Here is a 95251-nt window from a genome sequence, read left to right as displayed (position 1 = left end):
AACTCTGAAAAAAGGATAAACCTCATGTCTTTCAAATCAATCGCATTTGCCGCTGCCGCCGTTGCCGTGACCGCCACTGCCGGGGCTGCTGACAGCTATTTCGAGCAAGGCCGTACGCTGGATGCCGGCGACGTGCTGGAACTCGGCCTGATCACCGCTGACGGTGCTGGCGTGGTCGAAATCTACGACTATCACACAGGTGCGCAGGGCGCGCTGGTCGGATCCGAGCGTTTGTCGGCAGGCGCCAACACCAATGTGCGCGTCAACACCGGCCTGCCCCAGACCCGCGACGTGATCGCCCTGATCAAGATCGACGGTGAAGTCGTCGCGTCCAAACCGTTCGACGTCAACTAAGCAAACACACCTCCCCGAAAGGCCGGCCATCACTGGATGACCGGCCTTTTTTGCATGCGCTGCTGCTCCAATTCAAGAAACAACCCCTTAAACCGTTTCATCCTGCTCACGCGGGCGGGATATATCCGAAATATTGAGCGCTCACGTATTTGCGCCCAGCTGAAACCTGTGAACTCATGTTTCAGTTCACCACGGTCCAACAGCATCAGACGCACAGAAAGACCTATCGGTCCGTGCGTAAATGCACCGCGAGGCTCCAGGGGCAAGCAAATTGGCTGTCAAGACACTAACCTCTTCACACTATTCACCTTTTTCTTGATCGCCCGCCGCCTTCTCGTCGTGCCTCGGATGGCCCATCTTGGTTTCATGAAATGCAGCAAACCGCTGCCTCACACATCAGGATACCCAAGGAAGGGAACCAAACCATGTCTATCAAATCCACTATCCTCGCATCGGCTGCCGCCGCTACCGTCGCAACCTTCGGCGTCGCCGACACCTATTTTGAAACCGGCCGTACCCTCGAATCCGATGACACGCTCGAACTGGGGCTCATCACCACTGACAGCGCAGCCATTCTGGAAATTTACGATTACCACACTGGTCAGCAAGGCCGTCTTCTGGGCCAGCAAAACCTGCATGTCGGCGCAAATACTGATGTTCGGGTCGATACTGGCCTGCCCACCCGCAAGGATGTCATTGCCATCGTGACGATTGACGGTCAGGTCGTCGCCACCAAGCAGTTCGACATCGAATAACGTCACCCACATCGCAGCAGCAAAGCCGGTACCGCAAGGTGCCGGCTTTTTTCTTGCGCTGCGGCGTCAGCGATACTTGTTTACAGATTCTTAGCGTGGGATTGTGACCTTCAAGAGCATAAAACAACAACAGGTCCCCACTCATGAGCGCTGCCACGCTTCTTCGTGATGTCTTTGGCTTTGATGCCTTCCGGCCCGGCCAAGAGGAAATCGTCGAAGCGGTGGTTCGGGGGCAGAATACCCTCGCCATCATGCCGACGGGTGGCGGGAAATCCCTGTGTTTTCAGTTGCCTGCACTGGTCCGCGAGGGGATCACCGTTGTCATTTCCCCCTTGATTGCCCTGATGCGCGATCAGGTCCGCGGCCTGCGCGAGGCCGGGGTCGAAGCAGGTGCGCTGACATCCGGCAACACCCAGGAAGAAACCGATGCGGTCTGGGCCGCGCTTGAGGCGGGTACACTGAAACTGCTTTACATGGCGCCCGAACGCCTTGCCTCTGGCGGGACCATCCAGATGCTGCACCGGGCCGGTGTCAGTCTGATTGCCGTGGACGAGGCACATTGCGTCAGCCAGTGGGGTCACGATTTTCGGCCAGATTACCTGCGGATTGGCGAATTGCGAGAGGCGCTTGACGCTCCCCTCGCCGCCTTCACCGCCACGGCGGATGCGGAAACGCGCGAAGAGATTGTTCAGAAACTCTTTGCCGGCCAACAACCCGCCACCTTCCTGCGCGGGTTCGACCGGCCCAATATCCACCTCGCTTTCGCGGTCAAGGACGGGCCCCGCAACCAGATCCTGAATTTCGCCGCCGCCCGCAAAGGCCAATCCGGCATCGTCTATTGCGGCACGCGGGCCAAGACCGAAACGCTGTCGCGCGCGCTGGCCGATGCGGGCCACCCCACCTGCCACTATCACGGCGGGATGGAGGCCGAGAACCGGCGCGTCGTCGAACGCCGGTTCCAGCAAGAGGACGGGCTGATCGTCTGTGCGACCGTGGCTTTCGGGATGGGGATCGACAAACCCGATATCCGCTGGGTTGCCCATGCCGATCTGCCCAAATCGATTGAGGCGTATTATCAGGAAATCGGACGTGCCGGGCGCGACGGCGCGCCAGCGGAAACGCTGACCCTTTTCGGTCCAGACGACATCCGGTTTCGCCGCCAGCAGGTTGACGAAGGCCTCGCACCACCAGAACGGCGCGCCGCCGATCACGGACGGCTGAACGCCCTGCTTGGGCTGGCAGAGGCGCTGCATTGCAGGCGGCAAACCCTGCTTGGCTATTTCGGAGAGGAGGCCGCACCCTGCGGCAACTGCGATCTCTGCGACAAACCCGCCGAAATCTTTGACGGCACCACGCCTGTGCGCATGGCCCTGTCTGCCGCGCTGCGGACCGACGAATGGTTCGGTTCGGGCCACCTGATCGACATCCTGCTGGGCAATCTGACCGACAAGATCCAGCAACGGGGCCATGACAGCCTACCGACCTTCGGCGTGGGCAAGGAGTATGACAAACGGCAATGGCAGGCGATCTTTCGACAGATGATGGGGCATGACCTGCTGCGGCCTGACCGGGACCGGCACGGGGCCTTGCGGATGACCGACCACGCGCGCCCGATCCTGCGGGGCGAGGCGACGATTGAGTTGCGCAAGGACACGATCAAGGCGGCCAAATCCGGACCAAAGGTGCGGATGCTGGTGAACGAAGAAGACGCGCCGCTGCTGTCTGCGCTCAAGGCCAAGCGGCGTTATCTGGCCGAACAGGCAAACGCGCCCGCCTATATCATCTTCAACGACCGCACTCTCATCGAAATGGCGGAACGCAAACCACGCACGCTGGATGAAATGGCGCAGATCGGCGGGGTCGGGGCCAAAAAGCTGGAAAGCTATGGCAAGGCATTCCTCGAAGTGATCGCAGGCGCCGTCGCCGACATGCACCCGGCCCGGCGCAAACTGGCCGGACGCAGCGAAGGGGCGGTCTATGACCGGTTGTTGGAGGTTCAGGCCAATCTGATGCGCGGCCCGCACGGGGTGGACAAACCAATGAGCTGCTCTGCCTCAGTTATCGCAAAAGTGGCCAACCTGCGAAACCCCGACATCAACCACCTGACACGGGTCATGGGCGACAAATACGCGGAACGTTTCGGTGAGGCGTTTCTGGAGGTGCTGGAGGGTGGATGACCCGCTGGAAGCGCTGCTAGGCATATTGCGGGCGCTAGCGGTGCAGCAACACCAGGCACGCGGGTGTACGGCCACGATTTGACCCCCCTAGTCTTACAATGGAGCGGTGTTCATTCATGAACCCGTGAGCGTGACAGAGATGAACGCGCCGCCTAAAGCCCGGGAATGCCGCGCAGGCACAGCCCGCAGACCAGATTTGCGTAATCTGCGCGTGCCCGACTGTCGGCGGCCTTGTTCCACATGTAAAACCAGTTGAGCATGCCAAACACCGACATGGTCGTGGCTCGCAGCTTGACCTTGTTCCCGTCAAAGACTGTTGGCGCGATATCGGTGATCAGCGCACTTGCATGCCGCACCAGATCACGCTGGTAGGCGCGCAAGACGTCCTGCTGCGCGTCCGGCAAGAACCCAAGGCTGCCGATCTGCAGCCGGTGTTCGTTATCCGCCCCGTGATAGGCCAACAGGATTTCAACGACCATCTGTTGAAATCGCGCCTCTGCGGATAATCCGGCTTGCGGCAACCCGCAAATACGATCCCGCAGGCCGGACAGATAATTGTCCAGAATGTCGAACAGGATATCGTCCTTGCTGGAATAGTAGTGATAGATATTGGCCTTCGAAATCTCGCACGCCTGCGCGATCCGGCTGACCGATGCGCGATCAAACCCTTCATCTGCAAATAACCGGGCGGCGCGATCCAGAATGACCTGACGCTTGGCGTCATAATCCTTGGCGATAGTTCTGGCCATCTCAGCGGACCTGATGCCGGTTGTCCACCACGCGCTTGGCCTTGCCTTCGGATCGGGCGACCTCACCGGGATCGCCCACGTCGATCACCGCGCTGACGCCCACGGTATTCTTGATCTGGCGGGCCAATGCCTGTGCTGCGGCTGCCTTGCTGGCCGGGTCGGTCGCCTCTGGCTTGGCTTCGACATGCACACGCATGGCGTCCATGGTCCCTTCGCGCGTCAGCACGATCTGAAAATGCGGGGCGAGGCCGGTGATGGCCAGCAATTGTTCCTCGATCTGAGTGGGAAATATGTTCACGCCGCGCAGGATGATCATGTCGTCGCTGCGTCCCGTGATCTTTTCCATCCGCCGCATGGACCGCGCGGTGCCCGGCATCAGCCGAGTCAGATCGTGCGTCCGGTAGCGGATCATCGGCATCCCTTCCTTGGTCAGAGTGGTGAAGACCAGTTCGCCCTTCTCGCCATCCTCCAGAACCTCTCCCGTCACGGGATCAATGATCTCGGGATAGAAATGATCCTCCCACACATGCAGCCCATCCTTGGATTCCACACATTCGTTGGCCACACCGGGGCCAAGGATTTCCGACAGCCCATAGATATCGACCGCATGCATATCAAACGCCTGTTCGACTTCCGTCCGCATCGCATTCGTCCAGGGTTCGGCCCCGAAGATGCCCACCTGTAGCGATGATTTCCGCGGATCGATGCCGCGGCTCTGATACTCCTCCAGGATGTTGAGCATGTAGGACGGCGTCACCATGATCGCCTGCGGCTGAAAATCCTCGATCAGGGTGACCTGCCTCGCGGTCATACCCCCGCTGACCGGCACAACGGTCGCCCCCAGCCGTTCGATCCCGTGATGTGCGCCCAGACCGCCAGTGAACAACCCATAGCCATAGGCGTTATGGACCATTTCGCCTGGCCGAACGCCTGAGGCCCGCAAGGACCGCGCCACCATGTTGGCAAATAGATCGGTATCGGCCTTGGTGTATCCCACAACCGTCGCCTTGCCTGTGGTACCGGATGACGCATGCAGGCGCACGATCTGTTCACGCGGCACTGCAAACAGACCGAATGGATAGTTATCTCGCAGGTCGTCTTTGACGGTGAAAGGGAACTTGGCAAGATCGCGAAGCGATTGCAGGTCCTCCGGATGCACCCCGGCGGCATCAAACCGCGTCTTATACATCGGCACATTTTCATAGGCATGGGCCAGCGACCATTTCAGCCGGGCCAGTTGCAGCGTTTCAATCTCATCTCGCGACGCGATTTCGATCGGTTCAAGCTCTGTCCGCTTTGCGCCAATGTCCTTCATGCGCTGTCCCCTTCGGTAAATACCTGCCCTCTGACTGCGCGCGATGCGCCACGAAAACTCGCAATCAGTTCACCCTTCTGATTGGTCACCGTCACATCGGTGATGCCGCTGCGCCCCGTCAGGCTGATTTCCTCAGCATGGGCGGTCAGCCTGTCGCCCAGCATCGCGGGCCGGACATAGCTGATCGTGTTATGCTGGGCGACAGTGGATTGGTTGCGGCTGTTGCAGGCAAATGCAAACGCGCTGTCGGCCAGGCTGAACGTCACCCCGCCGTGACAGATGCCGTGACCATTCACGTGATCCTCGCCTACGGTCAGCGCCAGCGTTGCACGTCCTTCATCCACAGCGACCAGCTCCATCCCGAACCACGTGCTGGCGCGGTCATCCGCCCACATGGCCGCTGCAGCCTTTTGTGCCCTGTCCTGCGGTGTCATCAGTACCCTCCCCCCGACGCATGGGAAATTCGTTGCATAAACCGTCCGGTTGGTCAATTAATTGCTGAAGGGGGGACAGGATCATGGGACTTCAGGACATCAGCAGCTACGTCGCGGGCCATTGGGTCAGACCCGATTCCGACGCGCGCGAGATCGAGAATGCGATCACCGGACAGGCATTTGCGCGAGCGGGGAATGCGACACTTGATACCAGCGCCATGCTTTATCATGCCCGCACCGTGGGCGGTCCGAACCTCCGCCGACTGACATTCCATGATCGCGCGCGGATGCTCAAGGCACTGGCGCTGCATCTGGGTGCCCACAAACAGGCGCTTTACGATCTTTCGTTCGCAACAGGTGCCACGCAAGCCGATCATTTGATTGATATCGATGGCGGCATTGGCACGATGCTGGTCTTTGCGTCCAAAGGACGACGCGAGATGCCGGATGGCCATATTTACATCGATGGCGATGTTGAACAGATCAGCCGCAAAGGCACATTTCTTGGCCAGCATATCTGTACCCCTCTGCAAGGTGTGGCGGTGCATATCAACGCGTTCAACTTCCCTGTCTGGGGGATGCTTGAAAAGCTGGCTCCGGCGCTGCTGGCCGGGATGCCCGCCATCGTCAAACCTGCGACAGCGACCTGTTATGTCACCGAATTGGCCGTGCGGATTATGCTGGATAGCGGGCTGTTGCCCGAAGGTGCCTTGCAGCTTGTCAGCGGCAGCTTGGGCGACATGCTGGATCAATTGGACTGTCAGGATGTGGTCAGCTTTACCGGGTCCGCCAACACTGCGCTGCAACTGCGCTCAAATCCGAATATCCTGCAAAACAGTATCCGTTTCACAGCTGAGCAGGACAGTCTGAACGGATCGATCCTTGGCCCCGACGTGCAACCGGTCAGCCCCGAATTTGATCTGTTCGTCAAAGAGGTTCAGCGCGAAATGACGACGAAGGCAGGCCAGAAATGTACGGCGATCCGCCGCATTCTTGCGCCGCAATCATCAATCGACGCCGTCATCAATGCCCTGACAGCGCGCCTGTCTGAAATCGTTGTGGGTGATCCGACGCAGAAGGAAACGGATATGGGCGCGCTCGTCTCTGCCGCGCAAAAGCGTGACGTTCTGGCGAAGACCGCCCTGATCGCATCAGAGGCCGAAAGGATCTTTGGCGAACCCGATACGCATCCCATGGCGCAGTCAAAGGGCGCATTCCTGCCGCCGATGCTGTTTCACTGCGATGATCCCGACAATGCTGCCCATATTCACCGAACCGAGGCTTTCGGCCCGGTCTCAACCATCATGGGCTACCGCGATATTGATCATGCAACGACACTGTTGAACAAGGGCAAGGGCAGCCTCGTCGCGTCAGTGATCACACATGATCCCGACGTCGCGCGGCAGGTCGCATTGTCTGCGGGCGCGTTCCACGGGCGGCTCTATTTCAATAACCGCGACAGTATGGGCGAAAGCACCGGTCACGGGTCGCCCCTGCCCCACATGGTGCATGGCGGACCGGGACGCGCAGGTGGGGGCGAGGAACTGGGCGGTGTCCGTGCTGTTCTGCATTACATGCAGCGCACCGCCATTCAGGGCAGCCCCGACATCCTGTCGGCGATCACCGGCACATGGGTCCCCGGCACGACCGAGGTACAAGCCCCGGCTCATCCCTTCACTCGCGGTTTTGACGCCCTGATGATTGGTGAGACTATCAATACCGCATCGCGGACCGTCACAACCGAGGATATCGAACATTTTGCCGCCTTCACCGGCGACACCTTCTATGCCCATATGGATTCAGAGGCCGCCAAGCGAAACCCGTTCTTCCCCGACCGGGTGGCGCATGGCTATCTGCTGTTGTCTTTCGCCGCCGGTCTGTTTGTGGACCCGGATGAGGGGCCGGTGCTGGCCAATACCGGGCTGGATCGTCTACGGTTCATGAAACCGGTCGTTGCAGGCGACTCAATCAAGGTTCGCCTGACGGTCAAGGCAAAGACCCGGCGCAATGACGACTATGGCGAGGTGCGCTGGCATGTGACCCTGACCAATCAGGACGATGATCGGGTTGCCGAATATGAACTTCTGACCATGAACAGCTACTGACGACCCGGACAAACTGACCTAGGGTGCGGGGATGACCCGCACGATAACAACCCTACGGCAGGATTTACTGGATTTTGGCGACCTCAAGGTCTGGTCTGTTCTTGTCACACTTCTGGGTGATCTGGCGTCGGAATCGGATATGCAGGTATCCGGCCCAATGCTGAACACCCTGATGGGCAGGATCAACATACGATCAGAGGCGCTTCGTGTTGCCCTGCACCGCCTGCGCAAGGATGGTTGGGTCACCGCCACCCGGGATGGACGCATCAGCCATTATGCCATGACCGATCACGCAAGAGCGGAGACCGACAAGGTTCGCGCAGTGGTCTACAGCCCTCAAATTGAAACATCCGCACCGTGGTATCTGGTGGCGGCGCCAGTTGGCCATGGCCACGGCCTTCTGCTGAAAAAGGGGCTGTGGATCACTGATACGCCACCTAAGAATGATCAGGAGGTCATGTGCGCACGTATTCAAACAGATCCGATACCTGATTGGGTGATTGATGATATCCTGACGCCGGATCTTCGCCGATCATGTGCCGAACTGGCCCGTTTGTTGGCGGGCGGTGTTCCCGACGGGTTATCCGTAACGGATCAATATGTGGTGCGCCTGTTGGCCCTGCATCATTGGCGACGCATTGTATTGAGGCAGACGCCTTTGGCTGCAGCCTTCCTTGCGCAATCAGCAGAAATCGCGGGATATCGGGCGGCTATCATTGAGTTTCTCGACGCAATTCCGTTGCCGCAGGATATCTAGGGCTTTGGCGGGCGAAACCCGGCGACAACATCCTGGGCGAACGTCACCAATTGTCCGGCAATCTCGCGCGGCGCAAACCGTGCGGCGACATCTTCGCGTCCCGCCCGGCCAAGTTGCGCGGCCAATACCCGTTCGCTCAGCAGCTTTTGCATTGCCTCGGTGAGAGCTTGCGCGTCGTCAACCGGGATCAGCAGGCCATTTTTTTGATGCCGTATGATCTCGGTCGGTCCACCGGCCGCCGTGCTGATCGTAGCTGCCCCGGCAGCAAGCGCCTCCAGCACCACATAGCCGAAGGTTTCGTAGCGCGAAGTGACGACAGCGATCGCATGTTGCTGCCGCAAGCTGTCGATCTGTTCCTTGCTTTGACTGCCCAGAAACGTGATGCGGCCCCGCGCATCACTATTCAGCGCTGCCAGAGCCTTGGGAAACATCCTGATCGAGCCATCGGCCTGTGTCACGCCGCTATCCGGCCCGACAAAGGTCAGATATGCATCCGCTCCACCTGCGATCAGATCGGCAAATCCTTGCAACAATATGTCTGCACCTTTGCGGAGATCATGTCGCCCTACAAATAGGATGCTTTTGCGCTGCTGGTTATTCAGTCTGTCGTAATCCACTGGGTCCTTCACGCGGATCGGATTGTGAATGACCGATTGCTTCGAGGTCAGGTCAGCAATCTGCGCACGTGTCATATCAAGCACATGTTGTGACGGGGCGGTCAGACCAGCACATTCTCGAAACGCCCGCGCCTCGCGCTGCTCCCGGCGGCGTTCTGATTTGGACACCGGTTGGCTTTGCAGTGATGTCTGGATGAACCACGGGCCATGTAACGTCACGATCACGGGGATCGGCAGCATCTGTTGCACGATACCCGCCCAGCCTTGGGTCTCTTCCATCACCAGCACTTCGATGCTGCGCGTGTCGATTGCTGTACGAGCCGCCCCTACGATCCGTTCAGCAAAACGCTGGTGCATTGGTTCGCCTAGGCCAAATGCAGCTGTTGCACGTTCCTGCAAGGTCGGGCGGCGGTTTTCCGGTAGCGGGATACAGCGCGGATCTTCATCGCTGTCCGGTGATAGTGGGATCACCGTCACCTCGTGCCCCAAGGCTTCCAAGCCTTCGACCAGATACACAACTGTTGTTGTGATACCGTTCGCATGCTTGCCGCCAGGCCAGGCCGGTGTCACCAACCCTATGCGCATAATGTCTGTCCTGCCATTAGTCTGCCCTGCGATCCTCGAAAGACCCTTAGTCGATTATTTCTGCGCGCTGGTATAGGGCGTTGACGTATCCGTAACCAGCGGTTTTCCTTGCTTCCACTGAACCTGAAAACCACCAATCCCGGCTCGCAAGCGATTTTTGCTTTATGCTTTGGTGCAGGGAGGTTACGGTAGGTGCTATATTTATTGAGTGCCCTGATTATAACAGGGTGATGAGGAATATTTTTATGAAGTTCTTTTGCGCGTTATTCGCAGTCAGAATGGTTGTGCCTATACAGGAATTGGGCACCTGCCGCATGTCCGATGCTGTGACTGCGAAACCTGTTTAAGGGGACGGATATGGCGCCTGTTCCATTTAATCGACCTACACTGATCGGTAACGAAATCGCCTATATCCGCGAGGCCATCCAGCGCGGCCAATTGGCCGGCGATGGGTATTTCACTGCGCGCTGCCAAACCCTGATCGAGGATATGACAGGCGCAAAAAAGGCGCTTTTGACCCACTCCTGTACAGCAGCACTCGAGATGTCCGCCATTTTATGCGACCTCGGCCCAGGGGACGAGGTAATCATGCCGTCCTACACCTTTGTATCAACGGCCAATGCGGTTGTCTTGCGCGGGGCGGTGCCGGTCTTTGTCGATATTGAACGCGACACATTGAACATTGACCCGGCCGAGGTCGCCGCAGCTGTGACCCCCCGGACCAAAGCGATTTTCGCGGTGCATTACGCAGGATATCCAGCGGATATGGATGCATTGGCAGAGGTCGCAGAAGCGCATGACCTGCTACTGGTCGAAGATGCCGCCCAGGCGCTGGGGTCCACTTACAAGGGTCGAAAGGCCGGCAGCCTTGGTGACATGGCCGCGTTCAGCTTTCACGAAACCAAGAATATCATCAGCGGCGAAGGCGGCGCGCTGACCATTATGCGCCCCGATCTGATCGAACGGGCCGAGATCATCCGCGAAAAAGGAACGGACCGGTCAAAGTTCTTCCGCGGTCAAGTCGACAAGTATTCCTGGGTCGATATGGGGTCATCTTTCCTGCCGGGCGAATTGATCTCATCCTACATGTGTGCGCAGCTGGAAACGGCCGATGTCATCAACACCCGCCGTCTTGCGGTCTGCAACCATTATCGCGACGTATTCACCGATCTGGAACAGCAGGGCCGCGTGCAACTGCCCCGCCATGCCAACCTGGTGACCGGTAATGGGCATATGTTCTACCTCATCATGCGCGATCTGGCAGACCGCACTGCATTTATCGCGCATATGAAGGCCGCAGAGATCATCACGCCCTTCCACTATGTCCCTTTGCACAGCGCGCCAGCGGGCAAAACATACGGGCGCGCCCATGGTGACATGACCGTAACCAATGACATTTCGGATACGCTTGTCAGGCTGCCCATGTATTTCGACCTTGGCGCGAATATCGAACATGTGCTGAGTGCCGCGCTCGACTATTTTGAGGAAAACCCATGACCTCAGACAAGGGAATGATCAGCGTTGTTACACCAGTCTACGGGTGCACCGACTGCCTTGAGGCACTTGCTGATGCTGTCCGGCATGCGCTGTCAGAGACCGGATTGAACTGGGAACTGATCCTTGTCGATGATCGGGGACCGGACGATCCTTGGCCTACCATCTGCGAACTGTCGGCACTGGATAGCCGTGTGCGCGGCGTGCGGCTGTCGCGCAATCACGGGCAACATTTGGCGATCTGGGCGGGTTTACAGGCCTCCAAGGGCGACTGGGTCGCTGTGATCGACTGTGACCTGCAGGACGACCCGGCGATCATTCCCGCGCTGCTGGAACAGGCGAAAGAAGATCCGGAATTACAGGCCGTCGTGGTCGAGCGCGGCAAATGGAAAGACAGCTGGTTCCGGCGCGCGGCATCGCGGTTCTTCTATTGGTTCATTGACACGCTTGTTGGCGTTCGGCTGAACAACAATGTGGGCAATTTCGGCATCTATAGCCGCAGGCTGGTCAACATCCTGTTACAGTTTCGGGAACAAGAGGTGTTTCTGCCAGTCATGGTGGCGCTGACCAGTCAGAAACGCGGGTTTTATGTTCTCGACAGGTCTGACAGGGCCGCTGGCGAAAGCTCTTACAATTTGCTGCGCCTGATGCGGCTTGCGGTGGCCATCATCATCCGGTTCTCGGACAGACCGCTGAAACTGAGCGTGATTGTTGGTCTCCTCTTTAGCACGGCGTCGGCCGGGTTTTCGGTGCTGATCCTGATTGCATGGTCAGTCAACGCATTCACCGTGCCCGGCTGGACCAGTATCATCTTATCGGTCTGGTTTTTGTCGGGGCTGATCTTGGCGGTTTTGGGCGTGCACGGGTTCTATCTGGGCCGTGTCTTTGCAGAGGTGCAGCAACGGCCACGCATCCTGATCGATTGCGAAACGATCTCGGGCGAAGTGGTGGAGTTTACGCCAGAGCCCGTGCAGGCAAACCGCAAATGGTAGCGCAGGAACAGGTGGCGCGGTTCGGGCGATACGGCATTGTCGGGATCGCCAGCAACCTGTTTTGTTTTCTGGTTTTCCTTGGCCTGATCGCCATCGACATCTGGCCGGTTCTCGCCTCTGGTATGGTGTATATCCTTGGCCTGACCATCAGCTATATCGCCAACCGTAGCTGGAGCTTTCGATCCACCAGTGATCACCGGCAGGACCTGCCCCGGTTTCTGGTGTCTTACGGAATCGGCCTTGTGTTTTCGATGGCCAGCATGTGGGTGCTGATCATGTGGTTACACCCGGCTGTCGCCCAGATCATCACCACGGTCCTAGCGGCGATCGTGATCTATTCCTGCCTGACCTTGTTCAAATTCGGCCAGGGGACCAAGCACTATGCCGATTGAGATCAACGCCCTTGAAACCAAACGTTTTGGTGTGACCTGCGCGAAGCGGATTGACGCAAATGCCCCGCTGCAAGACGTCAATGCTGCCGCTATGGCACACGGCGTACAGATGATCAGCACACGTATTGATGCGGGCGATCTGGCGCAGGTGCATGCGCTTGAGGATGATGGCTACCGGCTGATGGATGCACTGGTCTATTACGGTCGCAAGCTTGATGTTTCCTGGTCAGAACCTGAACCACGCCATGACTACACCCTGCGCCTGGCGACCGCTGCAGATGCCGATGCTGTGGCGCAGGTATCGCGAACGGCCTTCGAAGGTTACATGGGTCATTATCATACAGACCCACGGCTGGATTCTAGGCAAGCTGATGCGGCTTATGTTGAGTGGGCGGAAAACTCGGTGCGGCATATGACAGGCGATGATACAGCCGTTGTGGTTGTCGACGGTGATACTGTCGTGGGGTTTGTCACGTTACGCCGCAACAACGACGCTCAGTTCGAACTGGTGCTCAGCGGCGTGCAGCCGGACTATCAGCGGTCGGGCATTTACGCCAGTTTGCTGACCCGCGGATTCTCTACCGCCCGCGATAGGGGTGCCAGTGAGGTGATCCTGTCCACCCAGATCAACAACTACGCAGTTCAAAAGGTCTGGGCGCGGTTGGGCATGCACCACCAATCCAGCTACTATACGTTTCACAAATGGTTTGACTGATGCGCGGCCTGCCATCACTGCGCACTGCTATTGCGCTTGGTCTGGGTCTTTCGATCTTTGCCTATGTGGTACTGGCCTTGATTGGCACGCAGATCATCGTCTACGACACACATCATTTCGGCGATACGAGCTTTATTCTTGGCGCGGGCTGGCGGGTCTATAGCGGGCTGGAACCGGCCATCGACTTTGGCCATTTTTATGGCGGTTTCATATCCAGTTGGCTGGCCCTGGCCATGTGGCTGTTTGAGCCATCGGTTCATGCCTATCATCAAGCCACACTGATGATGTTTGTTGCCGCGAGCGCTGCCGCGATGGCGATCTGCTGGCGGCGCGTGTCCGGCAACATGATTTTGGCCATCATACTGCTGATTGCGACACTGCTTTTTACCCTGCACCCGCTTGAGGTAGATCAGTCCGTGACACGTATCTGGTCGGCGCATTCGTTCCTGTATAATCGGGTTGGTTTTGTGTTGATGATCCTTTGCGCGCTGTTCCTGACCTTCCCTAGTGGATCAATCCTGCGCGAAATCTGTCTCGGTGCGCTGGTCGGTGCAATCGTCGTTGCGGCAGCCTACACAAAATCGCCATTTACCATCCTTGGACCTGCGGTCTTGCTGGGGCTTTTCATTCAGGCGCGCTGGGCTGCAGCGGCTGGCGTCGCGGTGGCGACAGTTGCGCTTGTTTTAGTCATTGATCCGGGTGCGCAGCGGTTCCTCGCAGCGCATGCCTATATCAATGCAAATGTAGGCGCACGGGATGACGCACAGGTTTTTGCACTGTTGCGCAAGGCAGTGCAGATCATTCTGGCCCAGCCCATCGCTTTGGTTGCTGTACTCGGGGCTGTCATCACGGCGCTGCGTTATGAATGGGCCGGACTACGTGCTGTGCTTGGCATGCTGATCGTCGTCGGTGCAGGAATTGGCATGGCCACGACCATGGGTGGCGGCGGCAATCTGGGCCAACTTGCCCTGCCCGCAGTCTGTATCGCGCTGATCTGCCTTGCCGAGCTGGCAAAGAACCGTGCTGACATTACAGCACCATTTCTGGATTTGATGGCGCTGGTCGTTCTTGCAGCCTTCGCCATGCCTCATCTGGCCAATCTGGCCGGCGCACATTTGGAAGGCTATGCCAACCGGTCCAGCGCTACAATTACGCAAGGACCTTATCGGGATTACCTCAGCGTTCCTGAGGACGGGACCGAGAACGGTCAGTTATCGCAATATCAGATGTTGTCGGAAGGAATGGCTGAACTTACGGCGCTAGAATTGGACAGCCGACTGGGTATCATTGCTGACAATGGCGTGTCGTTCGAATTCGCACGAATGGCCAGACCGGTGCCGGGCTATCCCTTGTGGCCCCGACCCAATGCCCCCGAACTGGCCGCAAACCGTCCCATCCCGCCAGAGGCGGATATCGTGATGCTGGGGCGTGGGGCGCAGACCGATACATATGTTGGTCCCGCCCTGCGGGGCAAGCTGACCGATGACTTTGTATTATGTGCGAGCAGCCGGTCATGGGACATTTTTGTCCGCGCAAATCAGATCGTGCCTGGCTGTCGGATTAATTGATCCCGGTGACCAACCAAGTATGACAATTTGTATCCTCAACCCATTTGCGCTATGATTTGCGAAGTCTGCAAGGTCGATTGCTTGAACCGGGACTTCGGTTGAAATTGCCGCAACCATGCGTTGAATTGATCACGATTAAGGGTCAAATCAGTACAAATCGTTGCACCAGTGATACGCAAATCGGGCGATCAGACGATCTGTCGATGTTTTGCTTTATGCTTTGGAAATAGAAGTTTACACTTCGAAGTGAATATAAAAATGCCCTGAATGGGTGGGCTAAAGGGATCTTTATGATGACATTCCTGCGCGTATTATTCGCCACGTTGGTGGCTTTCCCCTTGTTGGCAATCACGGCTTCGGCGCAAAGTGACTACCGGGTTCGGAGCGGCGATATCCTGCAACTCGAGGTTCTTGAAGACAGCAGCCTGAACCGCGAACTTCTGGTGTTGCCCGATGGCCGTGTGAGCGTGCCATTTGTCGGCACTGTTCGGGCTGGCGGTCGGACGCTTGCACAAATTCGTGCGACCATCCGTGACGGGCTTGCGCCCAGTTTTGCGGAACCGCCAAATGTTTATGTTGGCCTGAGCTTTCTGGCCGAGATTGAACCACGTGAGCCTATCACCATCGATGTCTACGTCATGGGTGAGGTTACCGAACCTGGCAAACGTGAGATCGAACCCGGAACAACCATCCTGCAGTTTCTTGCGGAAATGGGTGGATTTACGCAGTTCGCAGCGACGAAGCGCATCCAGCTGCGGACAGCGCGTACCGGTCGTGAACAGGTCTACACGCTGAATTACAACGACGTTGAACTTGGTGCCGGTGTCGGGACCTCGACCATTATGGCCGATGGTGATGTGATTATCGTGCCGCAGCGGCGGTTGTTCGAATAACAAGGGGCAAGATGGTGGCCGTCAAATTTGTCCTGCGTACTGGTATCGGCGGGGTGGTCTGCCTGACCCTTGCGCCCGCCCTTGCCCAAGAGGCGGGCGGCATCCAGACCACATTCGGCATCGAACAAGGTATCGAGCTTGGTCGCAATCCCGCCCTGAGCATCCCCGCAGACGGTGACCGTACGACCCTTGCCACGCGACTATCTTATGGGTTGGTGACCGAAACGCGGACCCAAAGGCTGAGTTTTGACGCTGAAAGCACCTTTCGCATTGAAGATGTGGATGGTGAAACCGAAAGCGCGTTTGAATCGCCCGCACTCACCTTTGGTTACACACGCGAGGGTGCGAACAGTTCGCTGGAGCTGTCAGCCAATTACGTCAGGCGCGACATTGATACGCTGCCATTGCTCAGCGATTTTGTAGGTGATGACGGCGTACTGGATTTGCCCGACGATTTCACGGATCTGGTCGGGACAGGTGAGCGCACCAGTTATGCCGTCGCCGGGTCGCTAGTCGTTGGAACCAGTGCCCCGCTGCAGTTTCAGCTCGATCTGGGTGCAAGCGGGACGCAATATGAAGATGCAAGCGATCCTGATCTCGAAGATATCGAAAGCGCTAATGTCGGTCTTTTAACAACGCTGCGGATTTCGCCAGTGATGACCGGAACCGGAGCACTGCGATATTCCCGGACAGAGGAAGATGATGCGACCGAGACACGCATCACCACCTGGAATATTGATGCTGGTCTGATTTACGAGATTTCGCCGCGCGCGACCTTCGGCGCAACGATCGGGACCGAGCGCACCGAGACCGAGGAAACTATTGGCGATGCCGAAACATCGGGGCTGACAGGTGGTCTGGATTTTGGCTACGACATGCCAAATGGCGATCTGACGCTCAGCTTCGATGCCAGCCGCGACGTGGCGGGTGATGAAATTCTGACCTTTGTCATTGGGCGCAGTTTGGAACTGCCTACGGGAAGTCTTGCGGCAACGCTGGGTGTGACACAACCTGAAAACGATGATGTAGAAATGGTTGGCTCGCTTGACTGGACACGCGAATTGCCGACCAGCCGTCTGCTGTTTCGCCTGAACCGGACTGTCACCGTCGATACCGACGCTGACACTCGCCGTCGGTCCCAGGCAGCGGCCTATTACACATATGTCGTCAATCCTGCTTCCAGCCTGAATTTGGGTGCGTCATTTGTTGTGTCAGAGGAAAGCAGCGCCGAAAACCGGGTGGAACGCACGGATTTGACCGCCAGCTACAGCTATGCGCTGACCGAGAACTGGGATCTGAACAGCACGATTGGCTATACAATCCGCGACGAAGACACGGTTGGGCGTGCTGAGTCTTCGCTGATCACCTTGTCACTGGGGCGGGAGTTCAAGGCCCGGCGCTGAACCCATCGGCGCACCGGTGCCCAAAAGCACATTGTAATATGGAATTGCCCGATATGATCCCCTAAGAGGGTGATTAAGAGTAGAAGTTATTTCATGAGGGTCAGGTGCTATGATTGAAGAAACAGCACTGCCTGGCGTCAAGGTCATTGCCCCACGCTGGTTTCGTGACAATCGCGGTGCATTTTGCGAAACCTACAATCAAGCCACCTGGGCTGAACATGGCCTGGTCCAGACTTTCGTACAGGACAATCATTCGATCAGCCGAGATGTTGGCACGGTGCGCGGTCTGCATTTCCAAAGCCCGCCACACGGTCAGGCCAAGTTGCTGCGGGTTGTCGCCGGCGCGGTATGGGATGTTGCGGTCGATATCCGCCGTGGTTCGCCCACCTATGGGCATTGGGTGGGCGTTGATCTTTCTGCAGAGGACGGTCGGCAGATTTTCATCCCGGAGGGTTTTTTGCATGGGTTTGTGACCCGCGCGCCGCATACCGAAGTGCTGTATAAATGCTCCGCCGTCTATGCCCCAACCGCAGAGGGTGCCGTGCGGTTTGATGATCCTGACCTGAATATCGATTGGGGGATCGCTACTGACAAGGCGATCCTGTCCGACAAGGATGCGGCTGCTGGTCGTTTTGCAGATCTCGACAGCCCATTCATCTATTCCGACCCGAAAGGCGCATCATGAAAATTCTTGTCACCGGCGGCGCCGGGTTCATCGGATCAGCCGTGGTCAAAGCGGCCTTGGCGAAGGGCCATGAGGTCGTCAATGTCGATTGTCTGACTTATGCCGCATGTCTGGCCAGTCTGGATGACGTGGCCGGTGACCCGCGTTACACCTTTGAAAAGGTCGATATCTGCGACCGTCCCGCCCTGAACAGGGTTTTTGAGACCCACCAACCCGATGCCGTCATGCATCTGGCCGCCGAAAGCCATGTGGACAGGTCTATCGACGGCCCGGAAACGTTTGTCCAAACCAACGTTATGGGCACGTTTCACATGCTGGATGCGGCGCGGAGCCTTTGGGAGGCAAAGGGGCGACCGGATACATTCCGGTTCCATCACATTTCGACCGATGAGGTGTTTGGGAGCCTTGGCGAAACGGGCAAGTTTGATGAAGAAACCCGTTACGACCCCAGGTCGCCCTATTCGGCGAGTAAGGCAGGCAGCGACCACCTGGTCCGGGCATGGCACGAGACCTACGGATTGCCGATCGTCCTGACCAATTGTTCGAACAACTATGGCCCACGCCAATTCCCTGAAAAGCTGATCCCTGTCACCATTCTGAATGCGCTGGCGCGTAAACCGCTGCCGATCTACGGTGCGGGCCTGAACGTGCGGGATTGGTTGCATGTGGAAGACCACGCAGAAGCGTTGCTGCTGGTACTGACTAAGGCGGAACCGGGTGCAACCTATGCCATCGGCGGCGAGGCTGAGGCGAAGAACATCGATATCGTGCAGACCTTGTGCCGGATATTGGATGACCGCCGACCAGATGGCGCGCCGCATGCTGATCTGATCACCCATGTGATCGACCGGCCCGGCCATGACCAACGTTATGCTATTGATCCCTCGCGCATTCGGACCGAACTGGGCTGGACCCCGGCGCATACCTTGCAGCAGGGGTTGGAAGAAACGGTCGACTGGTATCTGGCAAATCAAGCCTGGTGGGAACCACTTCAAAGCCGTGATGGCGTCGGCACCCGGCTTGGGCAAAGCAAATGAAGGTTCTTGTCTTCGGACAAAGCGGCCAGGTAGGCCGGGCCTTGGCAGCGCAGGCATCGCTGCGTAATGTCGATATCGTTCAACATGACCGACAAGCCGCGGATTTGTCTGACCCGGCCCGCTGCGCCCTGCTGATCGAAAACACGGATGCTGATGCCGTCATCAATGCCGCAGCCTGGACTGCCGTTGATGCGGCAGAAGAAGCACAGGAAAAGGCGCATGTGATCAATGCTGATGCGCCCGGTGCCATGGCAAGGGCCGCTGCCGCAAGGGATCTGCCGTTTATCCATATCTCGACCGACTATGTCTTTCCCGGCACCTTGGGCCCGGCATGGAAACCGGACGACCCGACCGGTCCACTCAGCGCCTACGGCCATAGCAAACTGGCTGGCGAGGTCGCTGTGAATGCGGCTGGTGGATCAGCGATTATCTTGCGGACATCGTGGGTTTTTGACGCAAAGGGCAAGAATTTTGTGACCACCATGCTGCGACTGGCCGAAAGCCGTGACACGCTGCAGATCGTGGCCGATCAACATGGCGGCCCGACCCCGGCCGCCGCTATCGCCGATGCCTGCCTGACAATGGCTGAGACGCTTCTGAACGGACCCGGGAAGGCGGGGGTTTACCATCTGACCGGAACGCCGGATGTCAGTTGGGCGGATTTTGCCCGAGCCATTTTTTCCCGCAGCGGCCACCGGGTGACGGTGCAGGATATCGACACAACCGATTATCCCACGCCCGCCGCCCGCCCCCTGAATTCGCGGCTGGATTGTACCAGCACCAAGGCTGAATTCGGCATTGAGCGGCCCGATTGGGGTGCCGCTCTCGACCAGATTATCAAGGAGATTCAGTCATGAAACAACGCAAAGGCCTGATCCTTGCTGGTGGAACCGGATCACGGTTGTTTCCGATCACCAAGGGGATTTCGAAGCAATTGATGCCGATCTACGACAAGCCGATGATCTATTATCCGTTGTCAGTGCTCATGCTGTCCGGCATTCGCGAGATTGGGATTATCACGACCCCCGAAGATCAGGCGCAATTTCAGAACCTTCTCGGCGATGGTGCGCAGTGGGGGGTGAACCTGACCTATCTGATCCAACCGAAACCCGAAGGTTTGGCGCAGGCTTACCTAGTGGGTGAGGCTTTTCTTGACGGTCAACCGTCTGCGATGGTGCTGGGTGATAACATTTTTTTTGGCCATGGGTTGCCCGAACTGCTGCTCGCCGCAGACCAGCGGCCCAGTGGTGGCACAGTCTTTGGTTATCATGTGTCGGACCCGGAACGATATGGTGTTGTCGGGATGGATGCGGATGGCCGGGTCACCCAAATTGTTGAAAAGCCTGAAACGCCGCCTTCGTCCTATGCGGTCACCGGGCTCTACTTTCTGGATGAAACTGCGCCCGAGCGGGCGCGTGGTATCACCCCCTCAGCGCGGGGTGAGCTTGAAATTACATCACTCCTTGAAACCTATCTGAATGAAGAAACCTTGACGGTTGAACGCATGGGCCGCGGCTTCGCGTGGCTGGATACCGGCACCCATGGCAGCCTGTTGGACGCCGGAAACTTCGTGCGTACCCTGCAATCGCGTCAGGGCATGCAAACCGGTTGCCCGGAAGAAATCGCTTTCCAGAAGGGCTGGATCAGTCGCGACCAGCTTCTGGCCCAAGCGGCGCTTTATGCAAAGAATGCGTATGGCAGCTACCTTGAGGGATTGCTGGAGGAGTAGCCGGACCTTGGAAAAGTGGGACGACGCCAGTTATTCGTCGGTGGTGCTGTCACGGCTCATTATATCAAACTTGCGCAGCTTGACGTAAAGTGACTGACGCGACAGGCCGAGCATCTCAGCAGCTGCCACGCGGTTGTTCATCGTCAGTTCAAGTGCTGTTTCGATACACATCTTTTCGACAACATTGGTGGTTTCGGCCACAATATCACGAAGCGTTGCGCTGCCCACCAGTTCAACCACGGACTGCATACTTTCGTCGTCGCCCGCTTTTGCCGGATTGCGGCTTGTTTCGGCGTGGTTCGCATCGCGCACCACAAAGCCAAAGACGGTATGCTGCCCGGCCTGCAGTTTCGTTACCGATAGCTCGACCGACCGGGGGCTACCATATTCACCGGCGATCTTGGTCGTGTAAATTCGCATCCGACCGGTCCGAGCGGCATTTTCCATCATGACCTTAAGATCAACACTGCCTCGTTGCAGGTAATCCGACAGGTTGCGCCCGCGCAAATTCACATCATGGGCAACGTCAATCAGATCAAGAAACGCATCATTGGCGGACAAGACATCGCCAGCGTCGGATGTAAAAATGATCGCTTCAGGGCCGTTGACATACAAGCTCTTTACATTTTGTGTCAGGTTGTCTGCCCGCATGTTCTTTTCGTCCAACGGAGCGATCCGACACAACAGGACCCGTTCACCCGCAGCCCGAAACAACGTTGGCAAAAGGTTGACCGCCTGCCCACTCCCGCGCAGCACCGTCTTTACCGGGTCATCGCGATCAGAAATCGCCTGGGTCGTCAGGCTATCAATCAGATCACCCCGCTTACGTCCTTCGAAACAAAGCGCGACTGCTGTACCGATCAGGTCCTCTCTGGATCGGCCCAAGAGAGAGGCGGCGGCCGGGTTCGCCTCGGTAATTTCACCGGTTTGAACAGATGCAAAAATCACCGCATCGGCAGTGCTATCCATCAATACGCGGAAACGCGTGTCATATTCACGCTGCACCTCGTAATCGCGCTCCAGCGCGAGTTGCGCCTTCACCAGTTGTTGCTGCATCTCGGCGATCGGGCGCAAATCGCGGCCCAACATCAGGATCGCACCATCAGGACCGATACGATGGAAACTGTACCGCACCGGAAATTCCCAGCGCCCTACATCATCTGAATGGTTCAGTTCGACCGGCCGAATTGGGCTCGCACCATCAAGAAACGCGGCCAACCTGCTGTCAAACTTAGACACGCTTTCAATTGTCAGTGCGCTGCGGATATCCTTATTTTCCCAGCGCTCCAGCTTCTGAAATGTTTCGTTTGTCGGGCTGACAAGAACGGACAACACTATGCCAGAGTCCGAGATCACAATGCCCAAATCAGCGACCTCGGCAATGATATCGCCCAGTATCTCTGGCGCTATCAATGGGATGGCGCCACTGCTCCAGTATTTTGTTCCCCGCGATGTCATATCAGACGCACTAAGTATAGAACCCGTATCACTGCTCAGGTCCTGCGCATCGTGGGCACGCTGTTGAGTGGCGTTGTGTTTAAACCGCAAAATTTCAGGGCCTCGTATACTTGTATTGTCGCATAGTCAGCGCCCGTCAGTGCCGTCACATCTTCTTTTGATTCGACCTCCAGCAGCGACCCCCCAACAACGACCGGGGGTGGCTGATCTGTCGCAGTTTTCACAACATCGACGATCCGGCGAAGCGATTCAAGCGTTTCGCCTTGTGACGATGATATGAATACCGCGTCGTATTTAGTGCGTTGCATCCGTTCTGCAACCTCTTCTGCGCGCGCACCCAGCATCATCCTGACGGACAGGCCAATGCGCCTCAGTTGTCCGGCCAGAACCATCGCCCCCAGCGTGTGATAAACTTCTTGAGGGACAAGCAGCATGATGGACGGTGCTGCCGGATCGGCGGATTGGTCACCGGACCAGTCCGGGCCCAACTCGCGCAACATTGACTGCAGACGGGACACACCGATAGTGACGCCTGCAAAGCCAAGTTCGTCAGAGCACCATTCGTCTCCCATACGGCGGGCCACGCCGGGAATATAGAAATCCGCGATGTCCTCGCGACGCACCCCATTGGCGAGCGCACGCACGAGGACGTGGCTGCAGGCCTGACGATCCGCACTCAGTGCGGCCTGATGCAGGTCGTCGAGAATAACAGGATCAAGATGTCGCGGAACGTCGCGAACGACTGCCATAGCCGCCCGCGCCGCAGTCCTTCCGGTCTGCCGCTCTGGCACGTCATTTCGCGCTTTGGCGTCTATGTTCCGACGATCGGGCATCCACGCATCCTTTTGCTGAATCTGCGCAGTAGGGGCAAAAATTGCAGCATTGTAAGATATTGTCGGTTGCAGGAGGTATAATGTCAAAGCAAATTGACATATTTGATCATTAGCGAGGTCAAAAACCATTTAAGCATCTGTTTTTTAACTTATAAACGTTGTTACTCGGCAACCGCCCGCAAGTGCATAATCAACAGGACCATTGTGTAAGTTAAAGTTGACACCTGGCCTAAATGACACCTAGTCTAGACACATGGGATTGTCAGGGGCAGTTTACATGTCAATTGCGAGCGCAGAAACGGCGACCAATCGGCCACTGCAAAAACCGGCGGGAAATCGTCTTTACACAGATGCCGAACGGGCGCGACGCGACGCCACAAAATGGACCCTGGTTCAGGGCATTCTGGCTCCCCTACAATTTGCCGTCTTCCTCGTCTCTCTCGCATTGGTAATCCGCTACCTTTGGACCGGCGCGGGATACGACGCCGCGACGCTGTCCATCGTGATCAAGACAGCCGTGTTGCTGACCATCATGGTCACCGGCGCGATCTGGGAAAAAGTGGTCTTTGGGCAATATCTATTCGCGCCCTCCTTCTTCTGGGAGGACGTATTCAGCTTCGCCGTTATCGCATTGCATTTGCTGTATATTTTCGCCCTATTCTCCGACGCTCTATCGCCAGCTGGCCTGATGTACCTCGCCCTTGCCGCTTATGCCGCCTACGTCATCAACGCCGCCCAGTTTGTCTGGAAATTGCGCATGGCCCGGCTCGATGCGGAGGCCCGCAAATGAACGTCCCCCTCACCCCCGCCAACGGCGGTTGCCGCGCTGCCCCCGTGCTCAAGGAACGGGGCCAGCGCGAGGTGTTCTGCGGCCTCACCGGGATCATCTGGTTGCACCGCAAAATGCAGGACGCGTTCTTCCTCGTCGTCGGTTCGCGCACATGCGCCCACCTACTGCAATCGGCGGCAGGCGTGATGATCTTTGCAGAGCCACGATTCGGGACGGCGATTCTGGAAGAATCAGATTTGGCTGGCCTTGCCGACGCACATGAGGAACTGGACCGCGAGGTGTCGCGGCTTCTGGCCCGCCGCCCTGACATTCGGCAGCTTTTCCTTGTCGGCTCCTGCCCTTCCGAGGTGATCAAAATCGATCTGGCCCGCGCCGCAGAACGGCTTAGCCAGTTTCATGCGCCCCATGTCCGGGTGCTGAATTACTCCGGCTCAGGGATCGAAACCACATTCACACAAGGCGAAGATGCCTGTTTGGCCTCCATGGTGCCGGTGCTGAAAGACACGACCGCCCGCGAATTGCTGGTTGTCGGCGCGCTGCCCGACGTGGTCGAGGACCAGATGCTTGGCCTACTCGCCGATCTGGGTATCGGCCCGGTCCGGCTTCTCCCCGCGCGCAGGATCGATGACATGACCGCCGTCGGACCCAACACCGTCTTCGCTCTGACCCAACCCTTCCTTGGCGACACTCATGCCGCATTGGAACGGCGCGGCGCCCGACATATCGCCGCGCCATTCCCGTTCGGGGACGAAGGCACAACCGCCTGGCTGCGCGCCATCGCCAGTGAATTCGGCGTGAGCGAGGCCACGTTCGAAACCGTTACCGCTGCCCCCCGCGCCCGCGCCCGCAAGGCCATCGCGCAAGCGTCAGAGGCGTTGCGCGGCAAATCCGTCTTCTTCTTCCCTGACAGCCAGCTTGAAATCCCCCTTGCCCGGTTCCTGACCCGCGAATGCGGCATGACAGCAGTCGAGGTCGGCAGCCCCTACATCCATGACGCCTTGCATGGTCCCGACCTTGATCTGCTGCCAGCCGGTCCGCAGATTTCCGAAGGACAGGATGTGGACAAACAATTGGAACGCGCTCGCGCCGCCCGTCCTGATCTGACCGTCTGCGGCTTGGGTCTTGCCAACCCGCTTGAGGCCGAGGGGCTGTCCACCAAATGGGCGATCGAACTGGTCTTCACTCCGGTGCATTTCTACGAACAGGCGGGCGACCTCGCCGGTCTCTTCTCGCGACCACTCCGCCGCAAATCGGTCCTCCAACTGGAGGCCGCGGAATGAAATTGACCGTCTGGACATATGAAGGCCCGCCGCATGTCGGCGCCATGCGTGTTGCCACGGCAATGAAAGGCCTGCACTACGTCCTGCACGCCCCGCAGGGCGATACCTATGCCGACCTGTTGTTCACCATGATCGAACGGCGCAACCACCGCCCGCCGGTCACCTACACGACATTCCAGGCGCGCGATCTGGGGTCGGACACCGCCACGCTCTTCAAGCAATCCTGTCAGGAGGCCGTCGACCGCTTCGATCCGCAGGCGATCATCGTCGGTGCGTCCTGCACGGCGGAACTGATCCAGGACGATCCCGCCGGACTGGCCGAAACCATGGGCCTGTCCATTCCGGTCATCCCGCTGGAACTGCCCAGCTACCAGCGCAAGGAAAACTTCGGCGCGGATGAAACATTCTACCAGATCGTCAAACATCTGGCCCAGCCACAGGACCGCACCGCGCGGGTGACTTGCAATATCCTTGGGCCGACAGCCCTTGGTTTCCGTCATCGCGATGACGTGGAAGAAATCACCGGGCTACTGTCCGACCTAGGGATCGACGTGAATGTTGTGGCACCGCTTGGCGCTACACCCGCCGATATCGCCCGGCTGCCCGCCGCCCATTTCAACGTGCTGCTATCGCCAGAAACCGGCGAAAGCGCCGCGCGTTGGCTGGAAAAAACTCACAGCCAGCCTTTTACAAAGATCGTGCCAATCGGCGTCGGCGCGACCCGCGATTTCATCGCGGAGGTCGCAACAATCACCGGCCTGCCCTGCAAGCCGGACGAAAGCCGCCTGCGGATGCCATGGTGGTCGCGGTCCGTGGACAGCACCTACCTGACCGGCAAGCGCGTGTTCATCTTCGGTGACGGCACCCATGTGGCCGCCCATGCCCGCATCGCCCGGGACGAGATGGGTTTCGAGGTCGTCGGCATCGGCTGCTACAACCGCGAAATGGCGCGACCGATCCGGGCGCTGGCCAAGGAATACGGTGTCGAGGCGCTGATCTCCGACGATTATCTGGAAGTGGAACAAACGATCGAGGCGCTCAGCCCCGAAATGATCCTCGGCACCCAGATGGAACGGCATATCGGCAAGCGTCTGGGCATTCCCTGTGCGGTCATATCGGCCCCAGTCCATGTACAGGACTATCCTGCGCGCTGCTCCCCCCAGGTCGGGTTCGAGGGCGCAAATGTTATCTTCGATACGCTGATCCATCCGCTTGTCATGGGGCTTGAGGAACACCTGCTGACCATGTTCCGCGACGATTTCGAATTCCACGACGACGCAGGGCCAAGCCACCACGGCGGCAAGGCCAAGGCGCGGGTTGATGAGGTCGAAACGCCAACACCGCAGCCGCAGGACGATAACATCATCTGGCTGTCCGACGCCGAAAAGGAACTCAAGAAGATACCATTTTTCGTGCGCGGCAAGGCCCGCCGGAACACCGAAACCTTCGCATTGGAAAAGGGGCTGCACGAAATCAGCCTCGACACACTTTACGAGGCAAAGGCCCATTATGCGCGATGAGGTGATGCATAAGCCCTACCGCGTGGTGATCGTCACGCTGGATGCGCATGCCGCGGGGCCTGCGTTGCGTGTGTCTGCCCGCCTCGCCCCCGATTTCCCGGGGCTTGAGGTGCAGGTGCTGTCCTCTGCCGAATGGGGCGAAAGCCCCGAAGCACTGGCCGAAGCGAAAGAGGCCATCGCGACAGGCGACATCATCATCGCCAACCTGCTGTTCCTTGAGGAACATATCCGCGCCATCCTGCCCGCCATGGAGGCCCGCCGCGATGCATGCGATGCGATGATCGGCATGATCGCCGACGCGGAAATCGTCAAACTGACCCGCATGGGCGATCTGGATATGGGCAAGCCCGCCAGCGGCGCCATGGCGTTCCTGAAAAAGCTGCGTGGTTCATCCAAGCCATCGACCGAAAGCGGCGCCAAGAAAATGCGGATGCTGCGCCGCCTGCCCAAGATCCTGAAACTGATCCCCGGCAAGGCGCAGGATCTGCGCGCCTGGTTCATGTCCATGCAATACTGGCTGGGCGGGTCCGACGATAATGTCGAACAGCTAATCCGCTTCCTGATCGGGCGCTATGCCAACCGGCCCGACTGGCGCGGGGCCAAGGCCGCTGCGCCTATCGAATACCCTGATGTCGGGCTTTATCACCCTGACCTGCCCGGTCATCACATCGTCACCGATATGGCCGACCTGCCCGGTCCGGCGACCCCCGTGGCCACAATCGGCGTGCTGATGCTGCGCTCCTACGTGCTGGCGTCGGACTGCGCCCATTACGATGCGGTCATCCGCGCGTTCGAGGCGCGAGGCATGCGCGTCATCCCGGCCTTTGCCGGCGGTCTTGACGGGCGACCCGCCATCGAAACCTATTTTCAGGGTCGAGTCGATGCGCTGGTCTCACTCACCGGGTTTTCCCTGATCGGCGGCCCCGCCTATAATGACAGCGCCGCCGCAGTCGGCCTGCTGCAGGCGCTTGATGTGCCCTACATCGCCGCCCAACCGCTGGAATTCCAGACGCTTGGCCAATGGGCCGCCAGCGCGCAGGGCCTCGGCCCCATCGAAACCACCATGCTTGTCGCCCTGCCAGAGATTGACGGCGCCACAAACCCCACAGTATTCGCAGGGCGCCATGGCGATGCGGGCTGCAATGGCTGCGCCATGGCCTGCACCGGCCAGTCTGACTGCAAGGCAATGGCCCCCTGTCACGAGCGGATCGACAGCCTGACCGAAAAAACTCTGCGGCTGGCCACCCTGCGGCGCAAGCAGAACGCCGACAAAAAGGTCGGGGTTGTGCTGTTCGGCTTCCCACCCAATGCGGGTGCCGTGGGCACAGCCGCCTATCTCAGCGTCTTTGAAAGCCTGCACAACACGCTGACCGCGATGCGTGCTGATGGCTACACTGTCAATGTGCCCGAAACCGTGGACGATCTGCGCGCGGCCATCCTGCAGGGCAACGCTGCACAATATGGACAGCAGGCCAACGTGGCCGCCCATGTGGATGCAGACACCATCGTGCGCACATCCAAACATCTGGCCGAGGTTGAGGCGGTCTGGGGCCCGGCCCCCGGCAAACTCCAGTCCGACGGGCGCGGCGTTTACGTGCTGGGTCATCAGTTCGGCAATGTCTTCGTGGGTGTCCAGCCTGCCTTTGGCTACGAAGGCGACCCGATGCGCCTGCTCTTCGAACGCGGCTTCGCCCCGACCCATGCGTTTGTGACCTTCTACGACTGGCTCCGCGATACATATCAGGCCGATGTCCTGCTGCATTTCGGGATGCATGGCGCGCTGGAATTCATGCCCGGCAAACAGGCAGGCATGGGGGCTGCGGATTGGCCCGACCGCCTGATCGGCGAAATGCCGAACGTTTATCTCTACGCTGCCAACAACCCGTCAGAAGCGACGCTGGCCAAGCGCCGGTCGAACGCGGTGACCATCACCCATCTGACGCCGCCATTGACCACCGCCGGTCTTTACAAAGGACTGGCCGAACTAAAGGACAGCCTGACCCGCTGGCGCGAAATGCCTGCTGATGACGATCAGCGCGGCGATCTGGAACAGCTGATCCGCGATCAGGCCAACGCGGTGGACATGAATGCCCGCAATATCGACGCGCTGTGGCTGAAACTGGCCGAAACCGAAGGCGCGCTGATCACCGAAGGTCTGCACGTCGTCGGGCGGCCGCTGTCCGCTGCTGCCAGGGCCGACATGATGCGGCTGATGCCGGAAGGCGAGGCGCGGGACCGCGCCGTGGAGTTGCTGAAGGCAGATCACGAACTGCCCGCGCTGATGCGCGCGTTGTCGGCCCATTACATCGCGCCGGTCCCCGGTGGCGACCTGATCCGGTCGCCCGAGATTGTGCCGACAGGCCGCAATATCCACGCCTTTGATCCGTTCCGGATGCCGACCGCCTTTGCCATCGCCGAAGGGGCCAAACAGGCCGATCTGCTGTTGAAAACCCACGACGCCATCCCGCGCACCGTGGCGCTGGTGCTGTGGGGCTCGGACAACATCAAATCCGATGGCGGCCCCATCGGGCAGGCCCTCGCGTTGATGGGTGCCGTGCCCCGGTTTGACAGTTTCGGGCGTCTGTCCGGCGCTGACCTGATCCCGCTGAAAAAGCTTGGCCGCCCCCGGATCGACGTGGTGATGACCCTGTCCGGCATCTTCCGCGACCTGCTGCCGTTGCAGACGCGCATGCTGGCCGAAGCCGCTTTGAAATGTGCCCAAGCCGATGAACCGCTTGAACAGAACTTTATCCGTGCCCACGCACTGACCTACGCTCGCGAGATGGGATGCGATCTGGAAATGGCGGCGCTGCGGGTCTTTTCCAACGCCGAAGGTGCGTATGGGTCCAACGTCAATCAACTGGTCGATAGCTCAGCCTTTGGGGATGAGGATGAACTGGCCGATGCCTACGAGGCGCGCAAGAGCTTTGCCTATGGCGTCAACGGCAAGGCGGCACAGAACCCCGCGCTGCTGCAAAAAGCACTAAAAGATGTCGATCTGGCCTATCAGAACCTTGAGTCCGTCGAATTGGGTGTGACCACGGTCGACCATTATTTCGACACGCTGGGCGGTATTTCCCGGGCGGTACGGCGCGCCAAGGGCGGCGTCAGCGCACCGGTCTATATCGGCGACCAGACCCGCGGTTCGGCTAAGGTGCGGACCCTGCAGGATCAGGTGGCGCTGGAAACGCGCAGCCGGTCCCTGAACCCCAAATTCTACGAGGCTTTGTTAAACCACGGCCATGAAGGCGTGCGCCAGATCGAGGCACATGTGACCAATACGATGGGCTGGTCGGCAACCACGGGCGAGGTGGAGCCGTGGGTGTATCAGCGCCTGTCTGAGACTTTCGTCTTGGATGACGCGATGCGCGAACGCCTGGCGGCGCTGAACCCGCAAGCGTCGATGCGCATGGCAAACCGGCTACTAGAAGCTTCGGATCGCGACTACTGGGCACCGGATGAGGACACACTGGCAGCGCTGCAAGACGCAGCGGATGCGCTGGAAGACCGGATGGAAGGGGTAGCAGCAGAATGACCTTTTTCACAATGAATTCAACGGAAAGGAGGCTCTAATGAGCCCCAAGGACAATGTACCCGACCTCAAGGGTCTGGATGGTGAAGGATCAGTTCAGGTTCATCAGCCGGACGATGCGAAAATCGAAGGCGCGAAGGTGTTTTCGGTTTACGGGAAGGGCGGCATTGGGAAATCGACCACATCGTCCAACCTATCGGCCGCGTTTTCGATGCTGGGCAAGCGTGTGTTGCAGATCGGATGTGATCCCAAGCATGACAGCACGTTTACGCTGACGGGCACGCTGGTGCCGACCGTGATCGACATCCTGAAAGAGGTTGATTTCCATTCCGAGGAATTGCGGCCCGAGGACTTCATCTTTGACGGCTTCAACGGGGTGAAATGCGTGGAGGCCGGTGGGCCGCCCGCGGGGACCGGTTGTGGCGGTTATGTCGTTGGCCAGACTGTGAAATTGCTGAAGCAACATCACCTTTTGGAAGACACCGATGTGGTCATTTTCGACGTGCTGGGTGACGTGGTTTGCGGCGGGTTTGCAGCCCCTTTGCAGCACGCGGATCGCGCTTTGATCGTGACAGCGAATGACTTTGACAGCATCTACGCGATGAACCGGATCATTGCGGCGGTGCAGGCGAAATCGGCGAATTACAAGGTCCGTCTTGCGGGTTGTGTGGCGAACCGTAGCAAGGACACCGATGAGGTGGATCGCTATTGCAAGACGGTGGGCTTCAACCGCATTGCCCATATGCCCGATCTGGATGCGATCCGCCGTAGCCGTCTGAAAAAGAAAACACTTTTCGAGATGGATGATGAGGAAGACATCGTTCAGGTCCGCAAGGAATACATCCGTCTGGCAGAGACCCTTTGGAACGGGACAGAGCCGCTGGCCCCCGCCCCGCTGCCGGATCGGGAGATCTTCGAACTCTTGGGATTTGATTGATGAAAAGGCTGTCGGCAAAACGTCGGACAAACGTCGGACTTGCGTATGGCAAGGAGGTCCCGGATCAGGTCCGGGACTGCGGTGCGCATAAATGACGAGTTATGCCGCCACACGCGACCGGGTTGAGCATTATTTCGACCGCAGCGCCACAAAGGTGTGGGAGCGGCTGACATCGGACGCGCCCGTGTCGGGCATTCGCGCGACTGTGCGGGCCGGTCGCGACCGGATGCGTGATCTGATGTTGCGGCAATTGCCCGATGATCTGCGCGGCGCGCGGATACTGGACGCCGGGTGCGGTACGGGTACAATGGCGGTGGAACTGGCGCAGCGCGGTGCTGACGTTGTTGCGGTCGATATCTCGCCTGCGCTGATTGACATCGCAAAAGAGCGGATGCCTGCAGACCTGCCCGGACAAATAGACTGGATCGCAGGCGATATGCTGGAAGGTACCCGTGGCGGTTTTGACCATGCGCTCGCCATGGATTCGATGATCTACTACAGCGCGCCTGATATTGCAGAGCTGCTCGGCCGCGCCGCTGACCGGGTGGATGGCAAGTTCGTGTTCACATTGCCGCCACGCACACCTGCCCTGATGGCGATGTGGCGGGTCGGCAAACTGTTCCCCCGCGCTGATCGCAGCCCGACGATGGTGCCTCACACGACGGCGGGTGTGGCCAAGGCACTGCGGACCGCAGGTGTAGCCGGCAACCTGCGTGAAATCGACCGGGTGAAATCCGGTTTCTACATCTCGAATGCGCTGGTGTTCGAAGGGGGCCGGGCATGATTTTCAAAGCCTCCGCCCTGAAGAGGATCTCAGTCAACATGTTGCCATTTGGCGATGCGGTCAGTGATGATCTACCGCTGGGCCAGTTGTTGCGCCTGTCATTGTTCCAGGTGTCGGTGGGCATGGCGGCAGTGATGTTGTTGGGTACGTTGAACCGGGTGATGATTGTTGAACTGGGCATCGGCGCAATGCTGGTGGCGGCAATGATCGCCATTCCGGTGCTGGTCGCCCCGTTCCGGGCGCTGGTCGGCTTCAAATCGGACAATTACAAATCGGCTATCGGCTGGAAACGCATCCCCTACCTGTGGTTCGGGACGATGTGGCAATTTGGCGGGCTGGCCATCATGCCTATGGCCCTGCTGGTTCTTTCAGGAGATCGAACGCTGGATATTGAATGGGCCGGCTACGTGGGCGCAGGTCTTGCGTTTCTGCTGACAGGCATCGGGATGCATATGACCCAGACCGCAGGTCTGGCGCTTGCGGCAGACCGTGCAACGGATGAAACACGGCCCAAGGTCGTGGCCTTGCTTTATGTCATGCATCTGGTGGGGATGGCGATATCGGCCATCATCATTGGCGCGCTTCTGCGCGACTATTCAGCCCTGCGGCTGGTGCAGGTGGTCCAGGGCACGGCCGTTGTGACCCTGCTGCTGAACCTGATTGCCTTGTGGAAGCAGGAAAAGGTGCGCCCGATGAGCAAGGCGGAACGCGCGGCTGCAAGCCCCACATTCCGCGACGCATGGGCCGATCTGGCCAGCGGCGGTGACGCGGGGCGGCTGTTGATGGTCGTGTTCCTGGGCACCATGGCATTCAACATGCAGGACGTACTGCTGGAGCCTTATGGCGGCGAAATACTGGGGCTTTCGGTTTCGGCCACAACGCTGCTGACCGCCATGTGGGCCGGCGGCGCACTGGTCGGCTTTGGCGTTGCCGCACGTTGGCTGGCCCGCGGTGTCGATCCTTACCGGATGTGTGCACGGGGCATTCTGGCTGGTGTCGCTGCGTTCTGTGCCGTGATCTTTTCCGCGCCGATGGGGTCGCCTGTCCTGTTCTATGCAGGTGCTGCCCTGATCGGGTTCGGGGGCGGTTTGTTCGGTGTGTCGACCCTGACCGCCGCCATGACGATGCCAACGCTTGGCAATGCCGGGCGGGGCCTTGCCCTTGGTGCCTGGGGTGCGGCCCAAGCCACGGGTGCGGGCCTGTCTATCTTTATCGGGGGCACCTTGCGTGACCTTGTGAACCATGCCGCTGGGAACGGCACACTGGGAGAGGCGCTCGCCACGCCTGCCACCGGCTATTCGGTTGTTTATCATACCGAAATTGGCCTTCTTTTCATCACTCTGGTCGTCCTTGGTCCGCTTGTGCGGGTCATGGCCGTGCCGAACAGGACATCTGGCAAGCTGGGATTGCCGGATTTCCCGACCTAACCACCGAAAGGACAAAACAATGGTTGGTGTAGAATTTTTTGGAAACTTCGATCTGGCGAGCGCGGCAATCTGGCTCTTCTGGATCTTTTTCGCAGGGCTGGTGATTTACCTGCAGACCGAAAACATGCGCGAGGGCTATCCCCTGCGCGATGACGATGACGATGTGCCAGCGAATGAAAGCCTTTGGCCGATCCCGAAGGAAAAGACGTTTCATCTGCGCGATGGGCGCGGCGAACTGACCGTGCCGTCGAAAGAGTATGAAGACAGCAAGATGCGCACTGATCTGGCGCTGGCCCGGTCGTCAGAGGCGAGCGGATCGCCCTGGGTGCCGACCGGCGATCCGATGAAAGACGGCGTTGGCCCCGCGTCATGGGCCCCGCGCCGCGACATTCCGGAACTGGATGCCCACGGACATGCCAAGATCAAACCGATGTCCACGCTGGAGGATTTCAAGGTTTCTGCCGGGCGCGACCCGCGCGGCAAGGCCGTTGTTGGCGGTGACGGAGAGGTCGTGGGCCGTGTCACCGATATGTGGGTCGATGTGCCCGAACAGATGGTCCGTTATCTGACCGTTGATCTGAACCCTGAAGGCACCGGCAAGACCCGCCTGATCCCCATGACGATGGCCAAGATCGGCACCGACCGCGTCACGGTCCGGTCGCTGCATGCCCATAATTGGGACGGCGTGCCTGCCACCAGGAAAGGGGACGAGGTCACACTTCTCGAAGAGGACAAGATCACCGCCTATTACGCTGGCGGCACACTCTATGCCTCGCCCGAACGGTCGCAAACCGTTCTTTGACACTAGGGCGGTCCCGGCTCGCCACCGGGGCTGCATGATTGCAGAGGGAACCTGCCATGAGCCACGATGATTTCAACTTTGAACCCGTAAGGGGCCTGCCAGAGCAGTTGCCCAAGGATGAACATATCCTGTGGCAGGGCGCCCCTGATCCCCGCCGTCTGGCGCGCGAGGCGTTGGGGTTGCGATGGGTGGCCGGGTATTTTGCCCTGCTCACATTCTGGCGTGTGGGTGTGTCATCGGCTGATTTTCCCTTTGGCATCGCCCTGATGCACGGGCTGCCGTTTGTGGTGTCGGGTCTGATTGCGTGTGGCATTCTTTATGGCATCGCCTATGTGCAGGCCCGGTCGACCGTGTACACCCTGACCAACAAGCGGGTGGCGATGCGCATCGGTGCTGCTTTGACCATGACGCTGAACCTGCCTTATGTCTGCATCGGAACCGCCAAGCTGGACCTGAAGCCATCGGGCACCGGCACATTGGCGTTCGAGCTGATCGGCGAGGCCCGCATTTCCTATCTGATGACCTGGCCCCATGTCCGGCCCTGGCGCATGGCGCGGACCCAGCCCGCCCTGCGCTGCATCCCGGACGCCGAAAAGGTCGCCCGCATCTTTGCCGATGCCGCCGAAACCCGGATTTCCCAGCCCCAGGTGTCGCGCGTCGCAACCCATGACGGCGATGCCGTCGCAGCGGAGTAGGCCCATGTCACAGCTTGAACAACAGATGCGCCATCGGGACAAGGAAATGGTCCCACGGATATTGGTGCAGGGGATGTTTGCCCTGATGCTCGCCAGCCTTGGGATCGTGGCCTATGCGCAATGGGCACAGGTCCCCAATCGCGGTGTTCTGGTCGAGGCGCCAGTGGTGCAATCGCTTGACATCGTGATGACCGGCGACCGCAACGGGATTTATCAGGTGATGGGGACAGACGGCACGCTGCTGGCATCCTCGGCTGATCACAAGGCCGGGTTTATTGGTGTGATCGGCCGGGTCGTGGACCGCAAGCGCCTTGTCTACGGACTGTCCAGTGAGCAGCCCTTGCAGGTTGTCCGCCGCGAGAACGGCAATATCGCGATTATTGACGAAACCACCGCCATGTCGGTCGAACTGATCGGTTATGGGGCGGATAACGTGGCAGCCTTTGCCCGGCTGCTGGATTGAAACCGTGCGTGGGTTAGCCACCCGCGCGCATCAGATGTGAAAGGGAACTCACATGGGACTACTTTTTAGAACAAAGGAAACCGCGCCTTGTACGGTAACGATTTCGCATCGGTTTGAAGAATTGTCGGCGCATGTGCGTCTGGATAACGGGGCGGTCATCCATCCCGGTGACACGGTGCAGGTCCAGGGGCCGGAAATCATGGCCGCCTTTGGCGAGTTGGTTGAGGAAAAGCGGACAGCGGTGATCACCCGCGCCAGCAAACTGGAACAGATGTGGACCCGCGCGACGGGCGATCTGGAGTTCATGGAACTGTGCGAATTCTCATTCAGCGAAGAGGTGATGTCATGAACATGCACTCATCCGACGCGGCCACCGCAGAAGAAGCCATCGCCGCCCAAGAGGCCCTGCCGCCTTTGACCAACGAAGAAGCAACGCAAGTGGCGATGTCAAACACGCTCCTGACGCCGCGCTTTTACACCACCGACTTTGATGAGATGGACGCGATTGACGTCACCCCCGTCCGCGAAGAGTGGGACAAACTGATCGCCCGCATGAAATCGGACCCCAACAAGGGTCATTTTAAGAAAAACGAAGACTGGGACACTGTCGACTGGGACGGGATGGAGCCGAAGCTGAAGGCAGAATTCATCGACTTCCTGATCTCATCTTGCACCGCCGAATTCTCGGGCTGTGTGCTTTACAAGGAAATGAAGCGGCGCGGCTCGAATGAAGATATCACCACCCTGTTCCAACTGATGGCGCGGGACGAGGCGCGCCATGCCGGTTTCATCAATGATGCCCTGCGCGAAGCGGGGATCGCGGTGAATTTGGGCTTTCTCACGCAGGCCAAGAAATACACCTATTTCCGGCCCAAATTCATCTACTACGCCACCTATCTGTCGGAAAAGATCGGCTATGCCCGCTACATCACGATCTATCGGCACTTGGAAAAGCACCCCGAGCATCGGTTCCACCCGATTTTCAAATGGTTCTGCGAATGGTGCAATGATGAGTTTTCGCATGGTGAGGCCTTCGCGCTCTTGCTGAAGACCGATCCAAAGCTGACGGAAAGCTGGGTTAACCGGATGTGGATCAAGTTCTTCCTCACGGCTGTTTTCTCGACCATGTGGGTGCGCGACCATCAACGTCCTGAATTCCACAAGGCGCTTGGCGTCGATCCTGAATGGTACGGACAAGAAGTGTTCCGCAAGACCTCCGACATCTCGCGGCAGGTCTTCCCGATGGTGCTGGATATCGACCACCCCCGTTGGAAACCGACCCTGCGCCGTATGGAAGCGGCCAATGTGCAGATCGCCAATGGCCGCAAGCAAGGCGGCTTTGGCGGTTGGCTGAAACGGATGGCCGGATCGGCCAAGGCGGGGTTTGCCTTTGTGTCACTTCTGACCATCCCGGTCGAGAAAAGCACGGTGCCAGACAGCCCCCGGATGGAGCCTGCCTACTGATGACCTCACCCTGGATCGCATCGCTGTTTGCCATTTTCGTCTGGTGGTTTTCCACCGGGGCGATTTTGGTGGCGGTGCGCCGGACGGATCGTTTGGGCCGCCACGGCATGACCGTCTTTTGCTGGTTGCCGATGCTGGCGGCCGGGGTTGCGGCGGTGGCCCTGTCGTTGCCCGCTGCCAATGTGCTCGGGGCCTATATGGGATTCATCGGCGCGCTCGCGATCTGGGGCTGGATCGAACTGGCATTTCTGGCGGGTGTGATCACCGGGCCGATGCGGCAGGATTGCCCGCCCGGACTGTCTGGCAAGGACCGGTTTTTTCGAGCATTCAGCACCGTCGCCTATCATGAACTGGCGCTGGTGATTGGTCTGTTGGCCCTTGTCGTCGTCTCGGACGGCGCCGCGAACCGGATGGCGGTATCAACCTATCTAGTGCTGTTTCTTGCCCGGATCTTTGCCAAGCTGAACCTGTATTTCGGGGTGCCGCGTATCAATACCGAATTTGTGCCCGACAGATTGGCACATCTGAAATCCTATTTCCGGCGCGGGCCTGTGACGCTCGCCTTTCCCGCCGCAATCACGGTGCTGACCGCGCTGCTGGCGGTCTGTGCCGAACGGCTGTGGTCCGCGCAGTCGGATGCCAGCGTCGTGGGTTTTGCCCTGCTGACCGCCCTTGCGGCACTCGCCCTGCTGGAACACTGGCTGATGGTGGTGCCGCTGCCTGACGCGAAACTCTGGCGCTGGATGTTGCCCGCGCCCAAGACAATGACCAAAGAAGAAAGATAGACCGATGGATTTTGATGCCCTGTTCAACGCACAACTGACCACGCTCAAAGACGAGGGCAACTATCGCTATTTTGCCGAGTTGGAGCGGAAATGCGGAAAATTCCCGCGGGCGGCCAATCATGACGAGGATGGCGTGCGCGATGTGACTGTCTGGTGTTCGAACGACTATCTGGGCATGGGCCAGCACCCGAAAGTGATCGCGGCGATGTGCGAAGCGGTCGAGCGCACAGGAACCGGCGCTGGTGGTACCCGGAACATCAGTGGCACCAACCACGATCATCTGCTGTTGGAACAGGAACTGGCGGATCTTCACGGCAAGGAAGCAGCATTACTCTTTACCAGCGGCTACGTATCAAACTGGGCCGCCCTCTCGACCCTTGGCAGCCGGTTGAAGGATTGCGTGATCCTGTCCGATGCAGGCAATCATGCCTCCATGATCGAAGGCATCCGCCATTCCCGGGCGACCAAGGTTATCTGGAAGCATAACGACGTGCATGATCTTGAGATGAAACTGCGTACCCTGCCAAAGGACGTGCCCAAGATCGTCGCCTTCGAAAGCGTCTATTCCATGGATGGCGACATCGCCCCGATCCGCGAGATTGTCGAAGTGGCCGAAAAATACGGCGCCATGACCTATCTGGATGAGGTCCACGCCGTCGGCATGTACGGCCCGCGCGGCGGTGGCGTCAGCGAACGCGAAGGGCTGGCGGACCGGATCACCCTGATCGAAGGCACGTTGGGCAAGGCATTCGGCGTTGTGGGCGGCTATATCACCGGGTCTGTTGCCCTATGCGATTTTATCCGCAGCTTTGCGTCCGGGTTCATCTTTACGACCGCACTGCCCCCCGCAGTTGCGGCTGCGGCCCGCACATCCATCGCCTATCTCAAGGAATCGCAGATGGAGCGTGCCCGCCAGAAACGGCAGGTGGCACGCCTGCGTGCCGCGCTTGATCGCGAAGGCATCCCGCATATGCATAACGAAAGCCACATCGTACCGGTCCTGATCAAGGACCCGGTCAAGACTCGGATGCTGGCGGATTACCTGATGCGCGAATGGGATATTTATGTACAGCCGATCAATTATCCGACCGTTCCAAAGGGGACCGAGCGGTTGCGGTTTACCCCGTCACCGTTGCACACGGACGCCGATATTGACCATCTTGTCAAAGCGTTAAGCGTCCTGTGGCGACAATGTGCGCTGGCCCATGCGGTCGCCTGACGGGGTTAACGCATTCTTTTGCAGATGGGGGTGGACCGTGCCGCCTGTTGCATTACATTGAGCCACGACTGGGGCAAACGGTCACCAAAGTAAGATCGAAAAGGAACACGATCATGAAAAAGTTTACTATTGCAGCCGCATTTGCCGTGCTCGCAGCGCCTGCTTTTGCAGATGGCCATGCATCCACCCAAGGTGATGCCGCCGCCGGCGAAGAGCAGTTCAACCGCCAGTGCGTCGCCTGTCACGTCGTGGCAGATGCCTCCGGCGAAGTTCTGGCCGGACGCAACGCCAAGACCGGTCCGAACCTCTACGGGATCGCTGGCCGCATCCCCGGCACCGAGGAAGGTTTCCGCTACAGCGATTCACTGATTGAACTGGGTGAAGCAGACTTGGCTTGGACCGAAGAATCCTTCGTGGCCTATGTGCAGGACCCCACCGGCTGGCTGCGTGAAGTGCTCGATAACCGCCGCGCCCGTGGCAAAATGGCCTATCAGGTCCGCCAGGAAGAGCAGGCCTATGACCTGTACGCCTATCTTTCGACATTTGCCGCCGAATAAGACAGACCTATCGCTAGGTTTTGGGGCCGCGAGCGGAAACGCTCGCGGCTTTTCTTATTGGTTGATCAGGGTAGCGATCGCGTTGGCATCTTCCTCGTGGGCCAGATGCCCCAGACCATCAAGTTCTGTCAGTTTTGCGTCGGGAAGTTTATCCACCGCGTCCCGGCTGACCTGCGGCGGCACCGCCGTATCGTTCAGTCCGGTGATCAGGTGGACCGGCGCATCGATCTGGCCCAGCCGCGACAACAGCCCGTCCAGCGACCACTGCGCCATCATCGACAGGGTCGCGTCTACATGTCCCTTGTCCGTGGCCAGCCGATAGTAGAGCTCCAGCCCCTCCTGATCGAGCGTTGAACCGGTGCCGCGGATCAGGTTGCGCACACTGCTGCGGGTTGTCGTCGCCGCGAACATGCTGGCGCTGAAGGGCGTGACCGCCAGTGCCTTGGCCATCATCGGAAACAGCCAGCCGGCAACCCCCTTGAATTTGCCCAAGGCGGCATTGATGCCGACAATCCCGTCTACAGGGCGCAGTCCCAGTTCCCACAGGCGCAGGGCAATCGCCGCTCCGGCGGAATGGCCGACGATCCGCGACGGCACCCAGCCCTCTTGCCGGATCAGCCCCAGAATATCCTCAGACATATGTTCCAACCCGCACCGCTGTTGCGCACCCAGCTGCGTGAAACCCTGCCCCGGAAGATCGAACATCACGACATGATGCTCCTGCGCCAGCAACGGAAACAGGTGGCGAAAACTTTGCGTCGCGCCCCCCGCGCCGTGGATCAGCAGAACCGTGTCACCTTCCCCGTGTTCCTGCACATGCCAGCGGTGCGGGCGATGCAGGACCTGTCGCGAATGCTCTGTCAAAGGCCAGATCGCCGGGTCCGGAGGCCAGCGCATTAGTCGCCCAGCGCGATGGCAACGGATTGCGACAACCTTTGCGCATCGGCCCGCGGCAACGGCAGATAAGCCGCGTCGAGCGTCTGGGCGAGGTTGCGCAAGGCCGGTTCAGGCCGGTTGCCGGTGTCGATGACGATGGCGTCAACACCATTGGCCCGCAGCGCCTTTGCGACCTGTTGCGCGTCAGTCGCCGCTTGTTTGCGGTCAGCGGTCCCGTCCAGCGCGATATTTGCCCGGCCATCGGTCAGGATGGCGATTGTGGGGGTCATGCCACGCCGTTGTGCGTGTTGTGCCTGCTCAAACGCTGTGATCATGCCGGCCGCCAGCGGTGTGCCGCCACCGCCGGGCAGGCCCGCGAGCCTGCGTTTGGTTTGAACGAGCGATCTTGTGGGCGGCAGCAACAACTCGGCTTCGGTCCCCCGGAACGCGACCAGTGCCACATGATCGCGCCGCGCATAGGCTTGGGCGAGCAGGAGTTCGACAGCCCCCTTCGCCTCTGCCAGTCGCGTGAGCGCGGCAGACCCGGACGCATCGACCGTAAAGATCAGCAGCCGGTCTGATTTCTCCTCGAACCGCTTCACCCGGATGTCGGCGGGTCGAATCTGCAGCCCATCCTGCCCGGTCGCATTGCGCCGGATCGTCTGCCACGGTGCGGCAGCGCGAAGCGTGCTGATAATATCAATACGCGCCCCATCGCTCAGCCTGCCGGCTCGCGACGGCAACGGCCTGCCGCGCCGGTTGCCCTTGCGTGCGGCGCCAGTACCGCTGCCGCGCCCGGCGCGGGCCTTTTGCGCGGCAAGCCGGTCCAGCAGGTTGTCGGGGAGGAGTGCGCGGACCGCGTCGAGCAGCAGTTCGTCGGGGATATCCAGTGTGTCGTCGGTGTTCTGGTTCTCCGTCTGGTCCGGCGGCGGGGCCTCCGGTTCCTGCGGGGCAGGTTCGGGGATGCGCGTCGCCCGATGGGCAAGGGTCAGGGCGCAGGCGATTTCGACATCTTCACCGGCGACCTGATCCCGGTCGTTCAGGATCGCGTGGGCCTTGGCCGCGCGCAGCGTAAAGAGTGGCGCGCGCAGGCTGTCGATACCAAGGTCAGCCGCGATACGGGTGATCTGGGTCAGCAGTTCAGTTGCAACAGAGAGTCGCCCCCGGCCCTGGGTGGGGGTGAAGCCCCCTCCCATGGGGAGGGTCGAGGGCTGCCCGGCTTTGCCGGGCGGATTGGTGGATACATCGCGCAAGCTGACATCTGACAGGTCCACATGAAACGCCAGTCGTTCCGCCAGCTTGGCATCAACAGCCTCATCCGCCTCAGCCCCCTCATCCAGTGCGATAAGCGTATGCCCGGTGTTTTTGTCCAGCGCCACCGCCAGATGCGCGGCCAGCCGCACGGGTGCCCGTTCGGCCATGGCAAGGATCATGGGACCGGGCGTGGCCAACAGGCCCTGTTCCTGTACCAGATGCCCGCTTGTCAACGTCGCTGACAGGTCGAGCCCGCCAAAGAGTGCTTCGTCAGATATTGCGGGGTGGATGCGTTTGGCTTCGGGATCGGCGCGCCTTAGCAGGGCATCGCGGACTGGTCCGGATCGGGCGCGGATCGTGATCCCGCCGAGCCCCGGATCAATCGCCAGCAATTGCAGTGCCAGCGTGGCCTGTTGCCAGCTATCCAAGAACGTCTTCCACGGTCCGCGCAACCCGTGTCCCGCTGCCCGCCTCGTCCAGCGGATCGCGGCGCAAGCGGTGGCGCAACGCCATCGGGGCGACATCACGAATATGCGCGCGGGTCAGGGCGGTGTCATCGCGCCACGCAGCATAGGCGCGGGCGGCTTTCAGTAGGGTGAGCTCGCCGCGCAGCCCGTCTGAGCCGAGGGTGAGGCACAGTTCAGCCACATCGTTCAGCGTCTTGTCAGGCGTCTTCAGCTTCGCCAGCGATTTGCGTGCCTTCAGGATCCGGTCGCGGATCGCGGCATCCTCGGCCAGCCAGCGCAGCATAAAGGCGGTATTGTCATTCTCGAACGCATCGCGGCGTTTGATCACCTGAACGCGGGTGTCGATATCCTTGGGCGATGTGACCTCGACCGACAGACCAAACCGGTCAAGCAATTGCGGGCGCAATTCACCTTCCTCCGGGTTACCAGACCCGACCAGAACAAACCGGGCAGGATGGCGGATCGACAGCCCCTCGCGCTCCACCACGTTTTCACCGGATTGGGCGACGTCGAGCAGCAGATCGACGATATGATCCTCAAGCAGATTGACCTCATCAATATAAAGGTAACCCCGGTTCGCCTTGGCCAGAAGGCCGGGCTGGAACGCCTTTTCACCTTTCGTCAGCGCCTTTTCGATATCCAGCGCGCCGGTCACCCGATCCTCGGTCGCGCCGAGGGGCAGATCGACCACCGGCGTCGGCACCTCATGCGCGCGCCGGGTCTTCAGGTTGGCCCAGTCCGGTACATCCGCCGCCTTGGCGCTGTTGACCGGGCAGTGCCTGATCGCCCTGATCGGCGGCAGCAATGCGGCCAGCGCGCGAACGGCCGTCGATTTGCCCGTGCCCCGGTCACCAAAGACCAGAACGCCGCCGATGGATGCGTCGATGGCGGTCAGGATCATCGCGCGTTTCATTTCTTCCTGACCGACGATGGCGGAAAACGGAAATGGGGTCATGCAACCTCCGGCTTTTTCAGGGGCGATGTACCGTTCCATGTCCCCCGGTCGGAATGGACAGCGAAACGGGCAAACAGTTCTTCGGAAAACCAGCGACCATCGCGGACCGCCTTGATGGCGGCACCATGGGGGCCGGTGCGGGCAAAACCATCCATCGTGGTCTTGTCGGGCCAGATCGAAAACGTGATCTGATCCAGCATCGGCAATTCGCCGATCCCCGCCTTGAACAACACATTCGGATCAGCGCCGATATTGGCCGATATGTCGGGCACCTGTTTCCAGAATTGCATCAGGGCAGACTTGCGGATCGATGCGCGCGTCAGCGCGGCCATGGGGCCTGCGGCAGGCGCGTCATCCGGGGCAAATGGCGCAACACCGCCCCACGCGCCGCGCACGGAACGCGGTTGCAGGAAAACGGTCCAATCCTCTGCACTGCGGGCGCGGTAGCGTTGAAAAACAGGCGCGCTGGCGGTCCGGTCCTGCGCCAGCTCCAGCGTTTGCCAGGTGGCAAGGATGGCAATCGTATAAGGGTTGACCGTCGGGCTGAACCCTTCGCCCTTGCCCGCGCCGCACAGCTTCCAGAAACCGATATCGGGGGTCTGCGCCAGCGGCCGCCGCGCCGCCCCCATCATCATCAGCGCCCACGCCCGGGCGCGTAGCCCGGAGAAGCGAAAGAATGACAGGGTGACGGTCTGGGTCACGGGCAGAAACCTTACGTAGTGTCAATTTATCCTGACATAGGACCGGCCAGTTGGGAAGATCGCGCGATAATATTTGTCAACTTAACATTACACTATTACTGTTGAGGCATGATGACACCTGATCAGAGCGACTCGCACGCTGCTATCGTTATCGGTGCGGGGCTTGGCGGCCTTGCCGCAGCGATGCGTCTGGGCGCCAAGGGCTATGCCGTCACCGTGCTCGACCGGCTGGATCGGCCCGGCGGACGCGGATCATCTGTCACGCAGGATGGACATCGATTCGACTTGGGACCGACCATTATTACGGTGCCGCAGGTCTACGAACAGCTATGGGCAGCCTGCGGGCGCGATTTTCACAAGGATGTCGATCTGCGCCCGATGGACCCGTTTTACGAGGTCCGCTGGCCCGACGGATCCACCTTCACCGCACGGCAGGACACCGACGCCATGCTGGCAGAGGTCGCGCGGCTCAGCCCCGGTGACGTGAAGGGTTACCAGAAGTTCCTAAAGGATAGCGAACGCCGCTATGTCCTGGGCTTCGAAGGCATGGTCGCCAAGCCGATGCACCGGCTCTGGGAAACGATCAAGGTACTGCCGCAATTTGCGATGCTGCGCGCCGATCAGTCGATCCTTGGGCTGGCCAAACGGCGGGTAAAAGACGCGCGGCTGCGCATGGCGCTGTCGTTTCATCCACTGTTTATCGGTGGCGATCCGCGCCATGTGACGTCGATGTATGCCCTTGTGGCGTATCTTGAGAAGGAATTCGGCGTGCATTACGCGATGGGCGGGGTGCAGGCGATTGCGGATGCGATGGTCAAGGTTATTCGGTCTCAAGGTGGACAAGTCCGCCACGGGGTCGAAGTAGATGAAATTCTGGTCGAAGGCGATGCCGCGCAAGGGGTGCGCCTGACCGATGGTGAAGTGATCCAAGCGCCATTGGTGGTCAGTAACGCAGATGCCGGGCATACCTATCAGCGACTGCTGCGCCGCAAACAGCGCAAACGCTGGACCGACCGCAAACTGACCTCCCGTCGCTGGTCCATGGGTCTCTTCGTCTGGTATTTCGGCACCAAAGGCACGGCGCAGATGTGGCCGGATATGGGGCACCACACCATCACCAACGCGCCGCGCTACGAAGGCCTGCTCAAGGACATCTTTATCAGGGGCAAACTGGCTGACGACATGAGCCTTTACATCCATCGGCCCTCGGTCACCGACCCCAGCGTCGCCCCCGCAGGTGATGACACCTTCTATGTCCTCTCCCCCGTCCCGCATCTGGGCTTCGACGATCCCGTCGATTGGGAAACCGAAACCCAAACATACAAAGCCAAGGTACAAGCCGAGGTGGAAAAATACCTCCCCGGTTTCGCCGCCCATATCAGCACCGAAATGACCCTGACCCCCGCCGATTTCCGCGACCGCTACCTGTCGCCCAACGGCTCTGGCTTCTCGATCGAACCCCGCATCCTGCAATCCGCATGGTTCCGGCCCCATAATGTCAGTGAAGAGGCCAAGGGCCTTTATCTGGTAGGCGCAGGCACCCATCCCGGCGCGGGCGTGCCAGGGGTGATCTCCAGCGCCGAGGTGCTGGGTAAACTGGTGCCCGACGCTCCGGCGCAACCCGAACTGAAAATGGCAGCCGAATGATCCGACCTGACGATTTAGAACACTGCAAAGAAGCGATCCGGCATGGGTCGCTGTCATTTCATGCCGCCTCCAAACTCTTGCCCGCCAAGGTCCGTGACCCCGCGCTGGCGCTTTATGCGTTCTGCCGCTTGGCGGATGATGAGGTGGATGAGGGTGAGTATCAGGCGGGGGCCGTGTTTCGCCTGCAAGATCGGTTGGAATTGGCCTATGCAGGCCGGCCCAAGGATGCGCCAGAGGATCGTGCCTTTGCCGCGATTATCGAGGAATTTGAGATGCCGCGGGCCTTGCCCGAGGCCCTGCTGGAAGGGTTGGCATGGGACGCGGCAGAGCATCGTTATGACACGTTAAGCGGTGTTAGAGACTATTCAGCCCGTGTCGCCGCCGCAGTGGGCGCCATGATGTGTGTACTGATGCGCGTGCGCGATGCCGATGCACTGGCGCGCGCCTGTGATCTGGGCGTCGCCATGCAATTGACCAATATCGCCCGCGATGTAGGTGAAGACGCCCGGATGGGTCGGATCTATCTGCCGCTCGATTGGCTGGCCGAGGCCGGGATTGACCCGGCGAACTTCGTGCGTGAGCCGCTGCCCACCAACGATGTGCGCAAGCTGGTCAAGCGGTTGCTGGCCGAGGCGGATCGTTTGTATCGCCGATCAGAGGCCGGGATTGATGTGCTGCCCTTACGGGCGCGCACCGGCATCTGGGCGGCACGGTTGATCTATGCCGGGATTGGCAAGCAGTTGAAGCGGCAAGGCTATGACAGTATTTCGATGCGCGCCCATACTTCGACCGCGCAAAAGCTGGGATGGCTGATGCAATCAGGCGCACGCACGGGCCTGTCGCTGATCATGCCGAAATCGGCGGTCATCTATGCCAAGCCGCTGGACGAGGTCGCGTTTCTGGTCGATGCAGCCGGTCAGGGTCGGGTCAATGCCGGGCGTTCATCATCCGTGCTGGATATTTTGGCCGAGTTGAAGGCGCGCGAGACGGGCATTGGAACTGACCGCCCGATGGCCTAGTTGTTGCCCCGAAAGGGGCCTGACATGGATATTTGGCTTTTCTTGATGTTTCTGGCGGCATGCTTTGGCGCAGGGGCGACTGGTGCCATGTTCCCTCCGGGAGAGTGGTACGAGAAGCTGAACAAGCCGTCATGGGTGCCGCCCAACTGGCTGTTTCCAGTGGCGTGGACGACGATTTATCTGCTGATGTCCTTCGCCGGGGCGCGGGCGGCCGTGCTCGAGGGAAGCGCCTATGCGATGGCCTTCTGGGCCATGCAGATCGCTTTCAACACACTCTGGACCCCGGTATTCTTCGGGCTGCGTCGGCTGAAAGGCGCGCTGCCGGTAATGGCGGCTCTATGGGTCGCGGTGCTGGGCTGCACGGTAACGCATTGGCAGCTGGATTTCTGGGCCGGGTTGGCATTTGTGCCGTATCTGGCGTGGGTGACCGTGGCCGGGGCGCTGAACCTCGCCATGGTGCGGCTGAACCCGAACGTGGAGCCTTTGGAGGTGGGGAAGGCGTGAAATTGATGCTGCCAACCATGTCGTTGACCCTGGCCATGCTGGCCACGGTTTCGCTTTCCGACTCCGATAAAGAAAATGGGACGTCCAATGGAATATGTACAGAAGTACCCACAGAAATCATTCAGCAAATCTCGGCGTCAGTTGGAAAGGCTGACACTCTCGATATAAATCGAACTTTTGCCGGATCATTGGAGGGAGAACTTGCGAATTGTTGGGGTGGCCCACAGCCTAATCCCGAACTTCTATCCGACTTCGTCTCTTTCAATGCCTCCATATTGTCTTGGTCGGTAAATGGAGGTGAGCAAGTCAGCAACTTCATGTGCAGCCTCAGCATTGTCGTTTTTGACGAAGGCATTTCCAACGAGTTCGTAGTTATCCGTGTTCCGCTTTCGAATTATCTGATCGGGGAACAGGACTGCATAGCGCGCATCAAACAGACGATAGAAAGCCACCAGCCTTGAGGTTCCAACAGCGCGATTGGCTGAGCAGGAGAAGCTCGCCGCGTAGGCAGATCAAGTAGCGCGATGAAGCGAAATTGGCTTCAAACCCTCCCCGAGGATTTGCCCCCAGACTTTCGATGAAAGTCTGAGCTTCGCCAGTTGACATGTTGCCCTCTTGCCCTCCCCCAAAAACGGTGAAACCATTGGGGATGGAACTTCACTTCAAATCATGGGCTGAGTCGGCCCACCGTCTGGTCGCCGTCGCTGCGGGTCGTGAACCTGCTGATCTGGTCATTCGCGGCGCCCGGCTCGTCAATGTGCAGACCCGCGAAATCCTCGACTGGCAGGTCGCTGTCGCCAATGGCCGTTTCGCCTATGTCGGACCGGATGCCAGCCACTGCATCGGTCCCGACACACAGGTGATCGACGCAAAAGGCAGCTATCTGATCCCCGGTCTCTGCGACGGCCACATGCATATCGAAAGCGGGATGCTGACCCCCGCCGAATTCGCCGCCGCCGTCATCCCCCATGGCACCACCACCATGTTCACTGACCCGCACGAGATCGCCAATGTGCTGGGCCTGCGCGGCGTGCGGATGATGCATGATGAGGCACTGATGCAGCCGATCAACATCTACACCCAGATGCCGTCCTGCGCACCCTCAGCCCCCGGTCTGGAAACCACCGGGTTCGAAATTTCAGCCGATGACGTGGCCGAAGCGATGGCATGGCCCGGCATCATCGGGCTGGGCGAAATGATGAATTTTCCGGGCGTTATCAACGGCGATCCCCAGATGCTGGCCGAAATGGCGGCGACGATGAATGCGGGCAAGACCGTGGGCGGGCATTATGCGTCACCCGACAAGGGAATCCCATTCAGCGCCTACGTGGCCGGCGGGGCCGCCGACGATCACGAAGGCACGGCAGAGGCTGACGCGATTGCCCGCGTGCGCAACGGGATGCGGTCGATGATGCGGCTCGGCTCGGCCTGGTATGACGTGGAAAGCCAGATCACGGCGGTCACGGAAAAGGGGCTCGACCCGCGCAATTTCATCCTTTGCACCGATGATTGCCACTCCGGCACGCTGGTGAATGACGGGCATATGAACCGGGTGGTGCGCCACGCCATCGCCTGCGGCTGTGACCCGGTGGTGGCGCTCCAGATGGCGACCATCAACACCGCCACCCATTTCGGGCTGGAACGGGAACTGGGGTCCATCGCGCCGGGGCGGCGGGCGGACATGATCCTGACCTCCGACCTGACAACGCTGCCGATCCAACAAGTGATCGCGCGCGGGCAGACCGTGGCGCTGGATGGCACGATCACAGTGGATTGCCTGCATTACGACTGGCCCGCCGACGCGCGGCAAACCGTGCGGATGGGCAAGACGCTGCAAGACACAGATTTCGCCATCAAGGCCCCGGACGGCGCCAACAAAGTCAAGGCCAAGGTCATCGGTGTGGTCGAAAACCAGGCCCCGACCGAGGCGCTGACAGCCGAACTGCCCGTCGTCGACGGTCTGGTCGAGGGCGAAGGTGACACCTATCAGATCGCCCTTGTCGAACGGCATCGGGGCACGGGCGATGTAGTCAACGGCTTCGTGTCCGGCTTCGGCTATACCGGGCAGATGGCCATCGCCTCCACCGTGGCCCATGACAGCCACCACATGATCGTGGTGGGCACCGACCGGGCGATGATGGCCGCAGCCACCAACCGGCTGGGTGAGGTCGGCGGCGGTGTGACCGTCTGGAAGGACGGGCAGGAAATCGCACTGGTCGAACTGCCCATCGCGGGCCTGATGTCCGACAGCCCGGCGGCCGAGGTCGCGGCAAAGGCCGACCGCATGGTCGCCGCCATGGCCGAATGCGGCTGTACGCTGAATAACGCCTATATGCAGCATTCGCTGCTGGCGCTTGTTGTCATCCCCTCGTTGCGCATCTCTGATCTGGGTCTGGTGGACGTCGACAAATTTGAAATTACCGAACTGTTCGAGGAGAACGCATGAACGTGGCGCAAAAGGTCCATATCCAGACACCGGATACCCCCAAGGCAGAGGCCTTTACCGACGCGGGCAAAGCCGTCGAACGGTTGCAGGAACTCTATCAGAGCGCCGTCGGCTTCCTGTCCGAAAACTTCATCAAGGCCCTGCGCGAGGGGCAGCCGGAAACACGCGTGCGCGCCTACTACCCCGAAATCCGGCTGACCACGACGACCTACGCCAAAACCGACACGCGCCTGTCATTCGGTCACGTGGCCGAACCCGGCACCTATGCGACCACCGTCACCCGCCCTGATCTTTTCGCCGATTACCTGCGCCAGCAAATCGGCCTGCTGATCAAAAGCCATGGAATGCCGGTGATTATCGGCCCTTCAAAAACCGAAATGCCCGTGCATTTTGCCGCCGCCAACGACCCCAACCTGACCGTGCCGCATGACGGGTCGCTGGAATTCAACCTGCGCGACACGTTCGATGTGCCGGATCTCAGCACCACGCATGACAGCATCGTCAACGGCGAGGGGTTCAAATATCCCGACGGTGCCCTGCCGCTCGCCCCGTTCACGGCCCAGCGGATCGACTATTCGCTCGCCCGCCTGTCGCACTACACCGCGACCGCGGCCGAGCATTTCCAGAACCACGTTCTATTCACCAACTACCAGTTCTACGTTGAAGAGTTCGAGGCCTATGCCCGCCACATGCTTGCCGATCCCGACAGCGGCTACACGAGTTTTGTCAGCACCGGAAACGTCGAAATCACACAGGCCGACGCGCCCCTGCCAGTGCCTGCCAAACTGCCCCAGATGCCGACCTACCACCTGAAACGGGCGAATGGCGCCGGGATCACGCTGGTCAATATTGGTGTTGGCCCATCGAACGCCAAAACCGCGACCGACCATATCGCCGTCCTGCGGCCCCATGCCTGGCTGATGGTCGGCCACTGCGCAGGCCTGCGAAATTCGCAGCGGCTGGGGGATTTCGTGCTGGCCCACGCCTACCTGCGGGAGGATCACGTGCTGGACGATGACCTGCCCGTCTGGGTGCCGATCCCCGCGCTGGCCGAAATCCAGATCGCGCTTGAAACCGCCGTGGCGGATGTGACCGAACTGGAAGGCTACGAACTCAAACGGATCATGCGCACCGGCACCGTGGCCACTATCGACAACCGCAACTGGGAACTGCGCGAACAGGCGGGGCCGGTCCAGCGGCTTTCCCAATCGCGGGCCATTGCGCTCGATATGGAAAGCGCGACGATTGCGGCCAATGGATTCCGGTTCAGGGTCCCTTACGGCACCTTGCTTTGCGTCAGCGACAAACCCCTGCACGGGGAGCTGAAATTGCCCGGTATGGCGTCGAATTTCTATAAAACACAGGTGGCCGCGCACCTGATGATTGGTATAAGAGCGATGGAAAGGTTGCGTGAAATGCCCCTTGAACGCATCCACAGCCGCAAATTACGTAGCTTTGAAGAGACAGCTTTCCTGTAATTCGGCAAAAAACGACCCAAAACCCGTTATTTTCACTTGAAATGTGCCACTAATCGTTGTGGTGTCCCACAACATACCGTTATATGAGCGGGTAAGAGGCCCAACTGCTGGGCGAACGAGGGAGACCAGTAAAATGGCGACAAAACCAATGACAAAGGCGCAGCTGGTAGCTGCACTTGCCGACGAAACAGGCATGGACAAGAAAGCAGCAGGGTCTGCACTGGATGCCGTAACTGGCATCATCACCAAGGAAGTATCCGGCGGCGGCGCCGTGACACTGCCAGGTGTTGGCAAGATCTATTGCCGCGAGCGCCCAGAGCGCATGGTCCGCAACCCGGCCACGGGTGAGCAGATCAAGAAGGAAGCCGACAAGGTTGTCAAAATGACAATCGCCAAGGCACTCAAAGACAGCGTGAACGGTTAATCCGTTCGCATGATACCCCGCTAGGGTTTCGGAAAGGGTCGCCTGAACAGGCGGCCTTTTTTGTTTGCCGATTGTGAGTTGTGAGACGTCAGATGACATCGAACCTCACGTCATACGCTCACTTGATCAGCGGATGTTGCGTGCGCCGCTAATGACCAGATTGAACCCACCATGTCCAATTCCGTGCATTTTCCAACTGGCGATTCTGGCGCACGATGTTGCACCTGATCGCGTTGACACAAAGGTTCGCCATATTCAATTGAAGTGACCCCACTTTAAGAACGCTGATCGACGTAATAGGATTGCGCATGCAGTATCATCTTAATGGCTTCCGCACCGGAGACCCGTCAATTGCCTCCGCCAGTTCAACCACGGCGAAGGAAACCACCGATGTACTCATCATTGGCTGTGGACCTGCTGGATTGACGCTGGCGACACAACTCAGTGCTTTTGGGGACATCTCGGTGCGTATAATCGAGCGCAAATCTGGCCCCCTGGAATTTGGTCAGGCGGATGGAATCGCCTGCCGCTCTGTCGAGATGTTCGAGGCGTTTGGTTTTGCGGAGCGCGTGATCAAGGAAGGTTATCACGTCAATGAGGTGAGCTTTTGGCGACCCGGCGCAAACGGGGCACCACTTGTCCGCGCTGACCGCATTCAGGATGTGGGAGATGATCTTTCGGAGATGCCGCACATCATTCTAAGTCAAGCCCGAGTTCATGACTTTTACCTTGAGAACATGGCCAAATCGCCGATCCGCCTTGTTCCGGACTACCACAGAGAATTGGTCACCCTGACACGAGCGGACGACCGCGACTTTCCAATTGAAGCAACAGTAGCCTGTTCGAATGGGCCGGAGGGTACTGAAACCATTCGGGCGAAATATGTCGTAGGTTGCGACGGCGCACGCAGCAAAGTGCGGTCCGAACTGGGCCTTGCTCTTAAGGGAAAATCCGCGCGACAGCTTTGGGGCGTGATGGATGTTCTATGCAAAACCAGTTTCCCCGACATCAGATTAAAATGTGCAATCCAATCTGCGGATCAGGGGAGCATCCTGATTATTCCCCGCGAAGGCGGCTATCTGGTTCGCCTGTATATCGAACTCGATGAGCTAGGGCCTGATGAGCGAGCCGCTGATCGAGGTGTCACATCGGACCGGTTAATCGAAAAGGCGCGTAAGATCCTTTTCCCTTTTGACTTTGATGTAGCGCAAGTCGCCTGGTGGTCGGCATACGAGATTGGCCAACGTGTTTGTGACGCCTTTGATGATGTTGCCGACGCGGAACGAGGAGCAAAATCACCTCGAATATTCATCGCTGGTGATGCCTGTCACACACACAGCCCTAAGGCGGGACAAGGCATGAATGTCTCAATGGCCGATGCCTTCAATCTGGGTTGGAAACTGGCCGCTGTTCTTCGCGGCCAATCGCCTGTTGAATTGCTGGACACCTACTCCACAGAACGCCGCGCTAAAGCGCAAGAATTGATCGATTTTGACCGCGACATGGCGCGTCTGTTTAGCGCGAAGCCTGAGACCAAAGATGATGCAGCCCAATTCCAAGCATATTTCAAAAAGCATGGGCGTTATACGGCGGGCGTTGAGACCTGCTATGATGCATCGTTGATCAGGGGGGATACGCGCCATCAGGAATTGGCGACAGGTTACCCTGTTGGTAAGCGTTTCCACTCCGGGCCTGTCATCAGGCTTGCTGATGCGAAACCAATGCAGTTGGGACATAGTTTGAAAGCCGATGGGCGCTGGCGGATCATCATCTTTACGCCAAGGACGGATGAAGGCGACACGAATGGTCCTGCGGCCGCTTTGTGTGCAGACCTAACAGCGTTGTTGGAGCGAGTGTCGCAAAAGGATGCCGATATCGACGCAGTGATCGATGTCCGTGCAGTCTTTCAGGCCTCTCACCGAGACATGGATATCTCCAAACTGCCAGATCTACTGCGTCCTCGAAAAGGGTCACTGGGCCTCACCGACTACGAGAAAGTTTTTTGCCCAGCCCAAGAAGTGGGTGACATTTTTGACATGCGCGGGATCAATCGAAACCTGGGTGCGGTCATTGTTACTAGACCGGATCAATACGTGTCTTTGGTGACCCCAATCACAGGAGGCACAGAGATCAGAGATTTCTTCGCTCGCGTGTTACTGTTCTAGGCAATCGGTTTTCATGCAGCACGCGAAGCCCGCCATTCACACTAGCTCGGGTAAGTTCTGCTCTGTCCTGCTCAACGAACCTTTTGGGTGAGAAGTGCTCGATGTTGAGTCAGGAAACCCGATGGAAAAATCCGCCTGTGTTTGGACAACCGGAGCACTCGGTCGGAGGCTCCTTAAAATCTGCAAAGGCGCCGTGGAATTCGCATCGGTTTGGTTCGGTTCCATGGATATGAAGTCTGGTTTCCGGCATCGAATTTGTATCTGCAAAACTCACAATGACGCTCGTGAAACCTTAACGGTGTGTTCGTCTTTGCGCCGCACGCTGGATTAATCGTGCAAATTCTGCCCTCGGGGTCCGACAAAAGTTCGACGTTTTGCCGACGCGTATCCGACCACCCAAAACCCTCGCAAAACCGTGCATTAACGTATGATTCGCCAGTTTTTGGCATTCAGCGCGCGGTGCCTCTCTGGCAACACCACCGAACGTTGCGTCGCGCTGCGGCTGCATCTCTGCTTTCCGTCGGTGGCAAAAGCGCGTTAGGCGGGGCCATGGACATCAAAGCGATCATCATGGGGTTGGCCTTTGCGCTGATGTGGTCCTCGGCCTTTACATCGGCGCGGGTGATCGTGGAATATGCCCCGCCGCTGACGGCATTGGCGCTGCGGTTTCTCATTTCGGGGCTGATTGGCGTCGGGATCGCCTTTCTGCTGGGCCAATCCGCACGGCTGAGCCGCAAGCAGTGGATGGGCGTCGTGATCTTTGGCGTTTGCCAGAACGCGCTTTATCTGGGCCTCAACTTTGTTGCGATGCAGACGATTGCGGCATCGCTGGCTGCCATCATCGCGTCAACCATGCCACTGCTGGTGGCGCTTGCTGGTTGGCTGATTTTTGGCACCAAAGTCAAAGCGTTGGGGATCGCGGGGCTGATCGCCGGCCTGATCGGTGTGACCCTGATCATGGGTGCACGCATTCAGGGTGGCGTCGATATCTACGGTCTGGTGCTGTGTGTCATAGGTGTGGTGTCACTGACCGTGGCGACGATGGCGGTGCTAGGGGCCTCTTCCGGAGGGAATGTCCTGATGATCGTGGGTCTGCAGATGCTGGTGGGCAGCGCGTTGTTGTGGGCACCGGCACTTGCGTTTGAAACATTGGTGGTCACGTGGAACTGGCAGTTGATCGTCGCTTTTACCTACACCACCTTGGTGCCGGGGCTGGCGGCGACGCTGGTGTGGTTTTTGCTTGTGCGGCGCATCGGGGCGGTGCGCGCATCAACTTTCCACTTTCTCAACCCGTTCTTCGGCGTGGCCATCGCGGCGGTCTTGTTGGGCGAGCGGATCGGTTTTCTTGATGTGGTGGGCGTAGCGGTCATAGCGGGCGGCATTCTGGCGGTGCAAATCTCGAAACAGGCCTAGCCCAACCCAACAGTGCCGTATTTCAGGATCACGGGAACAATCAGCTCTTCCTCATCCAAAAGATGCCGGTTCAAGAGCCGCTCCATCGTGGACAGTTGGGCCTGGAACGCCCCCGCGGCGGTCTGCAACGCGGACCGTTCCTCTGCCTTTGAAATCACGGTATTCGCCTGTTCTACAAACGAGTTCAAGTATCCGTCGATGGCGTGATGATCGCTGTCCAGTATGTCAAAACCGCGGCTGATCCGCGTGTCGCGCTGGGACAGTTTGGGGAAGTAATAGGTGTCTTCGATTGTGTGGTGTTCGTGCAGGCCATTCACGAACATGCCGCCATAGCGGGACACCATGACCCTATATCGTTCAGGGTCCTGGCGGTGATCAATCAATGCTTCGGTGCTGCTGCGCATTTCATCCATCAGGCGGCGAAACATCAGATGGCGGTCAAGCCAGAACCGGATCAACCCGTCAAAGCCGGGGTCAGCTTCCCACGCCTCGCGCGGGTAGTCTTCCAGAAGCACTCGCAGGGCATCAGGCAATCCTTCGCGGGTCTCCAAGGCCAGTTCTGTCATCATCATTTCCCATGTTTGACACGCGACAGATAAGCCTGAAAACGCCGGATCGCCATCACCCGACGAATCAAAGCAGCAACGGGTGTCTGTGTCCAAAGTCACATAATTTTGCGGATCGGCGAAAAACTATCCACATCTTGCGCATGTTCCGGGTTCACCCCCGCCGCAAACAATTGTCCTAGCGTCAATCTCCGATAGGCCTTGCCATTTCCGTTAACTAATCAAAAGATACCTGCATCCGCGCAACCAGCGCGCGACGAAACCGAAAATTGCACCGGTCAACGGTGTAAAAACAAGGGAGATTTTCATGACATTGAAAACAAGACTGATGGCGACCTCCGCTGCATTCCTCATTGCGACAGGCGGTGCGGTTTATGCGGATGGCCACGCCACGCACCCCGAAACCGGCGAGGTTCTCGCCTCTGATCAGACCTTCACCTATCGCGATCTGGATGAAAGCCCATCCATTGATCCCGGCGTCGCCGAAGACAGCGCTGGCAGCGATATTCTGCGTGACCTGTTCGAAGGCCTGATGAACCAGGACGCCGATGGTAACCTTGTTGCGGGAGTCGCAACCGGTTTTGAGGTCAGCGACGACAACCTGACATACACCTTCACCCTGCGCGACAATGCGAAGTGGTCCAATGGCGACCCGGTTGTCGCTGGCGATTTTGAATTTGCGTGGAAGCGCGCCGCGTCTCCGGAACTGGCATCGCCCTACAGCTGGTATATCGAGCTGATGTCGATTGAAAACGCCGCCGCGGTCATCGCTGGTGAGATGGAGCCATCCGAACTGGGCGTGACCGCCATCGACGACACCACGCTTGAGGTCAAGCTGAGCCAGCCACTGCCCTATTTCCCGCAGATGGTCACGCATTTCACTACCTTCCCCGTGCATCAGGCCACCATTGAAGAACATGGTGATGACTGGACCCAACCCGGCAACATGGTGTCGAACGGTGCCTATGTGCTGACCGAGTTTGTGCCGCAGGAACGCATGGTGCGGGAACGCAACGAAATGTACTGGGACAATGAAAACACGATCATTGAAAAGGTTGTCCGCCTCGTGATCCCTGATGAAAACGTGGCCCTGACCCGGTATCTGGCAGGCGAACTGGACCGGACGGATGTCCCTGCGGGCCAATTCCCGCGTTTGGCAGAAGAATATCCTGATCAGGCCGTTTCTGTACCGTTGGCCTGTTCCTACTACTACACGATCAACCTGACAGGTGAGAATTCCAACCCCGCTTTGCTGGATCCCAAAGTTCGTCAGGCGCTGTCACTGGCCGTGAACCGCGATGTGATCGTGGATAACGTGCTGGCCGGTGGTCAGAAAGCGGCATACACCTTTACCCATTGGGCGACCGCCGGGTTCGAGACACCCGAAACACCCATCGCCACGATGGATCAGGCCGAACGCGACGCGCGGGCCAAGGAATTGATGGCAGAGGCCGGGTATGGCCCCGACAATCCGCTCTCGGTGAACCTTATCTACAACACGTCCGAGGCGCACAAATCGGTCGCTATCGCGATCAGCCAGATGTGGAAGCAGACACTCGGTGTCGATACCGAGCTGGCCAATCAGGAATGGCAGACATTCCTCGAAACACGCGGCAATCAGGACTATGAAATTGCCCGTGCTGGCTGGTGTGCCGACTACAACGAAGCATCGACCTTCCTTGATCTGATGCAGTCCAATTCCGGCTACAACGATGCCAAGTACAACAATGCCGAAGTTGACGCGATGCTGGCAGAGGCGAAAACGTCCGACAACCCGCAGGCGCTTTACGAACAGGTTGAACAGATCATCGCTGAAGAAGTACCGATCATTCCGATCTATCACTATGCCGCTGTCAAGATGTTCAACGAGAACCTTGAAGGCTGGCCTTACAACAACTTCCAGCAAAACTGGTATTCACGCGACCTTTACAAGATCGCTGGTGAGTAAACCCACTGGATAATCATGCCGCGCCCCTGAACTGGGGCGCGGCACATTTCTTCACAATTGCCAAAATTTGTGGACCCCTGACATATGTTTAGCTTTGTCGTTCGCCGCCTTGCCGTGGCCATCCCGACCCTGTTGGTGCTGGTCATCCTTTCGTTCATCCTGATGTACGCGGCCCCCGGTGGCCCCTTCAATTCGGAACGTCCGTTGCCGCCTGAAGTGTTGGCCAATATCGAGGCCAAATACGGGCTGGACCAACCGTTCTGGCAGCAGATCGCCAACTATGTTTGGGGCGTTGTGTCGAGCTTCGATTTTGGACCATCGTTTCAATACAAGGATCGCAGCGTAAATGACATCATCGCACAGGGTTTCCCTGTGACGCTGACATATGGGTTTTGGTCATTTGTTGTCGCCGTAACCATCGGGGTATCGCTGGGCGTTGCGGCAGCGATCCGCCAGAACTCCTGGCTGGACTATCTGGCTGTTGGCATTTCGGTCGGCGCGCAGGTGCTGCCGAACTTCGTCATGGCCCCGATCCTGTTGCTCATCTTCACCCTCTGGCTTGGCTGGCTGCCCGGCGGGGGCTGGAACGGCGGGCAATGGGAATATCTGGTCCTGCCGGTGATCGCACTGTCCACATCCTACATGGCCTCCATCGCCCGGATCACCCGGTCGTCGATGCTGGAGGTGTTGAACACCAACTTTATCCGCACAGCCCGCGCCAAGGGCCTGCCGATGCGCCGCGTGATCTGGCGTCATGCGATGAAACCCACGATGCTGCCTGTCCTGTCTTATCTGGGACCTGCGTTTGTGGGCATGATCACCGGTTCGGTTGTGATTGATGTGTTTTTCTCGACCGGCGGGATCGGGCAGTTCTTTGTGAACTCTGCCTTCAACCGCGATTATTCGGTCATTATGGGGATCACCATTCTGGTGGGCACCCTGACAATCCTGTTCAACCTTGTGGTCGATATCCTTTATGCGTGGATCGACCCCAAGATCCGTTACTAAGGGGGTCAGATCATGTTTCCCAACAGAGCAGCCGTTGAAGGTGTTGGCGAGGCCGCACAGCTGGCCGAGGTCAAGGGCCGGTCACTATGGGCCGACGCCCGTACCCGATTTTTCCGCAACAAGGCGGCGGTCGTATCACTGATCGTTCTGGGTTTTGTCGGGTGTTTTGCCTTGTTCGGACAGTTCTTTGCCCAGTACGAGCGTGATTTCGTGGATTTTACCCTGATCGGCAGTAATGCATACAAGGGGGTCCCCTCAATAGAGACCGGCCACTATTTCGGGACCGACAGCAATGGGCGCGACCTGTTTGCTCGAACCGTACAGGGCACCGGCATTTCATTAATGGTGGGGATCGTCGGCGCGATGGTGGCGGTGATTGTCGGCACGCTTTACGGCGCGACTGCCGGTTACTTTGGCGGCCGGATTGATGGCGGCATGATGCGCGTTGTCGATGTGCTGATGTCGATCCCGTTCATGTTTGTGCTGATCCTGATGCTGGTCATCTTTGGGCGGTCGATTTTCATGCTGTTTCTGGGGATCGGCCTGATTTCCTGGCTGGATATGGCGCGGATTGCACGCGGCCAGACGCTGACGATCAAGAACAAGGAATTCGTGGAGGTGGCAGTCGCCACTGGTGTCAGGCCCACCAAGATCATCCTGCGCCACATCGTGCCCAACCTGCTTGGGATCGTGATTGTCTACGCCACGCTGCTGGTGCCCAGCATGATCATCTTTGAAAGCTTCATCAGCTTTCTGGGCCTTGGGGTGCAGGAACCCAATACATCACTGGGCGCGCTGATCAACGAAGGGTCGCGCACCATGCAGTTCGGATATTACTGGCAGATCGCCTATCCGCTTTTCTTCTTTGTCCTCACCATCTTTGCCTTCTTCTTTGTTGGCGACGGTTTGCGTGATGCGCTCGACCCCAAGGATCGTTGAACATGCCACTTCTTGAAATCGAAAACCTCGCGGTCACGTTTACGACCGCCGACGGGGATGTGAACGCGGTCAACGGGCTGAGTTTCGATATCGACAAGGGCGAAACCCTCGCCATTGTTGGGGAATCCGGATCGGGTAAAAGCCAGACCGCCTTTGCCGCGATGGGACTCTTGGCCAAAAACGGCCGCGCCACCGGCACGGCCAAGTTTGACGGGGCCGATCTGTTGGCGATGAACCAGCGCACGCTGAACAAGATCCGCAGCCGCGATATCGCGATGATCTTTCAGGATCCGATGACATCGCTGAACCCCTATTTGCGCGTCAGTGACCAGATGGCCGAGGTTCTGACACTTCATAAGGGGATCAGCAAATCAGAAGCCGTGACCGAAGCGGTTCGCATGCTGGACGTCGTTCGCATTCCCGATGCGCGGGCGAGGGTCACCATGTTTCCGCATGAGTTTTCCGGCGGTATGCGCCAGCGGATCATGATTGCCATGTCGCTTCTGTGTCAGCCACGTCTACTGATCGCCGATGAACCGACGACAGCGCTGGATGTGACCGTGCAGGCGCAGATTATGCAGGTGCTGAGCGATATCCGAACTGAATTCGGCACCGCCGTGATCCTGATCACCCATGACCTCGGCGTTGTGGCGGGGTTTTGTGACAGGACACTTGTCATGTATGGCGGCCAGATCATGGAAGAGGGACCGACGGACGACGTATTCGCCAAGCCGACCCATCCTTATACCAAGGGTCTGCTTAAGGCTGTGCCGCGTCTGGACCGTGCTGATGCCACATTGGCGGTGATTGCCGGTGAGCCGCCGGATATGTCTCATCTACCGGTGGGATGTCCGTTTTCGCCGCGCTGCGCGCAGGTTCTGGATCACTGCCGCGCGGATCGCCCGGCGCTTGAACAGGTGGACGACCGTCGTCGTGCCTGCCATCTGCCTGTCAAGGAGGTCGCGTGATGTCCCCGATCCTGTCTGTTCGCGATCTTTCGGTCACCTTCGACGTGCGCCGCCCCGGATCATGGCCATGGACACCGCCGCGCAAGCTGCATGCCGTGTCAGAGGTGTCGTTCGATCTGCAAGCGGGTGAATGCCTTGGTATCGTTGGCGAATCCGGGTCCGGGAAATCGACCATTGCCCGCGCCATTGTGGGCACCATCCCGTCATCGGGCGGCAACATCATGTTTGAAGGCCACGACCTTGCCAATATGGACCCGCGCCAACGCCGCGTGCACAGGCGCGACGTGCAGATGATCTTTCAGGACCCGCTGGCTGCGCTGAACCCGCGCATGACCGTGGGGGAGATCATTGCCGAGCCGCTGATCACCCATGAACCCAACACGCCCCGCAAAGAGGTGAAGGCCCGAGTGGGTCAGTTGATGGAACGGGTTGGGCTGTTGCCCAATTTGATCAACCGCTATCCGCATGAGTTTTCAGGCGGGCAGTGCCAGCGGATCGGGATCGCGCGGGCGCTGATCCTGAACCCGAAACTAGTGATTTGTGATGAGCCGGTATCGGCGCTGGATGTTTCGGTGCAAGCGCAGGTCATCAATTTGTTGATGGAATTACAGCGAGATATGGGGCTGTCGATGATTTTCATCGCCCACGACCTGAGTGTGGTGAAACATATCAGCGACCGCACGCTGGTGCTGTATCTGGGCCGCGTGATGGAACTGGCCGACAGCGAAAAACTGACAACCGCACCAGAGCATCCTTATAGCCAGGCGCTGATTTCATCGGTGCCGATCCCGGATCCGGTGCTGGAACGCGCCCGCCCCCGGCCCATTCTTGAAGGCGAATTGCCTTCGCCGCTGGCCCCGCCATCGGGCTGTGTGTTCCGCACGCGCTGCCCCAAGGTGCAACCGTCCTGTTCAAAGGAGAAACCGGTGCTTGAGGATATTGGCGGGTCACATCTGGTGGCGTGCCCCTATCACGAGGCCGAAAAGGTCTTGGCGGTAAACGGATGACCAGCTTCGCTATGATGCAGAGCCAAAATCGTCAACCTGCCTGAAGCAGATCAACAAGACGACCGACATAAATGCGCGCTCTGGTGCCATTGGGGCAGCATATGGTGATGCGATCAGCCCTGTTCTGAAAACAGCACCTTGGCATTTTTGATGTGCCGTGCGACCAGATGCTTGGCGTGCTTGCCCTTTGGTGTCAGGCGCGCAAGTGGTCGGTTCATGATCGGCACATCGCCAAAGATTTCCTGAATTTCCTGTTTGGCGTCCGGACTCATCGCTTTCATGGCTTCGGGGCCGGTGTAGAGCGTTTCGGCCAAGGCGCCATCAGCCTCTACAATTTCATGGTCGTCGCACATGATGTGGTAATAGGTGACACTCTTGATGTCCGTGGCGATCTCGATTCCCTCCACCTCAAGCAGGTGCTTGGCCGGAATCAGGATTTCGTTGGTGTCGAACATCCGGATCGCCACCTTGGATTTCACAAGGATGCGGTGCTGGGGCGACACGACCAGATCACGGGACGGGATCCCATCGCCCAACGCACCGGCCCTGATCCGGATCGGGCGCAGATTGGGTTTGTTCGAAAGGGTTGTCGACCCAAGCTTTTCATGCCCGATCCAGCGGATCGGCTGCTGGCCATGGTCGCAGGTTTCGACAAGGTCGCCCACTTGCAGGGTTTCGACGGGGCACAACCCATCAGCCGTCCGGATCAATGTCCCATCAGCAAAACAGACAATGGAAAAGTCGATGTTTTCGAAGTTCTGGAAGGCGATATTGCCGACCTGCCCGTCCTCATCCCCGCTGCTGATCTGATATTGCCCTGCCGGGCCACGGTCGATCCCGTTATCGCCAGCCAGCATCTGGCTGAATGTCGGCTCGCCCGGTCCACCGAATGAGATCGGGGCGCTACCATCCTTGGGCAGGAACACACCAACAGCCGTGTCGTCAATGCCGCTGACATCGCCGGCCATCAGGCCGGACGCGGTCAGGGTGATGCTGTCATTCTCTTCCAGCGCCTCGTCAGCGATGAAGGTTTCGACGCTGGTAATTGTGTCGGTGGTGCCGTCGAGGGATTTGATGACAGTGCCATTGCCGTCATCATCGACATTCACAGTGATCGTTTCGCCGACCAGCGATGTGCCCTGTGACGCATCATAGGTGTCGCTGCCAGTGCCACCATCAATTGTGTCGGTGCCGGAACTGATGGCAATTGTATCGCCATCTTCGCCGCCATCGATATCGTCATCGCCAACGCCACCATCGATAAAGTCAGCACCGGTTCCGCCGGAAATCGTGTCGCTGCCCTGTTCGCCAAAAATCGTGTCGGCCCCAGCCCCGCCATCGATTATATCGTCGAAGCTGCTGGCCAGATCGGAAGGGACGGTGTCAAAGAAGATCTCGGTCAGGTCGATACGCTGACCGCCCGGTTCGAGGTTGCCATAGGAAATCTCGATCGAGGAAACCGGCCCCGCGATTTCCACCAAGAGAGAACTTGCCGCCGTGCCGGGATTGCTGTTCCCGCTGCCATCAATAGCGGTCGCCGTGTCGTTGCCGGCAATGCCATCGGTGTCGGACAGCACCATGTTGGCACCGCCGGTCAGTGTCACCTCAACCGGATTACCATCTGCGTTGAACGCCCGGATTGTGACGATATCGCGCCAACCGGAATCATCGATATCGTTCAGGCGGAAATTGACATTCTGCACCTCGTCATCGACGAGCGGATCATTGGACGAAAACGATATTGTCGTGGTTGAGGTGTCGCCGGTTCCGTTGCCGCTGAGCAAGATCGCGTCGTTGGTGGTCGCGTCGCCGTTGTTCAGCCCATCGGTGAATTGCGTATCGGAGTTGTTGAAGGAAAATCCGGCAGCCGGTGTACCTGGGTCATCGTCTGCAAAGCTGAGTGTGACCTGCATTGTGCCGGTGTCCAGGCTGACGCCACCACTGAGGTCGTCGCCGTCATCGATGGCTGTGCCATTGCCGCTGGGGTCTGGAATTGTGCTGAAATCCGTCCCTTCGGTGTTGATTTCGGCAGGATCGATCGTTGAGTCGCCCCGGATGACATCAGCACCGTCGCCGCCGTTGATGATATCATCGCCAGCACCGCCATAAACGGTATCGGCACCGCCACCGGCGTTGATCGTGTCGTTGCCGCTGCCGCCGTCGATCGTATCATCGCCACCTTCGGCGTTGATAGTGTCATCACCGGCCCCGGCAAAGATTTCATCCGCCCCTGTCAGATCGAGGTTGGAATAGGGCGCGTCGTCAATAACCTCGTCCTGCGACACCAGATCGGCGTAAGGAACCTCGTCCGGGTTTGGCGTGAAATTGACCGTTCCGACCGTTGCGATGCCCGCTGGCAGGTTTGGTGGCAGGATTGTGAAATCGGCGCTGCCGCCGCCAGAATCTTCCTCGAAATGGTAGCCGGTGAATGTCTGACCGGCGATGGTGAAGGTGAATGATGATTCCAGATAGAATGTCTGACCGTTGAAGATAACAGTGCCGTCCGACTGTCTGGCAAAGACGAACTGATCGCCCTCTGCATCCTCGGAATCCTCCGTGGAATTGGAACCGCCATCGCTGTCGCCTTCAATCACAAGATCGCCGGTTCCATCGACCATCAGGATTTCAATCGGGTCGGTGGCAGCAGGGTCAAATGTGCCGGATGGGTTCTCGGATCCGAACAGGTCGGAGTTAAGATATCCTGTGTAAGATCTGATCGCCATCGACGGCCTTTCCGCGCACTCTTTACCCACCACTCAATGGCTGCCCAAACCAATAAAATCGGGCGAAATCTAGGCGTTACGTTACCGCCACCTAACTTTTAGACAGGTTTTCGTTCAGAAAGTGTGAAGAAAATCTCCGTTTCACGCGGAGGTGGTGCAGTCGTCAGTAATCCCGCTCGAAGAATATCCCGATGCTGGTATCGCCTTCCTGATCGACACTGCCCTTGGCCGTGATCTCGTTGGTCAGATCCAGGTTGAGGTTGATCTCGGTCCCGCCTTCGCTGGTCACGGTCACATCGGTGTAGACATTTTCAGACAGATATTTGCCTGCCCGCAGCGCTGTGGCCCCTTCTTCATCGGTCGTGACATCAAAATCATCCAAACCAATATTGCGCCTGAGCCGATCCACCGCGCCCCCGCCCCGCCCGGCCAGCGTGCTGATCGCCGAGGCCAGCTGCACAGCCTGCAGCGGGCTGATGCTATCGAGATCACGCCCGAAGATCAGTTGTGAAAGCACCTCATCCTGGGGCAGTTCTGGCGTGGATTCAAAACGAACCTCGGGTTCGCCAGCGGGACCTTCGACAATGATGTTGATTGTTGTGCCATTGTCGGTCTGGGTCGTCGCAACCAACCGGATGAAAGGATCGAAATCGCCTTGCAGGGTTGCGCTGCCTTCGGTCAGTTCGAACCGCTGCTGCAAGATGTCGATCCTCCCGCGCAAAAGCTCGAATCGGCCCACCGGGATCACGTTGTTCGAGGTGCCTGTGATGCTGAGGCTCCCGCCAAGTTCCGCGTCAAGCCCGCGCCCCCGGATGAAAATACGCGAAGGTGCGTTGATAACGATGTCCAATGGATAGCTGCGTCGCGGACCTGCCCGACTGTCCGCGCTGCTGCCGCCGCTTGCGCCATCCACGCCGGCGCGTGCCAGCGTTCTTTGCACAGCGGCGGATTGGCCGATATGGCGCACCTCTGGCAGATCACCCAGCGTGCTGATGCTGGAAGATGGTACCTGAATATCCGTCTGCCCCAGTTCCAGCCGCCCAACGACACGCGCGCCTCCCTGCAACGGTCCATTGACCGTGATCGTCCCTGCGACAGAGCTTGAATAAAGCTCGGGGTCTTTCAGCACCACATCGCGCAGGGCGACGGTGATGCTGGCATTATTGGGGGCCGTCAGACTGACAGGGCCAGCGAGGGTCACGCCACCCCCGGCCTCAACATTGGCGCGCATATCGATCTGCGCATTTCCATCCCGAAGCCCGATCTGCCCACCGATATCCGTCAGCGCCTGTGCCAGTGTCGGGGCCGCTAGACGGCCATTGGTGAAGGCGATCTGCCCGCCCAGTGAACTGATCTGCGGCGGCCCATTGACCGACAGATCGAAATTGGCGGTCCCGCTGAGCCGTCGCGGCTCAAGCGCGGTGTTGGCCAACGCCAATGGCGCGTTCCCGTCGATATCGAGGTTTAGTTGCAGGTCCGGGCTGATCTGCCCGGCAACATTGGCTGCCAGTCCGCCAGGTCCGGTGCCGGTGGCATCAATGCCCCAATTGCCGTTATCGTCCAGCGTCGCCTCGCCCCGCGCCCGAATAGGCCCACTGATCTGGTCGGTCAGCACACCAACGTCGCGCAAACTCGCGTTGAACCGTCCCTGTCCGATCCCGGCGCGCCCGTTCAGCGCCCCCACGATCGAGAATTGTGGCGTCGTTGCTTCCAAAGTGGTGACCGATAGTGTGCCATCATTCAAAGCGATTTCTGTGTTCACCCGCCCCGTACCGCGCAACAGCACATCTGCTGTTGGGTTCCCGATAGCCAGATTCTCGCTGCGTAGATTGATTTTGGTATCAAACCGCGACAGGTCCGGCACGACAGAGCCGCTGGCTGTCAGATCAACACTGCCGGAAACCGGCTGCCCGATCAGCGCCTGATAGGCCGCAAGATCATCGACCTGTGCTGTCAGATCACCGCTGACCGCGTTATTCGAGCGGGCGATGGTGGCATCCAGCGTAACGTCGACACCCGGCCCGTTTGCAGCAATGTCCACCGCCAAATCATCGTCGTCGGTTGGCACGCCGTCAATTCGGACAGTGATCGGCCCGTTCAATGATGGGTTAATCAAGGCCGCGTCGTTGATCCGCAGATCGATATCAGCACCTGTCGGACTAAGCCCGTCGATACTGGCGTCACCTGCCACCCGCACAGCAGGCGTCACCAAAAGCAGGTCGGACACCTGAAAAATATCGGCGGTCGGTCTTGCGATTGCGGCGGTAAACTGGCCCACACCATCAAGGAACGGATCCAAACGGTCGATGCCGGTTGTCACATCCCTCGTTTGCCCGGCAATATCCACGTCAAAGCGCAAGCCCTCGGTCAGCAATACGCCGCCCAGGGTGAAGCGGGCGGCACCGCTCAGCGGGCGCTGCGCCAGATCGGCATAGCGCGACAGATCACTTACGCTGGCCGAGAGCGCTGCATTGACGGTTCGCCCCGCCTCCGAAGGATTAACGGTGCCTTGTGCGTCAAGTTGTGCGGCAGGCCCGGTCCCCTCGATATCAAAGTCGATCACGCCATTTGCGGCGGCCTGTACGGTGCCGGATACCTGCGCTGGCCCGTCAAGCTCGGGCAGCACGACTGCCACGTCATTGAGCCGGGCGCTGAATTCGGCATCGCTGCCATCGCTGGTAAGGGCAGCGCGGGCGGTGATCTGTGCTGCGTCAGTGCGGATCAGAAGGCTTTCCAGCCTTGTTCCATCCGCATCGCGGACCGCACTGGCCGACAGGCTGCCTGCCCCGGCAAGCACCGCATCAGCCTGCGGGATACCAACGCTGAGATTTTCGGTCCGTCCTGCGATGGTCACGGCGAATAAACCGTCGAGCGGGGTGACGTCAGCCAGGCCGGTCAGTTCTGCCGCACCGCCGATCTCTTGCCCGATCAGGGTCGAAAAACGACCCAAACCAGCAACGTTGACCGTGGCCGTGGCGTTGGTCTGCAATCCGTCGCTGGGGCCCTGTATTGTGGCCTGCGCGCGGGCTTCAATGCCGGCTCCGCTGAGGGCAAAGCGCGTTATTTCAGTGGGCTCGCCTTCGACGCGCGATGCCTCAAACGTGCCGGTAACAGCATCGCCCAGCGCCTGTGCAGCGCCAGCATCGTCCAGTTCCAGACCCCGCGCACCATAGTTCAGGGTGGCGGTCACAAGTCCTTCCTGATCGCCTTCGCCATTGCGCAGAACACCACCGCCCTCAAGCCCGAGTTCGTCGATGAACAGGCCGGGCCGGTCGAGGTCATCAACAGTGATTTTTGCGGTCCAGTCATCGGACAGACTACCGTCATAATTGATTGCCAGTCGCATACTGCTGACAAAAGTTTCCGGACCGGCAATGGGCAAAAGCACCGGTTCGCTGCCCCTGACGATGCCGCCCGACAGGCGAATGCGTTCTGGCCAACCCTGTGCGCCCACCTGCAGTGCACCGGACAGGTTCAGCCGCTGCGATTCTAAACTAAGCGCGGAAACATCAATGCGCCCATCATTGGTCTGGCGCGCTTCTACGTAAAGCTGCGCGTCATTGCCGAAAAAGCTTTGATAGGCGGGATCGAAAAGCGGTGTAATGTCACCGCCGACATCCAATGTGACCAGACGTTCCGCCCCATCATTTGTGAGAATGAAATCGCCGGTCAGACGGTCTTCGCCTGCGGTGGAGATCGCCAGTGTCGCCGCAAAATCATCAAGCGGCGCATCGCCTTCGATGCGTAGCCCGATGGCGGGTCGCCCGGGTAGATCAAGGATGCGTGCGGCAATGCCATCTGGCCCCTCTTCAAGGTTCAAAAGCAGGCCCAGAACCCTTGTTTCGTTGACATAGCTGCCATCAATTTCAAAGATACCGCGCTTGTCGCCCAGCCGTTCGGCAACCACATTGGCGGACCCCTCCCCGCCGCTGAGTTCGGCCGTGCCCCGCAGGCTAATGGCGATGGGTTCGCCCAGAAATGCCTCGCCCAGTTCAATGCGACCGATCTGCAATTGCTGCAGCGACACGCTAACCGGCAGTTCGGGCAGGGAAAATGGCTGCGCCTCGGGTGATGGTCCGGTGTCTTCAGACACAGGTGGGCGCGATACGACGATCCGTTCGGCACTGATTTCATCCACGTCAATGGCCCCGCGCAAAAGCGCGCTGCGCGTCCAGATCAGGGTAATATCTTCCAGCGTCAGCCACACACCTTCGGCATCGGCGATCGTCAGCACGTCAATCGTGGCTTCGGAGCTCAGCGCGCCTTCGAAACCAATGATGTTCACCTCGCGACTGACACCTGACAGGTTATCCTCGATCAGGGAGGCGATGTAGCTTTGATCCTCTTCCTCCTGTGTTTGCTGGGCATGAGCCAGAAACGGGGCAAACAGTAAAGTGATGATCCAGATCAGATGTCTCAAAACGCTTGTCCGATCCCGATGTAAACCTCGACCCGTTCGCCTGCGTTGTCGCCGCTGGCCGGGGTCCCGATATCCAGGCGGATCGGGCCAATGCCGGTTTCATAGCGCAGACCGATCCCGGCACCAGCGTGCCAATCCCCATCGTCGAGCGGCGTTGCTGTTTCACCCACGTAACCGGCGTCGTAAAAGCCCACCAGCGACAGCCGGTCACGTAGACCAAAACGTGCCTCTAGCTGGGCACCGGCAAAGGATGCGCCACCGGTGCTGACTGTCTCGGTTCCAGATACCCTGTCGATACCCAGCGATTGATAGGGTTGCCCCCGGACTGTGCCGCCACCACCGGAATAAAACAGAAAGTCGGCCGGAGCTTCATCCAAATCCGGTCCCACAACGCTGCCCAGCTGCCCACGCGCAGCGAGGGTCAAGTGTTCGCCAAACGTGTAATAGGTCCTGGCATCAGTGAATAGCCGGACCCCTGTGATCTCACCGTCGATGCTGATGAAGGGCGTGGTAGAGACGTCGACATAGTAGCCGTCTTTTGCATTTGTTTCATTATCCCGCCGGTCCAGCGTCGCTTTCAGCGGCAGGGTCAACAATGTGTATTCGCGGTTGCCAACATCGCTTTCCTCGCGGGCCCGCAGGAGGCCCACACCAACCTGCACAGTCAGATCATCATTGATAATCCGGGTGAAGCCGGTTTCGACCGCGATCTTGTCAAGCAGGTAATCCGGTTCATCCTCGCGGGAAATCTCACCTGACAAGAAGTATTCCGTGTCGGCTCCGAAGGTCGCGGGTCGTGTGAATTTGCCCCGCAGAGAATAGTCGATACCACCGGTTTCGCCGTTGATGCCTGCCACCTCTCCGTCAATACGCAACCGTTCTGCCCCGCCAAGCAGATTGCGATGCAGCCAAAAAGAAGACACAGTCAAACCTTCGATAGAGGACAATTCCAAACCAAAACCGATCCGGCGCGGCTTGGATTCGACCACTTGCGCACTGATGGGCAGCGTATTGTTGGGGCCAATCGTATCGCTTTCCGTGAAGGCCACGCTGTCAAAGGCCCCCGTGCGCCGCAATCGCCGCTCTGCCGCCTCCATCGCGGCAGGTGAATAAACCTCACCCGTGGGCAGGCCGGCAATCTCCCGAATCCGTTCAGTGCGCACATCGTCATTGCCGCGGATCGTCAGCGGGCCGAATGTCAGCCGCGGGCCGGTCTCGATATTCACGGTCACATCCAGCCGGCTATCGTCATGACGCGCGACGACTTGTTGGCCCGCCACCCGCACCTTGGCGAAGCCTTGGTCGCGCCAACTGCGTAGGCCAGCACCGACGGCACTTTGAATTCGGTTTGATGCGGCAGTGCGGCCCGGCGAAAACTCTTCCGGCAGGGTCGCAGTAGGTGGAAGTGGGGTAATACTGGCAGTTCCAAAAGTGAACTTTGGGCCGCTGTCAACGGTGATGACGACGCTGTTGATCACTGATGGCGCAGCGAGCGGCGAAAGATTTGCCGCCTCAGCCCCATCAATTGTGATTGAAATTGTGCCGCCGAAATACCCTTCCGCATAAAGCGCTGTCAGTAGACGGCGGTAATCTGCACGGGCCGCCGCAATAAAGTCTTGCGGAACGGCATCATCGTCCAGTTGCCGTAGAAGAGAAGCTTCGCTGAGCGCATCACGTGCAGTTTCTGCGACCAGCCGCACCTCTTGCGCAGCCGCGCTGCTGGCCCAGGCCATCGCGGCCAGCAAAACCAAGACTCTGTGCGGCACTGCGTTAGCCCCTTACTTGTCACCCAACCCCATATTGAAGGATAACCCCGCTAACCGCCACAGGTTCCACACGAATTCACACAAGCTCATCGTCACTTTTTGGCTAGGTCCCGTCGCAAGGTGGCGCTAGTCTGCGCGGAATGAAGGATCACAGCTCACCCGCACAGGTCCCGCTGCGGCAACCTGACACCGTAATGCGCTTGCGCCGACTTGGCGCGAGCTTCCCCACTCGTTTGTCATTTCTGCGCAGCCTGATGCGGGCGTTGGGCGCTGATAACGTCAAGGTGCATCGCCGGGTATGGGAGATTGACGCAAAAGGGTTTGGTCACGCAGTCTATACCTTGCGGTTTCGCAGCCATAACTATGCACTGGTAGCTGTTTCTACGGAACTGCCGGATGAAATGCGCACCGACCGGGTGATCGCGACGGCGTGGGATACGACCTATGTGCTTTATGACGGTATTCCGGACCAGGCCGAGATTGATCGGATCGTCGCCAACGCACCACTGCAAGAGGCCGCGCGCTTTACCCATCGCGATCTTGTTCTGAGCCGGGCCAACAAATCCGTCCGCCTGTTTGATCATGTAGTGCAGGCCCTACGGGCGGGGCGGCAGCCCGATCCCGATCTGGTCCACAAGACCGGCTATCTGATGCGCACAACCGCCGTTTACGGCAACGGAAAATTCGGCATTGCAGATCGCACCCATATTGCCGAACGTCCTGGTCTGGACGGACCTTTCATGGCTGAAATGCTGACGATCTGGCTGATCCGTGGTTTCACACATGATCTGGTGGAACATGTCGGGTGCGCCGCACTCGACCGCACGACCAAGCGCCATCTAGGGATTGGCAATGCAACCGGTCTTGGTATGGCCCCGTTTCTGGTGAACCACCCGCTGTTGCTGGATGCCTGGATACAGGTTCGCGAGATTGCACTGGCCCGCGTGCGCGCTATTGCGCAACTGGAACCGCACGACATCTCGCGTATCTATGAACTGGTGGCCCGTGCGGCACAGCATCTGGCGGAATGGAACGTACCAGACCCGCTGGCCGCCGAACGGATCGCCATCATACGCCGCGAATGGCCTGCTTTCGCTGATGCGCTGACCCCCGATGCATTGATGGCAAAACGGCCCATTGATCGGTTCATCAGAGAGAGCAGCCAATGGTCGGTTGATACGCAAGAGTTGATCATCGCGCTGATGCTGGAACCATTTGGCGACCTTATTGACGAATTGACCTGCTGCATGGCTACGCCGTTTGTCCCGCGACTTGACCCCGGCATGCCCTGTCAGAAATTACGGGATCTGATTGATCGCGACTGGGCCTGGGCCTGCGCCGTCGACTTTGATGATCCCCAGGCCTGCGCCCGCTTCTGGTATGTCTCTGAGGAAAAACTGGAGCCGCGACTGGGTCATCGCCACAGCGAAGCAGGTGCAGAGCTGGAAACGCCGCTGGATATTGCCCGGCAGGTAAAGGCACTGGCGACCGATCTAACCGCTGCGGGAAATGTGGCGACCTTTTTGGCGGAGTTTCCGCGCCATCGTGCAGCGGTCCGCCGGGTGCAGACGCTGGAACGCCATCCTTACGGCGAAATCCGCGACAACCTGATTGATGCAGATTGCCTACCCATCGACCTTCTGCGTTGTAAACTAGCGTTTTTTGGGGCTGCCAAGTTCGACCCCAAATCTGATCTGTGGACGCGGATCACATTGGCGCAAGGCGCACCGTTATTTGACGAACTGGACCATGCCGATGACTGGTGGCTGCCGGTGGCCCCGTCATGATGCGCGCGCTCAGCGAAGTGGGCGCCATCGTCCACAAGGCCGCGCTTGGCGCCGGTATCCCCGTGGGACAGGCCGATGATCTCGCACGCACCGCCGTGCATATGGCTGGGCATCGGGAAGCACTGAAGCCGATCGTGGACGCGCTAACCGAACCGCAAGAGGCGGTTGATGTGGCATGGGGCGGTGACCGGCTGGTGATCAAGGCGGGCCATGCGGCGATGACTGCCCCGATTGTCAAAGACGGGTTTGCCACCGGCGTGCGCAAGGTCCGTTTGTGCCGCCCCAGCCATCTGTCGCTGGTCATCGCGATGCTGGCAGAGGCGGGGGTACAAGTGCAGGCTGATGGAACACTGATTGAAAAGATCGGCTTTGCGACACCGGACCCAGTGATGGGCCCGGTCGATGTGCCTGCCGAAATCTGGAACGCTTTCGCGACTCTGGCCGCCAAGACCTATGTGCCGGCCTCAGATACTTCGCGCGCAGGTGGGGCTGGCGCTGGCCTGACTGACAATGACTAGGCGAACGGATCGGTCGGATAGCGGACCGCGGCCAGATAAAGGCCTTGCGGCGGGCTGACCGGGCCGCATCTGCTACGGTCCCTCGCCTCGAGTGCGGCCGTGACATCATCAGGTGTCCATGCCCCGGCACCGACCCGCTCCAGCGTGCCGACAAAGCTGCGCACCTGATTATGCAGAAATGACCGCGCCCGCACGTGAAACCGGTATTCCATACCGAACCGCCTGGGGATCGTTTCGACCCTCAGTTCGTCCAGTGTCTTGACCGGGCTTTTGGCTTGGCAAATGGAGGACCGGAAGGTTGTGAAATCATGATGGCCCACCAGCCTGTCAGCCCCTTTTTGCATCGCGTCTGCGTCCAATTCATGGTTCACGCGCCACATCTGTCCCGCCTCTGACGTCAGCGGCGCCCGGCGCGAGATCAGGCGGAACAGGTATTGCCGCTCGACCGCATCGAAACGGGCGTGCCAATCATCTGGAACCTGCGCGCAAGCAAGGATCGCAACGGGGTCGGGTTTCAGATGGTAATTCAACGCCTCTGAAAGCCGGAACGGGTCCCAATCCTTGTCCAGATCGCAATGGGCGACCTGACCTGTGGCATGAACTCCCGCATCAGTCCGCCCCGCAGCAGCAATCGTGTGATCGCCCGGCTCCAGCTTGCCCAGCGCCCGTTCAATCGCGCCTTGCACCGACGGCAGGTCCGTCTGCCGCTGCCAGCCTGCAAACGGGGCACCATGATATTCAACCAAAAGAGCATAACGAGGCATTTCGGTGGCTTAGGGCCGCGCCCCGGCAAAATCAATCCCTACACAACCCGGTCCGGCAGCCCTATCTTGCATCGCAAAGGTCAAAGGGGCAGCCAGTGGTCATCGCAACAATCGCCGATCAGATCGCACGCGGTATCGAAGGCGTGGCCGATACGCTGACCGCGCCCTTCGCCGATCCGGTCATCCGGCTGGGGGTCACGGGCCTGTCCCGAGCTGGCAAGACGGTGTTCATCACGTCACTTGTGGCAAATCTGATGGATCGTGGTCGTATGACCGGTCTGGCCGCCGCGGCCAACGGTGCGATCCGCACCGCTTATCTACAACCGCAGCCAGATGATACGGTGCCCCGTTTTGCCTATGAAGCACATTTGACCCGGCTGACCGCACCCGAACCCTCATGGCCCGAAGGGACAAGCCGTATCAGCGAGTTGCGCCTGTCCTTGCGGGTCCAGCCCAGCGGATTGCTGTCCGGTTTTTCCGGGCCACGTACCGTACATGTCGATATCGTGGATTACCCCGGCGAATGGCTGTTGGATCTTGGCCTGCTGGATCAGACATATCAGGACTGGTCCGCAGGGGCATTGGAGCGGGCCAAGGGGCGGCCCGGCGGTGATACTTATCTAGCCACAGTTGCAGACAGCGACGCATCTGCAAAACTGGACGAGCCCGTAGCGCTGGCCCTGGCCGAAAGCTATACCGCGCATCTGAAAGCGTCGCGCGAGGCGGGGTTTTCAGACTGTTCGCCCGGACGTTTTTTGCTACCCGGCGACATGGCCGGATCACCTGTGCTGACATTTGCACCCCTGGAGGGCGCCAGTTTCCCCAGCGGATCGCTGGGGCGCGAGTTTGAGCGACGCTTTGAAAGCTACAAACGCAACATCGTCAAACCATTCTTTCGCGATCATTTTGCCAAGATCGACCGGCAGATCGTATTGGTCGATGTGCTGGGCGCGATCCATGCAGGCCCCGCTGCGCTGAATGATCTGCGCACCGCCATGGCACGCATTTTGGGGGCGTTCCGGCCCGGGCGAAATGCTTTCCTGACCCGGATTTTTCAGGGACGGCAAGTGGAACGCATCCTGTTTGCGGCCACCAAGGCCGACCATCTGCACCACAGCCAGCACCCGCAACTGACCGCCATCACCGAGGCGCTGTTGCGCGAGGCAAAGGATCGGGCCGATTTCGCAGGGGCCAAGACCGCCGCAATGTCGATTGCCGCCTTGCGCACGACGGTCGAAGAAACAGTGGAGCACCGGGATGGCCCGCTGGATGTGGTGCGGGGGCGATTGCTGGAAAACGGCAAACAGGCGGCGTTCTACCCCGGCAAGCTGCCCGCCGATCCGTCACATCTGTTGGCCCCGGCGCGTGAAGGGTCGGACAAATGGCTGGATGCGGATTACAGCATCATGAACTTTGCGCCTGCGCCACTAACCCTGCGCCCGGGCGACGGACCGCCCCATATTCGGCTGGACAAAGCCGCGCAGTTCCTCCTCGGTGATCGCCTATGATTTTGCGATCGGCAACAAATCAGGACGTGAAGGCCATGGCGCAGATTATCGGTGACTGGTTCACGGCGACGCCATTTGTACCACGTCTGCATACGATCGAAGAGGACCGGTGGTTCATCGGCCAAGCCGTTGAAAAGGATGATGTTATCGTCGTGGATGATGGCGACGTGAAAGGATTTATCGTGCGCAACGGTGCAGAGATCAGTCAACTCTATCTAGCAACCGCGGCGCGGGGCCTTGGTATCGGCTCTGCCTTGCTGGAAAAGATGAAGACGCGGTCAGACCAGCTGTCATTGTGGTGTTTTCAGCCAAATACGCGCGCGCGCCGGTTCTATGAACGACACGGGTTTGTCGCCGAAAGGTTTACGGACGGGTCCGGAAATGAGGAACAGGTCCCCGATATCCGCTATGTCTGGAGGGCTGGATCATGAGCCGTGGACCTGTTCTGATCGATCTCGAAGACGCCGAAGCCGCCAAGCCAGAGGCTGCCCCTGCAGTCCCCGACATTGTCGGCCCTGAAAAGGCGGCAGCGATGCAACAGGTCGCCGCATTGGCGGCCCGCCGTCCGTCCCGCCTGGCGCGATGGTTCTGGTCACTGGCGGTGGCGCTGATCGGCTTTGTCGCCTCGCTTGCTGCATGGGATTACGTCACCGGGTTGTTGGAGCGGTCCGTCATCCTTGGCGGGATTGCAACTGCGTTAGTGATTTTGCTGGTACTGGTTTTGCTTGTCGTGGCCTTGCGGGAACTGGCGGCCTTTGGCCGATTGCGCCGTCTCGACACGATCCAGCATCAGGCGGCCGACGCTTTGGCTGCATCCGACCTGAAAGGGGCCCGGGAAGTAATCGCGTCGCTCGACCGGCTTTATGCGGCGCGCGAAGACACGGCTTGGGGCCGTGCCGAACTGGGCGATCGGCAGGCCGATATACTTGATGCTGATGGGTTACTGGGCCTCGCTGAAACGACATTAATCGCGCCACTGGACGCCCGCGCGATGCGCGAGGTCGAGGCGGCGGCCCGGCAAGTGGCCACCGTCACGGCGATTGTGCCCATTGCCTTGGCCGATTTGTTCACTGCACTGACAGCCAATCTGCGGATGATCCGCCGGATTGCCGAGGTTTATGGCGGGCGTGCCGGAACGTTGGGCAGTTGGCGATTGACCCGATCCGTGCTGACCCATTTGGTCGCGACCGGTGCCGTAGCCGTAGGCGATGATCTGATCGGATCAGTGGCCGGTGGCAGCGTGCTGTCTAAAGTATCGCGCCGGTTTGGTGAGGGCGTCGTGAACGGTGCCCTGACGGCGAGGGTTGGTGTGGCAGCGATTGAGGTTTGCCGACCACTACCGTTCCACTTGGCCAAGCGGCCGTCTGTGACAGCATTGGTGCGCCGGGCACTGACAGGTTTGTTCGGGCGAGACTAACGCAGCCGCGGCGCCGGTCCAATGGGCAACGGCCCAACTGACATGAATCCGTTTTGAAAACTGATCGGCAGTTCCAGCGTCTGGCCCTCTTGCGCCATGGTGCTGGCCATATTGGTGATCGTCGGGGCCACGCCGGGTTGGATCGCGCCGGCATTCACCAGCAGATCAATAATCTCGCGCCATTGATCGGTTTTGATTGTGATCCGGCCATCAGGCACGCCCAGCGCATCAATATCAATGGTTCCTGCGGCGGTCAGGGCGACATCGCCCCAGTCAATGGCAAACCTGTTCAAGGTGAAAGACTGTGCAAGGGGGTTCGCAGCGTGTCGATCCAATGGTTGATCAAGCGTGACGTGGCTGTCAAAAACCAAACGATCAATCACATCAGCCAGTTGGTTTTTGGGGTCAATCTGGGCAATCAGGTCGGCCGGCAAGATTAGACCATCTGCATCCATGTAAACATCATAGGTATTAGGCGCATCGGTGGCGCGGGTGGCAATCAATGCCCGCTCAATCGCTGCAACCCAGCCGAAATCCGACATAACCGACAGCGCGCCACTTTCAATCGTGGCCGCGTCAAACGATAGATCGGTGTTGGCCTTCACCCCTGCACTGGCGCGGAAATCCTCCGTCATTAGCTGTAGAGTCTGATCACCCAAACGCAGGCTGTGATCGGGCGGGAAGGCGGCAATCACCTTGTTGGGCTGGTAGCTGAGCGCGAAGACCTGCAGGAACGGGGCTTGCCAAGACCAAAGGCCATCTGCAGCTGTTAAGGTCAGGTCGGTGACGCTGGTGTCGAAGCGCGACGGAAAACCAACCGTCTGCAGGGCGCTGTAGGACACGCCCCACCCGTCTTGCTGCGCCTGTTCGATGGCTTGCAACGCGCCCTGCTCAACCGAACGGGCACCGTAGAACCAGTATCCGCTGTAAAGCGCGCCAAGGATGAGCACCAGAAATGTCAGTTTCCGCATTATTTGGCCCCGATGATTTGCCGCCAGTGTCTAGCGTTGTGGGGCCTGTAGGGCCAGCGCGATGATGAGGTGGTGTCACAGACCGGAGGTTTTCAGCCGGACCATGGCCCGGAGCCCGCCAAGTTCCCGCGCTTCGCCCAAAGAAATCTTGCCACCATATGCGTGGGCAAGGTCGGCCGCGATTGCGAGACCCAGCCCCGTACCCGGCTTGGACGTATCCAACCGCTGCCCGCTGAGAGTGGCCAGTCCATAATCATCTTCGGAAATGCCCGGGCCATCATCTTCAACCAGGATTTCAACCTCATCATCCGCCTGTTTTGCCGCGATGTGGATCGTACTCTCTGACCATTTCATCGCGTTATCCATCAGATTGCCAATGACCTCTTCAAAATCGTTCTGGTCCATCCGAACCCGCAGACCGGGAGCAATGGCGGAAGTGAGTGCTTTATCCTGATTGCGTGCCAGCGCGCTGAAGGCGCGGGTCATGCGGCCCAGCGAGGTATCGAGATCGGTGTAGGTGTGCATGGCCGCACTGCCTCCATCCGCACGCATACGGGCAAATGACCGTTTCAACTGGGCATCAAGACGGTCCAATGCCTCAATCGACGCACCCATCGGCTGCCCCGCCTTTGCAAGCCTTTCCAGTTCGTTACGCACGACGGCCGAAGGCGTTTTTACTGCATGCGCCAAATCAGCCGCCTGACGCCGCGAGCGGCTCACGATTTCGCGGTTCCGTTCCAAAAGCGTATTGATGTCTGTGACAAGGGGCGCAACCTCCATTGGATAAGCAGCCGCATCCAGATCACCTTCGGTATCCCAGCGCGACAGCACATCGCGGCGCAGGTCGTTGAGGGGGCGCAAGGTCGTTGACGCCTGAAGGAACGCCCCCATGACGCCTAGCGTTGCGATCAGGCCAAAAGCCAGAACCAGATTACCGCGCAGCTTTGCTCTATCTTCAAAAAGGCTTTGCAACGATGCTGCCACCTGCACATGCCAGACCGACCCATCTTCCAGCGTAAGCCATTCTTCGATCCGGCGCAGCCGCTCGCCTGTCGGGCCGACAAAGTTGCCAATGGAAATGCGGCCGATCTGCGGACCCGGACGCGGCAAAAGCGTATCAACCAAAGAGGCTGAAACGTAAATTCCGCCATCAGGGCCTTCCACCTGCCAGTATTGGCCAGAGAAGGGCTGCCGATAAGCCGGATCACCGATGCGGTTTGCGATTTGATCTGGATTTTCATAGGCGTTGGCGACTTCGATCACGGCTTGTGTGTGGCGCGTGATCAATAGCTCGTCAAAGCGCGCTTGTGTCTGAGTATCGAGATATGATGCAAGCCCGAAGACGCCGATGAGGATGGAGCAGATCGCCCAAATAATCCCGCCGACAACAGCCCGAGTCCGCAAGGACCTCATGCAGCAACTTTGATGACGTAGCCGCGGCCCCTGACAGTTTCGATGAGTTCGTTGCCCAGCTTCTTGCGTAGACGGTTGACGAAGACAGCGATGGTATTGGAATCCCGGTCGCCATCGTATTCGTAGATATGCTCCGATAGTTCGGTCCGGGACACCAGACGATCCGAGTTATGGAACAGGTAGGACAGAACCGCAATTTCCTGGGCCGTTAATGTAGCCGGAATACCATTCAACGTCACCTGGTTGCTGCGCGTATCAAAGACCACATTACCTTTTTCAAACACGGGATTTGTCTGGCCCGACTTGCGTCGGATCATGGCCCTTACACGGGCTGACAGCTCAGGCATGTGGAACGGTTTTGTCAGATAATCGTCAGCACCGGCATCAAGTCCGTCAACCCTGTCGGACCATCCATCGCGCGCCGTCAAGATCAGTACCGGCGTGTCGATCTGCTTGGCGCGCAGATTCTTGAGAACGGTCAGGCCGTCACGTTGGGGCAGGCCAATGTCCAGAACGATGACGTCGTAAGGTTCCGTCTCTCCCAGAAACTGGGCCTCGGCACCGTCATGGACAACGTCAACAACACGGCCTTCTGAGCAAAGAACGCTTTTAATTTGGCTTGCGAGCACATGCTCGTCTTCTGCAAGTAATATACGCATAACGATGTGGCTAATCTGCCCTAATGTCTTTTTTGGGGCAAGTTTTTGGCTGACCTGGCGTTATCCTCGGCCATTTCCGCGGCCATTCCCGCCGCCGCTGTTGCCACCACCGTTACCGTTGCTGCCGGCACCGCTACCGCCGCCATTGCCGTTTCCGTTGCCGTTATTGCCACGGCCGTTGCCGCCGCCGCCACTGTTTCCACCGCCGTTGCCGTTGCTTCCGGCGCCGCTATTGCCGCCGCCGTTTCCACCGCCGCTGTTGCCACCACCGTTTCCGTTGCTTCCGGAACCGCTGCCGCCGCCATTGCCATTGCCGTTGCCATTGTTGCCATTGCCGTTCCCGCCGCCATTGCTATTGCCGCGATTCAGCAGGCCACTGGACGTGTTGCGACCGTTTCCGTTGGACTCCTTTGCAGTCGTAACGGCGCTTGGCGTGCGTGAAAGCTCGGTTACTTGGCGTCCAGCGCGAGATGTAGGTGTAATTGCGTGTCCGGTGCTGCCATCGACCATGATCGTTCCAAGCTGACCGTCGGGCTGGCGAACAAGCGCCCGGTAGGCGAGGATACCATCAACCAGAAATGCACGTACTTCGACGACCTGACCACCGGTATATCTTTCGACCCCGTTGATCAGACGTGACGTTGCAATAACGTCAGAAGACGCAACAACGGACCGCAGCTCGGTTTGAGAGAGCTCCTGGATGTCGGCAAACGATGCCGAAGGCGCTAACCACGTTAGCATCACGAATGTCGGCAGCCACGATTTCATGGTAGCTCACTATTTAACTGGCCCCCACCAATTTCACACGAGATAAAAACGTCGTCCCCTATGATCTGGCTCTGATGCGCAGATCAGCAACTTCTGTGTCGCTGGTCAAGCGGTCAATGATATCATCAACCTTGGGAAAAGGATCGATCTCGATCGGTTTGGAGCGTTGCGGTGTATCTTTGCCCTCATCGCGCTTGCCAGCCATGAACTTGCGATGGCTGGAAATATGGGTCACGCAATCCGTCTGATCGACTGCGACGCATTCGTCTGTGGGGAACTGCCCGATAAACATGTAACACTCCATAATCCGGTACTTGTTCTGTCCTGCCTCCCCAAAGACATTAAGAACCCGTTAAAACCGGTATGAAAGGTGCATCATGAACGGTCAGAAAACACCTTGTTCATCTTCGGTTAATGTTGCGGGATTACCCCATTTTTTGCGGCTTGACATACTTAACCCATAGTAAATTATCGACATTTACTCAATAAAATAAGGGCTTTACGGAAATCATGCCGAAAAAGAAATATTTATCTATTTTTAGGCTGACGTTGCGGAAATTTGGCGCTTAAGCGGGATAATGCCGATCCCACGCACAACCTCTGCTAGAAAAACGCAATATCTCAGCCGAATCAATACGTTGCGATTCTCGTGTCCTCGCATTGACTTTAACTGAACGCCTGTTCATTTTTCTTGCGGGGAGGGCAGCGTGTTGCACCAACAGCCAACGATAGCAGAAACGCGAGATGCGTTTCGCTGGGCGATCCCCGAATACTACAATATTGGCGTGGATATCTGCGACAGACCTGCAGCCACCACCCCTGACAGCCCAGCCATCATCGATGTAGCTGCTGACCGTCGATCTGTTGTCCACACCTTCGCGGATCTGCGCCGCATGTCGAACCAACTGGCGAACGCGTTGACCGGCCATGTGCCGCAAGGATCGCGCATTGCCGTGCTGTTACCCCAGTGTGTCGAAACTGCGGTCGCGCATATTGCTATCACTAAGATGGGCAGCATTTCCCTGCCGCTTTTCACGCTGTTTGGGCCGGACGCGCTTTTGCACCGCCTGCGGGATTCCGCAGCGAGTGCCGTCATCACGAATGCAGACGGTGCAGCTGTGTTGGCAACCTTGCGTGACCAACTTCCCGATCTGTCCATCATTCTGAGCATTGACGGAGCCAGCAATGGTGCCGAAGACCTGCACGCGCTCACCACTGCGCAATCTGATAGTTTTACTCCGGTACCGACCAAGTCCGACGATCCCGCGATCCTGATCTACACCTCCGGCACCACCGGCGCCCCCAAGGGCGCATTGCACGCCCATCGCGTCCTGCTTGGCCATCTGCCGGGGGTCGAGATGAGCCATGATTTCTTTCCCCAACCCGGCGACCGGATCTGGACCCCGGCGGACTGGGCCTGGATCGGCGGCCTGCTCGACGTGCTGATGCCCGCCTTGCACCATGGCGTCCCCGTTGTGGCCTGCCGGTTCCGCAAATTCACCGCGCGCGCCGCGTTCGACCTGATCCGCGCACACAATATCCGCAACGCCTTCCTGCCGCCGACCGCCTTAAAACTGATGCGGCTTGATACACCCGCCGAACCGGTGCCGATGCGGTCCGTCGCCAGCGGTGGTGAGACGCTGGGCAAGGAACTGATCGCCTGGGGGCAGCAAGTCTTTGGCACCACCATCAACGAATTCTACGGCCAGACAGAATGTAACATGATCGTATCATCCTGCGCCGCATTGGAACCGGCAGAACCAGGTGTCATGGGCTTTGCGGTGCCGGGCCACACGGTCGATATCATTGATGAAAACGCCCAGCGCATCTGTGACACGGACGAGGAAGGCAGCATCGCCGTGCGCGCGCCCGACCCGGTGATGTTTCTGGAATATTGGAGCAAGCCCGAAGCGACCGCCGCCAAATTCATCACCATCGATGGTCAAAAATGGCTGCTGACCGGCGACAAGGGCTGCAAAACCCCCACCGGCCGGATCCGTTTCATCGGGCGCGACGACGATATCATCAGTTCCGGCGGCTACCGCATCGGCCCGGCCGAGATCGAGGATTGCCTGCTCACCCATCCTGCCGTGCAACTCGCCGGGGTCGTGGGTAAACCCGACCCGATCCGCGGCACAATCGTCGCGGCCTACATTCAGCTTGCCGCCGGGCACAGCCCGTCCGATGATCTGGCAAGCGACATCGCCGCCCACGTCAAAACCAAACTCGCCGCCTACGAATTTCCCCGCGTGGTGCGTTTCATCGACGACATGCCGATGACCACCACCGGCAAGATCATCCGCGCAGACTTGCGCGCCCGCGCCGAAAAGGAAGCAGAAGATGAACAATGAACCGGTCCTCTACCACGCCGAAAACGGCGTCGCGATTGTCACCCTCAACCGTCCCGATCAACGCAACGCGATCAACCCGGCAGTCTGCGACGCCCTCCGCGACGCATTCGACCGGGCCGAAGGCGACAAGGATGTGCGCGCCGCCATCCTGACCGGCGCAGGCAAATTGTTCTGCGCAGGCATGGACCTCAAGGCCTTCGCCGAAGGCGCCGGTGACAAGATCCTGTTCGGCAAATACGGGTTTGCCGGCTTCGTAAACCGGCCCCGGACCAAACCGGTCATCGCCGCCGTCGAAGGCGCCGCACTGGCCGGCGGGTTCGAGATGATGCTGACCTGCGACATGGCCATCGCCGGCCAATCCGCCCAATTCGCTTTGCCAGAGGTCCGGATCGGCCTGATCCCCGGCGCAGGCGGGGCCATCCGGCTGCCGCACTACATCCCCCGCGCCTTGGCCAATGAACTGCTGCTGACCGGCAAACCCTACGGCGCCGATCAAATGGCGCAATGGGGTGTGCTGAACAAGGTCACACCAGATGGCGAGGCCCTGACCGCAGCCAAGGCGCTGGCATCTGAGATTGCGCAAAACGCCCCCTTGGCCGTTCGTGGCACGCTTGAGATCGCAACCCGCGCCTACGAGGAGATGGATATCGCCCAATGGCCGTCCAATGATCAGATCATTGGCAAGATCGGTAATAGCGCGGACGCAACAGAAGGCGCGCGGGCCTTCATCGAAAAACGACCACCTGTCTGGAAAGGAGAATGATGCGGCGACGTAACGGAAACCTGACCGTCGTTTGACAAGCCCGGCACAACCGCAACTATGATCCACAACAAAAAGTAAACGACAGGGATCATCGCCATGGACGCGCTCATTTCAATCTTCCTGCCGATATCCCTCGGGATCATCATGTTGTCACTCGGGCTGGGGCTGGCCGTCGGCGATTTCGTCCGGATCATCCGGCAGCCCCGCGCCCTGATCGCGGGCCTGTTCGCGCAGGTGGTCCTGATCCCTTTGGTCGCCTACTGCTTCGTGATGATCTTCGGCATGTCAGGCGAACTCGCCTTTGGAATCATGATCCTGTCCGTCTGCCCGGGCGGCGTCACCTCAAACATCCTGACCAAACTGGTGGGCGGCACGCTGGCGCTCTCTATCTCGCTCACCGGGCTGATCAGCCTTTTGTCGGTGGTAACCGTGCCGATCCTCGTCGTCTTCTGGGCGGGACTGTTCATGGATGCGGGCAGTCTGGACATCAACATCACCAGCCTTGCGCTCGCCATGTTCGCGATTACCACGGTGCCAGTCGTGCTGGGCATGATCCTGCGGGCGGTGGCCCCGACATTTATCGGGCGGATCGAAGGGGCGGTATCCGTCCTCGCCACCATCCTCTTCGTCGTCATCGTCATTGGGGCGCTGGCCGCATCATGGGATGTGTTCACCGCCAATCTGGCCACCCTCGCCCCGCTGACATTCTGCATGGTCGTGGTACTGCTGGCCCTTGGCTGGGCCATCGCCACCGGCGCCGGGCTTGGCGTGCGTGACCGGGCGGCCATCGCGATGGAAACCGGCATCCAGAACTCCACCCTCGGCATCACGCTCGCCGGGATTATCCATGCGGGGCCAGAGGCGCTGCCAGCCATCGCCCTGCCTGCGGCCATGTATGGTATTCTGATGTATCTGGGGGCCTTGCCCGGCGGTTACCTGATGCGGCGGGCCACAAAGGGGGCGGCATGATGCAAAGCGATGTGGTGATCATCGGCGGCGGGCTGGCCGGGCTGGTTGCCGCCAATGAACTGATCGACCGGGGCAAAACCGTCACGATCCTTGATCAGGAAGGGCGGCAGAACCTCGGCGGACAGGCATTCTGGTCGCTCGGCGGGCTCTTCATGATCGACACGCCCGAACAGCGGCGGCTGCGGATCAGGGACAGTCACGCGCTGGCCCTGAATGACTGGATGGGTTCAGCCCAGTTCGACCGGCCCGAAGACCACTGGCCGCGTGAATGGGCCAACGCCTATCTTGATTTCGCGGCCGGCGACATGCGGCCCTGGTTGCACAGCCTCGGCATGCGCTGGTTTCCCGTGGTCGGCTGGGCCGAACGCGGCGGCAGCTTTGCCGATGGGCACGGCAATTCGATCCCGCGCTTTCACATCACATGGGGCACCGGCCCCGGCGTGCTCAAGCCGTTCGAAGACCGGGTGCTGGACGCAGAGAAGGCGGGCAAGGTCACCTTCGGCTTCCGCCACCGGGTCACGCAGCTGGACATCACAAACGGCAAGGTCACGGGCGTCGCCGGTGACATCCTCGCCCCCGATGACGCCGCACGCGGGGCCGCCACCAACCGCGACGTGATCGACTGTTTTGACATCCGCTGTGATCAGGTCATCGTCACCTCCGGCGGGATCGGCGGCAATTTCGATCTGGTCCGGCGCAACTGGGACGCCAGCAAATCCGGGCCACTGCCGGAAAAAATGGTGTCCGGCGTGCCCGAACATGTGGACGGGCTGCTGCTTGATATCGTGCGCGATGCCGGGGCCGAACTGATCAACACCGACCGGATGTGGCACTACACCGAAGGGGTGCATAACTGGGATCCGATCTGGCCCAAACACGGCATCCGCATCCTGCCTGGCCCCTCATCCATGTGGTTCGACGCCACCGGCGAACGGCTGCCAGCCCCCTGCCTGCCCGGTTTCGACACCATGTCGACCCTGCATGAAATCTGCAGACGCGGGCATGACCACACCTGGTTCGTCCTGACGCAAAAGATCATCGAAAAGGAATTTGCCCTCTCAGGCTCCGAACAAAACCCCGACCTGACCGGCGGGCAATGGCGGGGCGTGCTCAAGGAACGGCTGGGCAAGGGTGCCACAACGGCGGTCGAGGCCTTCAAGGAAAAGGGCGAGGATTTCGTCGTCGCCAATGATTTCGACACGCTGGTCAATGGCATGAACCAGCTTGGCGGCAACCTGATCGACCCCGCCCGCCTGCGTGCACAGATCGACGCACGGGATGCGCAAATCGACAACCCCTTCACCAAGGACGCGCAGATCTCCGCAATCCATACCGCGCGCAACTATCTGGGTGACAAACTGATCCGGACCGCCAAACCGCACAAGATCCTCGACCCGACCAAGGGACCGTTGATCGCCGTCAAACTGCATATCGTGACGCGCAAGACACTGGGTGGCATCCACACCGACCTTGACGCGCGGGTCTTCGCGCCGGGTAGCAAAACCATCGACGGGCTCTATGCAGCGGGCGAGGCGGCGGGTTTCGGCGGCGGCGGCTATCACGGAAACAACGCACTGGAGGGTACATTCCTTGGCGGCTGTATCCATTCTGGGCGGCGGGCTGGGCGGGCCGCCGGATGATCACGGTTCTGGGGGCCGGGTCCATCGGCTGTTATGTCGGCGGCATGCTGGCAGCAGCAGGGCACCCGGTCACCCTGATCGGGCGGGACACGCTTGTCACCGCACTGGCCAATGGGCTGACCGTCAGCGCAATGGACGGCACACCCCACCGCAGCACCCCGATTGTCACCGCCGACCCCGCGGCGCTGACCGATGCGACGATGATCCTGCTCTGCGTGAAATCGTCCGACACCGCCAGCGCGGCACAGATCATCCTGGACCATGCACCGGACACGGCACAGATCATCAGCCTGCAAAACGGGGTCACCAACTGCGACATGCTGGGGCAGGCGCTGGGGCCTGACCGGATCACCCCGGGCATGGTCGGCTTTAACGTCGTGCGCAGCAGGCCTGACCATTTCAGCCAGACAACCGACGGCGAAATTATCCTCGGACCCACCGGGCGGGCGCTTTGCGATGCGCTGGGCAACACACCGTTGACCGCACTTTGCCATGACAACATGCAAGGCGTGCAATGGTCCAAACTGTTGATGAACCTCAACAACGCGCTGAACGCGTTGTCTGGCCTACCCTTAAAAACCCAGCTGGAAGATCGAAACTGGCGGCGGGTGCTGGCCGCCTGCATCAGCGAGGGGCTTGCCGTGGCCCGCGTCGAAGGCATCCGACTGGAACGGTTGGGCAAGGTGCATCCGCGCATCCTACCGACCCTGCTACGGCTGCCCGATTTCATCTTCCTGCGGATCGCGCAATCCATGCTGCGGATCGATCCGGCAGCACGATCCTCAATGGCTGATGACTATGCACTCGGGCGGGCGTCTGAGGTTGCATGGCTCAACGGGCATATCGTCGCGCGTGGCGAGGTTCACGGCGTTCAAACCCCAGTAAATGCGAGGGTTTTCGCCATGATCGAAGGGGCGTTTGCCGATCCCAAGCGACCACCATTGCGGCATAGCGCAAGGTTAATTTTGTCTTAACTTCTCCGGCGAATGTGCGCTGCGACACAGACCGTTCCCGCCGCAAGTTTTACCGTTTAGTCAACCTTGATTGGATAGCCTTCCATCAGGGTACAACGGAGCCAGGGACAAAATGGAACCAATTATCGGACAGATAATGCTGTTCGCGGGCAGTTTCGCGCCGCGCGGATGGGCATTCTGTGATGGTCAGCTGGTCCAGATTTCCCAGAATGAGGCCCTATTCGCCATTCTTGGTGTGACCTATGGCGGCGATGGCCGCACGACCTTTGCGCTGCCTGATCTTCGGGGGCGCACCCCGGTTCATGCGGGCCAGGGGGACGGGCTGACGGCGCGCAAGCCCGGCGATGCCATGGGACAGGAAGACGTCACATTGACAGCTGCAGAAATGCCCGCGCATCGCCATGACATGTCGGTCTGCAAGCGTGCCACCCATAACACACCCAAACCCGGCGACGCGCTTGGCCGGGCCAAGATCTATGTTCCACCGGTTGACGACGCCGCCGAGCCGGACATCCCGCTCAATGACAAAACCATCGGTTCCGCCGGCGACGGCGCACCGCACAACAACATGCAGCCATCGCTCTGCATCAACTACATCATCGCATTGCAAGGCATTTTCCCGTCCCGAAGCTAGCCTTGCATGAAGGGTAACGAGTAAACGGCGCGCCACTGCGGCGCGCCACTTTCCAAAATCAGAAACCAACCAATAGAATGAGAGGCCCGATGTTCAACTTCTCCCCCGCCATTCCCGGACGCAGCGACCTTGACTGGTGCTGGTATCTGCGCCGCCATGGCGAGGCGGGTGAAGCGCTTGAGCGTGTGCTGCACAATATCGGTGTTATGGACCCCGGCGGCTGGGCGGCCTGGGGGCGCAGCCAGTTGACTGCGACAGGCGCCCCTGTCGAGATGCTGTTTTCTTCTGGTCAGCCGGACTTGCAACTGACGACCGAGGTTGCCGACCCCATCACGGATCCCACCAGTCGGGTGGCAGAGGTTTGTCGGATCATGCGCAGCCTTCGGGCAAAAACGCCCCCATCCTCGCTGCGCGATGTGATCAGTGCCGCGCAAGGCACAGGCCCCCTGCTATATGGTGCGTGGCTTGGGCTGCGCCAAAGCGCGGATGGCCTGCATTGCACACTTTCCGCTGAACTGCCCCCGACCGCATCTGATCTGTCCGATCTTATCTGTTCCGATGGTGGCTGCCCGTCGATCACTGATTTGGGTGACAACACCAAGGCGACGATGGTCAGCTTTGACGGCACCACCGGGCAGATCACGCTTCACTTTGAAATGCAAAATGCGACGCGCCGCTGCCTGCCGGACCTCGCCAAACGGGCGCAAGTCTGCCCCGAGGTTTTGTCGATGACCATTGACAGCATCACCGACAGGCCGGCGTCTACAGCAGCCCTGCCTGTCTCAACTCTGGGGTTCAGCTATACTATTGGCGGTGCAGGTGCGCTGCCGATCCTGACGCTTAGCCTGTCTGCGATCGACGCATTCGGGTCCGACGCCAAGACGGCGCGCCGGATCAAGCGTTTCGATGGGCAACGGCTGATGGGTTACGGCGCATTGGTCGACAATCTGCCGCTCATGTCGGGCGGTCAGTGCCATCACGGCAGAATTGGCCTGACGGCTCGCGTCAACGCAGCACCACAACTCTCCATCGGTGTTGCAGCACCGTGGAGCTGCCTTTTCGATGACAACTCAGCAAAGGATCCGATCCCGATAAACTGATCTGTATCGCCCGGTTCACGGGCAAATTGTGATTTCGATCAACTGACTGGCGCGCGTGACGCGGACTGGCCCGGCGGAGCCATTCCTGCATCAGACCATAGTATGTATGGACAATCGGGCGACGTTGGGTCACATCTGGCATACCCCTCTGCCACTGCCCCGCACTGCGGCACCGGCGCAACGCAAGCTGGACGCTGGATGAACGCTGAACAACTTCTGTCGTATAATTTGCCGCTTTTTGAAGGGCTTAGCCCGGCTGATCTGAGCGGAATTAACCTGAATTTCAGCGAACAGAAGCTGGCGGCGTGGCAAACCGTGTTTGACCAGCAAGACCCATCGTTTGATCTTTACTTTCTGTTGTCCGGGTCGATTTTGGCGGTTTTCTGGACAGATGAGGGTCGCGAGATCGTCTTTTCCCGTTTTCCGGAAGGAGCCTATTTCGGGGAATTGGCCGCGCTTGACGGTATTCCCCGTTCGCTCGCGGTTTTCGCCAAAACCGAGGCACGGGTGCTATCACTGAAGCGGGACAGTTTTCTGGCGATGTTCAATAACGTGCCGTTGGTGCGTGACCGGATCACACAGCAGCTTGTCGCGCGGATCAGAACGCTGACTGAACGCAACATGGAAATGACCACCATGTCTGTGGAACAGCGGGTTGGCACCTACCTGCTGCGGCTGGCCGCAGAACATGGCAAGCTGGCAAGTGGCGCCGTGATCAACAATGCGCCAACCCATGCCGAAATCGCTGGCAGTATTGGTGCGAACCGGGAAATGGTCAGCCGGTCCATCAGCAAACTGGTCAAGCGCGGGGCGATCAAATCATCGCGTCAGCGCATCGAAATCCTTGATCTCGACGCACTTTCCGAAAGTTCGACATAATTTTTCTGATTAAGTGACAAAACGCACAGAACCCTGCAGGCGCTTGGCGTAGTCTCTGTCTTGTAACGAGTGGGGAGGTAAAGAGTTCATGCGTTTTATGAGTGTTCTTGGCCCCGAAGCGACAACCTTTATCGCAGTGGCGTTGTTGGCAATGATCATCAACATTCTGGGGTAGAACAAGGACAAAGACTTTTTAGTAGGTAAGATCTATTTTAAACTTTTCAAAATTTTCGGGCCCCCAGCATGTTGCAGGGGGCCTTATTCTTTGCGCTGAATCGCGTTACACTCGGCCTGACCAAGCATGCCACCACTGCCGACTTCGACGGCCTGGTTGTCATTGTTCTTGACCTGTTCGGCAAGTTACCGAATATCCGCCAAGGAGCTGATTTGCCGTCAATAAAATGATTGAACGCGCCAGCGAAAACGTTCAATCGCTGACAGTTGGTAAATCGATATGGACTCATGTGTTCATGTTTTGTACTATTTACGCAGAACAATCTCACCGTGTATTCCTTTGCGTCGTCCTTGGTTTGACCGAAAACCCACACATCTGGATCCCACCCAAAAAAATGCTTGGGGAACCGGGTGACCTTGGGTTAAACCACCCGAACACGATCACGAATCAAGGAGAATGCAATGCTCAGAAAGGATAACCTCACCCCCTGGTGCTAGGCCACGGCATTGCATGTCGGCGGCCCTGAATGGCCCGCTGATTTTTCCCAAGACGACATTCTGATCGGATACACAAATGCATCCCCCATTTTTTACGGTCGATCACAAGATCGGACCGGACATACACCACCAAAGCGACAGTCGGCCTGCCAAACGGCGGGGGATCGCAGAACGCTTGCGGTTGAGCCCTGCAGTCGTGGGCTGGCCACCGGCGCCATTGGTGGCCCCGTGGATATTGAGCGATGGTGATGTAGAGCTGCCATCAGGCGCACCGGCGCTGGGACGGCCACAGCTAAAGGTTGTACCGCCACCACGCCGAACCTTGCGCGATACGTTTGGTCGCTGGTTGATCCGGATGGGCCAGCGGATGATCCTGCAAAACCGCCTCGGGTAATTGACCCGGGGCGCGTCATCCTTAGGTTAAGGGCAGCCATTACAAGGAATGATCATGCTTTTGCGCCTCGCTGCCACATTTTTTGCCCTGATCGGCCTGCCCGCCGCCGCGCAATGCGTCGGTGAAAGCTATCTGGACCAACTGTCAGCGCAGGACCGGGCAGAGCTGGCCGCAGCCGCCGCTGAAATGCCGTATGCCGAGGGGCTGCTGTGGACCGCCACAAAAGATGACAGGCGGGTTACCGTCGTCGGCACTATGCATATCTACGATCCACGGCTGGAAGATATCCGCGCCCGCATCCAGGACACGGTGCAATCGGCTGACCTGATCATGCTTGAAGCCACGCCAGAGGACAAAAAAGCGTTGGAACAGTTGCTGATCACCGATCCTGGCATCCTGTTTATCAACGAAGGGCCGACATTGCGCGATCTGGTGGATGATGAAACATGGGGGCTGATCGCTGACGCGGCCAACGCCCGGTCTATCCCGCCATTCATGGCCGCCAAGATGCAGCCCTGGTATCTGTCGATCATGCTGTCCGTGCCGCCCTGCGCGATGCAAGGCATGATGGCCGGCGATCTGGGGCTGGACCTGATGATCATGGAAGACGCCGAAGATGCAGGTGTCCCGATGCAATCGCTTGAGGATGTCACCACCCTGTTTGATATCTTCAATAGTGACCCGATCGAGGATCAGATCGACATGCTGCGCATCAACCTGCTGTCGCCTGACGCCCAGAAACAGATGTTCGTGGCCATGCTGGATCGCTATTTTGCCGGGGACGTGGGCACATTATGGGAAATGTCGCGCTTTGCGATCATGACCACACCCGGCGTCGATCCGGCCGAGGCCGAGGACCTGTTCGCCCAGACCGAAGCCGCTCTGCTGATCGACCGCAATCGCAACTGGATGCCCGTGATCCGCGACGCAACGCAGATGCATGATGAGATCGTCGTTGCTGTCGGTGCTGCACATCTGATCGGCGATGACGGGATCCTGCAGTTTCTGGATGACGAAGGCTGGACCTTGCAGCAGATGCAATAGCGTTCAGACGTCCCCGTAATCTGCAAGTCCCTGGTGACCGGCCTCTGTCAGACTATAGACGCCGCGGCTGACACGCTGAAACCAGCCATAATGATCGGCAGCCATGATACGGGTGGCGTCCGGCACCTCGGCCCAGTTTTTGACAGTCGCCCCCTTTGATGGACCGTGGACTGCCAGAAACCGGGCGCAGCGCAGGGCATCCTGCCGGTAACCTGTCACAATGCCGTGCCGGGTGGCGCCGCCGCTATTGGGGTCGCCCTTCAGGCGATCATAGGCGCGCAAGAGCCGCGCCGCCTTTTTCTTGGACCTGCGCGGCGCATATGGCCCGGGGTCGGCCAACACCTCGACATGCCCATCACGCAGCCGCACGGTGATCACACCTAGACCAACCCGGCGGGCAAGCTTCACATTCGCCTTCAGCGCCTTGGTCTTTCCGCCGGCGGGTATAGCTAGGTAAACCAGATCGGTCATCGCCAACCGCTCGATCCCCTGATGAAACAAGGCGAGCGAAAATCCCAGTTTCAACTCGACGATAACCGGCGCTTCGGCACCGCGCCGGGCCACCACATCAGCGGCCCCCACCTCGCCTTTTACGTCATAGCCTTGCCGCTCAAGATAGGCTTTCACAGGTGGATATAGATCGGCTTCCCGAGGTTTCGTCATCCCGATCCAGTTTGGGTCATATTCATCACAGCAGCAAGGACCTGCCCAACAAAATCAAGTTCAACCTAGCCGTGCGCCGGGCCAAGGTATTAATGAATTCTTAACACTCACAGCAAAGGTTGCCCAATGACGACTTACATACCAAAAACCGCCATGTCGCTCACCCTGCTTCTGGCCCTTGCCGCCTGTGGTGGTAGTGGTGGCGGTGACCCCATATCAGGCGGCCCCGGCGGCACGACAAATGGACCAGATGCGAGCGATGGTTACGCTGAGGCGGGAGACGAAATCGACCAAGGCATCACCTTCTCCACAACGGGCAACAGCAAGCTTGTGCGGGTTGGCGGAACGCCCTCGGTCCAGCAATCCGACATCACGGTTGCGTTCACCAATCCTTCCGGTGCCAATCCAGGAGTTGTCACGCTCCAAGTTGATGGGCAGTCTTTGAATGCGGTGTTGTCGAGCGGATCTCAAACAGACTATTTCGGCCAGAATAACGTCAATGGCGTCCCGACCAATGTAGATTTCGACGTGCTGGAAACAGTTCCGAGCAACATCGCAGCACAGGCGCGTCTGTCGATTGTTCCAAGCGGTTCATCGACTGACAGTCAGGTTACTCATATCGTCTACGGTTTTGATACCGACCCGGCAACGATTGCGGCTCTATCGCCGCCAGGCGGATCGATCTTTTATGATGCGGAGGTCAATGTGGACGCTGTCCAGGGTACCACGACCGCACGAGGGTCAGGCTTCATCTCGCTCGAGGCAGATTTCGTGAACGATACAATTGACGGTTCCATGAACCTTGGATCGTTAACGGGCATCATGAACGGACAGAGCTATGACTTGCAGTCCACAGCAATCAGCGGTAACGGCTTTTCCGGAAATATCGCTGTGGACGGCAGCTTGCCAACCGGGCTCGACCTTCAAAGCGGTGCCTATGCCGGTCAGTTCTACGGCGTTGATGCGCTGGTCATCGGCGGCAATGTCCTGCTGACAATTACCGAAGATGGGTCAGACCCCATTTCCATTCAGGGCGCATTCCTCGGCACCGAAGACTGATTGAAACCGCAGGTTTTCAAATAGCCCCGCCGCAATTTGCGGCGGGGTGTTTTATTAACGGCCGCCCAACCGACCGGGGAAGCGTGGCGGGCGTTTGCTGTCACGCCGCTGCCGGTTCGGGCTTTGGGGCACATTGCCGGGTCGCCCGCCCACCGGATCAGGGCGAATGACCCTGCGGTTCGTGACGGACAGGGGTTTCGTGCCCGTCTTGCGGGGCTTTGGTGTTTTATGGGGCATCTTTGCACCTCATCTGTAAATGATCATGGGGCCAAAACGGCCAAACGGATCGCCAAACGGCGTCAGCCAGTCATGTCCATTGTCAGGGTGCTCCTTCTCAAAAGGGTGGCGGGCATCCTTGCCCATTGATCAATGCAAGCGGTTTAGGCCAGTTTGTCCATTGTCAGGTTCCTCCTATTGAGCGCCGTAAGGTTACCATAATCCCAACCATAACGTCAAACCACAGCCATGGGGTGACAGCCCTGACAGACACTCATATACACGGGGCAAATTGCGCCCTGATGGAAAGTGACCCCCATGACCACACTCGTTTTCGGCCACAAAGCCCCCGACACTGACAGCACCGGTTCGCCCCTGATCTGGGAATGGTTCCTGAACCACACCGGGATCGACGCCAAGGCGGTGCTGCTTGGCAAACCCAATACAGAGGCTGAGTTTGTCGCCAAAAAATGGGGCTTTACCCTGCCCGACGTGATCAAGGACGTCGAGAATGACCAGGAATGCGTCATCGTTGACACCAACAATCCTGCCGAACTGCCAGAGAACATCAATAACGCCAAGGTCATCGCGATCATCGACCATCACAAATTGACCAGCGGGCTGGAAACCAAGAACCCGATCAACATCACGATCCGGCCTTTGGCCTGCACTGCTACGATCATGCATCAGATGATGGGGTCAGCGGCCACCAAGATGCCAAAGAACGTCAAGGGGCTGATGCTGTCCTGCATCCTGTCCGACACGCTGGCATTCCGGTCCCCCACCACCACACCGATGGACAAGGAACTGGCCGAGAAGCTGGCAGATGAGCTGAATATCGACCTGCACGGCTATGCGGGTGAGATGTTTGCGGCGAAATCCGATGTGTCTGCATTCTCCGAGGCCGAGTTGTTGCGTATGGACAGCAAGGAATATGAGGTCGATGGCAAGAAGTTCCGTGTCTCGGTGCTGGAAACAACCGCGCCCGATGTGGTGCTGGATCGCAAAAAGGCACTGATAGATGCTATGCCCGCCGTCGCCAAGGAAGACGGCGTTGATCAGGTTTTGCTGTTCGTGGTTGATATCCTTTCCGAAGAAGCAACACTGCTGATCCCCAACGATCTGACCAAGACCCTGGCCGAAAAATCATTTGACGCCAAGGTCAGCGGCGACAGCGTGGTTCTGCCCGGCATGATGAGCCGGAAAAAACAGATCATTCCGAACCTGAAACTGTCTTAACGGAACGTTCGTAGGGGTCCGACGTTTTGCCGACGTAAGTCCGACGCAACGCCGACCGCCGAAAAGGTGCCATTTCATGACCCAGATCATCACCCGTTTCGAAGAGATTTCGGGGCAATACGACGCCGCCTTTGTCGACCTGTGGGGCTGCATGCATAACGGCATTCACGCCCTGCCCGATGCAGTCGCGGCCATGCAGAAATACAGGGCCGCTGGCGGGTTGGTGGTGCTTGTCACCAACTCCCCCCGTCCGTGGGATTCGGTGGCGCGCCAAATCAGCGGGTTCGGTGTGCCGGACGATGCATGGGATGCCATTGCCACTTCTGGTGATAGCGCGCGGGCGGCCATGTATCGCGGGATCGTCGGGCAAAAAATCTGGTTCATGGGCGAAAGCCCACGCGATGATGATTTCTTCAAGCCCTTGAAAATCATTGAAGATCCGGTGAACATCCAAAAGGTTCCGCTGGACGAAGCCGAAGGCATCGTCTGTTGCGGCCCCTTTGATCCACTGGCCGATGTTGATGTGAACCGGCCAGAGTTTCTTTACGCCAAGACAAAGGGGCTGAAGCTGCTTTGCGCCAATCCCGACATTGTCGTGGACCGGGGCGAGGTGCGGGAATGGTGTGCCGGTGCCTTGGCTGCGCTTTATACTGAAATGGGCGGCGAGAGCCTTTATTTCGGCAAGCCGCACCCGCCGATCTACGACTTGGCACGCCGCAGGCTCGCTGCGTTAACCAGTGCGCCATCCGATCCGCGTATCATCGGGATCGGTGATGGAATCGGTACTGATATTCTGGGCGCCGTTCAGGAAGATATCGATGCGCTGTTCATTTCCGGCGGATTGGCGGCGAAA

86 protein-coding genes (1 of these 86 only partly in view) are annotated in these 95251 nt (G+C 59.0%); 64 read left to right on the top strand and 22 right to left on the bottom strand.

Annotated elements, in window-relative coordinates:
- The first annotated feature begins 24 nt into the window (after positions 1-24).
- From ACFWW4_RS14670 to recQ, 3 genes are all read left to right on the top strand, one after another.
- On the top strand, positions 25-354 hold the full coding sequence (locus ACFWW4_RS14670) for a hypothetical protein (protein WP_411891543.1): 330 nt from the start codon (positions 25-27) through the stop codon (positions 352-354).
- A 425-nt stretch (positions 355-779) separates the two neighbouring features.
- Positions 780-1109 carry a hypothetical protein gene (locus tag ACFWW4_RS14665; protein ID WP_411891542.1) on the top strand — a complete coding sequence of 110 codons (330 nt, stop codon included), beginning with the start codon at positions 780-782 and terminating at the stop codon, positions 1107-1109.
- A 143-nt stretch (positions 1110-1252) separates the two neighbouring features.
- The gene (recQ, locus tag ACFWW4_RS14660) at positions 1253-3286 is read left to right on the top strand and encodes a DNA helicase RecQ (protein WP_411891541.1); all 2034 of its coding nucleotides are present in this window, start codon (positions 1253-1255) and stop codon (positions 3284-3286) included.
- Positions 3287-3438: 152 nt separating this feature from the next.
- Here the strand turns inward: recQ and ACFWW4_RS14655 are convergent, their stop codons facing one another.
- From ACFWW4_RS14655 to paaI, 3 genes are read right to left on the bottom strand one after another with little or no spacing between them, the layout of a single operon-like run.
- On the bottom strand, positions 3439-4035 hold the full coding sequence (locus ACFWW4_RS14655) for a TetR/AcrR family transcriptional regulator (protein WP_411891540.1): 597 nt from the start codon (positions 4033-4035) through the stop codon (positions 3439-3441).
- A 1-nt stretch (position 4036) separates the two neighbouring features.
- Positions 4037-5350 (bottom strand): phenylacetate--CoA ligase PaaK, encoded by a 1314-nt coding sequence (gene paaK, locus ACFWW4_RS14650; protein ID WP_411891539.1) that lies wholly within the window; start codon positions 5348-5350, stop codon positions 4037-4039.
- A complete protein-coding gene (gene paaI / locus ACFWW4_RS14645) occupies positions 5347-5784 on the bottom strand; it encodes a hydroxyphenylacetyl-CoA thioesterase PaaI (protein WP_411891538.1) in 438 nt (145 codons plus the stop codon). The genes paaK and paaI overlap by 4 nt, the downstream gene beginning before the upstream one ends.
- Positions 5785-5867: 83 nt before the next feature.
- Between paaI and paaZ the strand changes: the two genes are divergently transcribed.
- Positions 5868-7889, top strand: a complete 2022-nt coding sequence (gene paaZ / locus ACFWW4_RS14640; protein WP_411891537.1) for a phenylacetic acid degradation bifunctional protein PaaZ — start codon at positions 5868-5870, stop codon at positions 7887-7889.
- A 31-nt stretch (positions 7890-7920) separates the two neighbouring features.
- Positions 7921-8646 carry a hypothetical protein gene (locus ACFWW4_RS14635; RefSeq protein ID WP_411891536.1) on the top strand — a complete coding sequence of 242 codons (726 nt, stop codon included), beginning with the start codon at positions 7921-7923 and terminating at the stop codon, positions 8644-8646.
- Here the strand turns inward: ACFWW4_RS14635 and ACFWW4_RS14630 are convergent.
- On the bottom strand, positions 8643-9848 hold the full coding sequence (locus ACFWW4_RS14630) for a glycosyltransferase family 4 protein (RefSeq protein WP_411891535.1): 1206 nt from the start codon (positions 9846-9848) through the stop codon (positions 8643-8645). The two genes, ACFWW4_RS14635 and ACFWW4_RS14630, sit on opposite strands and share 4 nt — an antisense overlap.
- Before the next feature lie 357 nt (positions 9849-10205).
- Between ACFWW4_RS14630 and rffA the strand changes: the two genes are divergently transcribed.
- The 11 genes from rffA to rfbA all read left to right on the top strand — a co-directional run bounded on the left by rffA (position 10206) and on the right by rfbA (position 20756).
- Positions 10206-11345 carry a dTDP-4-amino-4,6-dideoxygalactose transaminase gene (gene rffA, locus ACFWW4_RS14625; RefSeq protein WP_411891534.1) on the top strand — a complete coding sequence of 380 codons (1140 nt, stop codon included), beginning with the start codon at positions 10206-10208 and terminating at the stop codon, positions 11343-11345.
- Positions 11342-12334, top strand: coding sequence for a glycosyltransferase family 2 protein (locus ACFWW4_RS14620; RefSeq protein ID WP_411891533.1), 993 nt, complete (start codon positions 11342-11344; stop codon positions 12332-12334). Before rffA ends, ACFWW4_RS14620 begins: the two co-directional genes overlap by 4 nt.
- On the top strand, positions 12328-12726 hold the full coding sequence (locus ACFWW4_RS14615; protein WP_411891532.1) for a GtrA family protein: 399 nt from the start codon (positions 12328-12330) through the stop codon (positions 12724-12726). The genes ACFWW4_RS14620 and ACFWW4_RS14615 overlap by 7 nt, the downstream gene beginning before the upstream one ends.
- The gene (locus ACFWW4_RS14610) at positions 12716-13441 is read left to right on the top strand and encodes a GNAT family N-acetyltransferase (protein WP_411891531.1); all 726 of its coding nucleotides are present in this window, start codon (positions 12716-12718) and stop codon (positions 13439-13441) included. Before ACFWW4_RS14615 ends, ACFWW4_RS14610 begins: the two co-directional genes overlap by 11 nt.
- Complete coding sequence (locus ACFWW4_RS14605; protein ID WP_411891530.1) at positions 13441-15009, top strand: hypothetical protein; 1569 nt, start codon at positions 13441-13443, stop codon at positions 15007-15009. Before ACFWW4_RS14610 ends, ACFWW4_RS14605 begins: the two co-directional genes overlap by 1 nt.
- 293 nt (positions 15010-15302) lie before the next feature.
- Positions 15303-15902 (top strand): polysaccharide biosynthesis/export family protein, encoded by a 600-nt coding sequence (locus tag ACFWW4_RS14600; protein ID WP_411891529.1) that lies wholly within the window; start codon positions 15303-15305, stop codon positions 15900-15902.
- A 14-nt stretch (positions 15903-15916) separates the two neighbouring features.
- Positions 15917-17305, top strand: a complete 1389-nt coding sequence (locus ACFWW4_RS14595) for a hypothetical protein (RefSeq protein WP_411891528.1) — start codon at positions 15917-15919, stop codon at positions 17303-17305.
- A gap of 109 nt (positions 17306-17414) precedes the next feature.
- Positions 17415-17990 (top strand): dTDP-4-dehydrorhamnose 3,5-epimerase, encoded by a 576-nt coding sequence (gene rfbC / locus ACFWW4_RS14590; RefSeq protein ID WP_411891527.1) that lies wholly within the window; start codon positions 17415-17417, stop codon positions 17988-17990.
- On the top strand, positions 17987-19027 hold the full coding sequence (gene rfbB / locus ACFWW4_RS14585; RefSeq protein ID WP_411891526.1) for a dTDP-glucose 4,6-dehydratase: 1041 nt from the start codon (positions 17987-17989) through the stop codon (positions 19025-19027). Before rfbC ends, rfbB begins: the two co-directional genes overlap by 4 nt.
- Positions 19024-19884, top strand: coding sequence for a dTDP-4-dehydrorhamnose reductase (gene rfbD / locus ACFWW4_RS14580; protein WP_411891525.1), 861 nt, complete (start codon positions 19024-19026; stop codon positions 19882-19884). The genes rfbB and rfbD overlap by 4 nt, the downstream gene beginning before the upstream one ends.
- Complete coding sequence (rfbA, locus tag ACFWW4_RS14575; RefSeq protein WP_411891524.1) at positions 19881-20756, top strand: glucose-1-phosphate thymidylyltransferase RfbA; 876 nt, start codon at positions 19881-19883, stop codon at positions 20754-20756. Before rfbD ends, rfbA begins: the two co-directional genes overlap by 4 nt.
- A 30-nt stretch (positions 20757-20786) precedes the next feature.
- Here rfbA and ppsR read toward each other — a convergent pair whose 3' ends face one another.
- Positions 20787-22214 (bottom strand): transcriptional regulator PpsR, encoded by a 1428-nt coding sequence (gene ppsR, locus ACFWW4_RS14570; protein ID WP_411891523.1) that lies wholly within the window; start codon positions 22212-22214, stop codon positions 20787-20789.
- Positions 22215-22249: 35 nt separating this feature from the next.
- Positions 22250-23047 carry a cobalamin B12-binding domain-containing protein gene (locus ACFWW4_RS14565; RefSeq protein ID WP_411891522.1) on the bottom strand — a complete coding sequence of 266 codons (798 nt, stop codon included), beginning with the start codon at positions 23045-23047 and terminating at the stop codon, positions 22250-22252.
- A 277-nt stretch (positions 23048-23324) separates the two neighbouring features.
- Here ACFWW4_RS14565 and bchF point away from each other — a divergent pair, with 277 nt between their 5' ends.
- The 15 genes from bchF to ACFWW4_RS14490 all read left to right on the top strand — a co-directional run bounded on the left by bchF (position 23325) and on the right by ACFWW4_RS14490 (position 39302).
- Positions 23325-23837 (top strand): 2-vinyl bacteriochlorophyllide hydratase, encoded by a 513-nt coding sequence (bchF, locus tag ACFWW4_RS14560; RefSeq protein ID WP_411891521.1) that lies wholly within the window; start codon positions 23325-23327, stop codon positions 23835-23837.
- Entirely contained in the window at positions 23834-25117 is a 1284-nt protein-coding gene (locus ACFWW4_RS14555; protein ID WP_411891520.1) for a ferredoxin:protochlorophyllide reductase (ATP-dependent) subunit N, read from the top strand. The genes bchF and ACFWW4_RS14555 overlap by 4 nt, the downstream gene beginning before the upstream one ends.
- Positions 25114-26637: a ferredoxin:protochlorophyllide reductase (ATP-dependent) subunit B gene (bchB, locus tag ACFWW4_RS14550; protein WP_411891519.1), complete on the top strand. Its 1524-nt coding sequence runs from the start codon at positions 25114-25116 to the stop codon at positions 26635-26637. Before ACFWW4_RS14555 ends, bchB begins: the two co-directional genes overlap by 4 nt.
- Positions 26627-30172 carry a magnesium chelatase subunit H gene (locus ACFWW4_RS14545; RefSeq protein ID WP_411891518.1) on the top strand — a complete coding sequence of 1182 codons (3546 nt, stop codon included), beginning with the start codon at positions 26627-26629 and terminating at the stop codon, positions 30170-30172. The genes bchB and ACFWW4_RS14545 overlap by 11 nt, the downstream gene beginning before the upstream one ends.
- A gap of 37 nt (positions 30173-30209) precedes the next feature.
- Positions 30210-31106 (top strand): ferredoxin:protochlorophyllide reductase (ATP-dependent) iron-sulfur ATP-binding protein, encoded by an 897-nt coding sequence (bchL, locus tag ACFWW4_RS14540; protein WP_393933874.1) that lies wholly within the window; start codon positions 30210-30212, stop codon positions 31104-31106.
- Positions 31107-31197: 91 nt separating this feature from the next.
- Positions 31198-31890, top strand: a complete 693-nt coding sequence (gene bchM, locus ACFWW4_RS14535) for a magnesium protoporphyrin IX methyltransferase (protein WP_411891517.1) — start codon at positions 31198-31200, stop codon at positions 31888-31890.
- Complete coding sequence (locus ACFWW4_RS14530; protein ID WP_411891516.1) at positions 31887-33317, top strand: PucC family protein; 1431 nt, start codon at positions 31887-31889, stop codon at positions 33315-33317. The genes bchM and ACFWW4_RS14530 overlap by 4 nt, the downstream gene beginning before the upstream one ends.
- 19 nt (positions 33318-33336) lie before the next feature.
- The gene (puhA, locus tag ACFWW4_RS14525; protein WP_411891515.1) at positions 33337-34119 is read left to right on the top strand and encodes a photosynthetic reaction center subunit H; all 783 of its coding nucleotides are present in this window, start codon (positions 33337-33339) and stop codon (positions 34117-34119) included.
- Positions 34120-34175: 56 nt separating this feature from the next.
- Positions 34176-34814: a photosynthetic complex putative assembly protein PuhB gene (gene puhB, locus ACFWW4_RS14520; RefSeq protein WP_411891514.1), complete on the top strand. Its 639-nt coding sequence runs from the start codon at positions 34176-34178 to the stop codon at positions 34812-34814.
- A 4-nt stretch (positions 34815-34818) separates the two neighbouring features.
- Positions 34819-35277: a photosynthetic complex assembly protein PuhC gene (gene puhC, locus ACFWW4_RS14515; RefSeq protein WP_393933863.1), complete on the top strand. Its 459-nt coding sequence runs from the start codon at positions 34819-34821 to the stop codon at positions 35275-35277.
- A 52-nt stretch (positions 35278-35329) separates the two neighbouring features.
- Positions 35330-35626, top strand: coding sequence for a hypothetical protein (locus ACFWW4_RS14510; RefSeq protein ID WP_393933860.1), 297 nt, complete (start codon positions 35330-35332; stop codon positions 35624-35626).
- Positions 35623-36741 (top strand): magnesium-protoporphyrin IX monomethyl ester (oxidative) cyclase, encoded by a 1119-nt coding sequence (gene acsF / locus ACFWW4_RS14505; protein WP_411891513.1) that lies wholly within the window; start codon positions 35623-35625, stop codon positions 36739-36741. The genes ACFWW4_RS14510 and acsF overlap by 4 nt, the downstream gene beginning before the upstream one ends.
- Positions 36741-37526 (top strand): putative photosynthetic complex assembly protein PuhE, encoded by a 786-nt coding sequence (gene puhE / locus ACFWW4_RS14500; RefSeq protein ID WP_411891512.1) that lies wholly within the window; start codon positions 36741-36743, stop codon positions 37524-37526. The genes acsF and puhE overlap by 1 nt, the downstream gene beginning before the upstream one ends.
- A gap of 4 nt (positions 37527-37530) precedes the next feature.
- Positions 37531-38745, top strand: a complete 1215-nt coding sequence (hemA, locus tag ACFWW4_RS14495; RefSeq protein WP_393933852.1) for a 5-aminolevulinate synthase — start codon at positions 37531-37533, stop codon at positions 38743-38745.
- 113 nt (positions 38746-38858) lie between these two features.
- A complete protein-coding gene (locus ACFWW4_RS14490) occupies positions 38859-39302 on the top strand; it encodes a c-type cytochrome (RefSeq protein WP_393933850.1) in 444 nt (147 codons plus the stop codon).
- Positions 39303-39356: 54 nt separating this feature from the next.
- Here the strand turns inward: ACFWW4_RS14490 and bchO are convergent, their stop codons facing one another.
- Genes bchO through crtA form a run of 4 tightly spaced genes read right to left on the bottom strand, consistent with a single transcriptional unit; the run spans position 39357 to position 43555 of the window.
- Positions 39357-40199: an alpha/beta fold hydrolase BchO gene (gene bchO, locus ACFWW4_RS14485; RefSeq protein ID WP_411891511.1), complete on the bottom strand. Its 843-nt coding sequence runs from the start codon at positions 40197-40199 to the stop codon at positions 39357-39359.
- Entirely contained in the window at positions 40199-41830 is a 1632-nt protein-coding gene (locus tag ACFWW4_RS14480; RefSeq protein WP_411891546.1) for a magnesium chelatase subunit D, read from the bottom strand. The genes bchO and ACFWW4_RS14480 overlap by 1 nt, the downstream gene beginning before the upstream one ends.
- Before the next feature lie 22 nt (positions 41831-41852).
- Positions 41853-42854, bottom strand: coding sequence for a magnesium chelatase ATPase subunit I (gene bchI / locus ACFWW4_RS14475; protein WP_411891510.1), 1002 nt, complete (start codon positions 42852-42854; stop codon positions 41853-41855).
- Positions 42851-43555, bottom strand: coding sequence for a spheroidene monooxygenase (crtA, locus tag ACFWW4_RS14470; RefSeq protein ID WP_411891509.1), 705 nt, complete (start codon positions 43553-43555; stop codon positions 42851-42853). The genes bchI and crtA overlap by 4 nt, the downstream gene beginning before the upstream one ends.
- Before the next feature lie 108 nt (positions 43556-43663).
- Between crtA and ACFWW4_RS14465 the strand changes: the two genes are divergently transcribed.
- From ACFWW4_RS14465 to ACFWW4_RS14425, 9 genes are all read left to right on the top strand, one after another.
- Positions 43664-45202, top strand: a complete 1539-nt coding sequence (locus ACFWW4_RS14465; protein ID WP_411891508.1) for a phytoene desaturase — start codon at positions 43664-43666, stop codon at positions 45200-45202.
- Positions 45199-46221 (top strand): 15-cis-phytoene synthase, encoded by a 1023-nt coding sequence (crtB, locus tag ACFWW4_RS14460; protein ID WP_411891507.1) that lies wholly within the window; start codon positions 45199-45201, stop codon positions 46219-46221. The genes ACFWW4_RS14465 and crtB overlap by 4 nt, the downstream gene beginning before the upstream one ends.
- Before the next feature lie 24 nt (positions 46222-46245).
- Positions 46246-46725: a tryptophan-rich sensory protein TspO gene (gene tspO / locus ACFWW4_RS14455; RefSeq protein WP_411891506.1), complete on the top strand. Its 480-nt coding sequence runs from the start codon at positions 46246-46248 to the stop codon at positions 46723-46725.
- The gene (locus ACFWW4_RS14450) at positions 46722-47186 is read left to right on the top strand and encodes a hypothetical protein (protein WP_411891505.1); all 465 of its coding nucleotides are present in this window, start codon (positions 46722-46724) and stop codon (positions 47184-47186) included. The genes tspO and ACFWW4_RS14450 overlap by 4 nt, the downstream gene beginning before the upstream one ends.
- A 188-nt stretch (positions 47187-47374) precedes the next feature.
- Complete coding sequence (ade, locus tag ACFWW4_RS14445; RefSeq protein ID WP_411891504.1) at positions 47375-49171, top strand: adenine deaminase; 1797 nt, start codon at positions 47375-47377, stop codon at positions 49169-49171.
- A complete protein-coding gene (locus ACFWW4_RS14440) occupies positions 49168-50649 on the top strand; it encodes an AMP nucleosidase (RefSeq protein WP_393933828.1) in 1482 nt (493 codons plus the stop codon). The genes ade and ACFWW4_RS14440 overlap by 4 nt, the downstream gene beginning before the upstream one ends.
- Before the next feature lie 133 nt (positions 50650-50782).
- On the top strand, positions 50783-51073 hold the full coding sequence (locus ACFWW4_RS14435) for an HU family DNA-binding protein (protein ID WP_393933826.1): 291 nt from the start codon (positions 50783-50785) through the stop codon (positions 51071-51073).
- 308 nt (positions 51074-51381) lie between these two features.
- Positions 51382-53238 (top strand): FAD-dependent monooxygenase, encoded by a 1857-nt coding sequence (locus tag ACFWW4_RS14430; RefSeq protein ID WP_411891503.1) that lies wholly within the window; start codon positions 51382-51384, stop codon positions 53236-53238.
- A 549-nt stretch (positions 53239-53787) separates the two neighbouring features.
- Positions 53788-54651, top strand: coding sequence for a DMT family transporter (locus tag ACFWW4_RS14425; RefSeq protein WP_411891502.1), 864 nt, complete (start codon positions 53788-53790; stop codon positions 54649-54651).
- Here ACFWW4_RS14425 and ACFWW4_RS14420 read toward each other — a convergent pair.
- Positions 54648-55217: a hemerythrin domain-containing protein gene (locus ACFWW4_RS14420; RefSeq protein WP_411891501.1), complete on the bottom strand. Its 570-nt coding sequence runs from the start codon at positions 55215-55217 to the stop codon at positions 54648-54650. The genes ACFWW4_RS14425 and ACFWW4_RS14420 overlap by 4 nt on opposite strands.
- A gap of 307 nt (positions 55218-55524) precedes the next feature.
- Between ACFWW4_RS14420 and ACFWW4_RS14415 the strand changes: the two genes are divergently transcribed.
- The 5 genes from ACFWW4_RS14415 (at position 55525) to ACFWW4_RS14395 (ending at position 61087) form a co-directional block, all read left to right on the top strand.
- On the top strand, positions 55525-57165 hold the full coding sequence (locus ACFWW4_RS14415) for a peptide ABC transporter substrate-binding protein (protein WP_411891500.1): 1641 nt from the start codon (positions 55525-55527) through the stop codon (positions 57163-57165).
- 84 nt (positions 57166-57249) lie between these two features.
- Positions 57250-58173, top strand: a complete 924-nt coding sequence (oppB, locus tag ACFWW4_RS14410) for an oligopeptide ABC transporter permease OppB (RefSeq protein WP_393933814.1) — start codon at positions 57250-57252, stop codon at positions 58171-58173.
- Positions 58174-58185: 12 nt separating this feature from the next.
- On the top strand, positions 58186-59112 hold the full coding sequence (locus tag ACFWW4_RS14405; RefSeq protein WP_411891499.1) for an ABC transporter permease subunit: 927 nt from the start codon (positions 58186-58188) through the stop codon (positions 59110-59112).
- Positions 59113-59114: 2 nt separating this feature from the next.
- Entirely contained in the window at positions 59115-60080 is a 966-nt protein-coding gene (locus tag ACFWW4_RS14400; protein WP_411891498.1) for an oligopeptide/dipeptide ABC transporter ATP-binding protein, read from the top strand.
- The gene (locus ACFWW4_RS14395; protein ID WP_393933807.1) at positions 60080-61087 is read left to right on the top strand and encodes an oligopeptide/dipeptide ABC transporter ATP-binding protein; all 1008 of its coding nucleotides are present in this window, start codon (positions 60080-60082) and stop codon (positions 61085-61087) included. The genes ACFWW4_RS14400 and ACFWW4_RS14395 overlap by 1 nt, the downstream gene beginning before the upstream one ends.
- Positions 61088-61200: 113 nt before the next feature.
- On the opposite strand, the gene ACFWW4_RS14390 is transcribed toward ACFWW4_RS14395, so the two are convergent.
- The 3 genes from ACFWW4_RS14390 to ACFWW4_RS14380 form a co-directional block, all read right to left on the bottom strand.
- Positions 61201-63810: a Hint domain-containing protein gene (locus ACFWW4_RS14390; RefSeq protein WP_411891497.1), complete on the bottom strand. Its 2610-nt coding sequence runs from the start codon at positions 63808-63810 to the stop codon at positions 61201-61203.
- A gap of 163 nt (positions 63811-63973) precedes the next feature.
- Complete coding sequence (locus tag ACFWW4_RS14385; protein ID WP_411891496.1) at positions 63974-68230, bottom strand: translocation/assembly module TamB domain-containing protein; 4257 nt, start codon at positions 68228-68230, stop codon at positions 63974-63976.
- The gene (locus ACFWW4_RS14380) at positions 68227-69963 is read right to left on the bottom strand and encodes an autotransporter assembly complex protein TamA (protein WP_411891545.1); all 1737 of its coding nucleotides are present in this window, start codon (positions 69961-69963) and stop codon (positions 68227-68229) included. The genes ACFWW4_RS14385 and ACFWW4_RS14380 overlap by 4 nt, the downstream gene beginning before the upstream one ends.
- A 173-nt stretch (positions 69964-70136) precedes the next feature.
- On the opposite strand from ACFWW4_RS14380, the gene ACFWW4_RS14375 reads away from it, so the two are divergent.
- A complete protein-coding gene (locus tag ACFWW4_RS14375) occupies positions 70137-71783 on the top strand; it encodes a hypothetical protein (protein ID WP_411891495.1) in 1647 nt (548 codons plus the stop codon).
- Positions 71780-72301 (top strand): hypothetical protein, encoded by a 522-nt coding sequence (locus ACFWW4_RS14370; RefSeq protein ID WP_411891494.1) that lies wholly within the window; start codon positions 71780-71782, stop codon positions 72299-72301. The genes ACFWW4_RS14375 and ACFWW4_RS14370 overlap by 4 nt, the downstream gene beginning before the upstream one ends.
- On the opposite strand, the gene truA is transcribed toward ACFWW4_RS14370, so the two are convergent.
- A complete protein-coding gene (gene truA, locus ACFWW4_RS14365; protein WP_411891493.1) occupies positions 72298-73065 on the bottom strand; it encodes a tRNA pseudouridine(38-40) synthase TruA in 768 nt (255 codons plus the stop codon). The genes ACFWW4_RS14370 and truA overlap by 4 nt on opposite strands.
- 95 nt (positions 73066-73160) lie before the next feature.
- On the opposite strand from truA, the gene ACFWW4_RS14360 reads away from it, so the two are divergent.
- The 3 genes from ACFWW4_RS14360 to ACFWW4_RS14350 are packed head-to-tail and all read left to right on the top strand — an operon-like array spanning position 73161 to position 75990.
- Positions 73161-74573, top strand: a complete 1413-nt coding sequence (locus tag ACFWW4_RS14360; protein ID WP_411891492.1) for a YcjX family protein — start codon at positions 73161-73163, stop codon at positions 74571-74573.
- Positions 74574-74608: 35 nt separating this feature from the next.
- Positions 74609-75004 carry a GNAT family N-acetyltransferase gene (locus ACFWW4_RS14355; RefSeq protein WP_411891491.1) on the top strand — a complete coding sequence of 132 codons (396 nt, stop codon included), beginning with the start codon at positions 74609-74611 and terminating at the stop codon, positions 75002-75004.
- Positions 75001-75990 carry a YcjF family protein gene (locus tag ACFWW4_RS14350; RefSeq protein ID WP_411891490.1) on the top strand — a complete coding sequence of 330 codons (990 nt, stop codon included), beginning with the start codon at positions 75001-75003 and terminating at the stop codon, positions 75988-75990. Before ACFWW4_RS14355 ends, ACFWW4_RS14350 begins: the two co-directional genes overlap by 4 nt.
- Here ACFWW4_RS14350 and ACFWW4_RS14345 read toward each other — a convergent pair.
- The 5 genes from ACFWW4_RS14345 to ACFWW4_RS14325 all read right to left on the bottom strand — a co-directional run bounded on the left by ACFWW4_RS14345 (position 75987) and on the right by ACFWW4_RS14325 (position 80093).
- A complete protein-coding gene (locus ACFWW4_RS14345) occupies positions 75987-76961 on the bottom strand; it encodes a DUF2125 domain-containing protein (protein ID WP_411891489.1) in 975 nt (324 codons plus the stop codon). The genes ACFWW4_RS14350 and ACFWW4_RS14345 overlap by 4 nt on opposite strands.
- A 75-nt stretch (positions 76962-77036) precedes the next feature.
- Positions 77037-78374, bottom strand: a complete 1338-nt coding sequence (locus ACFWW4_RS14340) for an ATP-binding protein (protein WP_411891488.1) — start codon at positions 78372-78374, stop codon at positions 77037-77039.
- The gene (locus ACFWW4_RS14335) at positions 78371-79033 is read right to left on the bottom strand and encodes a response regulator transcription factor (protein WP_393933785.1); all 663 of its coding nucleotides are present in this window, start codon (positions 79031-79033) and stop codon (positions 78371-78373) included. Before ACFWW4_RS14335 ends, ACFWW4_RS14340 begins: the two co-directional genes overlap by 4 nt.
- A gap of 60 nt (positions 79034-79093) precedes the next feature.
- Positions 79094-79801, bottom strand: a complete 708-nt coding sequence (locus tag ACFWW4_RS14330) for a hypothetical protein (RefSeq protein WP_411891487.1) — start codon at positions 79799-79801, stop codon at positions 79094-79096.
- A 58-nt stretch (positions 79802-79859) separates the two neighbouring features.
- Positions 79860-80093, bottom strand: a complete 234-nt coding sequence (locus ACFWW4_RS14325; protein WP_411891486.1) for a hypothetical protein — start codon at positions 80091-80093, stop codon at positions 79860-79862.
- Positions 80094-80508: 415 nt separating this feature from the next.
- Here ACFWW4_RS14325 and ACFWW4_RS14320 point away from each other — a divergent pair, with 415 nt between their 5' ends.
- From ACFWW4_RS14320 to ACFWW4_RS14270, 11 genes are all read left to right on the top strand, one after another.
- Positions 80509-82152, top strand: coding sequence for an AMP-binding protein (locus tag ACFWW4_RS14320; protein ID WP_411891485.1), 1644 nt, complete (start codon positions 80509-80511; stop codon positions 82150-82152).
- Positions 82142-82915, top strand: coding sequence for a crotonase/enoyl-CoA hydratase family protein (locus tag ACFWW4_RS14315; protein ID WP_411891484.1), 774 nt, complete (start codon positions 82142-82144; stop codon positions 82913-82915). The genes ACFWW4_RS14320 and ACFWW4_RS14315 overlap by 11 nt, the downstream gene beginning before the upstream one ends.
- A gap of 96 nt (positions 82916-83011) precedes the next feature.
- On the top strand, positions 83012-83884 hold the full coding sequence (locus tag ACFWW4_RS14310) for a bile acid:sodium symporter family protein (RefSeq protein WP_393933775.1): 873 nt from the start codon (positions 83012-83014) through the stop codon (positions 83882-83884).
- On the top strand, positions 83884-85524 hold the full coding sequence (locus ACFWW4_RS14305) for an FAD-binding dehydrogenase (protein ID WP_411891544.1): 1641 nt from the start codon (positions 83884-83886) through the stop codon (positions 85522-85524). Before ACFWW4_RS14310 ends, ACFWW4_RS14305 begins: the two co-directional genes overlap by 1 nt.
- Positions 85521-86498, top strand: a complete 978-nt coding sequence (locus tag ACFWW4_RS14300) for a 2-dehydropantoate 2-reductase (RefSeq protein WP_411891483.1) — start codon at positions 85521-85523, stop codon at positions 86496-86498. The genes ACFWW4_RS14305 and ACFWW4_RS14300 overlap by 4 nt, the downstream gene beginning before the upstream one ends.
- 112 nt (positions 86499-86610) lie before the next feature.
- Positions 86611-87132: a phage tail protein gene (locus ACFWW4_RS14295; RefSeq protein ID WP_411891482.1), complete on the top strand. Its 522-nt coding sequence runs from the start codon at positions 86611-86613 to the stop codon at positions 87130-87132.
- Positions 87133-87221: 89 nt separating this feature from the next.
- Positions 87222-88232 carry a hypothetical protein gene (locus ACFWW4_RS14290; RefSeq protein ID WP_411891481.1) on the top strand — a complete coding sequence of 337 codons (1011 nt, stop codon included), beginning with the start codon at positions 87222-87224 and terminating at the stop codon, positions 88230-88232.
- A gap of 198 nt (positions 88233-88430) precedes the next feature.
- Positions 88431-89111 (top strand): Crp/Fnr family transcriptional regulator, encoded by a 681-nt coding sequence (locus ACFWW4_RS14285; RefSeq protein ID WP_393933767.1) that lies wholly within the window; start codon positions 88431-88433, stop codon positions 89109-89111.
- Between the two features lie 243 nt (positions 89112-89354).
- Entirely contained in the window at positions 89355-89516 is a 162-nt protein-coding gene (locus ACFWW4_RS14280) for a hypothetical protein (protein WP_411891480.1), read from the top strand.
- A 343-nt stretch (positions 89517-89859) separates the two neighbouring features.
- Positions 89860-90177: a hypothetical protein gene (locus tag ACFWW4_RS14275; RefSeq protein WP_411891479.1), complete on the top strand. Its 318-nt coding sequence runs from the start codon at positions 89860-89862 to the stop codon at positions 90175-90177.
- Between the two features lie 54 nt (positions 90178-90231).
- Positions 90232-91221 (top strand): TraB/GumN family protein, encoded by a 990-nt coding sequence (locus tag ACFWW4_RS14270; protein ID WP_411891478.1) that lies wholly within the window; start codon positions 90232-90234, stop codon positions 91219-91221.
- A 3-nt stretch (positions 91222-91224) separates the two neighbouring features.
- On the opposite strand, the gene ACFWW4_RS14265 is transcribed toward ACFWW4_RS14270, so the two are convergent.
- Positions 91225-91884: a DUF2161 domain-containing phosphodiesterase gene (locus ACFWW4_RS14265; RefSeq protein ID WP_411891477.1), complete on the bottom strand. Its 660-nt coding sequence runs from the start codon at positions 91882-91884 to the stop codon at positions 91225-91227.
- A 126-nt stretch (positions 91885-92010) separates the two neighbouring features.
- On the opposite strand from ACFWW4_RS14265, the gene ACFWW4_RS14260 reads away from it, so the two are divergent.
- Positions 92011-92943 carry a transferrin-binding protein-like solute binding protein gene (locus ACFWW4_RS14260; protein ID WP_411891476.1) on the top strand — a complete coding sequence of 311 codons (933 nt, stop codon included), beginning with the start codon at positions 92011-92013 and terminating at the stop codon, positions 92941-92943.
- A 54-nt stretch (positions 92944-92997) separates the two neighbouring features.
- Here ACFWW4_RS14260 and ACFWW4_RS14255 read toward each other — a convergent pair whose 3' ends face one another.
- On the bottom strand, positions 92998-93180 hold the full coding sequence (locus ACFWW4_RS14255) for a hypothetical protein (protein ID WP_411891475.1): 183 nt from the start codon (positions 93178-93180) through the stop codon (positions 92998-93000).
- 297 nt (positions 93181-93477) lie between these two features.
- Here ACFWW4_RS14255 and ACFWW4_RS14250 point away from each other — a divergent pair, with 297 nt between their 5' ends.
- A complete protein-coding gene (locus ACFWW4_RS14250) occupies positions 93478-94398 on the top strand; it encodes a manganese-dependent inorganic pyrophosphatase (protein WP_411891474.1) in 921 nt (306 codons plus the stop codon).
- Between the two features lie 76 nt (positions 94399-94474).
- Positions 94475-95251 carry the 5' portion of a TIGR01459 family HAD-type hydrolase gene (locus tag ACFWW4_RS14245; protein WP_411891473.1) on the top strand. 99 nt of this gene lie beyond the right edge of the window, so 777 of the gene's 876 nt are visible here — the first part of the coding sequence; its start codon is at positions 94475-94477; its stop codon lies off the right edge, out of view.

The sequence above is a fragment of the Yoonia sp. SDW83-1 genome (assembly GCF_046762885.1).
GTDB lineage: Bacteria > Pseudomonadota > Alphaproteobacteria > Rhodobacterales > Rhodobacteraceae > Yoonia.
This window is presented reverse-complemented; position numbering and strand designations above follow the sequence as displayed.

What these genes read in the sequence shown, in the direction of transcription:
- ACFWW4_RS14670 (WP_411891543.1), top strand. Translation starts at nt 25, where the DNA reads ATGTCTTTCAAATCAATCGCATTTGCCGCTGCCGCCGTTGCCGTGACC.
- ACFWW4_RS14665 (WP_411891542.1), top strand. Translation starts at nt 780, where the DNA reads ATGTCTATCAAATCCACTATCCTCGCATCGGCTGCCGCCGCTACCGTC.
- recQ (WP_411891541.1), top strand. Translation starts at nt 1,253, where the DNA reads ATGAGCGCTGCCACGCTTCTTCGTGATGTCTTTGGCTTTGATGCCTTC.
- ACFWW4_RS14655 (WP_411891540.1), bottom strand. Translation starts at nt 4,035, where the DNA reads ATGGCCAGAACTATCGCCAAGGATTATGACGCCAAGCGTCAGGTCATT.
- paaK (WP_411891539.1), bottom strand. Translation starts at nt 5,350, where the DNA reads ATGAAGGACATTGGCGCAAAGCGGACAGAGCTTGAACCGATCGAAATC.
- paaI (WP_411891538.1), bottom strand. Translation starts at nt 5,784, where the DNA reads ATGACACCGCAGGACAGGGCACAAAAGGCTGCAGCGGCCATGTGGGCG.
- paaZ (WP_411891537.1), top strand. Translation starts at nt 5,868, where the DNA reads ATGGGACTTCAGGACATCAGCAGCTACGTCGCGGGCCATTGGGTCAGA.
- ACFWW4_RS14635 (WP_411891536.1), top strand. Translation starts at nt 7,921, where the DNA reads ATGACCCGCACGATAACAACCCTACGGCAGGATTTACTGGATTTTGGC.
- ACFWW4_RS14630 (WP_411891535.1), bottom strand. Translation starts at nt 9,848, where the DNA reads ATGCGCATAGGGTTGGTGACACCGGCCTGGCCTGGCGGCAAGCATGCG.
- rffA (WP_411891534.1), top strand. Translation starts at nt 10,206, where the DNA reads ATGGCGCCTGTTCCATTTAATCGACCTACACTGATCGGTAACGAAATC.
- ACFWW4_RS14620 (WP_411891533.1), top strand. Translation starts at nt 11,342, where the DNA reads ATGACCTCAGACAAGGGAATGATCAGCGTTGTTACACCAGTCTACGGG.
- ACFWW4_RS14615 (WP_411891532.1), top strand. Translation starts at nt 12,328, where the DNA reads ATGGTAGCGCAGGAACAGGTGGCGCGGTTCGGGCGATACGGCATTGTC.
- ACFWW4_RS14610 (WP_411891531.1), top strand. Translation starts at nt 12,716, where the DNA reads ATGCCGATTGAGATCAACGCCCTTGAAACCAAACGTTTTGGTGTGACC.
- ACFWW4_RS14605 (WP_411891530.1), top strand. Translation starts at nt 13,441, where the DNA reads ATGCGCGGCCTGCCATCACTGCGCACTGCTATTGCGCTTGGTCTGGGT.
- ACFWW4_RS14600 (WP_411891529.1), top strand. Translation starts at nt 15,303, where the DNA reads ATGACATTCCTGCGCGTATTATTCGCCACGTTGGTGGCTTTCCCCTTG.
- rfbC (WP_411891527.1), top strand. Translation starts at nt 17,415, where the DNA reads ATGATTGAAGAAACAGCACTGCCTGGCGTCAAGGTCATTGCCCCACGC.
- rfbB (WP_411891526.1), top strand. Translation starts at nt 17,987, where the DNA reads ATGAAAATTCTTGTCACCGGCGGCGCCGGGTTCATCGGATCAGCCGTG.
- rfbD (WP_411891525.1), top strand. Translation starts at nt 19,024, where the DNA reads ATGAAGGTTCTTGTCTTCGGACAAAGCGGCCAGGTAGGCCGGGCCTTG.
- rfbA (WP_411891524.1), top strand. Translation starts at nt 19,881, where the DNA reads ATGAAACAACGCAAAGGCCTGATCCTTGCTGGTGGAACCGGATCACGG.
- ppsR (WP_411891523.1), bottom strand. Translation starts at nt 22,214, where the DNA reads ATGACATCGCGGGGAACAAAATACTGGAGCAGTGGCGCCATCCCATTG.
- ACFWW4_RS14565 (WP_411891522.1), bottom strand. Translation starts at nt 23,047, where the DNA reads ATGCCCGATCGTCGGAACATAGACGCCAAAGCGCGAAATGACGTGCCA.
- bchF (WP_411891521.1), top strand. Translation starts at nt 23,325, where the DNA reads ATGTCAATTGCGAGCGCAGAAACGGCGACCAATCGGCCACTGCAAAAA.
- ACFWW4_RS14555 (WP_411891520.1), top strand. Translation starts at nt 23,834, where the DNA reads ATGAACGTCCCCCTCACCCCCGCCAACGGCGGTTGCCGCGCTGCCCCC.
- bchB (WP_411891519.1), top strand. Translation starts at nt 25,114, where the DNA reads ATGAAATTGACCGTCTGGACATATGAAGGCCCGCCGCATGTCGGCGCC.
- ACFWW4_RS14545 (WP_411891518.1), top strand. Translation starts at nt 26,627, where the DNA reads ATGCGCGATGAGGTGATGCATAAGCCCTACCGCGTGGTGATCGTCACG.
- bchL (WP_393933874.1), top strand. Translation starts at nt 30,210, where the DNA reads ATGAGCCCCAAGGACAATGTACCCGACCTCAAGGGTCTGGATGGTGAA.
- bchM (WP_411891517.1), top strand. Translation starts at nt 31,198, where the DNA reads ATGACGAGTTATGCCGCCACACGCGACCGGGTTGAGCATTATTTCGAC.
- ACFWW4_RS14530 (WP_411891516.1), top strand. Translation starts at nt 31,887, where the DNA reads ATGATTTTCAAAGCCTCCGCCCTGAAGAGGATCTCAGTCAACATGTTG.
- puhA (WP_411891515.1), top strand. Translation starts at nt 33,337, where the DNA reads ATGGTTGGTGTAGAATTTTTTGGAAACTTCGATCTGGCGAGCGCGGCA.
- puhB (WP_411891514.1), top strand. Translation starts at nt 34,176, where the DNA reads ATGAGCCACGATGATTTCAACTTTGAACCCGTAAGGGGCCTGCCAGAG.
- puhC (WP_393933863.1), top strand. Translation starts at nt 34,819, where the DNA reads ATGTCACAGCTTGAACAACAGATGCGCCATCGGGACAAGGAAATGGTC.
- ACFWW4_RS14510 (WP_393933860.1), top strand. Translation starts at nt 35,330, where the DNA reads ATGGGACTACTTTTTAGAACAAAGGAAACCGCGCCTTGTACGGTAACG.
- acsF (WP_411891513.1), top strand. Translation starts at nt 35,623, where the DNA reads ATGAACATGCACTCATCCGACGCGGCCACCGCAGAAGAAGCCATCGCC.
- puhE (WP_411891512.1), top strand. Translation starts at nt 36,741, where the DNA reads ATGACCTCACCCTGGATCGCATCGCTGTTTGCCATTTTCGTCTGGTGG.
- hemA (WP_393933852.1), top strand. Translation starts at nt 37,531, where the DNA reads ATGGATTTTGATGCCCTGTTCAACGCACAACTGACCACGCTCAAAGAC.
- ACFWW4_RS14490 (WP_393933850.1), top strand. Translation starts at nt 38,859, where the DNA reads ATGAAAAAGTTTACTATTGCAGCCGCATTTGCCGTGCTCGCAGCGCCT.
- bchO (WP_411891511.1), bottom strand. Translation starts at nt 40,199, where the DNA reads ATGCGCTGGCCTCCGGACCCGGCGATCTGGCCTTTGACAGAGCATTCG.
- bchI (WP_411891510.1), bottom strand. Translation starts at nt 42,854, where the DNA reads ATGACCCCATTTCCGTTTTCCGCCATCGTCGGTCAGGAAGAAATGAAA.
- ACFWW4_RS14465 (WP_411891508.1), top strand. Translation starts at nt 43,664, where the DNA reads ATGATGACACCTGATCAGAGCGACTCGCACGCTGCTATCGTTATCGGT.
- crtB (WP_411891507.1), top strand. Translation starts at nt 45,199, where the DNA reads ATGATCCGACCTGACGATTTAGAACACTGCAAAGAAGCGATCCGGCAT.
- tspO (WP_411891506.1), top strand. Translation starts at nt 46,246, where the DNA reads ATGGATATTTGGCTTTTCTTGATGTTTCTGGCGGCATGCTTTGGCGCA.
- ade (WP_411891504.1), top strand. Translation starts at nt 47,375, where the DNA reads ATGGAACTTCACTTCAAATCATGGGCTGAGTCGGCCCACCGTCTGGTC.
- ACFWW4_RS14440 (WP_393933828.1), top strand. Translation starts at nt 49,168, where the DNA reads ATGAACGTGGCGCAAAAGGTCCATATCCAGACACCGGATACCCCCAAG.
- ACFWW4_RS14435 (WP_393933826.1), top strand. Translation starts at nt 50,783, where the DNA reads ATGGCGACAAAACCAATGACAAAGGCGCAGCTGGTAGCTGCACTTGCC.
- ACFWW4_RS14430 (WP_411891503.1), top strand. Translation starts at nt 51,382, where the DNA reads ATGCAGTATCATCTTAATGGCTTCCGCACCGGAGACCCGTCAATTGCC.
- ACFWW4_RS14425 (WP_411891502.1), top strand. Translation starts at nt 53,788, where the DNA reads ATGGACATCAAAGCGATCATCATGGGGTTGGCCTTTGCGCTGATGTGG.
- ACFWW4_RS14420 (WP_411891501.1), bottom strand. Translation starts at nt 55,217, where the DNA reads ATGACAGAACTGGCCTTGGAGACCCGCGAAGGATTGCCTGATGCCCTG.
- ACFWW4_RS14415 (WP_411891500.1), top strand. Translation starts at nt 55,525, where the DNA reads ATGACATTGAAAACAAGACTGATGGCGACCTCCGCTGCATTCCTCATT.
- oppB (WP_393933814.1), top strand. Translation starts at nt 57,250, where the DNA reads ATGTTTAGCTTTGTCGTTCGCCGCCTTGCCGTGGCCATCCCGACCCTG.
- ACFWW4_RS14405 (WP_411891499.1), top strand. Translation starts at nt 58,186, where the DNA reads ATGTTTCCCAACAGAGCAGCCGTTGAAGGTGTTGGCGAGGCCGCACAG.
- ACFWW4_RS14400 (WP_411891498.1), top strand. Translation starts at nt 59,115, where the DNA reads ATGCCACTTCTTGAAATCGAAAACCTCGCGGTCACGTTTACGACCGCC.
- ACFWW4_RS14395 (WP_393933807.1), top strand. Translation starts at nt 60,080, where the DNA reads ATGTCCCCGATCCTGTCTGTTCGCGATCTTTCGGTCACCTTCGACGTG.
- ACFWW4_RS14390 (WP_411891497.1), bottom strand. Translation starts at nt 63,810, where the DNA reads ATGGCGATCAGATCTTACACAGGATATCTTAACTCCGACCTGTTCGGA.
- ACFWW4_RS14380 (WP_411891545.1), bottom strand. Translation starts at nt 69,963, where the DNA reads ATGGCCTGGGCCAGCAGCGCGGCTGCGCAAGAGGTGCGGCTGGTCGCA.
- ACFWW4_RS14375 (WP_411891495.1), top strand. Translation starts at nt 70,137, where the DNA reads ATGAAGGATCACAGCTCACCCGCACAGGTCCCGCTGCGGCAACCTGAC.
- ACFWW4_RS14370 (WP_411891494.1), top strand. Translation starts at nt 71,780, where the DNA reads ATGATGCGCGCGCTCAGCGAAGTGGGCGCCATCGTCCACAAGGCCGCG.
- truA (WP_411891493.1), bottom strand. Translation starts at nt 73,065, where the DNA reads ATGCCTCGTTATGCTCTTTTGGTTGAATATCATGGTGCCCCGTTTGCA.
- ACFWW4_RS14355 (WP_411891491.1), top strand. Translation starts at nt 74,609, where the DNA reads ATGGCGCAGATTATCGGTGACTGGTTCACGGCGACGCCATTTGTACCA.
- ACFWW4_RS14350 (WP_411891490.1), top strand. Translation starts at nt 75,001, where the DNA reads ATGAGCCGTGGACCTGTTCTGATCGATCTCGAAGACGCCGAAGCCGCC.
- ACFWW4_RS14345 (WP_411891489.1), bottom strand. Translation starts at nt 76,961, where the DNA reads ATGCGGAAACTGACATTTCTGGTGCTCATCCTTGGCGCGCTTTACAGC.
- ACFWW4_RS14340 (WP_411891488.1), bottom strand. Translation starts at nt 78,374, where the DNA reads ATGAGGTCCTTGCGGACTCGGGCTGTTGTCGGCGGGATTATTTGGGCG.
- ACFWW4_RS14335 (WP_393933785.1), bottom strand. Translation starts at nt 79,033, where the DNA reads ATGCGTATATTACTTGCAGAAGACGAGCATGTGCTCGCAAGCCAAATT.
- ACFWW4_RS14330 (WP_411891487.1), bottom strand. Translation starts at nt 79,801, where the DNA reads ATGAAATCGTGGCTGCCGACATTCGTGATGCTAACGTGGTTAGCGCCT.
- ACFWW4_RS14325 (WP_411891486.1), bottom strand. Translation starts at nt 80,093, where the DNA reads ATGTTTATCGGGCAGTTCCCCACAGACGAATGCGTCGCAGTCGATCAG.
- ACFWW4_RS14315 (WP_411891484.1), top strand. Translation starts at nt 82,142, where the DNA reads ATGAACAATGAACCGGTCCTCTACCACGCCGAAAACGGCGTCGCGATT.
- ACFWW4_RS14310 (WP_393933775.1), top strand. Translation starts at nt 83,012, where the DNA reads ATGGACGCGCTCATTTCAATCTTCCTGCCGATATCCCTCGGGATCATC.
- ACFWW4_RS14305 (WP_411891544.1), top strand. Translation starts at nt 83,884, where the DNA reads ATGCAAAGCGATGTGGTGATCATCGGCGGCGGGCTGGCCGGGCTGGTT.
- ACFWW4_RS14300 (WP_411891483.1), top strand. Translation starts at nt 85,521, where the DNA reads ATGATCACGGTTCTGGGGGCCGGGTCCATCGGCTGTTATGTCGGCGGC.
- ACFWW4_RS14295 (WP_411891482.1), top strand. Translation starts at nt 86,611, where the DNA reads ATGGAACCAATTATCGGACAGATAATGCTGTTCGCGGGCAGTTTCGCG.
- ACFWW4_RS14290 (WP_411891481.1), top strand. Translation starts at nt 87,222, where the DNA reads ATGTTCAACTTCTCCCCCGCCATTCCCGGACGCAGCGACCTTGACTGG.
- ACFWW4_RS14285 (WP_393933767.1), top strand. Translation starts at nt 88,431, where the DNA reads ATGAACGCTGAACAACTTCTGTCGTATAATTTGCCGCTTTTTGAAGGG.
- ACFWW4_RS14280 (WP_411891480.1), top strand. Translation starts at nt 89,355, where the DNA reads ATGTTGCAGGGGGCCTTATTCTTTGCGCTGAATCGCGTTACACTCGGC.
- ACFWW4_RS14275 (WP_411891479.1), top strand. Translation starts at nt 89,860, where the DNA reads ATGCATCCCCCATTTTTTACGGTCGATCACAAGATCGGACCGGACATA.
- ACFWW4_RS14270 (WP_411891478.1), top strand. Translation starts at nt 90,232, where the DNA reads ATGCTTTTGCGCCTCGCTGCCACATTTTTTGCCCTGATCGGCCTGCCC.
- ACFWW4_RS14265 (WP_411891477.1), bottom strand. Translation starts at nt 91,884, where the DNA reads ATGACGAAACCTCGGGAAGCCGATCTATATCCACCTGTGAAAGCCTAT.
- ACFWW4_RS14260 (WP_411891476.1), top strand. Translation starts at nt 92,011, where the DNA reads ATGACGACTTACATACCAAAAACCGCCATGTCGCTCACCCTGCTTCTG.
- ACFWW4_RS14255 (WP_411891475.1), bottom strand. Translation starts at nt 93,180, where the DNA reads ATGCCCCATAAAACACCAAAGCCCCGCAAGACGGGCACGAAACCCCTG.
- ACFWW4_RS14250 (WP_411891474.1), top strand. Translation starts at nt 93,478, where the DNA reads ATGACCACACTCGTTTTCGGCCACAAAGCCCCCGACACTGACAGCACC.